98 protein-coding genes, 1 tRNA gene and 1 riboswitch (1 of these 100 running past the window's edge) are annotated in these 115,343 nt (G+C 61.6%); of the genes, 53 read left to right on the plus strand and 46 right to left on the minus strand.

Annotated features, from left to right (window positions below):
* The first annotated feature begins 258 nt into the window (after nt 1-258).
* Nucleotides 259-855 carry a recombination mediator RecR gene (recR, locus tag JV18_RS0100005; RefSeq protein WP_033072874.1) on the plus strand — a complete coding sequence of 199 codons (597 nt, stop codon included), beginning with the start codon at nt 259-261 and terminating at the stop codon, nt 853-855.
* Nucleotides 856-1,036: 181 nt separating this feature from the next.
* The gene (def, locus tag JV18_RS0100010; protein WP_033072875.1) at nt 1,037-1,570 is read left to right on the plus strand and encodes a peptide deformylase; all 534 of its coding nucleotides are present in this window, start codon (nt 1,037-1,039) and stop codon (nt 1,568-1,570) included.
* A 260-nt stretch (nt 1,571-1,830) separates the two neighbouring features.
* Here the strand turns inward: def and grpE are convergent, their stop codons facing one another.
* Together grpE and hrcA are read right to left on the minus strand one after the other, a co-directional pair.
* Nucleotides 1,831-2,430, minus strand: a complete 600-nt coding sequence (gene grpE, locus JV18_RS0100015) for a nucleotide exchange factor GrpE (RefSeq protein WP_033072876.1) — start codon at nt 2,428-2,430, stop codon at nt 1,831-1,833.
* Nucleotides 2,431-2,434: 4 nt separating this feature from the next.
* A complete protein-coding gene (hrcA, locus tag JV18_RS0100020; RefSeq protein WP_033072877.1) occupies nt 2,435-3,478 on the minus strand; it encodes a heat-inducible transcriptional repressor HrcA in 1,044 nt (347 codons plus the stop codon).
* Between the two features lie 185 nt (nt 3,479-3,663).
* Here hrcA and rph point away from each other — a divergent pair, with 185 nt between their 5' ends.
* The 5 genes from rph to JV18_RS0100040 all read left to right on the plus strand — a co-directional run bounded on the left by rph (nt 3,664) and on the right by JV18_RS0100040 (nt 7,611).
* Nucleotides 3,664-4,380, plus strand: coding sequence for a ribonuclease PH (gene rph / locus JV18_RS0100025; RefSeq protein ID WP_033072878.1), 717 nt, complete (start codon nt 3,664-3,666; stop codon nt 4,378-4,380).
* A gap of 113 nt (nt 4,381-4,493) precedes the next feature.
* A complete protein-coding gene (gene rdgB / locus JV18_RS0100030; protein WP_033072982.1) occupies nt 4,494-5,126 on the plus strand; it encodes an RdgB/HAM1 family non-canonical purine NTP pyrophosphatase in 633 nt (210 codons plus the stop codon).
* Nucleotides 5,127-5,179: 53 nt separating this feature from the next.
* Nucleotides 5,180-5,311: a (d)CMP kinase gene (locus JV18_RS15095; protein ID WP_144243816.1), complete on the plus strand. Its 132-nt coding sequence runs from the start codon at nt 5,180-5,182 to the stop codon at nt 5,309-5,311.
* A 152-nt stretch (nt 5,312-5,463) separates the two neighbouring features.
* On the plus strand, nt 5,464-6,609 hold the full coding sequence (gene hemW, locus JV18_RS0100035) for a radical SAM family heme chaperone HemW (RefSeq protein WP_033072879.1): 1,146 nt from the start codon (nt 5,464-5,466) through the stop codon (nt 6,607-6,609).
* A 108-nt stretch (nt 6,610-6,717) separates the two neighbouring features.
* Nucleotides 6,718-7,611, plus strand: a complete 894-nt coding sequence (locus JV18_RS0100040; RefSeq protein WP_033072880.1) for a tyrosine-type recombinase/integrase — start codon at nt 6,718-6,720, stop codon at nt 7,609-7,611.
* Between the two features lie 46 nt (nt 7,612-7,657).
* On the opposite strand, the gene JV18_RS0100045 is transcribed toward JV18_RS0100040, so the two are convergent.
* From JV18_RS0100045 to rsmI, 4 genes are read right to left on the minus strand one after another with little or no spacing between them, the layout of a single operon-like run.
* Nucleotides 7,658-8,269, minus strand: coding sequence for a DedA family protein (locus tag JV18_RS0100045; RefSeq protein WP_033072881.1), 612 nt, complete (start codon nt 8,267-8,269; stop codon nt 7,658-7,660).
* A gap of 59 nt (nt 8,270-8,328) precedes the next feature.
* A complete protein-coding gene (gene gshB, locus JV18_RS0100050) occupies nt 8,329-9,279 on the minus strand; it encodes a glutathione synthase (protein ID WP_033072882.1) in 951 nt (316 codons plus the stop codon).
* Nucleotides 9,280-9,301: 22 nt separating this feature from the next.
* Nucleotides 9,302-9,652 carry a YraN family protein gene (locus JV18_RS0100055; protein WP_033072883.1) on the minus strand — a complete coding sequence of 117 codons (351 nt, stop codon included), beginning with the start codon at nt 9,650-9,652 and terminating at the stop codon, nt 9,302-9,304.
* Nucleotides 9,649-10,509: a 16S rRNA (cytidine(1402)-2'-O)-methyltransferase gene (gene rsmI, locus JV18_RS0100060; protein WP_033072884.1), complete on the minus strand. Its 861-nt coding sequence runs from the start codon at nt 10,507-10,509 to the stop codon at nt 9,649-9,651. The genes JV18_RS0100055 and rsmI overlap by 4 nt, the downstream gene beginning before the upstream one ends.
* Before the next feature lie 61 nt (nt 10,510-10,570).
* On the opposite strand from rsmI, the gene JV18_RS0100065 reads away from it, so the two are divergent.
* The gene (locus JV18_RS0100065; protein ID WP_144243817.1) at nt 10,571-11,707 is read left to right on the plus strand and encodes a penicillin-binding protein activator; all 1,137 of its coding nucleotides are present in this window, start codon (nt 10,571-10,573) and stop codon (nt 11,705-11,707) included.
* 165 nt (nt 11,708-11,872) lie between these two features.
* Entirely contained in the window at nt 11,873-12,406 is a 534-nt protein-coding gene (infC, locus tag JV18_RS0100070; protein ID WP_033072885.1) for a translation initiation factor IF-3, read from the plus strand.
* A gap of 167 nt (nt 12,407-12,573) precedes the next feature.
* On the opposite strand, the gene JV18_RS0100075 is transcribed toward infC, so the two are convergent.
* Nucleotides 12,574-13,302 (minus strand): NRDE family protein, encoded by a 729-nt coding sequence (locus tag JV18_RS0100075; protein WP_235302676.1) that lies wholly within the window; start codon nt 13,300-13,302, stop codon nt 12,574-12,576.
* Nucleotides 13,303-13,401: 99 nt separating this feature from the next.
* Here JV18_RS0100075 and JV18_RS0100080 point away from each other — a divergent pair, with 99 nt between their 5' ends.
* Entirely contained in the window at nt 13,402-13,842 is a 441-nt protein-coding gene (locus tag JV18_RS0100080; RefSeq protein WP_033072886.1) for a hypothetical protein, read from the plus strand.
* A gap of 57 nt (nt 13,843-13,899) precedes the next feature.
* Here the strand turns inward: JV18_RS0100080 and JV18_RS0100085 are convergent, their stop codons facing one another.
* From JV18_RS0100085 to uvrB, 5 genes are all read right to left on the minus strand, one after another.
* On the minus strand, nt 13,900-15,405 hold the full coding sequence (locus tag JV18_RS0100085; RefSeq protein WP_033072887.1) for a S10 family peptidase: 1,506 nt from the start codon (nt 15,403-15,405) through the stop codon (nt 13,900-13,902).
* A gap of 94 nt (nt 15,406-15,499) precedes the next feature.
* Nucleotides 15,500-15,790: an addiction module antidote protein gene (locus JV18_RS0100090; RefSeq protein WP_033072888.1), complete on the minus strand. Its 291-nt coding sequence runs from the start codon at nt 15,788-15,790 to the stop codon at nt 15,500-15,502.
* Nucleotides 15,768-16,133, minus strand: a complete 366-nt coding sequence (locus JV18_RS0100095) for a type II toxin-antitoxin system RelE/ParE family toxin (protein WP_081944616.1) — start codon at nt 16,131-16,133, stop codon at nt 15,768-15,770. The genes JV18_RS0100090 and JV18_RS0100095 overlap by 23 nt, the downstream gene beginning before the upstream one ends.
* Nucleotides 16,130-16,564, minus strand: a complete 435-nt coding sequence (locus tag JV18_RS0100100; protein ID WP_033072889.1) for a hypothetical protein — start codon at nt 16,562-16,564, stop codon at nt 16,130-16,132. Before JV18_RS0100100 ends, JV18_RS0100095 begins: the two co-directional genes overlap by 4 nt.
* 47 nt (nt 16,565-16,611) lie before the next feature.
* Nucleotides 16,612-18,798 (minus strand): excinuclease ABC subunit UvrB, encoded by a 2,187-nt coding sequence (gene uvrB, locus JV18_RS0100105; protein WP_033072890.1) that lies wholly within the window; start codon nt 18,796-18,798, stop codon nt 16,612-16,614.
* A gap of 82 nt (nt 18,799-18,880) precedes the next feature.
* On the opposite strand from uvrB, the gene JV18_RS0100110 reads away from it, so the two are divergent.
* The 7 genes from JV18_RS0100110 (at nt 18,881) to JV18_RS0100140 (ending at nt 25,729) form a co-directional block, all read left to right on the plus strand.
* Entirely contained in the window at nt 18,881-19,405 is a 525-nt protein-coding gene (locus JV18_RS0100110) for a DUF3617 domain-containing protein (protein ID WP_033072891.1), read from the plus strand.
* Nucleotides 19,406-19,954: 549 nt separating this feature from the next.
* The gene (locus JV18_RS0100115) at nt 19,955-21,682 is read left to right on the plus strand and encodes a hypothetical protein (protein WP_033072892.1); all 1,728 of its coding nucleotides are present in this window, start codon (nt 19,955-19,957) and stop codon (nt 21,680-21,682) included.
* 245 nt (nt 21,683-21,927) lie between these two features.
* A complete protein-coding gene (locus JV18_RS0100120; protein ID WP_033072893.1) occupies nt 21,928-22,164 on the plus strand; it encodes an acyl carrier protein in 237 nt (78 codons plus the stop codon).
* Between the two features lie 168 nt (nt 22,165-22,332).
* Entirely contained in the window at nt 22,333-23,592 is a 1,260-nt protein-coding gene (gene fabF / locus JV18_RS0100125; protein ID WP_033072986.1) for a beta-ketoacyl-ACP synthase II, read from the plus strand.
* A gap of 300 nt (nt 23,593-23,892) precedes the next feature.
* A complete protein-coding gene (gene mltG / locus JV18_RS0100130) occupies nt 23,893-24,753 on the plus strand; it encodes an endolytic transglycosylase MltG (RefSeq protein WP_443027753.1) in 861 nt (286 codons plus the stop codon).
* Nucleotides 24,754-25,101: 348 nt separating this feature from the next.
* Nucleotides 25,102-25,596: a 2'-5' RNA ligase family protein gene (locus tag JV18_RS0100135; RefSeq protein WP_327195738.1), complete on the plus strand. Its 495-nt coding sequence runs from the start codon at nt 25,102-25,104 to the stop codon at nt 25,594-25,596.
* A gap of 56 nt (nt 25,597-25,652) precedes the next feature.
* Nucleotides 25,653-25,729 (plus strand) — tRNA-Met (locus tag JV18_RS0100140).
* A 209-nt stretch (nt 25,730-25,938) separates the two neighbouring features.
* Here JV18_RS0100140 and JV18_RS0100145 read toward each other — a convergent pair.
* The 3 genes from JV18_RS0100145 to JV18_RS0100155 all read right to left on the minus strand — a co-directional run bounded on the left by JV18_RS0100145 (nt 25,939) and on the right by JV18_RS0100155 (nt 32,154).
* Nucleotides 25,939-29,709: an SIR2 family protein gene (locus JV18_RS0100145; protein WP_033072895.1), complete on the minus strand. Its 3,771-nt coding sequence runs from the start codon at nt 29,707-29,709 to the stop codon at nt 25,939-25,941.
* Nucleotides 29,710-30,103: 394 nt separating this feature from the next.
* The gene (locus JV18_RS0100150) at nt 30,104-31,375 is read right to left on the minus strand and encodes an MFS transporter (RefSeq protein ID WP_235302677.1); all 1,272 of its coding nucleotides are present in this window, start codon (nt 31,373-31,375) and stop codon (nt 30,104-30,106) included.
* Nucleotides 31,376-31,386: 11 nt separating this feature from the next.
* Nucleotides 31,387-32,154, minus strand: coding sequence for an SDR family NAD(P)-dependent oxidoreductase (locus JV18_RS0100155; protein ID WP_033072897.1), 768 nt, complete (start codon nt 32,152-32,154; stop codon nt 31,387-31,389).
* Nucleotides 32,155-32,284: 130 nt separating this feature from the next.
* Here JV18_RS0100155 and rhmD point away from each other — a divergent pair, with 130 nt between their 5' ends.
* The 6 genes from rhmD to JV18_RS0100185 all read left to right on the plus strand — a co-directional run bounded on the left by rhmD (nt 32,285) and on the right by JV18_RS0100185 (nt 38,112).
* Nucleotides 32,285-33,472: an L-rhamnonate dehydratase gene (gene rhmD / locus JV18_RS0100160; protein ID WP_033072898.1), complete on the plus strand. Its 1,188-nt coding sequence runs from the start codon at nt 32,285-32,287 to the stop codon at nt 33,470-33,472.
* Nucleotides 33,473-33,482: 10 nt separating this feature from the next.
* Nucleotides 33,483-34,331 carry a fumarylacetoacetate hydrolase family protein gene (locus JV18_RS0100165; RefSeq protein ID WP_033072899.1) on the plus strand — a complete coding sequence of 283 codons (849 nt, stop codon included), beginning with the start codon at nt 33,483-33,485 and terminating at the stop codon, nt 34,329-34,331.
* The gene (locus tag JV18_RS0100170; protein WP_033072900.1) at nt 34,328-35,080 is read left to right on the plus strand and encodes an SDR family NAD(P)-dependent oxidoreductase; all 753 of its coding nucleotides are present in this window, start codon (nt 34,328-34,330) and stop codon (nt 35,078-35,080) included. Before JV18_RS0100165 ends, JV18_RS0100170 begins: the two co-directional genes overlap by 4 nt.
* Before the next feature lie 26 nt (nt 35,081-35,106).
* The gene (locus JV18_RS0100175) at nt 35,107-36,018 is read left to right on the plus strand and encodes an amidohydrolase family protein (RefSeq protein ID WP_033072901.1); all 912 of its coding nucleotides are present in this window, start codon (nt 35,107-35,109) and stop codon (nt 36,016-36,018) included.
* Nucleotides 36,019-36,038: 20 nt separating this feature from the next.
* Entirely contained in the window at nt 36,039-37,187 is a 1,149-nt protein-coding gene (gene lldD / locus JV18_RS0100180) for an FMN-dependent L-lactate dehydrogenase LldD (RefSeq protein WP_033072902.1), read from the plus strand.
* A gap of 190 nt (nt 37,188-37,377) precedes the next feature.
* Nucleotides 37,378-38,112, plus strand: coding sequence for an IclR family transcriptional regulator (locus tag JV18_RS0100185; protein ID WP_081944633.1), 735 nt, complete (start codon nt 37,378-37,380; stop codon nt 38,110-38,112).
* A 23-nt stretch (nt 38,113-38,135) separates the two neighbouring features.
* Here the strand turns inward: JV18_RS0100185 and JV18_RS0100190 are convergent, their stop codons facing one another.
* From JV18_RS0100190 to JV18_RS0100200, 3 genes are all read right to left on the minus strand, one after another.
* Entirely contained in the window at nt 38,136-39,095 is a 960-nt protein-coding gene (locus tag JV18_RS0100190; protein ID WP_033072903.1) for an alpha/beta hydrolase, read from the minus strand.
* Complete coding sequence (locus JV18_RS0100195; RefSeq protein WP_033072989.1) at nt 39,086-39,877, minus strand: rhamnogalacturonan acetylesterase; 792 nt, start codon at nt 39,875-39,877, stop codon at nt 39,086-39,088. Before JV18_RS0100195 ends, JV18_RS0100190 begins: the two co-directional genes overlap by 10 nt.
* Before the next feature lie 151 nt (nt 39,878-40,028).
* Nucleotides 40,029-41,564: an MFS transporter gene (locus JV18_RS0100200; RefSeq protein WP_052071630.1), complete on the minus strand. Its 1,536-nt coding sequence runs from the start codon at nt 41,562-41,564 to the stop codon at nt 40,029-40,031.
* A gap of 135 nt (nt 41,565-41,699) precedes the next feature.
* Here JV18_RS0100200 and JV18_RS0100205 point away from each other — a divergent pair, with 135 nt between their 5' ends.
* The gene (locus JV18_RS0100205; RefSeq protein WP_033072904.1) at nt 41,700-43,031 is read left to right on the plus strand and encodes an oligogalacturonate lyase family protein; all 1,332 of its coding nucleotides are present in this window, start codon (nt 41,700-41,702) and stop codon (nt 43,029-43,031) included.
* Between the two features lie 24 nt (nt 43,032-43,055).
* Here the strand turns inward: JV18_RS0100205 and bglB are convergent, their stop codons facing one another.
* The 5 genes from bglB to JV18_RS0100230 form a co-directional block, all read right to left on the minus strand.
* Nucleotides 43,056-44,108, minus strand: coding sequence for a beta-galactosidase BglB (gene bglB, locus JV18_RS0100210; RefSeq protein WP_052071654.1), 1,053 nt, complete (start codon nt 44,106-44,108; stop codon nt 43,056-43,058).
* Between the two features lie 173 nt (nt 44,109-44,281).
* Entirely contained in the window at nt 44,282-47,311 is a 3,030-nt protein-coding gene (locus JV18_RS0100215) for a beta-galactosidase (RefSeq protein ID WP_033072905.1), read from the minus strand.
* Nucleotides 47,308-47,640: an L-rhamnose mutarotase gene (locus JV18_RS0100220; protein ID WP_033072906.1), complete on the minus strand. Its 333-nt coding sequence runs from the start codon at nt 47,638-47,640 to the stop codon at nt 47,308-47,310. The genes JV18_RS0100215 and JV18_RS0100220 overlap by 4 nt, the downstream gene beginning before the upstream one ends.
* 64 nt (nt 47,641-47,704) lie before the next feature.
* Entirely contained in the window at nt 47,705-48,910 is a 1,206-nt protein-coding gene (locus JV18_RS0100225) for a rhamnogalacturonan acetylesterase (protein ID WP_235302682.1), read from the minus strand.
* Nucleotides 48,907-50,631 (minus strand): rhamnogalacturonan lyase, encoded by a 1,725-nt coding sequence (locus JV18_RS0100230; protein ID WP_443027751.1) that lies wholly within the window; start codon nt 50,629-50,631, stop codon nt 48,907-48,909. Before JV18_RS0100230 ends, JV18_RS0100225 begins: the two co-directional genes overlap by 4 nt.
* A 365-nt stretch (nt 50,632-50,996) precedes the next feature.
* Here JV18_RS0100230 and JV18_RS0100235 point away from each other — a divergent pair, with 365 nt between their 5' ends.
* From JV18_RS0100235 to JV18_RS0100245, 3 genes are read left to right on the plus strand one after another with little or no spacing between them, the layout of a single operon-like run.
* Entirely contained in the window at nt 50,997-53,972 is a 2,976-nt protein-coding gene (locus tag JV18_RS0100235) for a TonB-dependent receptor (protein WP_052071631.1), read from the plus strand.
* A gap of 48 nt (nt 53,973-54,020) precedes the next feature.
* On the plus strand, nt 54,021-54,668 hold the full coding sequence (locus JV18_RS0100240) for a DUF6250 domain-containing protein (RefSeq protein WP_033072909.1): 648 nt from the start codon (nt 54,021-54,023) through the stop codon (nt 54,666-54,668).
* Nucleotides 54,669-54,679: 11 nt separating this feature from the next.
* Entirely contained in the window at nt 54,680-57,373 is a 2,694-nt protein-coding gene (locus tag JV18_RS0100245; RefSeq protein WP_081944636.1) for an exo-rhamnogalacturonan lyase family protein, read from the plus strand.
* Here JV18_RS0100245 and JV18_RS15100 read toward each other — a convergent pair.
* Nucleotides 57,292-57,711, minus strand: coding sequence for a hypothetical protein (locus JV18_RS15100; protein ID WP_144243819.1), 420 nt, complete (start codon nt 57,709-57,711; stop codon nt 57,292-57,294). The genes JV18_RS0100245 and JV18_RS15100 overlap by 82 nt on opposite strands.
* Before the next feature lie 164 nt (nt 57,712-57,875).
* Here JV18_RS15100 and JV18_RS0100250 point away from each other — a divergent pair, with 164 nt between their 5' ends.
* From JV18_RS0100250 to JV18_RS0100265, 4 genes are read left to right on the plus strand one after another with little or no spacing between them, the layout of a single operon-like run.
* The gene (locus JV18_RS0100250; protein WP_160174146.1) at nt 57,876-59,183 is read left to right on the plus strand and encodes a TolC family protein; all 1,308 of its coding nucleotides are present in this window, start codon (nt 57,876-57,878) and stop codon (nt 59,181-59,183) included.
* Complete coding sequence (locus JV18_RS0100255) at nt 59,180-60,217, plus strand: HlyD family secretion protein (RefSeq protein ID WP_200879054.1); 1,038 nt, start codon at nt 59,180-59,182, stop codon at nt 60,215-60,217. Before JV18_RS0100250 ends, JV18_RS0100255 begins: the two co-directional genes overlap by 4 nt.
* A 4-nt stretch (nt 60,218-60,221) precedes the next feature.
* Complete coding sequence (locus JV18_RS0100260) at nt 60,222-61,388, plus strand: ABC transporter permease (protein WP_033072911.1); 1,167 nt, start codon at nt 60,222-60,224, stop codon at nt 61,386-61,388.
* The gene (locus JV18_RS0100265; protein ID WP_235302684.1) at nt 61,385-62,536 is read left to right on the plus strand and encodes an ABC transporter permease; all 1,152 of its coding nucleotides are present in this window, start codon (nt 61,385-61,387) and stop codon (nt 62,534-62,536) included. Before JV18_RS0100260 ends, JV18_RS0100265 begins: the two co-directional genes overlap by 4 nt.
* A gap of 55 nt (nt 62,537-62,591) precedes the next feature.
* On the opposite strand, the gene JV18_RS0100270 is transcribed toward JV18_RS0100265, so the two are convergent.
* From JV18_RS0100270 to wecB, 11 genes are all read right to left on the minus strand, one after another.
* Nucleotides 62,592-63,032, minus strand: a complete 441-nt coding sequence (locus tag JV18_RS0100270; protein ID WP_235302686.1) for a hypothetical protein — start codon at nt 63,030-63,032, stop codon at nt 62,592-62,594.
* 34 nt (nt 63,033-63,066) lie between these two features.
* Nucleotides 63,067-65,010 carry an ATP-dependent zinc metalloprotease FtsH gene (ftsH, locus tag JV18_RS0100275; RefSeq protein WP_033072913.1) on the minus strand — a complete coding sequence of 648 codons (1,944 nt, stop codon included), beginning with the start codon at nt 65,008-65,010 and terminating at the stop codon, nt 63,067-63,069.
* A gap of 99 nt (nt 65,011-65,109) precedes the next feature.
* Nucleotides 65,110-66,114 (minus strand): tRNA lysidine(34) synthetase TilS, encoded by a 1,005-nt coding sequence (gene tilS, locus JV18_RS0100280; RefSeq protein ID WP_052071633.1) that lies wholly within the window; start codon nt 66,112-66,114, stop codon nt 65,110-65,112.
* The gene (locus tag JV18_RS0100285) at nt 66,068-66,994 is read right to left on the minus strand and encodes a tetratricopeptide repeat protein (RefSeq protein ID WP_033072997.1); all 927 of its coding nucleotides are present in this window, start codon (nt 66,992-66,994) and stop codon (nt 66,068-66,070) included. The genes tilS and JV18_RS0100285 overlap by 47 nt, the downstream gene beginning before the upstream one ends.
* 128 nt (nt 66,995-67,122) lie before the next feature.
* Nucleotides 67,123-67,983: a helix-turn-helix domain-containing protein gene (locus JV18_RS0100290; RefSeq protein ID WP_235302688.1), complete on the minus strand. Its 861-nt coding sequence runs from the start codon at nt 67,981-67,983 to the stop codon at nt 67,123-67,125.
* A gap of 105 nt (nt 67,984-68,088) precedes the next feature.
* Complete coding sequence (hslU, locus tag JV18_RS0100295; protein ID WP_033072915.1) at nt 68,089-69,390, minus strand: ATP-dependent protease ATPase subunit HslU; 1,302 nt, start codon at nt 69,388-69,390, stop codon at nt 68,089-68,091.
* A gap of 5 nt (nt 69,391-69,395) precedes the next feature.
* Nucleotides 69,396-69,962 carry an ATP-dependent protease subunit HslV gene (hslV, locus tag JV18_RS0100300; RefSeq protein WP_033072916.1) on the minus strand — a complete coding sequence of 189 codons (567 nt, stop codon included), beginning with the start codon at nt 69,960-69,962 and terminating at the stop codon, nt 69,396-69,398.
* Nucleotides 69,963-70,001: 39 nt separating this feature from the next.
* Nucleotides 70,002-71,081, minus strand: coding sequence for a mannose-1-phosphate guanylyltransferase/mannose-6-phosphate isomerase (locus JV18_RS0100305; protein ID WP_033072998.1), 1,080 nt, complete (start codon nt 71,079-71,081; stop codon nt 70,002-70,004).
* 22 nt (nt 71,082-71,103) lie between these two features.
* On the minus strand, nt 71,104-71,946 hold the full coding sequence (locus JV18_RS0100310; protein ID WP_235302690.1) for a class I mannose-6-phosphate isomerase: 843 nt from the start codon (nt 71,944-71,946) through the stop codon (nt 71,104-71,106).
* 46 nt (nt 71,947-71,992) lie between these two features.
* The gene (gene wecC, locus JV18_RS0100315) at nt 71,993-73,288 is read right to left on the minus strand and encodes a UDP-N-acetyl-D-mannosamine dehydrogenase (RefSeq protein ID WP_033072917.1); all 1,296 of its coding nucleotides are present in this window, start codon (nt 73,286-73,288) and stop codon (nt 71,993-71,995) included.
* A complete protein-coding gene (wecB, locus tag JV18_RS0100320) occupies nt 73,275-74,393 on the minus strand; it encodes a non-hydrolyzing UDP-N-acetylglucosamine 2-epimerase (RefSeq protein ID WP_033072918.1) in 1,119 nt (372 codons plus the stop codon). The genes wecC and wecB overlap by 14 nt, the downstream gene beginning before the upstream one ends.
* Before the next feature lie 255 nt (nt 74,394-74,648).
* Here wecB and JV18_RS0100325 point away from each other — a divergent pair, with 255 nt between their 5' ends.
* From JV18_RS0100325 to JV18_RS0100360, 8 genes are all read left to right on the plus strand, one after another.
* Entirely contained in the window at nt 74,649-75,464 is an 816-nt protein-coding gene (locus JV18_RS0100325; RefSeq protein ID WP_052071636.1) for a metallophosphoesterase family protein, read from the plus strand.
* Between the two features lie 161 nt (nt 75,465-75,625).
* Nucleotides 75,626-77,623: a polysaccharide biosynthesis protein gene (locus tag JV18_RS0100330; RefSeq protein WP_081944621.1), complete on the plus strand. Its 1,998-nt coding sequence runs from the start codon at nt 75,626-75,628 to the stop codon at nt 77,621-77,623.
* Nucleotides 77,624-77,681: 58 nt separating this feature from the next.
* Entirely contained in the window at nt 77,682-79,028 is a 1,347-nt protein-coding gene (locus tag JV18_RS0100335; protein ID WP_160174147.1) for an O-antigen ligase family protein, read from the plus strand.
* Nucleotides 79,029-79,084: 56 nt separating this feature from the next.
* Entirely contained in the window at nt 79,085-79,795 is a 711-nt protein-coding gene (locus JV18_RS0100340) for a polysaccharide biosynthesis/export family protein (RefSeq protein WP_160174148.1), read from the plus strand.
* A gap of 29 nt (nt 79,796-79,824) precedes the next feature.
* Nucleotides 79,825-82,020 (plus strand): GumC family protein, encoded by a 2,196-nt coding sequence (locus JV18_RS0100345; RefSeq protein ID WP_081944623.1) that lies wholly within the window; start codon nt 79,825-79,827, stop codon nt 82,018-82,020.
* Nucleotides 82,021-82,034: 14 nt separating this feature from the next.
* Complete coding sequence (locus tag JV18_RS0100350; protein ID WP_144243822.1) at nt 82,035-83,270, plus strand: hypothetical protein; 1,236 nt, start codon at nt 82,035-82,037, stop codon at nt 83,268-83,270.
* Nucleotide 83,271: 1 nt separating this feature from the next.
* The gene (locus tag JV18_RS0100355; protein WP_033072922.1) at nt 83,272-83,871 is read left to right on the plus strand and encodes a sugar transferase; all 600 of its coding nucleotides are present in this window, start codon (nt 83,272-83,274) and stop codon (nt 83,869-83,871) included.
* A complete protein-coding gene (locus tag JV18_RS0100360) occupies nt 83,868-84,515 on the plus strand; it encodes an acetyltransferase (RefSeq protein ID WP_033072923.1) in 648 nt (215 codons plus the stop codon). The genes JV18_RS0100355 and JV18_RS0100360 overlap by 4 nt, the downstream gene beginning before the upstream one ends.
* Nucleotides 84,516-84,531: 16 nt before the next feature.
* Here the strand turns inward: JV18_RS0100360 and JV18_RS0100365 are convergent, their stop codons facing one another.
* A complete protein-coding gene (locus JV18_RS0100365) occupies nt 84,532-85,710 on the minus strand; it encodes a DegT/DnrJ/EryC1/StrS family aminotransferase (RefSeq protein ID WP_033073003.1) in 1,179 nt (392 codons plus the stop codon).
* A 117-nt stretch (nt 85,711-85,827) separates the two neighbouring features.
* On the opposite strand from JV18_RS0100365, the gene JV18_RS0100370 reads away from it, so the two are divergent.
* The 8 genes from JV18_RS0100370 to JV18_RS0100405 all read left to right on the plus strand — a co-directional run bounded on the left by JV18_RS0100370 (nt 85,828) and on the right by JV18_RS0100405 (nt 94,126).
* A complete protein-coding gene (locus JV18_RS0100370) occupies nt 85,828-86,979 on the plus strand; it encodes a glycosyltransferase family 4 protein (RefSeq protein WP_144243823.1) in 1,152 nt (383 codons plus the stop codon).
* Between the two features lie 26 nt (nt 86,980-87,005).
* Nucleotides 87,006-88,301 carry a lipopolysaccharide biosynthesis protein gene (locus JV18_RS0100375; RefSeq protein WP_033072924.1) on the plus strand — a complete coding sequence of 432 codons (1,296 nt, stop codon included), beginning with the start codon at nt 87,006-87,008 and terminating at the stop codon, nt 88,299-88,301.
* Complete coding sequence (locus JV18_RS0100380) at nt 88,295-89,371, plus strand: hypothetical protein (protein WP_033072925.1); 1,077 nt, start codon at nt 88,295-88,297, stop codon at nt 89,369-89,371. Before JV18_RS0100375 ends, JV18_RS0100380 begins: the two co-directional genes overlap by 7 nt.
* A gap of 64 nt (nt 89,372-89,435) precedes the next feature.
* Nucleotides 89,436-90,506 (plus strand): GDP-mannose 4,6-dehydratase, encoded by a 1,071-nt coding sequence (gene gmd, locus JV18_RS0100385; protein ID WP_033072926.1) that lies wholly within the window; start codon nt 89,436-89,438, stop codon nt 90,504-90,506.
* Between the two features lie 11 nt (nt 90,507-90,517).
* The gene (locus tag JV18_RS0100390; protein ID WP_052071638.1) at nt 90,518-90,931 is read left to right on the plus strand and encodes a hypothetical protein; all 414 of its coding nucleotides are present in this window, start codon (nt 90,518-90,520) and stop codon (nt 90,929-90,931) included.
* Nucleotides 90,931-92,070: a DegT/DnrJ/EryC1/StrS family aminotransferase gene (locus tag JV18_RS0100395; protein ID WP_033072927.1), complete on the plus strand. Its 1,140-nt coding sequence runs from the start codon at nt 90,931-90,933 to the stop codon at nt 92,068-92,070. The genes JV18_RS0100390 and JV18_RS0100395 overlap by 1 nt, the downstream gene beginning before the upstream one ends.
* A gap of 12 nt (nt 92,071-92,082) precedes the next feature.
* Complete coding sequence (locus JV18_RS0100400; protein WP_052071639.1) at nt 92,083-92,847, plus strand: class I SAM-dependent methyltransferase; 765 nt, start codon at nt 92,083-92,085, stop codon at nt 92,845-92,847.
* A gap of 25 nt (nt 92,848-92,872) precedes the next feature.
* Nucleotides 92,873-94,126 (plus strand): hypothetical protein, encoded by a 1,254-nt coding sequence (locus tag JV18_RS0100405; protein ID WP_144243825.1) that lies wholly within the window; start codon nt 92,873-92,875, stop codon nt 94,124-94,126.
* Nucleotides 94,127-94,183: 57 nt separating this feature from the next.
* Here JV18_RS0100405 and JV18_RS0100410 read toward each other — a convergent pair whose 3' ends face one another.
* The 9 genes from JV18_RS0100410 to JV18_RS0100445 all read right to left on the minus strand — a co-directional run bounded on the left by JV18_RS0100410 (nt 94,184) and on the right by JV18_RS0100445 (nt 103,212).
* On the minus strand, nt 94,184-95,605 hold the full coding sequence (locus JV18_RS0100410; RefSeq protein WP_033072929.1) for a hypothetical protein: 1,422 nt from the start codon (nt 95,603-95,605) through the stop codon (nt 94,184-94,186).
* 159 nt (nt 95,606-95,764) lie between these two features.
* Nucleotides 95,765-96,583, minus strand: a complete 819-nt coding sequence (locus tag JV18_RS0100415; RefSeq protein WP_033072930.1) for a hypothetical protein — start codon at nt 96,581-96,583, stop codon at nt 95,765-95,767.
* 199 nt (nt 96,584-96,782) lie between these two features.
* Nucleotides 96,783-98,093 (minus strand): nucleotide sugar dehydrogenase, encoded by a 1,311-nt coding sequence (locus JV18_RS0100420; RefSeq protein WP_052071640.1) that lies wholly within the window; start codon nt 98,091-98,093, stop codon nt 96,783-96,785.
* A 2-nt stretch (nt 98,094-98,095) separates the two neighbouring features.
* Nucleotides 98,096-99,112, minus strand: coding sequence for an NAD-dependent epimerase/dehydratase family protein (locus tag JV18_RS0100425; RefSeq protein WP_033072931.1), 1,017 nt, complete (start codon nt 99,110-99,112; stop codon nt 98,096-98,098).
* Complete coding sequence (locus JV18_RS15765) at nt 99,042-99,437, minus strand: NAD-dependent epimerase/dehydratase family protein (protein ID WP_144243826.1); 396 nt, start codon at nt 99,435-99,437, stop codon at nt 99,042-99,044. Before JV18_RS15765 ends, JV18_RS0100425 begins: the two co-directional genes overlap by 71 nt.
* Nucleotides 99,434-100,453, minus strand: a complete 1,020-nt coding sequence (gene galE / locus JV18_RS0100430; RefSeq protein ID WP_033073008.1) for a UDP-glucose 4-epimerase GalE — start codon at nt 100,451-100,453, stop codon at nt 99,434-99,436. Before galE ends, JV18_RS15765 begins: the two co-directional genes overlap by 4 nt.
* Nucleotides 100,454-100,518: 65 nt before the next feature.
* Nucleotides 100,519-101,295, minus strand: a complete 777-nt coding sequence (locus tag JV18_RS0100435) for an ABC transporter ATP-binding protein (protein ID WP_052071641.1) — start codon at nt 101,293-101,295, stop codon at nt 100,519-100,521.
* Nucleotides 101,288-102,271, minus strand: coding sequence for a FecCD family ABC transporter permease (locus JV18_RS0100440; protein ID WP_033072932.1), 984 nt, complete (start codon nt 102,269-102,271; stop codon nt 101,288-101,290). Before JV18_RS0100440 ends, JV18_RS0100435 begins: the two co-directional genes overlap by 8 nt.
* Nucleotides 102,268-103,212: an ABC transporter substrate-binding protein gene (locus JV18_RS0100445; protein ID WP_052071642.1), complete on the minus strand. Its 945-nt coding sequence runs from the start codon at nt 103,210-103,212 to the stop codon at nt 102,268-102,270. Before JV18_RS0100445 ends, JV18_RS0100440 begins: the two co-directional genes overlap by 4 nt.
* 73 nt (nt 103,213-103,285) lie before the next feature.
* A riboswitch (cobalamin riboswitch) is annotated at nt 103,286-103,471 on the minus strand.
* An 86-nt stretch (nt 103,472-103,557) separates the two neighbouring features.
* Between JV18_RS0100445 and JV18_RS0100450 the strand changes: the two genes are divergently transcribed.
* From JV18_RS0100450 to JV18_RS0100475, 6 genes are all read left to right on the plus strand, one after another.
* Complete coding sequence (locus JV18_RS0100450) at nt 103,558-105,045, plus strand: protein adenylyltransferase SelO (protein WP_033072933.1); 1,488 nt, start codon at nt 103,558-103,560, stop codon at nt 105,043-105,045.
* A 230-nt stretch (nt 105,046-105,275) separates the two neighbouring features.
* Nucleotides 105,276-107,633 (plus strand): autotransporter assembly complex protein TamA, encoded by a 2,358-nt coding sequence (locus JV18_RS0100455; protein ID WP_144243833.1) that lies wholly within the window; start codon nt 105,276-105,278, stop codon nt 107,631-107,633.
* Entirely contained in the window at nt 107,633-111,922 is a 4,290-nt protein-coding gene (locus tag JV18_RS0100460; protein ID WP_081944625.1) for a translocation/assembly module TamB domain-containing protein, read from the plus strand. The genes JV18_RS0100455 and JV18_RS0100460 overlap by 1 nt, the downstream gene beginning before the upstream one ends.
* Nucleotides 111,922-112,158: a hypothetical protein gene (locus JV18_RS0100465; RefSeq protein ID WP_033072935.1), complete on the plus strand. Its 237-nt coding sequence runs from the start codon at nt 111,922-111,924 to the stop codon at nt 112,156-112,158. Before JV18_RS0100460 ends, JV18_RS0100465 begins: the two co-directional genes overlap by 1 nt.
* 176 nt (nt 112,159-112,334) lie before the next feature.
* Nucleotides 112,335-112,907 (plus strand): TMEM165/GDT1 family protein, encoded by a 573-nt coding sequence (locus JV18_RS0100470; protein WP_033072936.1) that lies wholly within the window; start codon nt 112,335-112,337, stop codon nt 112,905-112,907.
* Between the two features lie 133 nt (nt 112,908-113,040).
* Complete coding sequence (locus JV18_RS0100475; RefSeq protein WP_033072937.1) at nt 113,041-114,276, plus strand: dicarboxylate/amino acid:cation symporter; 1,236 nt, start codon at nt 113,041-113,043, stop codon at nt 114,274-114,276.
* 144 nt (nt 114,277-114,420) lie between these two features.
* On the opposite strand, the gene JV18_RS0100480 is transcribed toward JV18_RS0100475, so the two are convergent.
* On the minus strand, nt 114,421-115,343 hold the 3' portion of the coding sequence (locus tag JV18_RS0100480) for an FAD-dependent oxidoreductase (RefSeq protein ID WP_052071643.1). It continues 361 nt past the right edge of the window; 923 of the gene's 1,284 nt are visible here — the last part of the coding sequence; the start codon falls outside the window, past its right edge; the stop codon is at nt 114,421-114,423.

Raw genomic sequence — 115,343 nt, forward strand, 5'->3', positions numbered from 1 at the left:
GCCTGAGGGGGCGCGGCGGGGGCGGGCACGGGAAAGGGGGGGGTGCCCGGGGAGGCGGTGGGCGTGGGCGGGGGCTTTGGGGGGGGGGCGGGGGGAGTGCAGGGTGGATGCGTCCCCGTGGGGGGCGTGGCGGGGGGCTGGACCCCGGATCCCGGATCCCAGATCAAGTCCGGGATGACGAGTCCGGGGTGACGAGAGGGGGAGAGCTAGGGGATTGAGCATATTGCGGGCGGGGAGCAGAGGCTTTACCACCGGCCCATGGTCTCCACCGAAATTGAAGCGCTGGTTCAGCAACTCGCCCGTTTGCCGGGGCTGGGGCCGCGCTCGGCGCGGCGCGCGGTGCTGCATCTGATGAAAAAGCGCGAGAGCGCCTTTGCGCCGCTGCTCGCCGCGCTTCAGAGCGTGTCCGAACGGCTCGTCACCTGCGGCATTTGCGGCAATGTCGATACGCAGGACCCCTGCGCCATCTGCGCCGATCCGCGCCGCGACGAACGCAGCCTGTGCGTGGTCGAGGAAGTGTCGGACCTGTGGGCGCTCGACAAGTCGCGGCTGTTTCCCGGCAAATATCATGTGCTGGGCGGGCGATTGTCGGCGCTGGAAGGGGTGCGGCCGCAGGACCTCAGCATCGACGCGCTGGTCGCGCGCGTCGCGGCGGGCGGGATCGATGAAGTGGTACTGGCGATGAACGCCACGCTGGAAGGCCAGACGACGGCCCATTATCTGGCCGAGCGGCTGGAAAATTATCCGGTGCGGCTGACGCAGCTGGCCCATGGCCTGCCGGTCGGCGGCGAGCTCGATTATCTGGACGAAGGGACGCTGGCGCAGGCGCTGAGGGCGCGGCGGCCGGTTGGGTAGTCGCAGGCAAAGTCATTGCGAGGAACGAAGTGACGCGGCAATCGCCAGCGGGCGTCCTTGCGCGGCCGAAAGCAGGAGATTGCTTCGCCCGGCCTCTGCCGAGCTCGCAATGACATGTTTGGGACGTGGGCTTCGCTTCCAGCCCCTTGACCAATCACCGCCGCGATCATACCTGCGCCTTATGGCCATTTTACCGATCATTGAGACGCCGGACCCGCGGCTGCGCGTCATTTCCGAGCCGGTCGAGACGTTCGACGCCGAGCTGAAGCAGCTTGTCGCCGATATGTTCGAGACCATGTATGACGCGCCCGGCATCGGGCTTGCCGCCATTCAGGTGGGGGTGCCCAAGCGCATCCTGGTGATCGACCTGCAGGAAGCCGACCCCGAGGATGAAGAGGGCAAGCGGGTCATTCGCGACCCCCGCGTCTTTATCAATCCGGTTTTTTCGGACTTTTCGGAAGAGCATAGCGTCTATCAGGAAGGGTGCCTGTCGGTGCCCGAACAATATGCCGATGTGACGCGCCCCGCCGAAGTGACCGTCGATTGGCAGGATGAGGATGGCAAGCATCATCAGGAACGCATGACCGGCCTGATGGCGACATGCATCCAGCATGAGCATGATCATCTGGAAGGCATTTTGTTCATCGACCATCTGTCGCGGCTGAAGCGCGAGATGGTGCTGAAGAAGCTGGCGAAGCTGCGTAAGGCGGCGTGAGATTGAGGGTAGCGCGCTTTTTGCGCTGCTTTTCTTGTAACGCTGGTCCTTTTCCTACCCATTTTCGTCATCCCGGACTTGATCCGGGATCCATTCCAGCGTTGGTGTCGTGGACCCCGGATCAAGTCCGGGGTGACGAATATTGGGGGTGAGGCGCGGGCGGTGGTCCCGGCAGTGCATGGCCCCTTACCCCGCTTCGCCTAGGCGGCCGAGCCGTCAAGGCTGCACAGCCCTCTCCCGCAAGGGGAGAGGGGATTTGGTCAGTCGGCTTTCTTGGCGACGCCGACCATGGCGGGGCGCAGCAGCCGGTCCTTGATCATATAGCCGGCCTGCATTTCCTGAACGATTGTGCCCGCTTCCTTGTCGCTGGGGATTTCCATCATCGCCTGATGCTGATTGGGGTCGAGCGGTAGGCCGATGGCGGCGATGCGGGTGATGCCATGGCGTTCGAAGACGCTCATCAATTCGCGCTCGGTGGCTTCAAGGCCGGTGACGAGCGGCTTGATCGCTTCATTGGCGCGCTGTTCCTCGGTCAACGAGGCGAGCGCGCGGCCGAGATTGTCGGCGACCGAGAGAATGTCGCGCGCAAATTTGGTCGCGGCATAGGCGTGGGCGTCGGCCACTTCCTTTTCGGCGCGGCGGCGCACATTTTGCGTTTCGGCGCGGGCATAGAGCAGGTCCTGCTGGGTCGCGGCGAGCTGCTCGGCAAGCTTTGCGGCCTCATCCTGTCCGGCCTCTGCCGTCGGTTCGCCTTCGCCGAGCTGCTGCTCCGTTTCGGCGCCGTTCCGGGCCTGTTCGTTGCTGCTGTTGTCGGGGGTCGCCGTGTCTTCGACCGGCGTTTCTTTCTTTATGTCTGTCATAAACCTATCGTATCAGTCTGGAAAGCGATTGAGCGGTGAAGTCCACCATGGGTACGATGCGCGCATAGTTCAAGCGCGTCGGGCCGATAACCCCGACGACGCCGACCACGCGCCCGTCGCTGCCGCGATAAGGGGCCGCGATAACCGACGAACCCGACAGCGAAAAGAGCTTGTTTTCAGAACCGATGAAAATCCGCGTCGCGCTGCCCTCGCGCGCGCTGTCGAGCAGGCGGGCGATATCCTGCTTGGTTTCAAGCTCGTCAAGAAGCTGGCGCACCCGGTCGAGGTCGCCGATCGCGCTGTCGTCGAGCAGATTGGCCTGGCCCCGCACGATCAGTACCGGGCGGTCGGCGCCGTCGGAGGACCAGAGGGCAAGGCCGCGCGCCACCAGATCCTGCGCCGCGCGGTCGATGGCGATGCGTTCGGCCTCCATCTCGCGCCGCACGCGCTCCATCGCTTCGGTCAGCGTGAGGCCCGCCATCAGCGAGCTGATATAATTGCCTGCCTCGACCAGCGCCGACGGGCTGAGCCCTGCGGGAATGTCGATGACGCGATTTTCCACCGCGCCGTCGCTGGCGACGAGCACGACGAGCGCCTGAACCTCTGACAAGGGCACGAAGGTTACTTGTTTGAGCACACGTTCATGCTTGGGAACGAGCACCAACCCCGCGCAGGCGGAAAGGCCGGAAAGCGCCGAGGTCGCCTGGGCGAGCGCGCTTTCGATGGGGCCGCTTTCGGACAGGCTCGCCTCAATCTGCGCGCGATCCTCCGCGCTGGGTTCGGCGACCTGCATCATCCCGTCGACGAAGAGGCGCAGCCCCTGTTCGGTCGGCATCCGCCCCGCACTGGTGTGCGGGCTGGCGAGCAGGCCCAGCTCCTCCAGATCCTGCATCACATTGCGGATCGAGGCGGGCGAAAGATTGAGCGCGGCGAGTTTGGAGAGGGTGCGCGAGCCGACCGGCTGGCCGGTTTCGAGATAGGCGTCGACCACCAGCCGGAACACATCGCGCGCGCGCGTAGTCAGTTCGATGATGGGAGCCGTTGTCATGGACTAGATTTAGGGAGTGAGGGGCGATGGGGCAAGCCGCGAAGCGGAAGGAGGGCGGCGATGCCGCGTTCGCGCTCCCGCTCCCGTTCGCCGCGGTCGCAATGACATTGCAGGGCGCAAGGGGGTTTGCGCGGGCGGGCCAAGCCCGCTAAGCGCCGCAGCCATCATATCACAGGAGAAACTCTATGCGTCCTTCCGGCCGCGCGCCCGACCAGATGCGCCCCATCGCCATTGAAACCGCCTTCACCATCCATGCGGAGGGGAGCGTGCTGGTCAGCTTTGGCAATACCAAGGTGCTGGTGACCGCGAGCGTCGAGGAAAAGGTGCCGCCCTTCCTGCGGGGCAAGGGGCAGGGCTGGGTGACCGCCGAATATGGCATGTTGCCCCGCGCGACGCATACGCGCGGCAGCCGCGAGGCAGCGCGCGGCAAGCAATCGGGACGGACGCAGGAAATTCAGCGGCTTATCGGGCGAAGCTTGCGCGCTGTCGTCGATATGGAAAAGCTGGGCGAGCGGCAGATTGTCATCGATTGCGACGTGATCCAGGCCGATGGCGGCACGCGCACCGCGTCGATTTCGGGCGCGTGGGTCGCGCTGCGGCTCGCGGTGGACAAGCTGCTGGAAGCGAAGACGATTGCCGAAGACCCGATTGCCGACAAGGTGGGCGCGATTTCCTGCGGCATTTATCAGGGGACGCCGGTGCTCGACCTTGATTATGACGAGGATTCGAATGCCGAGGCCGACGGCAATTTCGTGCTGACCGGCAAGGGGCAGATTGTCGAAGTGCAGGCGAGCGCCGAGGGGGCAACCTATGATGAGGAAGGGCTGCTGCGCCTGCTGCGGCTCGCGCGCATCGGCTGCGGCGAGATTTTCGCGGCGCAGGATGCGGCGACGGGGCGGTAAACAGCTGTCGTCACCCCGGACTCGTCATCCCGGACTTGATCCGGGATCCGGGGTCCATGACGTCGACGCTGGAATGGATCCCGGATCAAGTCCGGGATGACGACGATCAGGAGATGCTTGTGACCCATCGCAAACTTACCCCCGGAAAGCTGGTCATCGCCAGCCATAATGCGGGCAAGGTGCGCGAGATTCGCGCGCTGCTCGAACCTTATGGGATTGAGCCGGTGTCGGCGGGCGATCTGGGCCTGCCGGAGCCCGAAGAGACGGGAACGACTTTTCGCGAAAATGCGCTGCTGAAGGCGCATGCCAGCGCCAGCGCCGCGAATTTGCCCGCACTTGCCGATGACAGCGGGCTGGAAGTCGCGGCGCTGGGCGGACGCCCCGGCGTCTATACCGCCGACTGGGCCGAGCGGCAGGCGTTCGAAGGCCTGCCGGGGCGCGACTGGTATATGGCGATGGGCAAGGTCGAAGGGCTGCTGGCCGAACAGGGGCCCGATGTCGACCGCAGCGCGCGCTTTGTCTGCACGCTGGCGCTCGCCTGGCCCGATGGTCATGCCGAAATTTTCGAAGGCCGCGCCGAAGGCAGGCTGACCTGGCCGCCGCGCGGCAAGCTGGGCTTTGGTTATGACCCGGTATTTGTGCCAGAGGGCCGCACCCAGACTTTTGCCGAAATTCCACCGGCCGAAAAACATGCGATCAGCCACCGCGCCGATGCCTTTGCCAAGCTGGTGTCGGGGGTGTTTTGACGCGGCGGTGGGGGCGCATTGCCTGATCGGGCAAGGCCGGGCATGTTGCAGCGATGATCATCGAGCTGAACGGTCCGGCGGGCGTCGGGAAGCTGACCATTGGACGGATGGTTGCGCGTGATTTGGGCGGCCGTCTGCTCGACAATCATACGATCTATGGCCAGTCCGCCTCTTCGCCGGTTTGACGCGGGGGCCATGGATTCCGGCTTTCGCCGGAATGGCGAAAAGGGGGTGGCGCCAGAGAGATCCGGGCTTCTTGCAATGACGGGGTGAGGGCGATGGATGCCGGGACAAGTTCCGCATGACGAAAGGGGGCGAAAGGGGGTAGGGGGCGCGCATGGCCGAGCCGCTTGCCCTTTATGTCCACTGGCCCTTTTGCGTGAGCAAATGCCCCTATTGCGACTTTAACAGCCATGTGCGCGAAAGCGTCGATCAGGCGGCGTGGCGCGATGCGCTGCTGGCCGATTTGCGCCATGAAGCCGCGTTGCTTTCGGGGCGGCGGGTGTCTTCGATCTTTTTTGGCGGGGGAACGCCCAGCCTGATGCCGCCGGCGACGGTAGCGGCGGTGATCGCCGAGGCCGATGCCCTGTGGGGGCTGACGGACGGCTGTGAGATCACGCTGGAGGCGAACCCCAATTCGGTCGAGGTCGCCAATTTTGCGGCGCTGGCGGCGGCGGGGGTCAATCGCGTGTCGATTGGTGTGCAAAGCTTTGACAGCGCGGCGCTGGACTTTCTGGGCCGCGCACATAGCGGCGAGGAGGCGCGGCGGGCGATTGCGGCGGCGCAGGCGCATTTTGCGCGGGTCAGTTTTGACCTCATCTATGCGCGGCCCGGACAGGCGCTGGCGGCGTGGGAGAGCGAACTCGCCGATGCGCTGGCTTTTGGAACGGGGCATTTGTCGCTCTATCAATTGACGATCGAGCCGGGGACGCGCTTTGCGACGCTGGCGGCCAAGGGGGAGCTGGTCATCCCCGATGGCGATGCCGCCGCCGACCTGTTCGACGCGACGCAGGCGATGACGCGCGCCGCCGGGCTGCCGCGCTATGAAGTGTCGAACCATGCGCGGGCGGGGGAGGAAAGCCGCCATAATCTGACCTATTGGCGTTATGGCGATTATGCCGGGGTCGGCCCCGGGGCGCATGGGCGGCGGCTCGCGCAGGCGACCGAGCGGCACAAGAAGCCGGAAAATTTCCTGTCGGCGGTGGAGCGCAACGGCCATGGGCTGAAGGTCGAGGCCGACCTGCCGGGGCAGGAGCGCGCGACCGAGGCGATGCTGATGGGGCTGCGCCTGTCCGAAGGGGTGGATCTGGCGCGGATCGAGGCGCGGAGCGGGCTGGCGCGCGCGGACTTTGTCGAGGACGATGCGGTGGCGCGGCTGGTGGCGCAGGGGCTGATGCAGGCGGATGGCGACCGGCTGGCGGTGAGCGAGGCGGGGATATTGCTGCTCGATACGATTCTTTCCGAAGTGGTGCGGACGGGTTAGGCTGCACCGATCCGTTCGCATCGAGCGAAGTCGAGATGCTGGTCGGGCTTGCGCCGTTTCGATGGGTGTCTCGACTTCGCTCGACACGAGCGGTGAAGGGGAGGTTTTTTGGCCGACGATCTGATCCGCGAGTGGGATGCCCATCTGGCGCATGAAAAGCGCCGGTCGGTGCACACGCGCCGCGCCTATGTTGCGACGGCGGAGCGTTTTTGCGCCTTTTTGTCGCGGCATTTGGGCGGTGCGGTCGATGCGCGCGCGCTGGCGGGGCTGAGCGCGGCGGATTTGCGCGGCTTTCTGGCGGAGCGGCGCGCCGAGGGGCTGGGCAATGCCTCGGCAGCGCGCGAGCTGTCGGCGGTGCGGTCCTTCCTGCGCTTTGTCGGCGGCAGCGGGGCGAGCGTTCCGCAGATGCGGGGGCCGCGCGTCAAAAAGGGGCTGCCGCGCCCCGTGGCCCCGGCGGAGGCGCTGGAACTGGCGCAGGATATGGAAGCACAGGCGCGGCAGAGCTGGGCGGGCGCGCGCGACTTTGCGCTGATGCTGCTGCTCTATGGCGCGGGGCTGCGGATTGGCGAGGCGCTGGCGCTGACCGGCGCGGCGGTGCCGATGGGCGAGACGCTGCGCGTGACGGGCAAGCGCGGCAAGACGCGCGTGGTGCCGATTATCGCGCCGGTGGCGGCGGCGGTGGCGCGCTATGTCGCCGCCTGCCCCTATCCGATCGCGGGCGATGGGCCGCTGTTTCTGGGGGTGCGCGGCGGGCCGCTCGAACCCGGGGTGGTGCGCGCCAATGTTCGCGCCGCGCGCCGCGCGCTCGGCCTGCCCGAACGCACGACGCCGCACGCGCTGCGGCACAGTTTCGCGACCCATTTGCTGGCGGGCGGGGCCGATCTGCGGAGCCTGCAGGAATTGCTGGGCCATGCGAGCCTCGCTTCGACGCAAATTTATACGGCGGTGGATGCCGCGCATTTGCTGGATGTCTATCGCGCGGCGCATCCGCGGGCGGAATAGGCGGCGTCGTGGACCCCGGATCAGGTCCGGGGTGACGAGGGAGGGGCTAGTCGCTGCGCTGGGCCTTGGGCTTCCACGTGATGACGCGGTAGATGTAGAAGAGGAGCATCGCGCCGATGGCGATGACCGCGACGGGGCCGATGAAGCGGTCGACCTCGGCGAACTGGCGGCCGAACCAGTTTCCCGCACCCGCGAGCGCGGTGATCCAGATGGTCGATCCGGCGGCGGTCCAGACCAGAAATTTGAGCTGGTTCATCCCCATCAGTCCGGCGGGCAGCGAGATCATCGTGCGGGCGACCGGCATGAAGCGGCAGACGAAAACAATGCCCGACCCATATTTCAGGAACCAATTGTGGAGCCGCTCCACCTCGTCCCATTCCATCGTCAGCCAGCGGCCATAGCGATCGACGAGGGGTTTGAGGCGATGATAGCCATAGGCGCGCCCGACCCAATACCAGACCCAATTGCCAAGCGTGGTGCCGAGGACGGCCACCCCGACGAGCGGCCAGAAGTCAAAGCGCCCCTGCGCGACGGCGACGCCGCCAAGGCTCATGATCACTTCCGACGGGATGGGCGGAAAGACATTTTCTAGAAACATCAGCACCGCAATCCCGGCGTAACCCCAGGATTCGATGAGATCGAGCATGAAGTCGGTCATGGGGTGCCTAACGTCGCGGGGGCGCTATTGGATGCTTTGCGAGGGCATGGTGCGGCGCCCTAGCCGATGCGCCGGGCGATGGCGTCCCAGATCATCCCCGCCGTATCGCTGTTGTTGAAACGGTCGATCGCGACAATGCCGGTGGGCGAAGTCACGTTGATTTCGGTGAGCCACTCGCCGCCGATCACGTCGATGCCCACAAAGATCAGCCCCCGTTCCTTGAGCGCGGGGCCAAGGGCGGCGCAGATTTCCTTCTCGCGCGCGCTGAGCTCGGCGGCTTCGGCATAGCCGCCGACGGCGAGGTTCGAGCGAAATTCGCCTTCGCCGGGCTTGCGGTTGATCGCGCCCGCGACTTCGCCGTCGATCAGCACGATGCGCTTGTCGCCCTCGCTGACGCTGGGCAGAAATTGCTGGACCATGAAGGGTTCGGGCCAGACCTGGCCGAAGAGTTCGACAAGCGCGCCGAGATTGGCGCCATCGGCGTCGATCTTGAACACCGCCTTGCCGCCATTGCCGTGCAGCGGCTTGATCACGACCGCGCCGTGGCGTTTCTGAAAATCCTTCACCGCGTCGAGATCGCGCGTCACCATCGTCGGCGGCATATATTCGGCATAGTCGAGCACGAAGACTTTTTCGGGCGCGTTGCGGACCGAGACGGGGTCGTTGACCACCAGCGTCTCCCCCGCCAGCCGTTCGAGCAGCCAGGTGCCGGTGAGATAGCCAAGGTCGAAGGGCGGGTCTTGCCGCATCAGCACGACATCGACATCGCGGCCAAGGTCGAGCGTCACGGGATCGCCGAAGCGGTAATGGTTGCCCGGTTCGCGCGCCAGGGCTTCGACCGGATGCGCGCGCGTCGTCAGCCGTCCCGCCTCCCACGTCAGGCCGCGCACATCATAATGATAGAGGCGATAGCCGCGCTCCTGCGCCTTCATCATCAGATGAAAGCTGCTGTCGCCGGCGATATTGATGCCGTCCATCGGGTCCATTTGCACGGCGGCGCGCAGGGTCATGTGCTTCTCCTTGGTGACACCATCATGGTTGCCAGACGTGGACCAGATGGCGTGGCAGGCGCCCCGGCGCAAGGAGCATCGCGTCGATACGGATGTCATCGCCTGCACGGGCGAAGCGCGGGGCGAGCATTTCCGCCGCCGCCGCAACGCGGCGCAGCCGCCGGGCGTCGATGGAAAAATCGAGATCCCCGGCCCGGTCGCGCCACTTCACTTCGATGAAGGCGACCACGCGGCCCCGGCGCGCAACCAGGTCGACCTCGCCCACCGACACGCGCAGCCGCTCGCCCAAGATGCGCCAGCCGTGAAGGCGCAGCCACCAAGCGGCGCGTCGTTCGGCCTTGCGCCCGCGTGCCTCGGCCGCGGCGCGGGTCAAACACGCTCCTTGAGCGCCAGCGCGCGCGCATAAATATCGTGGCGGTCGCGCCCGAAACGCTTGGCCACCGCCTTGGCTGCTTTGGCGACCGGCTGATCGGCGAGCGCGACGCGCAAGGCCGTGTCGATCGTCGCGTCATCGCCTTCTTCATGGGTTTGTTCGGCGGGCGGGCCGACGATCAGGACGATTTCGCCTTTGGGCGGCGCGTCGGCATAGCGGGCGGCCAGCTCGGTGAGCGTACCGGTGACGCATTCTTCGTAAAGCTTGCTGATCTCGCGCGCCACGGCGGCGTCGCGGTCGCCCAGACCCTGTGCCAGCGCCGCGAGCGTCGCGGCAAGGCGCGGGCCGCTTTCATAGAAGATCAGCGTGGCGCGCAAGCTCGCCAGTTCGGCGATGCTGTCGGCGCGCGCCTTAGCCTTGCTGGGCAGGAAGCCTGCGAACAGGAAACGATCGCTTGGCAGCCCCGACAGGGTGATGGCGGCAATGGCGGCGCAGGGGCCGGGCAGGGTGGTGACATGCCGCCCCGCCGCGCGCGCGTCGCGCACCAGCTTGTAACCGGGATCGGAAATCAGCGGCGTGCCCGCGTCGGACACCAGTGCGACGATTTCGCTTTCCATGCGTTCAATCAAGGCGGCGCGCGTGCGATCGTCGCTATGATCATGATAGGGAATCATCGGAATGCGAACCCCGAGGTGCGACAGAAGCTTTGCCGTCACCCGCGTATCTTCTGCTGCAATCACATCGGCTTGCGCCAGCAACGCCGCAGCGCGCGCGCTGATGTCAGCAAGGTTGCCGATAGGCGTCGCCACGATATAAAGGCCTGCGGAGGGAGAATTTTTAATGGGCGAATCCGACATGCCGACGAAAATGGCAGAAACTTGCGCTGAGCGCCAAGCCAATGCGTCGTCGCGGCGTAAAATGCTCCGCGGTCTGGGCGTCGTTGCGCTGGGCGGACTGCTTGCTGCCTGTCAGGTGGTGCCGAAAAGCGCCGACCCGCGCCCCGCGCCGCCGCCCGAACAGCCGCGTGAGCCTGTCGGCCCCGGATTGCCGACCGATACCGACCGTCATCGCGTGGCGCTTCTCGTTCCCCAAAAGGGCACCAATGCCGATGTCGGCACCGCCATTGCGAATGCGACGACGATGGCGCTGCTCGATACAAGGACCGAAAAGGTCCGCATCACCACCTATGATACGTCGCTGGGCGCGGCGGCTGCCGCGCGGCAGGCGATTGCAGATGGAAACAAGCTGATCCTGGGGCCACTGCTCAGCGAAAATGTGCAGGAAGTGGCGCCGATTGCGCGCGCGGCGAAAATTCCGGTGCTGAGCTTTTCGAACGACAGCAGCGTGGCCGGGAATGGCGTTTTCATCATGGGCTTTGTCCCCGGCCAGTCGGTCGAGCGGATCGTCGCTTATGCCAAAACCAAGGGGCACAGCCGCTTTGGCGCGCTCGTTCCCAAAAATGTCTATGGCGACCGGGCGACCGCCGCTTTTCGCGCAGCGGTCAAGGAGGCGGGCGGCACGCTGGTCGCCATCGAAAGCTATGATCGCACCGCCACCGCGCTCAGCGGCGCGGCGCGGCGACTGGCCCATGGCGGCGAAATGGACGCGGTGCTGATCGCCGACACCGGGGGCAATGCGGTGCGCGCGGTGCCTGTGATCAAAGGCGCGGGCGAGCGCCAGATTTTGGGCACCGAATTGTGGAATACCGACGCTTCGCTGGGCGGACGTCCGGCAATGCGCGGCGCCTGGTTCGCCAGCGTGTCCGATGGGCTTTATGGGCAGCTTGCGACCAAATATCGGACACGGTTCGGACGCGCACCCTATCGTCTTGCCAGCCTGGGCTATGATTCGGTGCTGCTGACGGTGCGGATCGCACAGGATTGGAAGCCGGGAACGGCTTTTCCGACGACGCGCCTGCTTGCCTCCGACGGCTTTGGTGGAATTGACGGCATCTTCCGTTTTGACAATCGCGGCATTGCGATCCGGGCGCTGGAAGTCAGCGAAATCGGTGCCGGCGGCTTCCGCGTCGTGGACCCCGCACCGCGCAAATGGTAAGCGGCACGGCGTTGCCGGACCGCCACAGTCGGCTGAAAAGCGGCGCGCGGTTGGCACGCGCAACCTTTACGCCGCGCCCATGTTCATTATATGTGCGCTGTGCGAGCCGTCACAGCATGGCGCGCGCCTGAAATAACTATAGGAGATACAGCTATACGCCCGCCCATGAATCGCCGCTCGATGGCCCTGCCGCCCAAGAACGGCCCGCGATATAATGAATTCATTGCCTCCCCCAAGGTCCGTGTGATCGACGAGGAAGGTGAAAATCTGGGCGTTATGCTGACCGCCGAAGCGATTGAACAGGCGGCCGAGGTCGGCCTCGATCTGGTCGAAGTCTCTCCCAACGCCGATCCGCCAGTGTGCAAATTTCTGGACGTGGGCAAGTTCAAATATGAAGCCCAGAAGAAGGCGAATGCCGCGCGCAAGACCCAGAAGACCCAGGAAATCAAAGAAATCAAGATGCGTCCGAATATCGACGAGCATGATTTCGACGTGAAGATGAAAAAGGTTTTCCACTTTCTGGAAGATGGCGACAAGGTCAAGATGACCATGCGCTTTCGCGGCCGTGAGATGAGCCACACCCAGCTGGGCCTGAATGTGTTGCAGCGGGTTGCTGAAATGACGGCAGATATCGCCAAGGTCGAGGCGCGTCCGCGCACCGAAGGGCGGCAGATGCTGATGGTCCTCGCTCCCAAATAAGTCGTTCGCATGAAGAGAGCCTGTGGCGAGGTGCTGTTCCCTTGGAAGAGCGCTTTGCCGGAGGCATCCCTGATTTGCCCGGGGGACACGTCCCTCTGTCGGAGGGATGATCGCGCTGAGCTTCGTTGGGTGGGCCTCTTCGTCGGGGGACTCATATTCCCTTGCGATTATGAACGCAGCGGGCTTCCGCGGCCCGTTTGAAGATTGAGCGTTGTCGTGCCGCTGGACTGACCCCCGGCATCGAAGCGACGCTCGATCATGCGCGCTGCCCCTTTTGTGTCGATGAACAACAGGGTGGAAGCGCGCGTTCCATAATGGGCGCTGCGTAGAAATAGCGCAGGCGGCTGTTCGTCCAGCAACGCATCGAGTAATTCTTCGGGATGTTGGCCGCGTTCCACCGCCTTGCTGAGATGCGCGCCCAGTCGCGCCGCGCGGGGGCAGAGGGTGTCGGGGGCTTCATTGGCCAGCGCATGAATTCCCGCCACCAGCGAGCGACGCTGGGCGAGGGGGCGATTGCTTAACAGCAGAGCCTGTTCTGGGTCGATCATCAACAGGTTGAAGGCGTTGAACCGGTCGAGGTCGATGGCATGCGGATCAGAAAAATCACCCTGGCCGCGCAGCAGATCCGTTACCAATGCGCCGCGCGAGGCCTTGGCAGGGTCGGGCGGCGCGCCCCGCACATTTGTGACCACCACGGCGCGTCCGCTGGGGGCATGCAGGCCGAGCCAGGTTCCGCCTGCCTGCAGGTCGCGGCCCGCGACAAGGCCGCTGTCATCGCCCCAACGATGCAGCGGCACCGCTGCGCGAGCGTGGAATTCGTCGCGATTTCCCAATAGAATCAGCGGATAGTCGGGATGAACCTGCCAAGCGAGCGCGACGACACACATGGGGCGCATATCGGCGCTTGGACGGGATTTGCCAAGGGCGCGAAGGGCTTTGGAGCAACGCTCTGCTGTGTTATACCGCTAGAGCAGATTGTTTTCGGGGAGGGAAATATGGTGACCGAAAGCGTAAAGACACCCGCTCATCTTTGGGCGATCGGGGGGCTGTCGCTGGTGTGGAATGCCCTTGGCGGCTATGATTATCTGATGACAAAATTGAAGAATCCCGCGCATATGGCGGCCTTTACCGACGAGCAGCGGGCGTATTTCGACCATTTCCCCATCTGGGCCGATTTCGGCTGGGGGCTGGGCGTATGGATGGCAATTTTGGGGTCGATCCTGCTGCTGGCGCGCAGTCGCTATGCTGTTGGGGTTTTTTTGCTGTCGATTCTGGGGTTGGCCATCAGCAGCATCTATCAATTCGGCCTTCATTATGGCGATTTGATGCGGATGTTCGGGACATTTCCGATAATCTTCAGCGCCATCCTCTGGGTGGTTGCCATTGCGCTTTATGTCTATGCGCGGGCGCAGGCGGCAAAGGGCGTGCTGCGATAGGGCTGAGCAGCTTGTCCCCCCGGCTTGCGCCAGGGGGACAGGAAAGCCAGACCGAACCTAGCGTGCGCGGATGAAGGCGCGGATATCCGCTGACAATTGGTGGCGATCCTCGTCGCGAATATACATCATATGGCCCGCATCATAATAGGTGTAGCTGATGCGATCCTGCGGGATGCCGGTGCGCGACAGCGCATATTCGGCGGCGAAGAAGGGCGTGGCGAAATCATACCAGCCCTGCGCGACCAGCACCTTTAGCCCCGAATTTTCGCGCAACGCCTGGCCGATATAGGGGGCGACGTTCAGATAGGCATTGGTGTCGCGCCCGCCGATCCGCCAGTCCCACTGCGCGCCGATGCGGCCGATGGACTGATATTCGCGGTCGGTCCTGAAACCGAGGCCGTCGCGGGCCCAGGCGTTGATCGCGGCGGTATAGCCTGCGTCAATGCCATAGAAGCTGGGGTCATTGTCGGGGGTTTCCCCCGCATTGTCATAGTCGCGGCCCGTATAGCGGCTGTCGAGCCGGCCGACGGTGAGGCCGCGGTCGCGCAGCAATTCCTTGTAGAAACGGCTGGGGGTGACGCGCAGATCGGCCTGTTCGAGATAGGTTTCAGACAGGCCAGTGAAGCGCGCAAGCTCGCGGCGGATGGCGTCGCGTTCCGCGCCCTGCAGCTTTTGCCCCTTGAGCAATGCGCTGGCATAGGGGCCGAGCGCCCATTGCCGCGCCTCCTCGGCAAAGGCGGCGGGCGAGGCGGCGCTGGCCTTGCCATGGTAAAGGGCGGTGACCGCCATCGTCGGCAAATTGGTGATATAGCTCAGCTCATTGCCCGGCGTGTCGGCGCCCGCCGCGAAATCAAGCACCGTCGAAATCAGGATGATGCCATTGAGGGCGACATCGTTGAAGGTCGCGTTCATCAGCTGATTGGCGACCGCCGCCGAACGGGTGGTGCCATAGCTTTCACCGCCCAGATATTTGGGGCTGTTCCAGCGGCCATTGTCGTTCAGCCAGCGGCGGATGACTTCGGCGACCGCCTTGGCGTCCTGTGTCACCCCATAATAATCCTTGGGGTCGGCATCGCCGATCAGATGCGAAAAGCCCGTGCCCGGCGGGTCGATGAACACCATGTCGGTAACATCGAGCAGCGCATCGGGATTATCGACAATCGGGTAGGGCGGGGCGCCATCGTCGCGGGCATCGCTGGGGATGGCAACGCGCTTGGGGCCAAAAGCGCCCATCATCAGCCAGACCGTCCCCGAACCGGGACCGCCGTTGAACAGGAAAGTCACGGGGCGATTGGGGTCGCGCGGTTCCTTGACATAGGATGTGGTGACCACCGCCGCCTCGGCCTTGCCATCCTTGCCGCGCAAGATGGTCTCGCCAATGGTCGCGGTATAATTGACCCGCTGCCCGCCGAAAGTGCCGCTGAGCTTTGTGGTGCGGACCTGCGGTTCATAATCGGCGGCTTTATCGCTCTTTTCGGCCTTGGCCGATTTTTCCTCGGCATGGAGGATGGTGGGCGCCGCGACGGCAAGCGCCAGAGCGAAAAGCGAAAGACCCGATTTCATATTTTTTCTCCCCGGTTGAGGCAGGGACGCTAGGTTGCAGTCGGGAAGGAGACAAGGTTACTTGTCGGCTGTAAAGGGACGTTCGTCGAAGGGATCAGGCGGCCTTCTTGGGCTGCACCGACAGTTCAAGGCCTAACGCATCGAGGACGGCCATCAATGTTTCCAGTGTGGGGTTGCCGTTTTCAGAGAGTGCGTTGTAAAGTGCCTGTCGCCCAAGTCCCGATTTGCGAGCGATCTCACTCATGCCCTTCGAGCGGGCGACATCGCCCAGCGCACTGGCGATATGTTTGGGATCGTTCCCTTCCATCGCTGCTTCGAGATAATACAGGATATGCTCCTCAGTCGCGAGGTAGCTTGCTGCATCAAACGGTCGTAGCTCCGTCACGGTTTTCAATCTCTTCCTTCAGTCGCTTTGCATAAGCGACGTCGTCATCCTGGGTGCGCTTGTTGCCACCGCATAGCAGAATGACAAGCTCCTTGCCGCGCCGGAAGAAATAAACCCGATAACCCGGTCCATAGTCGATCCGCATCTCAAAGACGCCGCCCTTTACGGACTTATGGTCTCCGAAATTGCCGTTCGACGCGCGTTTCAGGCGGTCGGTGATTTTCGCGATCGCCCGAATGTCACGCAACGAACCGAGCCAACGGGCGAATTCCGTTGTTTCCGCCAGCTGGTAAGTTTGTCCTGTATGGAGGACAGTGCTGGCTTTGTCAAGATCGCTGGTCATGATTTGAGTGCATCCATTCGGACCCAATCTTCGTCGAAAGGACGCTTAACGTACCAAAAGCGCCATCCGTTCACGTTCGTTTGGGAAATAGCGCCCGCGGCATCAGACGGGCTGGTTCTGACGTTCCCATATTCATCGACCCACTGAGAGCCCCGAATTTGTGCGCGATGAGTTTTGCCCTTGTAGGTCGCTCGAAAGGTGGTCCCATCAGGGAAAAAGACGTTCGAAAACCAAGCGCCGCTGATGGTACTCCCACCGGGTAGGGCAAGCGTGTCCGGTAGGCCGGGCAGGTCGATTTCGCCGAAGCCGGGGCTAATCTCTGTCGCAGGCAAATTCAGAAGCCGACGAATGACCTCATTGTAATTGTCGTTCTCGCTCTTCAGCTGCGCCGTGAGCGCCTGCCAGACTTCAAAATCGATAGTGATCTGCATGCCAAATCCCCTAATAGTCGGCAACGTAGATCAGATAGATAAAATAGTCAACTCCCCCACTTCGTCTTGCTCTGCTTGCCGAAGCGGCCCTTGCGGGTGCCCGGCTTGCCTTCGTTAGATCGCCCGACGCGCGGGGCAACCTGCTGATCTGCCGGCAGGCCGAGTTCGTCGGCTTCCAAGCGCCGGATTTCGTCGCGGAGGCGGCCGGCTTCTTCGAATTCGAGGTTGGCGGCGGCGTCGCGCATCTTCTTTTCGAGATCCTGGATATAGGCGCGCAGATTGTGCCCGACCATATGGTCGGGCTTGTCCTCGCCAATGTCGATGGTGACGCCATCCTTTGACGCGACATGCGCGATGATGTCGCCGATATTGCGCTTGATCGTCGTGGGCGTGATGCCGTGTTCGGCGTTATACGCCTCCTGCTTGGTGCGGCGGCGGTCGGTTTCGCGCAGCGCGCGTTCCATGCTGCCGGTGATGCGGTCGGCATAGAGGATGACGCGGCCGTCGACGTTGCGCGCGGCGCGGCCGATGGTCTGGACGAGGCTGGTTTCGCTGCGCAGGAATCCTTCCTTGTCGGCGTCGAGGATCGCGACAAGCCCGCATTCGGGGATGTCGAGCCCCTCGCGCAGTAGGTTGATGCCGACGAGCACGTCGAACACGCCGAGCCGCAGGTCGCGGATAATCTCGATGCGTTCGAGCGTTTCGACGTCGGAGTGCATGTAGCGGACCTTCAGCCCCGCTTCGTGGAGAAACTCGGTCAAATCCTCTGCCATGCGCTTGGTGAGCGTGGTGACGAGGGTGCGGTATCCCGCTGCGGCGGTCTTTTTCGCCTCGGCGATCAGATCGTCGACCTGTTCCTCGACGGGCTTGATCTCGACCGGCGGGTCGATGAGGCCGGTGGGGCGGATCACCTGTTCGGCAAAGACGCCCTGCGTGCGTTCCATCTCCCACGTTCCCGGCGTTGCCGAGACGCTGACCGTCTGCGGACGCATCGCGTCCCACTCGGCGAACCGCAAGGGGCGGTTGTCGATGCACGAGGGCAGGCGAAAGCCATATTCGGCCAGCGTGATCTTGCGGCGGTGGTCGCCCTTTGACATCGCGCCGATCTGCGGGATCGTCTGGTGGCTTTCGTCGACGAAGAGCAGGGCGTTGTCGGGCAAATATTCGAACAGCGTCGGCGGCGGTTCGCCGGGGAGGCGGCCGGTCAAAAAGCGGCTGTAATTTTCAATGCCCGCGCAGCTTCCCGTCGCGGCGATCATTTCGAGGTCGAAATTGGTGCGCTGTTCGAGCCGCTGGGCTTCGAGCAGGCGGCCCTCGGCCTCCAGCTCCTTCAGTCGTTCGGCGAGTTCGTGACGGATCGCCTCGGTCGCCTGTTTGAGCGTCGGTCCCGGCGTCACATAGTGGCTGTTGGCATAGACGCGGATCGCGTTGAGATTGGCGATCTTCTTGCCCGTCAGCGGGTCAAACTCGGTGATCTCCTCAATCTCGTCGCCGAAGAAACTGACGCGCCACGCCATATCCTCATAGTGCGAGGGGAAGATCTCCAGGCTGTCGCCGCGCACGCGGAAATTGCCGCGCGCAAACGCCTGATCGTTGCGCTTGTACTGGAGCGCGACAAGCTTGCGGATGATTTCGCGACTGTCAGCGACTTGGCCTTTTTTGAGATCGAAGATCATCGCCGAATAGGTTTCGACCGAGCCGATGCCATAGAGGCACGAGACCGAGGCGACGATGATGACATCGTCGCGTTCGAGCAACGCGCGCGTTGCCGAGTGGCGCATCCGGTCGATCGCCTCGTTCACGCTCGATTCTTTTTCGATATAGGTGTCGCTGCGCGGCACATAGGCCTCGGGCTGGTAATAGTCGTAATAGCTGACGAAATATTCGACCGCATTGTTGGGGAAGAAGCTTTTGAACTCGCCATAAAGCTGTGCGGCGAGAATCTTGTTCGGCGCGAGGATGAGGGCGGGGCGCTGCAGCTCCTCGATCACCTTGGCCATGGTGAAGGTCTTGCCCGATCCGGTGACGCCGAGCAGCACCTGATCGCGTTCACCCGACAGCGCGCTTTCGACCAGTTCCTTGATTGCGGTCGGCTGGTCGCCCGCGGGTTCATATTCGCTCACCAGCTCGAAACGCTTGCCGCCTTCCACCTTTTCCGGGCGCGCCGGGCGGTGGGGGACATAATCGGCCGAAGTGTCGATTTCGTCGAGCGAGGTACGAATCTGAATTGCCATCACCCACAATATGCTAGTGAAGAGGGGCGATCACAATCGCTATGAGATATATTCCCCCCGTTCGACGACAGGAGCACCGACCATGAAGAAATTTGCAGCGCTGACCATGGCTGGAGCCTTGTTGGCATTGGCGGGATGTTCCGGTGCGTCGGATGAAAATGCCGGCGGCACGGTGAAGCGCGAGGCGGGAAATTGGCGCACCGATGTCAAGCTCGTCAAATTTGATGTGCCCGGCATGCCCGACGAGATGCGTGAGGGCATGAAGCAGATGATGGAAGGCGCCAGCGGCCTCGACCAGTGTTTCACCCAGGAACAGGTCGACAAGGAAGATATCGCCGCCGAGCTGGCCAAGGGGCCGGGCAAGGATGGCGAATGCAAATGGTCGCGGGAAGAAATCGCGGGCGGCAAGGTCGATATCGCGGGCGTCTGCACCCAGAATGGGCAGGACGTCGATATGGCGCTGACGGGAACGATCGAACCCAAAAAGACCGATGTGTCCATTTCGACCAAGGGCAAGATGCCCAATGGGTCCGATATGGAAATGATCATGCAGATGACCAGCGTTCACACAGGCCCTTGCAAGTCGGACGCATCCGCGCAAAAGTGAAATTCTGACATGGATTAAAGGACTTGGGCGTCGGAGTCTTTCGGCGTCCCCGCCCTTGGTCCGCGTCAGAAGGGGCGGATCAAACGGGGCTTGATCATGCAATATGACAGATTTCATATGCTGGTGGACTTGCCGGATGGAGACAGGTGGGGCTGTCGGTCCATCCGGCGAAGTCGCAGTGCGTGAAACCGGTGGGTTGGGTCAAAGGTGCCAGGGACCAGCTCGCACCTTTGGTCCATCGTTTTCACTTAGCTGCCAAGGCGGAGGGCCAGGCAGGCCACGGCGCTGTGGGGGGACACCGCGACAGTAAAATCTTCTCAAAAATCAAAGGGGAGTTGCAGTAACATGGGGTCACGTAGCGGGGTATCGCCAAATCGAAAGTATTTGTTAACTCGATTTGCGCAGTTTTTGCCGATATTTGGCGATAACGCATTTTTCTGATATGATTTTTCAGCAGTCTGTTACCGTTACGATCAATAAATTCACGGCATTGGCGTATGTGATTGGCCTGTTCATCTTATCGCCCGCCTGGGGCAATTGAGGCGCAGCATGGACCAGACAGACATAAAAGAGAATGTCGACCGGGACGAAGCTGACAAGATTATCGTCAGGGAACTGGCGGAGCTTCTTCAATCCCCGCTCTTCATTCGGTCGCCGGTTTTATCGCGGCTTTTGCAATTTCTCGCCGATCATCGGCTGCAGGGTGCACGCGTGGCCCCCAAGGCCTATGCCATTGCGACCGAAGCGTTGGGGCGCGATGCCGATTTCGACCCGGCGGTCGACAGCTATCCCCGCGTGATGATCGGGCGGCTTCGCAGCCTGCTCGACCGCTATTATGGCGAAAGGCCCTGGGCCTATCGCCTGCGGGTGCCGCAAGGCAGCTATGAACTGGTGGTGCAGCATCGCGCCGCACCCCCGGCGCCTGTTCGGGAATATGATCCCGGGGATGATCCCAACGCCCTGATCGGCGAAGACGCAGCGGCTGGTTTGATGCAGCCGCCATCGGACCTGCAAAGAGGCTGGCACTGGGTAGGGCCAGCCCTTTTTATTCTGGGATTGCTGCTGCTCGTCGGTTGGCGGGTGGTGAGCGAACGCGACGGGCTGCTTGCGCCCGATCCGCGCAGCTATCCTGTGGTTGAAATCAGCGCGCCTTCGGGCAGCGAAACAGCGACGGGCAGGGCGCTGGCGCGGGCCGTCGACGGGCGACTGCGCGACGGGCTGCGCCGTTTCGACATGGTCGACCTGTTGAGCGCGCGCAGCAGCGAGGGAAGCGCGCGCCCGAGCGCGGATTATCGCATCGACGTATCGCTCGCCGGGGCGGATGAGGAGCCGGTGGACGTCACCATCATGCTCAACCGCCTGTCGGACCAGCGCACAATCTGGTCCCAGCAACTGCGCCTGAGTGACGAGGATGAGCCCGAATATGCGGCCCTCGACCCGGTTATTGCACAAATCGGTAGCGACTATGGCGTGATCGTTCGCGATCAGGTGCAGCGGCGGCCCAGCGATTTTGCACCCGGCTATCCCTGCCTCGCCCAATTTCAGCGGCTGCGGCACATGCAAGCTCTGGAGGATGCCGAGCGGGTGGGGCGCTGTTTACAGGCGACGGTGTCGGCGCGTCCGCTGGATCCCGTTGCGCTCGCTTCCCTGTCCTGGCTTCGCTTTGACCAGTGGCAAAGAGCGAAAGGAAGCGAAGAAGGTCAGGAATATTATGCGGAGGCGCGAAACCTGGCCGACCGGGCCTATCGCAATGGCATCAACAAGCCAGCCGGGCTGTTCGCGATGGCGCGCGCGCATTTTTATGAAGGCAATTGCTCCAGCAGTCAGGCGATGGGGGATGCGGCCCTCGCCTTGAATCGCTATGATTCGAATATCAGCGGCTTTCTGGGCGTTTATCGCGCCACTTGCGGCGATGAGGAAGAGGGCGAAGCCTTGCTGCGCCGTGCGCTTGCACTCGATGCGGCGCCGACCGGGCTTCCTGCGGTATCGCTCGCCTTTTTAACCTCCGAGCGCGGGCAGCAGCAAGAGACGCTTGCGATTCTGGACGCCATGCCTTCGCCTTCCAATGTCGAGCCGCAGCAGAGGATCGTGCGGGCCATCGCCGTTGCGCGCGAAGGGCGCCTTCCCGAAGGGCGGAAGCTATGGGCGCAGGTGCGGGCCGACAGTGGCCTGCCCGCCGAAGCGTCGACAGAGCGGGTGCTTGGCCGTTTTATATTTTCATCCAGAATGCTTCAGCGAACGCGGGCGGCTTTGCGCGATTCCGGGGTGGCGCCATAGCGCTTTTGCAGCGATGCCGCTTTTCGCTCCACCGGATATCTTGATAGAAGGATGGGGAGCGCCTATTTTATCCGGATATGGGACGGGGCTATAATGGGCAGGGCATGACGGCATCCGGCTTGGAAGTTCACCGCTGCGATGCTGCTGAGTGGCCGCGCAATCTTACCTAGCCCTCTTGCCAGCTTCGTCGGCGCGCTTTAGGGCAAATCCCAATATTCACGACATAGTCAGAAAAGGAACTGTGCATGAGCGATACGGCTGAACGGGTTAAGAAGATCGTCGTTGAGCATCTGGGCGTCGAAGCCGACAAGGTCACCGAAGAAGCAAGCTTCATCGACGATCTGGGCGCCGACAGCCTTGATATCGTCGAACTGGTGATGGCGTTTGAAGAAGAATTTGGCGTCGAAATCCCCGACGATGCGGCGGAAAAAATTTCGACCGTCAAGGACGCCATCGATTATATCGATACGAACAAGGGCTGATCCGTTCGGTCCGGCATGGCCGGACGCGGCGGCGCCGCCCACGCGTTTCCGGCTTCCCGGTCCAGCAAGCATGCGCTGTGACCGGGAAGCTTTTTTTATGCGTGGGACGTTGAGCGGTCGAAGCAGGCTGTGGGTGACGGCCCTTTGGGGGCGATGAAAGGAATGAATATGCGCCGGGTAGTGGTGACGGGTTTGGGATTGGTGACGCCGCTGGGCGGGGACGTCGAGACGAGCTGGGCCAATCTGATAGCTGGCAAATCGGGGGCTGGAACGATCACCCGTTTCGACGCGTCGGACCAAAAATGCACCATCGCTTGCGAAGTGAAGCCGGCCGACCATGAATATGGTTTTGATCCGATGAAGCGCGTCGATCACAAGATCCAGCGTCAGGTCGATCCCTTCATCGTCTATGGCATCGACGCGGCGGGACAGGCGCTGGAGGATGCCGGGCTGACCGAGATGACCGATGAGCAAAAGCTGCGCGCGGGCTGTTCGATCGGTTCCGGAATTGGCGGCCTGCCGGGTATTGAAAGCGAAAGCCTGCTGCTGGCCGAAAAAGGGCCCGGCCGGGTGAGCCCGCATTTCGTCCATGGCCGCCTGATCAACCTGATCTCTGGACAGGTCAGCATCAAATATGGGCTGATGGGGCCGAATCATGCGGTCGTCACCGCTTGCTCGACCGGCGCGCATTCGATTGGCGATGCGGCGCGCATGATCAAGGACGGCGATGCCGACATCATGCTGGCGGGCGGCGCGGAATCGACCATCTGCCCCATTGGCATCGCGGGTTTTGCCCAGGCGCGCGCGCTCAATATGAGCAGCAATGACGCGCCTGAAAAGGCAAGCCGCCCTTATGACAGGGACCGCGACGGCTTTGTGATGGGCGAAGGCGCGGGTGTCGTTGTGCTCGAGGAATATGAGCATGCCAAGGCGCGCGGCGCGACCATTTATGCCGAAGTGGTGGGTTACGGCCTGTCGGGTGACGCCTATCATGTCACCGCGCCACATCCCGATGGCTTCGGCGCCTATCGCTCGATGGAAATGGCGCTCAAAAAGGCGGGGATGACCCCTGCCGACATTGATTATATCAATGCGCATGGCACATCCACCATGGCCGACACCATCGAACTGGGCGCGGTGAAGCGGCTGTTCGGTGATGCGATCGGCACCGTTTCGATGAGCTCGACCAAATCGGCCATCGGCCATTTGCTGGGCGGCGCGGGCGCGGTGGAAGCCATTTTCTGCATCCTTGCCATCCGCGATCAGATCGTCCCGCCGACGCTGAACCTCGACAATCCCGACGAGGGGACAGAGGGCGTTGATCTGGTGCCGCACGAAGCGCGCAAGCGGTCCGTGAAGGCGGCGCTCAACAACAGCTTTGGTTTCGGCGGGACCAACGCCAGCCTGATCCTCAAGGCGGTCGACTGACACCGTCGACGGTATAAAATGGGTGAAAACGGGCCCGTCTCGCCTTTCCGGTGAGGTGGGCCCTTTGGTATCGAAAAGCGCGAAAGCGTAACGAAAAGCCTCTTTCCCGGTGCGCTGCGCCATGCTCTATTATCGCTCCGACCGCGCAGGACCGTGGCGGTGCAAAGCTGAAGCGCCGCGGGGCCCAATCGGGCGATTTTTTCGACTTTGATGGAGAGACGCATGCCCCCATTTCGCTGGCTGATCATCTTGATAGCCTCCCTGTGGCTAACAGCCTGCTCCGACGGGGCGCCGCGCGACATGGTGGTTGTGATCCCCCAAGGGGCGAGCATCGCAAAAGCTGGCGACATATTGGAAGAGGCAGGCGCGACCTCCGCTTCATCCTTCGTCAACCATGCCCGCTTTTTTGGCGGCAGCGATCCGATCAAGCCGGGTGAATATGAAATTGAAAAGGGGATGGACGCTGGCGACATTCTGGCGCTGCTCCAATCGGGGCGCACGCTTCAGCGTTTCGTGACCATTCCCGAAGGCATGCCATCTATTCTCGTGTGGGAAAGGCTGATGGCTGAAGAGCGGTTGAAGGGCGAGGTTCCGGTGCCCGCCGAGGGTAGCGTCTTGCCCAATACCTATGCCTTCACAACGGGGGAAACCCGCGCAGCCGTGTTGAAACGCATGCAGGCGGCGATGGACAAGGCTTTTGACGAATTGTGGGAAAAACGAAGCAAAAGGGCAGTCGTCAAGGATCGCAATGAAGTGATGACCTTGGCGTCAATCGTGGAAAAGGAAACGGCCATTTCGTCCGAACGGCGGACCGTGGCCGGTGTCTATACCAACCGCCTCAAGGTCGGAATGAAGCTGCAGGCTGATCCGACGATCATCTATCCCCTCACCAAGGGCAAGCCGCTGGGCCGCCGCATCCGGCGGTCGGAAATCCAGGCGGTGAATGATTATAACACCTATGCCATGGCGGGCCTGCCCAAGGGGCCGATTGCCAATCCAGGCAAAGCGTCGATTGCGGCGGTGCTCGACCCGGCGCCCACCGATTATCTCTTTTTCGTGGCGCGCGGCGATGGCGGCCATGTTTTTTCGCGCACTCTGGCCGAGCATAATGCCAATGTCGAAAAATGGTATGCGCTGCGCCGCGAGCGCGGCGAGATGTAGCCGCGGGAAGGGGGAGGCGATTCATTTTCACTCTTGCACCCGGTATCGAGCGGATTCTGCAAGAAAAATCCGATTTGGGTCGCAAGTTAACCACTCTTAAACTGTGAAATAATCGCATAAGTATCTGATAATATTATTTCATCGTTTTATACGATCATTGTGATCCCAATTATCAATTGGCGCGGGCGAGCGGCTAGGACCAAATGCGCCCTAACGAGAAAGGGCATCCCCATGGATTGCGGACATTTCCTCCGTCCTCCGCGTCCGTTCCCTCTCGCATCCAGTGGGCCGGGTATACCCCCTCCCATTCGGTCCACTGGTGCCGCACCCATCGTCCTTAATGGAGCGATGGGTGCGGCATCTCAGCGATATTTTGATAAAATGCGCCGCGCCCATTTTCCTGTGCCGCCCGGCGCGGGGCCTGCTCATATCACCTTGTTCCGCCATCTCCCCCCTTCGGCGGCAGACGAAATTTCCCGCCGGGTTCGTGCAATCGCGGCCGAGTATCGCGCCTTTGATGTCCGGCTCGGGGAGCCCTATTTGCTGGAGAAAGGCGTGGCTTTCGCTCTTCACAGCTCCGAATTGCAGGCAATATGGCATCGGTTGGCGCATGAGCTGGAGGGGTTGATTCTGGGCGCCGACAGAGCCGAACCGCGTTTTCATATCACGGTGCAGAATCATCGCCCTCACGCCGAAGCGCGCGCCTTGTTGAAACAATTGCAGCACAATGCAGAGCCGCCGCCTGCGGTATCGATCATCGGCCTGACGCTGTCGCGGCACAGGGTGAACGCGGACGAAAGGCCGCATATCATCAAATTCCGGGGCGAACGAAGAGCATATTGACCACTGGCACTGTGCTGCTTATAGGCGCGGCTCGCCCACAGCGGCGAGCCTTTCGGGGCGGAGTAGCTCAGCTGGTTAGAGCAGCGGAATCATAATCCGCGTGTCGGGGGTTCGAGTCCCTCCTCCGCTACCAATAGAATCAATGACTTAGCGCCCTGCATGTGTGTTGAATGATTGGGCTGTTTACACACCGTTTACAGTTTGTCCTGTCAACGCGCCTGTGGATCCTCTTGCGACCCCGCCCAAAGCGGGGCTTTCTCTACCAAGCTGAAGGATCATGCATCCGCGGCTCTAGGGGGTGTTTGAACATGAGTTGGATGCCTTTTTTGGGTCACTCTTTGGTTAAAGGGTCAGGTCATTCAGGCGGCGCCATTCTTTTGTGGGTCGCAACGCGGGGTCAGCTTCTGCTATGACCTCCAAGGCCTTGCCCAATTCATAAGGCATTTGCGACCTGTCATCCGCAACCAACGCATTGAGCAGTTGAAGTGTCTCTGTCGGAAACTTCTGGGCGAAGTCAGTGGTGCCTTCTTCCGCCTCTCTGGATAGACGGTAGGTTAGCATGTCAAGATGGGCGACAGGCCTTAAGAGGCTGAGGACTGTTCGGACGGCATCCGGGAAGTTATCGCCGGATTGTTCGACCAGGTGTGCGAAGCCTCGGGAAGCGCTATCGGTTCGGAACTTCACCTGACGCGGCCAAGCTTGCTCGATGAAGGGCTTTACGAACGTCTCCCATTGCCCATCCTTTGATACGATTCGACCCAATAACCAAAGCGCATCGCTCCGACCTTTGTCATCCAAAGAAGCCAGAACACCACGCACTTGCTGGAACGAGATTAGCTGGCCCTCATCGTTCGAAGGTTCGCTTAACCAGACCAGTTTCTGAACTAGGTGCTGCTTCTCGGATTCATCCAGCTCCCACGCCGGTTCGCCTTTAAGCAAATCAAGCAGATAAGGGCAGAGCATTCTGAGCGTCTGCGTCGAGGGCCATTGGGGGCTAGTAGCAAAGCCATGCCAAGCGGCCTCAGAGAGTGGATGATCAAGCGCGAACATTGGTCGAAGAATCCGATTTGACCATTCCGGGAACCAATGATCGAGCCAAGGAAAATGTCGCGCGACCACACAGGCGGCATGTCCGCTTCCGTCGCCATTGGCTCCGAAAAGAGCTTCAAAGCGTTCACCTACACCATCTGGCATCGGCCCCTTTTCGGACGCCTTGTCTGGCATAAGATCCCAAAGCGCTTCGGCTAGACCACCTATCGGACTATTGATTGCCTTGCTGACAGAAACCTCAGAGCGATCCTGGACAACACCGCCGACAGTCGTATGTCCTATGCCGCTCTTAGTCACCTCGGGGGCCGCTGCGACATAAGCGGCAATTACCTTGTCGAAGATAGCTAGAGCACGGGAGCGATCCGCGTGCGCCAACGCTTCCAAATGCTTCTCAAACCATCTTGGGACATAATGCCTCAGCGTCTTGAGCGCATCTGCTGGGAGGTTGGAGACGGTATGGGCGACGAGCCAGCGCAACCTCAGGGAAGTCTCCTCCGGCCAGTTCGATAGCAGTGCTTCCCAGAAGCCGGTTGGAACATCGTCATTTCGCAGTGCGAAACGCAGTGCGGCTAGCGCGCGGAAAGGCTGCGCTGCGACAAGACCCTCAAACGGGCGGAAATCCCTTAGCTCTCCATGACGGTTCTCAGTCTTTCTTCGGGCCTCATCGAGAATCTTACCGATGGGGGCTGACTCGATGCCACGAGTATCTGTGACTCGCTCGACCATACCGCCACGTGAATCGAGTGAGCGGTCTGCATTGCCCGCCCAATCGTCGGACCATTTGGGATCAACGGTTTTCAGTTTTGCAAGCGCTTTTACCGTCGCAGGGGTCAACGGGCAGCCGTTCAATTCCAGCCATGCCAATCTTTCAGCGGAATACACAGCTCTGCGCCGCCGGAAGTCAGAAGCTTTCTCCTCCTCCCATCTTGCCGGGCCTTTGGCGATCCTTCGCTCAATTGCTCGACGTTGCCTGCTGGTGAAATCAGGCCAGCGCGCTCGCAGCGTGAAGAGAAGTTCCCTTTGGCATCGCGGTTCCCAGAAAATCCGGTCGTTCACCTCTGACAGAAGCGTGGTCGCTCGGCCTGCGGACACTACTTCGGGGAACATAGCCGCGTAAATGGACAGCTTTCCAAAGAAGTAGGTATCATTGATGGACCATTGCCTCACTTCGAGTGCCGCTGCCTCAGGGTCAAGCTCGACGAGGCGAACAAACAGGTCACGAAACCATAGAAAATACTGTGTCTTTCGCCCGTGGAAGGACTCCCCTCGTTCCCCCGTGGGGTGGAGGGTTGGCATAGACCCCCACAAAGTGCCTATCTCGTCGAGAAGGGATGATGTGGCCAGAAGGCAGCGCCGCACGACGGCAATGACAAAGACTAGTTGCTCGTCGGGAATGTCCAGTTTTTCATTGTGCCGATCCAGAACCCTGACCTTGGCATCAACCAGTCGCCTGAGAGGCAAGTCGTCCCAGCTTTTCTCAACGGGATAACTGCGCCCGTAGCTGTCCCTCCTGAACTCAACGCGAGGCTGAGAAACACGTTCAAAGAACCTCAACGTCGCGCTTGACCAGCCTTCCTTTCCAACCATCGAGCGGAATTCGAACCAGCCATACTCGCGATCAAAATTGCCGCCATGATCGCAGCTTTCAAGATAGAGGCGCCAGAAGGTGATCGCCTCTTGCGGTATCTCGCCTTCGCCGCGATCTAGCCGTCTAACGACGAACCAGAGCATATTCGGGTTAAGTTGCTTCCAGCCCGCCGCCCACCAAACGGCGACGGGTTCATGCATCACATCACCGAACCATCGAGCGATATGGTGGAGGCGCTCCGGCAACGGGTTCACCCATTGTGAGTTCCACCCTCTCAATCCAATTCGTTCAGGGAAGCTTGCATCGCCATGCTGCCAGTTGAGCGGATTAAAGCCGGGAATGCTCCGCTGCCCGTTGGCTTCCTTTGGGGGGCGAGGCGGATCATCATCTAGTCCATAGAGGTCGAGCGGGTCGATTTCCTCCTTGTCGTCCCACGACCGCTTTCTCGGCTCGGCATATCGAACATTGGGATCAAAGACACACATCCATTCCGCTGACGGTGCCGGTTTCGCATCAGCAAACAGCTTCGCCCCTTGCTTGCTGCTTACCAATTCCACGACTTGCCCCCGCTCATGCGGAGTGACCTCAATGGGTCGCTTTTGGGCGATGCCAATTACGTTGTTGGTCCATCCTTCCGGATTTCGCACGGCATCCGCCCACGCTGACAGAGTATCCCACAATCCTGCATGATCGTCGCTTTTCCGATAACAGATCGGGGTTACGCCTCGATCCTGCCATTCCTCTTCCGCGTCACCCTCATCACCTTGGGTAAACGCATAGATCGGTGAATTATAGCTGACACCATCAGCAGCGTTCAGACCTTCCAGCAGATAGCGCATCGGCGGGTCTTCCGCTCGATAGCCCAGCAGAACGATTGTGTATCGCTCGCGCAAGGCCTTGACGAAGCGAGTCGCCCAACCTTCGGACAGATATGCCCGACCAAAGTCCGCACTGCTAATAACGTAGCCGGAAGCCATGCCTACTTCTGGCTTTCGGAGGCGACCATGCAGATAAACCACGCCATCTATGGATTGCTGCAATGACAGATCAGGTAGTGCCGGAGGGACGACCCGTGAAATGCGCTTTTCGACCGCCTCAAAAAGAAGATCGAAGTTCGTGGTGACAAGTTGAGGGCGCCCGTCCACACCTCTGGAAAGATCAAGAATTGTCTGATGGCATGAGAGGTCAGGCTTTCCAACGGCTTTCAGCGCCGAGTAAATTTCCCGATCAATCTCGGACTGGCCAAACTCTCGAACCAGCAGGTTAAAAACGCGATCCGAGCTGTCCTTGCGGTTTATCGCGACGAGTGCTTTTTCCGCGCCCAGCCGCTCCACGACCTTTTGTGTGAGTCCCGCGAAATCAGGAAGCCCAGCTCGGCGAGAAATCCCCGCGCCGCAAAAGAAGATGACATTGCCTTCATCTCGCTGGGTTAGCAGGTGGGAGGGGAGGCGAGGGCCGTTAGCTAAAAAGCGCATGGACTATCGTTAGCACTAACGCAGAAAGTTTGGTTAAAAAATGGCGTTCGTTGGCCACCGCCCTTTCTTGCCAAGCAACTTCCAACGGTGGCGCATCGTCCTAATTTTCATAGCACTGGCTGGTCGAAAAATTGGCGGAGAGAGCCGTTAGAAAAGTGGATTCCGTTTACAGACGAAATGGTGAGTTATTGATTTTATTGAGCTTTTTTCCAGTTTCGTTTACGCCTAAGTAATTGAAAACAAGCGTTCGTGATCTAAATCATAATCCGCGTGTCGGGGGTTCGAGTCCCTCCTCCGCTACCATTTTCCCTGTCGGTTGGTTTCTTGCACGACGGCTGGGCGCAGGTCGGGCTTCCAAAGGGGCCATGTACAGGTCAGGCCCTGTGATGATTTTTCACCGGAGACCGACGCGCTGTTCGCGTTCGATCTGTTCCAGCGATTTGCCCGCATTATCGGGGGCCCATAGCCATCCGACCAGCGCGCTGAGCGCCAGAAAGCCGGTGAGTATCCAGGCGAGGACAGCGAAATCCGCCGACGCCAGAAAGGGCACGAACAGGCTGAACAGGCCAAGGCCGATACGCACGATCGCAAAGCACAGCCCCTGCGCGGTGCTGCGAAGCGCCGTCGGAAACATTTCCGCGCTCCACAGCTGAAAGAAGCTTTGCGCGCCAAAGCCTTGGAAAAAGCCGAGAATCACCACATGGGCTAGGACGACGGGCACGTTCAGCGGCAGGAGGGCGAGCAGGCTCATCCCGACGACCTGCGCGATGGCGGAGATCAGGAACATCGCGCGATGGCTGACCCGGTCGACCAGCTTCATGAAAACCAGATAATTGGCGAGCATGCCCAGCGCGAAATTGAGGCATTGCAGCGCAATGCTCTGCGCGCGGGTTGCCACCCCCAGCGTCTCCATCAGATAGGGGAAGAACAGCCCGTTCGTTCCGGCCCACAAATTCCAGAAGCCATAGATTCCGACAAGTGCGAGGATGGAGACGAGATAGGGACGGCGGAAAAGCGACGATATCGGCGGCGCGACGAAATCGGCGGACTGCGTTTCGGTCCAGGGCCGCGATTCGTGCATCTTTCGCCGCAAGAAAGTCAGTCCAAGCGCGACAATTACCAGATGTGCGAAGACCAGCCGCGCGCCCAGTTCGCCGAGCCCCGCCAGCGCCAGCGACATCAGCAGCACGACAACCGGGCCGAGATTCCAGAGAATTTGCGCGACGCCTGAATGCTTGCCGCGGGTGTCGGCGGGCGCTTCTTCGGCGATGAGCGACCAGCTTGCCGGAATATCCGCCCCCACCGCCAGGCCGACGATCACAAAGCCGAGCACGATCATCCAGGGCGCGACGGCGAACACAAGGATGGTCATGCCCGCGGCATAAAGAAGCATGTCATATTGATAGATGCGTTTGCGGCCAAACCTGTCGCAAAGCCACCCGCCGACCAAGGCGCCGATACCTGCGCCAATGGCATTGGGGCCAAAGGCGGCGATCAGACCTAGCAGGCTGTCCGACAGGCCGTAAAGCGACGTCCAGAGGGCGAGCGCGGCTGCCCCCGACACGATCGATCCTGAATCGATATAATTGGCGAGCCCGGCAAGGATCGTCGCATTCCAGTCGTCCCGGCCGGTCCGCGCCTTTGCGGCATCATCGTGGAGGCTCAAGCGCGACATCCTTATTGCAGGTTGACGAAGGCGCCGCCGTCGACGAGCAGCGCTGCGCCGGTGACATAATTGGCCATGTCGGACGCCAGAAAGACGATGGGGCCGACCATATCCTCGGGATCGCCCAGCCGTCCGAGCGGGATGCGGGCCGTCATGCGGTCCCTTTTGTCCTGATCGGCGAGATCATCCTTGTTGATGTCGGTCAGGATCGTGCCGGGAAGGAGCGAGTTGCAGCGGATGCCATGCTTGCCCAGCGCGATGGCGGCGGACTGCATCAGCGAATGCACCCCCGCCTTCGTCGGCGTATAATGCGTCTGGAACTCGCCGCCGACCAACGCGGAAATCGACGACACCGCGATGATCGCTCCGCCATGGCCTTGCTCGACCATCTGCCGCGCGGCGGCCTGCACCATATAATAGGCGCCGTGCAAATTGACCCGCATCGTGCGATCGACCGTTTCGACGGGCATGTCGAGAAATGCGTGAAAGGGGCAAATGCCCGCATTGTTGACGAAGATGTCGACCTTGCCCAATTCCGCCGTGCTGCGTGCGATAAAGTCCTGGGCGGTGGCGGGGTCGGAAACGTCGCCCTTTACCGCGATGGCGCGGCGTCCCAGCGACTCTATTTCGGCGATAACCGCCTCGGCGCCGGCATCATCGCGTGAATAGTTGATGCCGACATCGGCACCATGTCGCGCCGCGCCAATCGCCGCGGCGCGGCCAATTCCGGCCGATGCACCGGTCACCAGCAATGTCTTGCCTTCCAGAAGATTCGTCATCCCACATTCTCCCGACGCGGGGCCGCCAAGCGCCTGCCGCTCAATTGTCAACGCGCGTCTATTGACGCCTCGAGTACCATTTTATAATACTGCGTACCACATAATGGCAATCATGAAAGGGAGGAGCGGGATGGCGCTGCCACGCATCAAGTACGTACGCGCGTTTACCGTGCGCGGGGGCGGTGCCGATTATCACGATCAGGGGGAGGGGCACTGGATCGACGATCACATCGCCACCCCGATGTCGCGCTACCCCGAATATCGTCAGTCTCGCCAAAGTTTCGGGATCAATGTGCTCGGCACGCTCGTCGTCGAGCTGGAGGCGGAGGACGGTACTATCGGCTTTGCGGTGACGACCGGCGGGGAGCCGGCCTGCTACATTGTCGAAAAACATCTCGCCCGTTTTCTCGTCGGGCGCAGCCCGGCGGAATATGAGAAGATCTGGGACCAGATGTATTTTTCGACCCAATATTATGGTCGCAAGGGTTTGGTCGTGAACGCCCTGTCGGGCGTCGATCTTGCGATATGGGATCTGCTCGGAAAGCTTCGCGGCGAGCCCGTCTATCATATGCTGGGCGGGGCGGTGCGCGAGGAATTGCAATTTTACGCGACCGGCGCACGCCCGGACATTGCCAAGGAACTGGGGTTTATCGGCGGGAAGCTGCCGCTGCATCACGGGCCAGCCGAAGGGCTTGAGGGGCTGGAGAAAAATATCGCGCTGCTGGCCGATATGCGGGCGAAATGCGGCGATGATTTCTGGCTGATGTATGATTGCTGGATGGCGCTGGATATCGATTATGCCACGCGCCTCGCCCATCGCGCGTGGGATGAATGCGGGCTCAAGTGGATTGAGGAAGCGCTCTCGCCCGACGATTATTGGGGTTATGCGCAGCTCCGCAAAAATGCGCCAAAGGGGCTGCTGGTCACCACCGGGGAACATGAAGCGACGCGGTGGGGCTTCCGCATGCTGATGGACATGGAATGCTGCGACATTATCCAGCCCGATGTCGGCTGGTGCGGCGGGGTGACCGAGCTGATCAAGATAGCCAATTATGCGGATAGCCGCGGCGTCATGATGGTGCCGCATGGCTCGTCCGTCTATAGCTATCACTTCGTCATCACCCGGCATAACTCGCCTTTCGCCGAGTTTCTGATGATGCATCCCGGCCCCACCGAAGTGGTGCCGATGTTCTCGCCGCAACTGCTGGGCGAACCGGTCCCCGTGAACGGACGCATCCGGGCAAGCGAGCTCGACAAGCCCGGTTTCGGGGTCGAGCTCAATCGCGACATTCCCCTTCATCGACCCTATTCGAACTGAGGATTATCCCATGAAATATTGCCGCTATGGTGCCGCTGGCGCCGAAAAACCCGGTCTGATCGACGCCGATGGCAACATCCGCGACCTGTCGGGCCGGATCGACGATATAACGGTGGACGCCATCGTATCGCTTGGCCCGGTCGATCCCGCCGCGCTGCCGCTGGTCGAGGGGGAGCCGCGCCTGGGTGTGCCCTTTTCCGGCGCGACCAAGATCGTCGCCATCGGTCTCAACTATCGCGACCATGCGATCGAATCCAATCTGCCCATCCCGACCGAGCCCGTCATGTTCATGAAGGCCCTGTCGAGCCTGAGCGGGCCGAATGACGATATTGTGCTGCCCAAAGGCTCGACCCACGGAGACTGGGAAGTCGAGCTGGGCGTCGTGATCGGCAAGACGTGCCGCTATGTCTCGCGCGAGGAGGCGCTGGACCATGTGGCCGGCTACGTCCTTGTCAATGATGTGTCGGAGCGTTTCAACCAGAAAGAGCGGGGTTCACAATGGTCGAAGGGGAAGGGGCATGACACTTTCTGCCCGACCGGTCCCTGGCTGGTGACCCCCGACGACATTGGCGATCCCCAGAGTTTGGACATGACGCTCGACCTCAATGGCGAGCGGATGCAGACCGGCAATACAAAAACGATGATCTTCGATATCGCCGAACTCATCTCCTATGTCAGCGAATTTGTAACCCTGCATCCCGGCGACCTGATGATCACCGGCACCCCGCCCGGTGTCGGGGAGGGCAAAAAGCCGGAGAAGATTTTCCTGAAACCGGGGGACAGGCTGTCGCTTTCGATCGATGGGCTGGGCCAGCAGAACCAGTCGGTCGTCGCCTGGTCGCGTGAGGCCTTCCGGTGAAAGCCTATGCCGATCGCTTCGCGGGGCGCACCGCGGTCATCACGGGCGGCGCGTCCGGCCTTGGAAAGGCGAGCGCCGCGCGCATCGTCGCCGAGGGCGGGCGCGTGTTGCTATGGGACCGCGATGCGGCCGCGCTTTCCGCCGCGCAGGAGGAGACGGGGGCTGCGGGCATATGTGCGCTCGACGTGTCCGATTTTTCGGCTGTCAGCGATGCCGCCGCCCGCAGTGCGGAGTTGCTCGGCGGCCAGATTGATGTGCTCATCTGTTCCGCCGGGATCACCGGCGCGACCGCACCCGTTCACGAATATCCGGTGGAAAGCTGGCGCGCGGTTTTTGACGTGAACGTCAACGGGCTATTCTATTGCAACCGCGCCATCCTGCCGCTGATGCTGGAAAAGGGCTATGGCCGCATCGTCAATGTCGCATCGGTCGCGGGGAAGGAAGGCAATCCCAATGCGAGCGCCTATTCGGCGTCCAAAGCCGCGGTGATCGGCCTCACCAAATCGCTCGGCAAGGAACTCGCGGGCAAGGGCGTGATCGCCAACGCCCTCACGCCCGCGACCTTTGAAAGCCCCATCCTGCAGCAGCTCCCGCAAAGTCAGGTGGATTATATGCGGTCCAAAATCCCGATGGGCCGGCTGGGCCATGTCGCCGAGAGCGCCGCGATGGTGTGCTTCATGGCGTCGGAAGAGTGCAGCTTCACGACGGCAGCGACTTTCGACACCTCGGGCGGCCGGACCACTTTCTGACGACGGGCAGCGGGAGGAGGGTCGCCATGGAAACCGACATTGCTTTCGTCGATGCCCATGTCCATTTCTGGGATCTCGACCGGCTGCGCTATCCCTGGTTGACGCCCCCCTTTGACGAGGAGGGGCCCAATGGAAATGTCGCCGCGATCGCCTCCAACTATCTGCTGGATGATTATCTGGCCGATGCGGCGCAGTGGAATGTGAAGGGCTGCGTCCATATCGATGCGGGCGCCGATGCGGCGCAGGCGCTGGGCGAGACCGAGTGGCTCGAAGCCATGGCGTCCGACCACGGCTTGCCCAGCGCGATCGTTGCTTTCGCGCCGCTCGATGATCCCGGTATCGAGCGGCTGCTGGAAAGGCAGGCTGCCCATGGCCGGGTGCGGGGTATTCGCCAGATCCTCAACTGGCATCCCGATCCGGCCCGAAGCTATACGCCGCGCGACCTCAGCGGCGATGAGCGCTGGCGAGAGGGCTTCGGATTGCTCGGCAAATATGGCCTCTCCTTTGACCTGCAATGCTATGCGGGGCAGATGCCGGGCCTCGCTCCCCTGATCGAGCGGCATCCGGGCATTCCGGTAATCGTCAATCATATGGGCATGCCCGTGATGAGCGATCCGGACGGCATCACCGACTGGCGCCGGGGCATGCAGGCGCTCGCGACCCTTCCGCATGTCTCGGTAAAGATTTCCGGCATGGGCTTCATCTATCGCGACTGGACAGCCCAGAAAATCGCGCCGCTGGTCGAAGAGGTTATCGATCGCTTCGGTCCCGGACGCTGCATGTTCGCGAGCGATACGCCGACCGACAAGCTGTTTGCGCCCTTCGATTACAGCCTGCGCGCCTATCACCGGATTGCCGCGCAATATTCGAGGGACGAGCAGCATGATCTTTTCGGCCGCAATGCGGATCGTATCTACCGCCTCAATCTTGATATCTGACGGGCGCGACAGGGGGATATATGCAAGCCGCTTCGGTCGATGATTATCGCGAGCTGGCGCGCCGCCGCCTGCCGCGCTTTCTCTTCGAATATATTGACGGCGGCTCCTATGGGGAGGTGACGCTGGCGCGCAACCGCGCGGACCTTGCCGACATCGCCTTGCGCCAGCGGGTGCTGCGCGACGTGTCGCAGATTGATCTGTCGACCCGGATATTGGGGCAGGATTTTGCGATGCCCGTCGGTCTCGCCCCCATTGGTCTCGCCGGAATGAATGCCCGGCGAGGGGAATGCCAGGCGGTGCGCGCGGCGGAGAAGGCGGGCATTCCCTTCACCCTGTCGACGGTATCGGCCTGTCCGCTCGGCGAAGTGGCGGCGGCGGCGACCAGGTCCTTCTGGTTCCAGCTTTACATGATCCGGGATCGCGATTTCATGCGCGACCTGCTCGCACAGGCAGCGCAAATGGGCTGCCCCACGCTGGTTTTCACCGTCGACATGCCGGTGCCCGGATCGCGCTATCGCGATTATCGCTCGGGCCTTGCAGGCGCACCGGGACTGGCCGGAGGCCTCCGCCGTTTCGCACAGGCGCTGACGCGGCCGCGCTGGGCATGGGATGTCGGCCTGTGGGGACGCCCGCACGCGCTGGGCAATGTCGCTCCCGTCCTCGGCCCGAATACGGGCCTTGAGGATTTTTTCGCGTGGATGCGCGGCAATTTCGAGCCCAAGGTCGGGTGGGACGATATCGGCTGGATCCGTTCCCAATGGCCGGGGTCGATTATGATCAAGGGCATTTTGGACCCGGAAGACGCCGTGCTCGCAAGCCAGGCCGGGGCCGATGCCATTGTGGTGTCGAACCATGGCGGGCGCCAGCTTGACGGAGCGTTATCGACGGCGCGCGCGCTTCCCCCGATCGTCGAAGCCGTGGCGGGAAGCATGCCCATTCTGGCCGATGGAGGCGTGCGATCGGGCCTTGATGTCGTGCGTATGCTGGCGCTCGGCGCGCAGGGCGTCCTCCTCGGGCGGGCATGGGCCTATGCCCTGGCGGCGGGCGGGGAGGCGGCGATTTCGCATATGCTCGATCTTGTCCGGGCGGAAATGCAGGTGGCGATGGCGCTGACCGGAACCACCCGCTTGGCGGACATTGGGGAGGATATCATCGACCGTCTTGCCTAGAGTCAGGGCCTAGAATCTACTCTGACCGATCATCCCCCAAGTCCAATTGCGTTGCTCGCATGCAGACCCTATGTTCACAATATGAAATTTGGCGGCGACCATGCCGCCTGAAAATGGGGTGTGAACCAAGATGGCAAAAGTGGCCGACAGCAAGACCGGGAACCCCGAGGTAAAGGGCGCGCAAACGCTGATGCGGGCGCTCGACATTCTTGACGAGGTGATCGACGGCCCCGTTCGGGCGGTGGATCTGGCGCGCAAGCTCGACATGAGCAAGACGACGGCGCATCGCCTCGCCCATGCGCTCAAGTCGCGCGATTATCTGTCCAGTACTTCCGACGGATTCGCCCTTGGGCCGAAACTCATGCAACTGGGGGTGCTGGCGGGCGAGCAGGTCGATCTGGTCCGCCATGCCCGCCCGATCATGACCCGCCTTTCCGAAGAAACGGGCTTTTGCGTCTTCGCTGGAATGCGCGAGGGCGATTGGTCGCGGCATCTCGAACGCGTGACCGGCACCCAGCGTCTGCGCGTCGCCACCGCGCCCGGCGACCGGCGACCAATTGCCGAGACAGGGCTGGGCAAGGCGCTGATCCTCGACGAGCCCGAGGATGAATGGAAGCGTCTCTACCGCCTCTCGCAGGGCGGGCGCGTGGCGGCGGACAAGATGGACGCGTGGCTGGAACGGATGCGGCAGTTTCGCGATGCCGATCAGGTGCGGCATGAAAGCGAATTAGGGGATGGTGTGCGCTCGATCGCCAGCCCGGTTCGCAATGCAAAGGGCAGCATCTGCCTCGCCCTCAGCATCGCCAGCGCGGCGCAATATCTGACCGACGAGAATAGCGAGGAGCTGGCCGCCCGGGTGCGGGCAACCGCCGACGAGATAAGCGAATTGGCGGGCTATCGGGCGAAGAGCGGCGCGTCGGCCTAGAGTCAGACTCCCGGCGGGGTACGTCAGATCAGTCCGTGGCGGCGCGCAAAATCGAGGAACAGGTCCGACCAGCGCGCGGCGGGCCCTTCAAGGCTGAAGCCATGGCCGCCGCGCTCGAAAAAATGGGTTTCCTGCGCGATCGACGCCTCGGCCAGCTTGTCCATCAACCGGGCCGAATTGCGCCAGGCGACGACCTTGTCGTCGAAAGCATGGGCCAGGAAAATCGGCGGCGCTTCCGGCCCCACAACTGCGTCGGCGCCATAGGCGGCGGCACGGGCGTCGGCGGCGCCGCCGGGGAATAATTGTTTGACGGAGCCGCGATGCGCGTCGGACCCGGTGGTCGCGACCACGGGAAAGAGCAGCCCCGCCAGCCGCGGCGCCAGCGGCAGCCTGTCAACCGCATCCTGAGCCGCATAGGCGGCCATATCCTGCCGCAGCGCCAGTCGTGCAGCGAGGTGGCCGCCCGCGCTTCCTCCCAATATGCCGATCCGCTCCGCATCAAATCCGTCCTGATCGGCGCGCGACCGGATCAGGCGCAGGGCGCGCTGGGCATCCTGAAGCGGGGCATCGGGCCCGGCACTCCATCCGTCGGCGGGCAGGCGATAGACCAGCGTATAGACCGCAAAGCCGAGGCGGGCGAAATGATCGGCCAGCGCCCTGCCGCCCAATCCCACCGCGACCCGCATATAGCCGCCGCCGGGAATGATCAGCAGCGCCGCGCCATTCGGGACGACGGCGGGCGTGTGGATCAAAAAGGGATTGCGGACATGCACAAAGGCTGTGTCCTCGGCGGGCCCGCTCGCGGAGCGCGGAACTTCAGCTTCCTGCACGCTTACCGCGTCGCCGCCCGGCGCGGCGCCGGGCCAGACCGCCAGCCGGGTGGAGGGCCGCGAATTTCTCGCGGCTGCGCGCGTGCCGCTGCCGAGCGCCAGCGAGGCACCCAGCGACGCCGCAAGCCAGCCCCGGCGCGACATTAGCGGCATTGGCTGCTTCCCAAGGGGGTGTCGATCATCAGGTCGCGCCGGTCGGCGGAAACATGGCGGGCAACGGGCGCCGCGCTTTGGGCAAGGCCTTCGGCAACAAGGTTCGCGATATGACGCGCGCCCACTTCGCTGAAATGCGTGTCATCCTCAATTCCCTTGGGAAAAGCGGGATAGGTTCCGGCAGGATAATGGAGATAATAGGCGCGCGATGCCTCGCGGCCCAGCTGGTCGAGCAGTTGCCGCGACCGGCTTTCAAGGTCGATCAGTTCCACGTTGAGGGAGGCTGCCAGTTCGCGCACGATGGCGGAATATTCGGGAAAATCAGCCTTGGCCTTTTCGCCTTCGAAGGAGCGCCGGGCGACCGGCGTCAGCAGGATGGGGGTGGCACCGGCCGCGCGGACATCGGCGATGAAGCTGACGAGATTCTGCCGATAGCTGGTTTCGGGCGCTGCAAAGCGTTCGGGCTTGCTCTTGGATGCGTCATTATGGCCGAACTGGATGAGCACGGTGTCGCCGGCTTTCAGGCTTTGGCGCAGCGCGTTCCAGCGGCCTTCATCGATGAAGGTGCGGGTGCTGCGACCACCTATCGCCCGGTTGTCTACCTTCACGCCGGTCAGCGCGCAGCCGATGAACGTCCCCCAGCCGGATTGCGGATAGCGATTGGCCGCATAGTCGGAGGCGGTCGAGTCCGAAGCGATGAAGAGGGTGGGCGTCGCCGAAATGGCGGGCGGCGAAACGGGGTCGGGGTGGGCCGTGCATCCCGCGAGCGCGCTGCCCAGCAAGACCGCCAATAGGGCGGTAGAAGCCCGGCGCCGCAATGGGGCCGGGGCCCTTTTGCCGTCTGTCACTGAACCTCTCCCGAACGATGAGACCGCAATTGAGCGGGTATGCGGGAACGGGTCTTCCGCGGTCCGCAGCAACGTCGCTTCTGCATCACCGGGATTGAACCGCGACGGGGTTGCGGCCCCAAAGCTGATCATAGCGCCATCCGGTGAGATCTTCGAGCAATCGCCCGCTTTCGGCGCTGGTGGGCGTGGTTGCGCCGGTGCGCAAATGCTCGATCTCGTGCATCAGAATGGCGTGGGTGTGCGGGTCGAGCCGGAAGCGCATCGAGACGATCACGCCAAAGGCGAGCACCGTCAGCACCCCTATGCCCAGAATCCAGGCGAGGGTTTGCACGGCCCCTGCACTCTGCTGTTCCTGGCCGGATATGAAGCCTCCCATTTCCATCAGCGCGCCGACCCCGGCCACGGCCACGGCCTGGGTCGCCTTGCGGACGAACGTCATCACCCCGGCGAAACTGCCTTCCCGGCGCAAACCCGTCACCGCCTCGTCGACGTCGGCCATATAATTATAGGTCGCCCAGGGAATATAGTTCAGCGCGCCGCGACCGAGACCGGCAAGACCGATGACGATATAGATGAGCGCGCTCGTCGCCGTCACACCCTGCGACCAATAATAAAGCAGCATGATCACGCCGCCTGCGAAACAGGCGGCGGCGATCTGGTAGGCGAGGGCGGGCGATTTTCGCAGGGCGAGGTTGATCGCAATGATCACCGCCACAAATTGCACCATATACATTGTCCCGAGCAGCGCGCCCGCGATCGCGGTCGAACCGGCCAGCGCAAAGACCACAAAGAAGGTGAAGGCGGCATTGAAGATGTCCTGGCTGATATAGCCGCCCAGATACATGCCGAGGTGCAGCCGGAACGCCCGTATCCGCATCGTCGAAGCAAGGTTGCGAAACAGCCCCTTCAGAACGCTGCCGAGCCCTTCGCCCGGCCCCTCTTTCTTCGCCATGACGGGATGGTGCCGCTCCCAGCTGAAAAGATAGAGAAAGGTGACCGCCAGCATGAACAGCCCCGCGAAAACAATCCCCATATAAAAGAAGGTGTCCGCACTATCGCGCCCCAGATAATCGATCAGCCACAACGGTAAAAACCCCGCCAGAATAGCCGAAGCCTGCGCGAACAGGATGCGGAAACCGGCAAATTTTGCCTTTGTTTTGTAGTCACTTGCCATTTCGGCAGCCAATGTTTCGTACGGAATGATCTCCATCGCGTAGACGAGTTCGAACAGAACATAGCTGACGAGATAGTACCAGAAGGTCTGACCCGGCAGCCACATGAGCGCGAAGCTTGGCAACAGGGGAATGGCTGCAAGAATGAAGAAACGGCGCCGCCCGAAGCGGCGGCCCAGCCATGTCGAACCGAAATGATCGGTAATATGACCGATAAGCGGCGAGGCAACGGAATCGATCAGTCGCGCGATGGCAAAGATCATCGCAGCCTGGGTCGCCGAAAGACCGCAGAACTGGGTGTAGAAGATCAGGACCCAGGATGAGATAACTGCCATGGAACCGGCGCCCAGGATGTCGTTCGACCCATAGGCGAGAAAATTGATCAGGCGCACGGGGCGTGCCCCTGCGATCGTCGTCGACTGTGGGGTGGGGGGGCTCGCTGTGGCCATTTTTTTCCATTCTCCCTGACGGCGAGCGGTGGCTTGCCTTATTGCGTCTATCGCGCCATATTGTGGGAGCGTATCATACAATATGAAATTCGCAAGTCGCTAAAATGCGATGGGGCGATGGGAGGGAGTGGGCCGATGAAATGTTTCAGAGCAGCGTTTGCCGCGGTCGCCTTGTTGACGGGCACGGTCATGGCGCCGGGCGCGCTTGCGGCTTCCCCGCCATCCTGGGTGGACGCGGCCACCGGGCACAAGCTGGTGCGTATCAGCACGACGCCCGGCACGACGAGCCTTTATTTTCACCAGAACAGCTTTACCCCCGAAGGCGACAAGATGGTCGTGCAATTGCCCGGCGCTATTGCCGTGGTGACGGTCGGTACGTGGGAAATGACCCCGCTGGTCAAGGGCGAGAATATCACCTTGCTGTTCACGGGCCGCAGGACGCGCACCGCCTATTACACATCGCGCGCGCGCGACGACGCCGGCGGAGCCAGCGAGATACATGCGGTGGATATAGACAGCGGCAAAAAGCGGCTTGTCGCCCGCATATCGGGCGGAACCATAGGCTCGATCAACGCCGATGAAACGCTGCTGCTGGGCCAGGTGACGCTGACCGACTATAGGCTCAATCCCGACGGGACGCAGCGTTTGCCGGGCCAGCCTGCCCTCGCCCAGCGCCCCGGAGAAAATGACTATAGCGCGACGCGCCCCGATGGAACGCCCTATACTTATGCCGAGGCCAAGGAGCGCCGCCTTCACGACCGCCTGCACGCGCGGTTGCCGATGGAAATATTCACCATCGACCTGCGCACCGGAGAGCGCAAGGTGGTGGTCGCATCCGACGACTGGCTGAACCACATCCAATTTTCCCCCACCGATCCGCACCAGATCCTATATTGCCATGAAGGCCCCTGGCACGAGGTCGACCGCATCTGGACCATCCGCACCGACGGTAGTGGAAAGACGCTGGTTCACAAGCGCATGATGAACATGGAAATTGCGGGGCATGAGTTTTTCTCCCCCGACGGAAAGACCATCTGGTACGATCTGCAGACGCCGCGCGGAGAGGTGTTCTGGCTGGCGGGATATGAGCTTGCGACAGGCAAGCGGCACTGGTTCAAGGTCGACCGGAACCATTGGTCGGTCCATTATAACCAGTCGCCCGATCTGCGGCATTTCTCCGGAGACGGGGGCGACAGCGAAATGGTGGCCCACGCGCCCGACGGAAAATATCTCTATCTTTTTACGCCGCGCGCCATCCCCGATGTTGCCGACATTCACGCGCCCAACGCCGCCGATCTGATCGAACCCGGGGTGCTGGACGCGGAAAAGCTCGTCGACATGGGCAAGCAGGATTACCGGCTGGAACCGAATATGGTGTTCACACCCAACGGCAAATGGATTGTGTTTCGCGGCAATTTCGAAGGCGCGACGCATGTTTATGCGGTGGAGGTGGCGAAGGCCCGTTGACCTTCGCCGCTTCCCGGCCCGCGATCAGATATAGGTCCGCAGATATTCGCCGAGCGCGCAGATGGCGAGGCTCTGTCCATAGGGCATGGAGGTCAGCTCGATGTCCTTGTAGAATTGCAGCGTGTCGCCCATCGCCGTGCCGAAGCTGACCTGTCCCAGCTCGCCGTCGTCGCTGATGTGATCCATCACGCCCTTGACGGCGCGCAGTCCCGTTTCCTCATAAGCACGCGGGAGATAGCCCTTGCGGACCGCCTTGAGGATTCCATAGGCGAAACCGGCAGTGGCCGATGCTTCGAGATAGCTGCTCGGGTCCATCACCAGCGTGTGCCACAGCCCGCTCTCATCCTGTGTCTCGCGCAAGGTTCGCACCTGCGCTTCGAGCGTGTCGATCAGGTAGGAACGGAAAGCATCGCCCGGCTGGAGGTCGAGTATTTCGATGATTTCCGGAATGGCGATGGTAACCCAGCAATTTCCGCGCGCCCACAGGGCTTCGGCGAAATTATGCCTGCCGTTGAAGTTCCACCCGTGGAACCACAGCCCGGTTTTCTTGTCGAAGAGATATTTGATGTGGACGAGGAATTGCCGCTTGGCCTCCTCGACATAATGGGGGCGGCCCAGAAGCACGCCGATCTTGGCGAGCGGCAGGACGCTCATCATCAGCGTATCGTCCCACAGCTCGCCGGGGTTCACATCATTATAGACAATATGCTGAAAGCCGCCGTCCTCGGTTTTGGGTAGGCCGTCCGGAGCGAGCAGCCAGTCGCACCAGGTTTCCAGATAGGGGATGTTCGCCGGATTGGGCTCATATTCGTGAAGATAGGCAAGCGTGATGAAGGGCGCGACGGTGTTGATATTCTTTGTCGGGGTGCCTTCCGCCAGACGATCGGCGAACCATTGCTTGATAATGTCGAGCGCCATCGTGTCGCCCGTCTGTTCGAAATAGCGCCACATTCCGAACAGGCCGATACCATGGGTCCATTCCCACCCTTTCCAGCCCTTTGTGTCGATGATGCGGCCATCGGGCAGATGCAGCAGAAACTCACCCGTCTCGTCCGAGATATTGATCAGATTTTCCATCAGCCGCTTGATGGTGGAAACGACCTCGCCGCGGCTGAAGTCACGCTTGGGCGCGCGCAAAATGCTGTCATCTTCTTCGTGACCGGCATCTGCGGGCCCTGTCGTGCAATTGTCCGGTTCCATGCCCTGACTGCCGGAGACAGCGGCTTGGCGGCCAGCGGCTTGTTCAACCATCATCGTATCAATTCCTCGGGTTTGCGGGGTGCCTCGACGTTCCGCACGTCGATGCCACTGCGGCGATTGTGGAGAGTGACAAGCCGGACCGCCTCCAGCGCATTGCCAGCAGCGCCATCCGATATGACGGCAAGCGCGATCACATTCCGGCCATTATGATTGAGGATGCCGCGGGGGATCGGAAAAATCCGCTGCGGACCCACATGGGCGATAAATTGCCCCATGTTCCAGCCATTGACGAACAGCGTGGCGCGATAGGCGACCGGTGAGCGTGGCTGGTCCACGTCACCAAAGGCGACGCCGATTGTCGCGTCCTGGTCCTGGGGAAGATCGAGTGCGAAGTGCGTGCGATACCAGGTCACACCGGGCTCGACGCTTTGATCGGGAAGCGAGGCGCGCGACCAGTCTTTGTCTTCGAAACCGGGCAAGTGCCAGCCGGCAAATTCCCCGTGCAATCCGCCATTATTGGGGACGCCGCGGACCGGGTCAGGAAGTTTCTCGCCGCGACCATGGAGTTTCCAGTCAACCGGCACGGCAAAGCTTCGGCCGCCGGGTTGCTCGATCGACACCGAGACCAAGCCGCGCGCTTCCTTGTGAAAATCATCGGCCTCCAGATTCCAGTTGTGGCCATTGTTGCGGAGCAGGACAGCGATGACATGCTGGCCGGGGGTTCGCGCCGCGTCGGGCAGGTCGAATTGGGCGACGCCCGTGGTAATGGGACGCGGCAGGCCGCCGGGGAGTTCATCCTGTCCCACCAATTTGCCGTCGACATAGACCTGGATCATTCCGCTGCCGCCGGCGCCATAATAGAGCCGGATGCGTCCCGCTTCCGGAGAGCCTTCGAACCGGCCCCGGTACCAGACATCGCCTTCGTGGAAACCATAGGGGTCCATCAGGAGATTGGGCTGTCCATCGGGGCGCGCCGTCGTGCTGGAATAGCGTTTGCCTTCGGCCGTTTGCCACGCGCTGTCATCGAAGTTGGCAGCGCTTTCGGGTGAACCCTTCATGCGGCGCCAATCCTGCAAGGGTGGCAAGGTGATGGGCTGGGGGCCGGGCAGGGGATGCGATGCGACCCGGCTGCCACCGCTTCCATTTTTCAGGGCAACGGGCCTGTCATTCCAGGTGACGTTACGCACCGCCCCCGGAAGCCAGATTTCGAATGGAGAGGCGCTGTCGGTATCGCCTTCGAGGGCCAGCGAAGCTTTGCGGACAATGGCGCGGCGAACCAGTTCGGGGCCCCGGACAAGGATATCGCCCGCAGCGGTTGCCTGTTTCGAGAATTGCCAGCCGGTTTCCTCGTCAGCGATCAGCAGTTCGGCTCTGGGGCGATCGCTGCTTTCGATGGCGACGCGGGCGAGGCCTGAATGCGGGTAGCGCAGGACAAGGTTGCCGCGAGCCGCATCCCAGCGGTGGGTGACCTCCCCCTCCAAAACCTGCACCCGTGGTTCGCTGGAGTAGTGCAGAACCGTCTCGCCAGCCTCTCCCTTCCTGCCGTAGAACAGCAGAATATCGTCCCCGTCGACCTTGAGGGCGGTCTGGAGTTCGGATGTCGAATAGACGAGCTTTTGTCCGCCGATTGCGGTGTTGGCGATCAGCCATTTTGCATCGAAGCCGTTCAGCTCCATCTCGCCTTGGGAGGGGATGCGATATGCCCCCCCGGGCAGGTCGAGGGTGAAATGAAAGCGCAGATCGTCCCGGCCATTGGACGGATTCTGGGTCACCAGCAGAAATCGTGCGTCGGTTTCCGGAAGACGATTATGATAGAGGCGTATCTTGTCGGTGGACGTCGCTGGCTTGCCAGCGGGCACCATGCCGGCCAGATCGGGCACGGCTTCGATCAGGCCGCCGAGCTGCTTGAGCTCCTTTGCCTTGTCACGGATCGTCCGCGCTTCGGAAATGGCGGCGCCATAATCATAGCTGGTGAAGACGACAGGAGCGGGGAGCCATCCCCAGCTTGTGCCGCCATATCCCATGTAAAAGCTCTGGATGCCGATGCCGTTGGCAAGATTGGTGCCGTAAAATACCCGCTGGTAACGCCGACCGCGCTGAATCGCGTTGCATTCATAGCCGCCGTTCGACCCCCAATAATCGAACCAGCCGCCACCGAATTCGGCGGCGAAGCCGGGCGTATTGGGTGAAGCCGAGGAGCCGCCGCGGGCGCCGCCCGGTCCATAATAGCCAAAGTCCGGCGCGGGCGACCCCCGGGTGACTTCGCCCGCCACCGTGCACGTGCCGCCGGGATAACTGTCCCACGCATATAAGTCGGTCGGTCCTGCGACCGTTTCGGCAATGGGGCTGTTTTCGGGCACCCAATATCCGTTGCGGCCCTGATCATTGTGAAAGATCGGCACCGTGATCCCGTCGGCCCGCGCCTTTGCATAGAGGTGATCCATATATCGCCGCTGTTTCGGCGTGGTCAGAGCGAGCTCATTCTCGATCTGATGGAGGATCACGCTGCCGCTATTCCCCTTGCCGTCGCCATTGATCTGGTGGCGCGCGATGATGGCGTTGATCCGGGACAGCCATTCGTCTCCCGCCGCTTCATATTCCGGATTGTCGGTGCGTGCGCGTGCGCGCTGATTGACCAGCCAGCCCGGATATCCACCGCGGGTGAGTTCGGCATTCACATAGGGACCCGCGCGGGTGATGACGTAAAGCCCTTCCTCCCGCGCCATTGTCAGCAGGCGATCGACATCGCGAATGCCGCTGAAATCATAGGTGCCGGGACTGGGGCTGTGGTAACCCCAGTAGAAATATAGCGCGACGGTGTTGAAGCCGCTTGCTTTCATCTTCTGCAAAATGTCCCGCCAGAGGTCGGGACTGGGCAGGCGGAAATAGTGCATTTCGCTGCCCCAGATGATCGTGCGCCGACCGTCGATGAACAGCGAGCGACCATCGAAGGCGACGCGGCCGAACTGCTGCATCGGGGCGTCGACATTGGGCGGCGCGGCTGCTTCCTGCGCCGATACGACGGGGCTGGAGGCAGCAAGGATCGCAGCGAGGCAGGCAGAGGAACGGAGCAGCCTCATGCGAGGTGGAATACCTGCTCGAGCGGCCATTCGCGCGGCTGGTTGTCCGCATGGGTTTCCATCAGCGGGGCCATGGCCTGCCACCAACGCTGCATCACGGGATGGGCAGGCAGATCGGCGCGGCGATCTTCCCCTTCCACGGTCAGGATGGCGAAAAGGGCGTTGCTGTCGGCGTCGTGGAAGATCGAATAGTCGCGGATGCCACTGGCGTGCAGCAAATCGGCAAGTTCGGGCCAGATGGCATCGTGCGCCGCCTGGTATGCGCTACGCATGCCCGGCTTTAACTGCATCCGAAATGCATGCCGCTTCACGCCGTCCTCCCTGCCCATAATGTGAAATCTGATCCCATATTATCTAGCATTCTGGATCGAGTCAATCGAGGCAATGGAACGCTCAATTTCCTGCCGGGCGCCGCGAACTGTGCGCCGAACTGGCGGCTATGCCGAGGGCCTGGCGATAGAGGGAGGCAGGCGATGCCGGGGCGGTGGAGGGGAATGCTGCCGCCAATCCGGGGGGAATGGCCCGCGACCGATCCGCCACATATCGCGCGAGAATCCACGCGCCTGCATTGTTGTGATGGGTGCGGTCGCGGCCGGCGTCGTTAAAGAGATGCGCCGCGCGCTCTTCGCCAAGCTCTGCATAAAGCTGGCGCGTGTAGGCGTTGAGGTCGATCAGCGGTACGTCGTCGGTATGCGCGACCAGACGCATCGCCTCGGCATAGTCGGACAAACTTTCGGCTATTGTTCCGTCGGCGGCAAAATTTCGCCGTTCCGGCGAGGTGACGAGTATGGGGGTCGCGCCGCGGGCCCTGGCTTCGGCGATATAGGCGCGCAGATAGGCGGGGTAGCTCCATCGCGGGTCGGCGTAGCTTTGCGGCCACTGCTCTTTCTGATCATTATGGCCGAACTGGATGAAAAGATAATCGCCGGGCCGGATTGTCGAAAGAATTTTCGCGAGACGGCGGGCGGCCAGAAAGGATTTCAGCGTCTCGCCCGATTCGGCGTGGTTGGCGATAGCGATGTCGGGGCCAGCAAATGCCGTCAGCATCTGCCCCCAACTCGCCGCCGGTTCGAAGGGCTGATCGGTTACGGTCGAATCGCCGGCGAGATAGATGGTCGGGACATTGGCTCGCTCGATCGAGATTTGCCGGACGTTCGCGGCATCGGAAAACTCGAGCGTCAGACGATCATCCCAGGTCCGGCTGTCGCGTTCGCCCTGGTTGAGCGCGACCCTTGCTCCGCCGGGCGCATGGGCGGGTGGCGGGGGGAGGAGAGGGGTGCGGACGTTGACGATAAAGTCGCGCTGAACGAATTCGCCCGGGCGCGTTGCCAGCCGGTCGACCATCAGCCGCCGCGCTTCGGTCTTGACGGTTGTGACCGCCGCATGGCCTGCGCTTCCGAGCGTGACCGATACCCGCCAATTCCCCTCGGCCACAGCGATGGAAAAGCTGTCGCGATCATCGGGCTCGAATCCCGATGATCCGTCGTAGAGCCGCGCGGCGTCCGGATGAAATGTCCTGACCGTCTCGCCCCTGTCCGGGGCCGGGGTGGCCAGTAGCGAAAGCGCGCTGACCACCGGCACGGACATGGCGTGGATCACTGCCCCGCCTCGCGCTCCGCAATGCGCGAGGCCAGGTCGAAGGACAGATGGGGCGGCTGGTTATAGCTCGAATTCTGCCAGGCCACCGCCACCCGATATTGCGGATCGCGCATCAGCGGAGGAAGCGCGATCGCGGTCGGATAAGGGGTGGTGTAGAGGCGCAGTTCGCTACTGCTCTCGTTCCGCAGCAGCAGCTCCTCGCGCCAGTCGCCGATGATGTCGGCGGAGAGCGCAGGCGTTGCCTTGGTCCCGTTGTTCGCCGCTGCTCCTTGCGCGGTAAAAATCCGCTCTTCTCGTCCGGCCTTCCAATCCCATTTGAAGATGCTGGTTCCATCGAGGAGTTCGCGCTGCGCGTCGCCGTCCCACCATATTCCGAAATTGACGGACCGCGGGCGCGTGTCGCCGATCGCATTGCCCCGGGCGTCGAACAGGCGGGGGTCATTGATGGCCCAAGCCTCTGCGCCCGGATAGCGCGGATCGATATCGAAGGCGACGCCGCGGCCCGTGTCCTTTTCCGCATGGGTCGTCCACAATATCTGCCCGGTTGCCGCATCGAGCATGGCGGCGCCGATATTGCCGTTCCGCATCTCTTCATGCACCCCAAAGCGCTCCAGTCCGGGGCGCATCGGGTCGAGATCGCCGACATGGAGGGCGTCGCCGTGGTAGAGTTCGGCTGACCACAAGCCGCTCCCGTCATCATCGAGGGCCATGGAGCCATAAATAATCTCCTGCCGACCGTCTCCATCCACATCGGCGACCGACATCTGGTGATTGCCTTGCCCCGCAAAGCGCTCGTTACCCGGCGCGCTACTGTCGAAAAGCCAGCGCCGGGTCAGCTTGCCGTCGCGCCAGTCCCAGGCGGCCACCACGCTGCGCGCATAATAGCCCCGCGCGAAAATGCCGCTTGGAAGCTTTCCATCCAGATAGGCAATGGCGGCAAGATATCGTTCGGAGCGGTTGCCATATCCATCGCCCCAGAGCGTGGCCAGTTCGCCGCAGATTGTCGTTTCCGATTTCGTGCAGCGCGGCGGCGAATAGGGTGCGGTGGCAAGCGCCGCGCCCGTTGCCCCGTTGAAGACGGTCAGATATTCCGGACCCGACAAGATCCGTCCGGCGAGTTCGGCCATCAAGCGCCCGTCTTTATCCCGAATGGAGCCCGTCCGGTCCCGGGTCGGCAAGCTTCCTTCCTTCACCCGCCAGTCTGCATGCGGATCGCCGATGACCTTGCCGGTGCCATCCACCGTGCCATCGGCGGTCTTTACCATCAGTTCGGCCCGGCCATCGCCGTCGAAGTCCGCGACCATGAATTGCGTATAATGGGCGCCCGAGCGGATGTTCGGGCCGAGGTCGATCCGCCACAGCCTCTGGCCCTCCAGCGTATAGGCGTCGAGGATCGTTTCGCCGCTATATCCCCCAAAGGCATTGTCTTTCGAAATCTCGGGGTCCCATTTGACGATCACGTCCAGACGGCCATCGCCATCAAGGTCGCCTACCGAAGCGTCATTGGCGCGATAGCCATCGGTTTCGCCTGTCGGGGTCGCCCGCGCGGCCGGTTTGTCCAGCGGTATCGACAAATAACCTTGCGACCACATGGGGACCGGCACCGGCCGCCTGTCGCCGACCGAAATGGCATATCGGGATTGCGGCGTGCCGTCGGGGTCGTGGAAGGTCGAGCGGTCCGACAAGGTCGCAATGGGGATGCCGTCCCGTTGAAGCGACACGCTGGTTCCGGGAGAATAGGGCCAATTTACGAGCATTCCCCCGCCCGTGGCCGGGACGGCCACTGACGCGCGCCCGGCTGCTTCCCAGGCACCTGCGGGCGACGACAGGGCGCAATGCGCTATCATCACTGCGCCAATTATCCGGCTACGCCGATCTGCCTCTCCCATCATCACAAACTCCCATATTGTGGTACTATAGTCCTATAGCTGAAAATTTTGGTTGGCAAGGCCATGCGTTGCCGATATGCAAAAGCACAGTAGCGAGATGTAACGGGGTCCAAACCCGGTGCGGAAACGCAGACCCGAAAGGGGGGAGGGGAAATATGAATTACAGTGTTTTATCGAGAGCTTTTGCCACTTCTTCGATGATGGTTCTGGCCATTTCAGCGACCGCTGCGATGGCGCAGACTGCCGATTCGGCCGCGGATCAAGAGGATAGGTCTCAACCCGCTTCGGCGGCTGCGCAACCGTCGGACAACGCGATCATCGTCAGCGGTATCCGCCAGTCGCTCGCATCGGCAATCGATCGCAAGAAAAATGCCGGTACCACCGTTGAGTCGATCGTGGCTGAAGATGTGGCCAAGTTTCCCGACAAAAATATCGGCGAGTCTCTTTCGCGCGTGACCGGCGTGCAGCTGACCCGCGATTTCGGCGAAGGGGTGCAAGTCTCGATCCGCGGCGTCGAACCCGATTTGAATCGCGTGGAAGTGAACGGCGCGACGACGCTGGGGCAGGGAGGACGCGGCAATGATTTTCGCGAACTGGCGTCAGAGCTGATCAAGACGGTCGATGTCTACAAAGGCTATACCGTCGACCTGACCGAGGGTGGCGTTGGCGGGACCGTCTCCATCCAGACCCGCAAGCCGCTTGAGCTGCGGGATGATTTGCTGGTGGTTTCGGGCGCGATGCAGCATGTCGATACGGTCGGCGGCTGGAAACCCCGCGCCACGCTGGTGGCGGGAACCAAGTTTCTTGATGACCGGGTTGGTGTCATCGTCAATGCAACCTATGATCGCAACGATACCCGCGGCGATTTTATCCGCAATACCGAGTGGGTGCGCCTGGGTGATCTCAATCGCGATGGTGTCAAGAATACCAGTAATTCGAACTTCGACCATATCAGCACGCTGGCGGGATGTAATGCGGTTCCGACAACCGGCGATGCGGGGGCAACGCGGGCGGACTGCCAGGTCCAGTTTTACGACTTTTCACCACGCATTCCGCGTTATGGCCAATGGATCCGCCACGACAAGCGCCTTTCGCTGGATGCCATGGTGCAGGCGGAGGTTGCCGATAATTTCCGCGTGTGGGGCGGCCTGCAATATAATGAGCGCGACAACAATCTGATCGATTACAATTGGGTTTTCGATCTTACAGCCACCTCGCGCTATGATTTGACCAAGCCGGTAACTGTCGACGACCGGGGGAATGTCATCGGCCTGACCACCGCGCCCACCGTCACCAATGGCGCTGCCACGGCCGGGGCCGGATCGATCTTCAATACGGAAAAGCGGGACTTCGCCTATTTTCAGAGTTCGACCTATTGGAAGGGCGGTTTTGAATGGGATCTGGGTCCGCTCCAGATCGAAGGGCTTGGCGTAACGTCGAAGTCGAAGACTTTTGGCGATACCAACCGTGTGGTTCTGCATGGGTCGCCTTCGAATGTGGAGATTACCCTCGATCCCGACGATGGAACGCCAAGTTTCAAATTCACCGACGGTTTCGATCCCAATAATGTGGCATCCTATTACCAGGGCGCTTTCCTCCCGGCGCGAGGCCCCCGTCTCGACTGGCGGCCGACCGAGCTTTATGCCACCGAGGACCAGCTGAAGCTGGATTTCGACTATGAAACCGGGGTTCCCTTTCTCGACAGGCTCGAATGGGGCGCGCAATATCGCAAAGCGACCGCGCTCAGCTATGGCGGCGGCGGGTATCTCGCGCTCAATGCGGACGGCACGACCTTTGAAGTGCCTTCGGCCAATCTGACAATTATTGCCCGGACCGACGGCGCGCAGGACGATCTTTCCGACCCGGTCGCGCCGCTGTGGACCCCGGCGACACTGCAGGCATTTCTGGCTGCGAACACGCAGATGACGCCGGGAAGCTTTTACAATCAGCCCGGATATGACCGATCGGGTGTGCCCGATAAATGGCTGGCGCCCACCTTCAATGACCTGTCCGGCTTTTTCGATACCTCCGGATTTGACCATAGCTGTGTACAGGTTTGCGCGGGCTATCGTCAGCCGCCGGCTTATGATGTGAAAGAAAAGATCGCCGCCGGCTATTTCAAGGTGAACATCGAATCTTCCCTGTTCGGAATGCCGCTCCACGCCAACACCGGGCTGCGGGTCGTTCACACGGCCGACACGGCCACCGGTTCCTATCTGTTGCGCGAACTTTATAATGACCCGGTCGATCCTTCCATCATAAGAACCCGGACGGTCGGTACGCGCATCATATCGCTCAAAAATGATTATTGGGACTGGCTGCCCGCGGTTAACGCCGCGCTGGAAGTGACGCCGACGATCTTGCTGCGGGGCAATTGGTCGAAGGTTATGGCGCGTCCGCGCTTCAACGATCTGGCGCCCAATGCAAATTGCCTGATCGATGTCACCACCGAAGGGCAGGACGATGACATCAATGATGGTTGCTCGGCGGGCAATCCGTATCTGAAACCCTATCGGGCGGATCAATTCGACCTCAATATCGGGTGGTTCCCCAACCGCGATACGGCTTTTTCGGTCGGCTATTATCAGAAGAATATCAAAAGCTTCATTCTTTCCCAGACGCTGCAGCGCAACGTCAATTTCTTTGGCGACGGCAAACTCTATGATGTGAACATGCCGATCAACGGCGAGGGAGCGACGCAGAAGGGCTTTGAAGTTTCCGGGCAGACGGCGTTCACATTCCTGCCGTCGCCGCTCGACGGCTTTGGTGTCATCGCCAACTATACATTTTCGGACAGTTCCAATGTGGATCTGATCGATCAGCTTACCGGGGGGCAGCTTCCCTATCCCTATCTGTCCAAGCACAGCTATAATGTTATCGGCTATTATGAAAAATACGGCATTGCGGCGCGATTGGCTTATAACTGGCGCAGCAAATATCTGCTGACTCCGGCCGATCGGTCCGGGAATCCCGTGTTCCGTGACGCCTCAGGCTATCTGGATGCGCGGGTGGGTTACACTTTTGAATTGGGTCCGGTCGACAAGCTGGAGCTTTTCGTTGAAGGCAAAAACCTTACCGGAACCGCGGAACGGACGACGGCGGGCGATATCCGCATGAGCGAGCTTGCTTATTCGGGCCGTCGCTTCTTCCTTGGCCTTCGCGCCTCTTTCTGACGGGATGACGGGGGATCAGGGGTGAGGTTCCTCCGTCTGTCTCTCCTGATGTCGCTGGCCGCGGGGCTCCTCTCCGCCTGTGCGGTCAGCGTCTCCCATCGCAGCGACGGGTTCGCTCGTCCGGAGGCGTGGACGGTTGAGGCGGAAAATCCGGCGGCGACTGTAAGCTTCTCCGGCGGCACCGTGGATATTGATACACCGCAAGGTTTGACCTTGTGGTTGAAGCAGCCGCTCGTCGCTCCCGTTGAAATTTCTTTCGACGCGATGGCTGTGTCAGAGGGCGGCGACAACGATCACGTCAGCGACCTCAATGCCTTCTGGATGGCGAGCAACAAGGACGGGTCCGATGTGCTGTCCCGTCCGCGAAGCGGGGCCTTCGCAGAATATGATGATATGCGGGCATATTATGTCGGGATCGGCGGGAACCGGAATTCGACGACCCGCTTCCGCAGATATGTGGGAGAGAGCGGCAACCGGCCGCTGCTGCCCGCACACGATCTCTCCGATCCGGTTCACATGCTTAAACCGAATGTCTGGACGCATATCGCTCTCAAGGTGGAGGCTGAAGGCGTAACGGTGCACCGTGATGGACGGGTGCTTTTCCGCTTGGCCGATCCGGCACCGTATGGACAAGGCCATTTTGGTCTCCGCACCACGAAAAGCCACCTGCGATTCCGCAATTTGACGGTGAAATAATGGGGAAGGGCATGCAGGTTCCGCGGCGTATTTTTCTGGCTTCCACCATTTTGTCGGGCGCGGCCCTGTCCCACCCCTCCGTCGCTTTCGAGACAAGTTCGAAGCGTGTTTCAAATGGCGCCAGATGGCTTGATGGACGTCCTCCAGATTATGAAACCGGTCAAACCTTTGGACTGGCGTGGCCCCGGGGAGCGCTGGGCGCGCGAACCTCGCTCCGCGCCGTCGCCGATGATGGTGCATCCATAGCCGTCCAGAGCTGGAACGTCGCTTTCTGGCCGGACGGAAGCGTGAAGTGGACGGGGCACGCACTTCCCGCGGGAATCACCAGCGAACGGGTCCGGATCGAGCCCGGCCGGCCCACCCGACCGGAAGCCCCCGTTTCCGTCGAACGCCGGGGGACGGGGTGGATCGTCCGCTCGGCAGCTGTTGAATGGCACATTGCCTCCGGCACCGACGCGATCGTCCGGTCGGTTGATGTGAATGGGCGCCGGGTGATGGGCCCGGTGCGGTTGAAAGCGATCATGGCCACATCCGCTGAGGGGCAGGGACGGCGGCCGCTCGATCCCATAATCGAGACGATAACAGTCGAACAATCCGGTCCTGTTCGCGCCGTTGTCCGTCTTGATGGGCGGCATTCGCAAGTCGCTCCGCACCTGCCGGTATCGCTTCGCCTTTATTTCCATGCCGGCTCCAATGCCATGCGCGTCGTGCATTCCTTCACGAACGACTGCGATCCGGAGAAGCATTTCCTTTCGGGTATCGGGATCTCTGCCGATGTTCCGCTATCCGGCGAAGCTTATGACCGGCACATACGGGTGGCCCTGGGGGACGAGCGGCTGCTTGCCGAAGCAGCACGGCCCCTCACCGGCCTGCGGCGCGACAGCGGAATGCAGGTTCGAACAGCGCAGGTGGAGGGCCGCGCGGTCCCCTTGGCGGAGATGAACCCGGTCGTGCGCGACCGGCTGGACGCCATTCCCATATGGAATGATTTCCGTCTTCTTCAGCATGCAGCCAATGGTTTTGTCCTGCAGAAACGCACTGGAACCGGACATGCGTGGATCGGATCGGACGAAGGGCGAAGGGCGCCGGGTTTCGCCAGCGTATCAAGCCCGGCCGGCGGAGCCGCCCTGTCGATGCGATATTTTTGGCAGCGGCATCCCTCTGCCCTGACCGTCGATGCTCTCGGGGGAGAGGTGACCAGCCTTACCGGATGGCTTTGGTCGCCTGACGCCTTGCCCATGGACATGCGCTCTTATCGCGGCGTCATGGGGATGGAAGGATATGACGCGCAAAATGCCGGATTGGAAATTACTTACGAAGATTATGAGCCGGGCTGGGATCAATCGTTCGGGATTGCGCGCACCAGCGAACTGACTCTCTGGGCCTTGCCCGCGACACCCGCGGCGGACGAGATTCGGGCGATGGCGAGGGGAGGGGCGGAGCCAGCTCGGCTCGTGGCCGAACCGGAGCATCTCCATCGGGCCGCCGTCTTTGGGGACTGGAGCCTTCCGGACCGTTCGACTCCGGCGCGCGCGGCCATTGAAAATCAGTTGGCGAACCTTGTCGATTTCTATTCTGAGGAAGTCGACCGTCGCAGCTGGTACGGCTTTTGGGACCATGGCGACGTCATGCATAGCTATGACGCTGACCGCCGACAGTGGCGATATGACATTGGCGGATATGCGTGGGATAACAGCGAACTCTCGACCGACCTGTGGCTTTGGTATCAGGCCTTGCGGACGGGCGATGCAAAAAGCTTTCGCCTGGCCGAAGCCATGACCCGTCATACCGGCGAAGTCGATGTTTATCATCTCGGCCGCTTCGCTGGCTTTGGCACGCGGCATGGCGTGCAGCATTTCAGCGACAGCTCGAAACAGCCGCGGATCAGCACATCCATTTACCGCCGTATATTTTATTATCTTACCTGCGACGAACGCACGGGCGACCTGATGCGCGCCTTGCTCGGCTCTGCCGAACGGCTGCTTGACATAGAGATTGGCAGAAAAGTGCCCGGGCGCGTCGCAACCGAATTGCCGCCGCGCCATGTGGAAATGAGTTTCGGCACCGTCTGGAGCTCGCTTGCGGCCAATTGGTTGACCGAGTGGGAGCGTACGGGGAAGCGGAAATGGCGCGACCATATCGTGGCAGGGATGGAATCGATCGGAGCCATGCCCAATGGCTGGCTCACGGGAAATGCGCCCTATAATCTCGATACCGGGCGTTTTGTCCCGGTCCGAAAGCTGAGCATATCCCATCTCAATGCCGTCTTTGGGGCCGTCGAGTTGAATTCGGAGTTGCTGCAGCTTCTGGATGTTCCGGCCTATCGCGCGGCATGGCTCAACTATTGCCGTTTTTATAATGCGCCCCCGGCGGAGTTTGAGGCGCAATATGGCAAGGCCAAGCTGCCTTTCAATCTGCGAGAGGGGCATTCCCGGCTGACCGCCTATGCCGCCAACCGGCTCAAAAACCCTGATTTGGCGGCGCGCGCATCGGGCGAATTTTTCTCTGGTCAGGCGGGATTGGGAACGCTGGACCATGATCCGCGTGTGGCCGCGCCGGGGGGCATGGTGGAATGGCCCGGCCTGTCCACCAATGCGGCGGCGCAATGGGGTCTGGCGGCCATTCAAAATCTCGCCCTTATCGGCTCTGCTCTCGACGAGGCTTTCGTTCCCGGCTCTTCCAAGCGAAGCAGGGCGCGTCCGTAAAGGCGCGCAAGACCGGCACATCGAAGGCTATCATTAGCCATCCCATGAAATTCGGGCAGGCGCTGCCCCCGCGCCGGGGCCTTGTCGGCCAGAACTCCTGACATAAGCCTTTCCGGCTTTGCTTCTCCCTCCCGCGGTAGCTCGAGCGGCTGAATAGCAAAGCTTTCTCTTTGCCCATCGCGCAAGGACAGGCGCGCAGCTGAAATATGGTTAAATCCATAGAGGGTGATAAGGAAAAACCTCTGGCCAACGTCGGGCAAGGTCGATACTGAGCGGCGTTTATTGTCTATAAAATCTGTTAACAAGATTTCTGTAAGTTTTTCATATACAAAAATCATATGTTTCTTCAATTTCCGGAATGGGTTTGGCTATTATGATTAGTCGAATTTTAACGGCACAGGTCCGAAAGATAGTTTTTCTTTCTACCCGTTTTTCTGATGAGATTTCGTCACGCCGTATTTTGGGCGCCGTCCTGTTGCTGTCCCCCGGCCTGGGGGCGACGGTGGCTGCTGCAGAAGAAGCGGCGCTGAGCTATGCCGAGGCGCAGGCGCGGCTGGTGGCGGTTTCCGATGCGCTGGACGCCAAGGAGGCCGCGGTTCGTGCGCGCGAGGCGCAGGAAGGGGCTACCCAGAGCCTGCGGCGTCCCGATGTGGACGTCGAAGCGCAATTGCTGGAATATCAGATGTCGGTGGAATTGCCGCTGGGCCCGCTCGCTCCGATTGGCGAGCATTTCGGGCTGCCGGACCCGCTGAAGTTCCAGCAGCGAAAGACGGGGCGCAGGCCCATCGCGACCGCAACCCTGCCGCTTTATTCCGGCGGTAAAATTCCGGCCGCCCAGGCAGGCGCACGCGCGCAGGTGGAGGAAGCCGAGGCGGACTGGGCGCAAAGCCGCGACGACCAGCTGCTGATGCTCGCCAAAACCTATTATGGGCAGATATTGGCCGCCAAGGCTTTTGCCATCCGGCGTGACGTTCTGGCAGGGCTGGAGCGGCATGTGCGCGATGCAACGAAGCTGGAACGCGAAGGCTTTATCAGCCGCGCGCAGCGGCTGCAGGCCGAGGTGGCGCGCGATGAAGCCGCGCGCGAAGTGGAGCGCGCCCGGTCCGGTCTGGCAACTGCCGACATGGTTTTGGCCGGGCTGCTGCGCCTTCCCGAGGGGGTTCGTCCGGTCAGTCCCCTGGCCGTCGATTCCAGCGCACTGGAACCGGCACAGGCCTTTGTCACGATGGCGATGGGCGAACATCCGCAGTTGGAGAGGTTCGATTCGCTTTCGCGGCAGGCCGCGGCAGGTGTCGAGCTTCAGAAATCGGAGCTGCGCCCCAATGTCTATGCGTTCGGCCAATATAATTTTGATCGGTCGCACAGCCTGCTGACCGACCCCGACTGGTCGGTCGGCGTCGGGGTCCGCTATAAGCTGATTGGCGGAAAAGGACGTCGGCAGATGGTCGAAGCTGCTGAACATAATGTGCGGGGGGCAGAGGCGGGGCGCCGGGAAGCCGAAACGCAAATCCGCATCGGCGTGACCAAATATTGGAACGAGGCCGAATCCGCCCGTCGCCGCTTTGCCCTTTACGACAGCGCCATTGCGTCGGCGCAGGAAAACCTGCGGCTGCAGCAGCTTTCCTATCGCGCCCAGCTTGCCACCTCGCTGGACGTGGTGGATGCCGAATTGGGGCTGGGGCGGGCGCAAACCGAACGCGCACAGGCGGCCTATGATTATATCAGCGCGCTCGCTGACCTGCTTCATGCGGCAGGCCAGATCGAAGCGCTGCCTGAATATCTCTCCCATGCGGACAGGGTGATTTCATGACCAAGGAACAGAATATGGTGGCGGACGAACCCGCCGTTGACGCGGCCCCTTCCGGCACGAAAGGGCGTGCGGTTATCAAGATTGTGGCCGGGGTGGCGGTGCTGGCTGCGCTCGGCACGGGCTTCTGGCTTAGCTACCGGCCCGCACCGGTGCAGATCCAGGGCATGGTCGATGCGCGTGAGCTGCGCATTTCCAGCAAATTGACCGGACGGATCGAGGACATCTTTGTGGAAGAGGGCCAATTCGTCCGCGCCGGTACGCCGATCTTCAGCCTGACCACCCCCGAGGTGGCTGCAAAATCGACCCAGGCCGAAGGTGTGCTGATGGCTGCGGAAGCGCAGGAGGCCAAGGCAAGAGAAGGGGCGCGGCCCGAAGATATCACCGCGGCGCGGGCGCAGTGGCAGCGGGCGCAGGCGGCCGCCGATCTTGCCCAGCAAACATCGGAACGCACTCAGCGCCTGTATCGTGAAGGGGTGGTTGCGCGTCAGAAGGCGGACGAAGCCCGCACCAATGCTATCGCCAATGCCCAGGCCGCGCGTGCGGCGAGGGCGCAATATGACGCGGCGGTTGCGGGGGCCAGGCCCCAGGACAAGCGCGCCGCCCATGGCCAGACGCAGCAGGCGCGCGGCGCGGTTGCCGAAGTCGCGGCGGCACAGGCCGAGGCACGGATCTATGCCCCCAGCGATGGCGAAGTGGGACGCCGGCTCGCGCAGCCGGGGGAACTGGTTCCGCAGGGTTTTCCGGTTTTCATGCTGACCGAGACGCAGGCGCCCTGGGTGACGATTTCGCTTCGCGAAGACCAGCTTCAAGGGCTGAAGAAGGGGGCCCAGATGGAAGGGCATATCCCCGCGCTTAAGCGCAACGCAGCCTTCAAGGTGGTGTTTCTGGCCCCTGCCGGGGATTTCGCCACATGGCGCGCGACGCGCCAGTCGTCGGGCTTTGACGTGAAAAGCTTTGAGGTGCGCCTTCGTCCCGTGAAACCGATCAGCGATCTGCGGCCCGGGATGACCGTGCTGTTCGAACGCGATCGCTGATGCCATGGGCAAGGCGTTTCGGGCGGCATTTCGGCGGGAGATCGCTTTTCTGAAGGGCAGCGCGCTCGATCGCGCCATGCTGTTTCTGATGCCCGCCATCCTGCTGGCGCTCGTCTCCTTTGAACTGGCAGGCGGCGTGATGCGCGATTTGCCCATTGCGGTCGTCGATACGGACGGCAGCGCCATCAGCCGGGAATTGACGCGGCGGCTCGACAGCGCACCCGGGCTGAGTGTCGCCGCTACCCCGGATGATATGATGGCCGCCGAGAAGCTGGTGCGGGCGCGCAAGGTGTATGCCATTGTCGCCTTGTCGCCGCAGATGACCCGCGACGCGCTGCGCGGGGACACCGGCGCGGTGACGATCCTGTACAATGCCAGCTATTCCACCCCTTCGGGGGGCGTGGTGCGGGCGGTGGAAGAGGTTGTCCGTTCCTACGCCGCCACTTTGGCGGGCCAATCCACCGCAGCGATCGCGGGGCCGGGCGCCATTCGCCCGCCACCCGTCGCGGCTCGGACCAGCGTACTGTTCAATCCCCAGGGCAGCTATGAGTTGCAGCTCGTCGGGCTGTTGTGGCCCGCCATTTTGCATCTGATTTTCATGGTCGCGATCGTCAGCGCGCTGGGACGCGAATTGCGCGATGGCACCATCGGCGCCTGGCTCGGCGCCTTGTCCCGGAGCGATGCTGTAGCGGAGGTTGCGGGCAAGATTGCGCCTTATCTTCTGGTCTTCACGGCGTGGGGCATCATCGCCAATGCCTATCTTTCCTGGTTTCGCGGTTGGCCGATCGAGGGCAGCGCGACCATGATATTCTTTGGCTATATCGCCATGTATCTGGCCTATGTCGGCATGGCGGCGCTGGTCGTCGGGTTGACCCGATCAATGGCGCAGTCGCTGTCGGTCGCGGGCATTTTTGCGGGCGCCTCCTTCGCTTTTTCCGGGGCAATTTTTCCGATTGAATCGGCATCGGCCTTTGCGCGCTGGTGGAGCCTGGCGCTGCCCTATACGGCCTTTGTCAAACTATGGGCCGAACAATATGTCATGGGCACGGACATGGCCTATTCCATGCGCCAGATCTGGGTGATGCTCGGCTTTTTCGCGGTTGGTTCGCTGATTGGCATTCCGCGCTACATCGCGGCGGCGCGGTTGCCCTCCACCTGGGGGAAAAGATGATGGCATCCTCCTTCTGGTCTGCCTTTCGCGCGACCTTTCGCGCCGTGTTCGCCGATCGCTCGGTCGTGCTGTTGCTGGTGGGGGCGGCGGTTCTCTATTCTTTCTTTTATCCTTCGGCTTATTCGGGGGAGGTTCCCGAGCATATTCCCATCGCCGTCGTCGACGAGGATAACAGCGGGTTGAGCCGCGCCTTTCTGGTCAAGCTGGGCGCGGTGCAGCAAGCCGATATACGCGCGCGCGCGCTGTCGGGGCGGGAAGCGCTTCAGATGATGCAAAAGCGCGAGGTCGACGCTTTCGTCGTCATCCCGTCCGGCTTTGAACAATCGGTGCTGCGGGGCGAGGCCGGCTGGGTCAATCTTTATGGCAATGGCGCCTTTTTGCTACGCAGCAGCACCTCGCTCGCGGGCATAGGCGCCGCGCTGGGCGACGTCGGGCGACAGGCAGGGCTGGCGCAAGCGATGGCGCAGGGCGCGCCGGCCGCAGCGCCGCTGGACCTCATCCAGCGGCCCCTGTTCAACACCCGCGAAGGCTATGGCAGCGCCGTCGTGCCCGCGGTGACCTTTCTGATCATCCAGCAGACGATTTTGATGGGGCTTGCCATGCTGGCTGCGACGCTGCGCGAACAGCGCGGGCCTTATCGCTTTGCGCTGCCCAGCCTGGGCGGGATCGCCTGCGCCTTTCTGGTGATCGGGTTGGCGGTGGTTATTTACTGGACGGGTTTCGTCTTCTGGTTCCAGGATTATCCGCGCGCCGGGGCGGACATTGTCACCCTGCTGGTGGCCGCGCTGCTCTTTGTTGCGGCGACGGTGGCGGCGGCGATGGCGCTGGCGAGCTTTCTGGAAACGCGCGAACGGCCCGTACAGCTTTGGATCGTCACCTCGCTGCCCATCTATTTCCTCGCCAACCTGTCGTGGCCGGCCGAGGCGACGCCGCAGTCGCTGGTCTGGCTCGGGCGTCTGCTGCCTTCCACGCCGGGTATTCATTTGATGATCGGCATCAATCAGATGGGGGCATCGCTGAGCGAGCAGCGAACGGAAGTGCTCAACCTGCTCTTCCTGATTCTGCTGTATGGCGGCATTGCGGTCTGGCGGCTGGGAACCCGGTCGCCGGCGCCATTATCGCAGGCACCGGCTTCACCGGGCCAATAGGCGAGGCGGCGACAGCAGCTGAACGGCGTAGCCGCGCACGCATCCTGCCCGGTCTTTACCGGGGGCAGGGATAACGTTTGCGCATCAAGCCGTCGAAAGCGACGCTGATCGAGATGCGCGGGCGCTGGCTTGCGGGATAGCTGCGCAGATGGGCGAGCCATTCGTCGGGGGAGAGCGTGCCGCTTTCGGGCGGGCAACTGGTGGTGGGGCGTCCGGCGCGCCGCTGGGCGTCAATCCGCGCCTTATAGCGCTTGCCCGCCGCAATCACCTCACCCTTCAGCCGGTGCCCCTCGGGGGTCGCGATCGCGAGGGGACCGAGCGGCATCAGCGCATCGGCGCGGGCCAGAAAGGCCGCGACGCTCATTTCGCCCGGCGCCGCGGCGCATAGGAAGAGGGCCGCCGAGGTGGCGGCCCCGATGCGCAGGGAGGAACGCGAAAGGATCGGCGGCAGGCGGCGGCGGGGCAGGGCCAGCTGGCGCCAGTCCCCGCTGTTCACGCCCGCAAACGCGCTTTTCGCCGCCGCTATGGGCTCAGGCCCCTTGCGGATTGGCGTCGCCAAAGGGGCGGGGCTTGCGCTTGATCTGCGGCAGCGAACCGGCATGGCCCTGAACGGGTTTGCCTGTCTTGCCCTGATCGTCATCGCGGCCGATATCTTCGCCCTTGATCGCGCGGCGAGCTTCCTCGCCCGACAGCGTCTCATATTCGAGCAAGGCGCCCGCCAGCAGGTGCAATTGGTCGAGATGATCGGTCAGCACCTTGCGCGCGGTGGTTTCGCCTTCCTCGACAAGGCGGCGGACTTCGGCGTCGATCAGTTTCGCCGTTTCTTCCGACATATTCTGCGCGCGCGAGACGCTATGGCCGAGGAACACCTCGTCCTGATTGTCGCGATAGCGCAGCCAGCCGAGCTTTTCCGACATGCCATATTCCATGACCATGGAGCGCGCCATGTCGGTCGCCTGCTGAATATCATTCGACGCGCCGGTGTTCAGCTCATCCTCGCCATAGATGAGCTGCTCGGCGATCCGCCCGCCGAAACAGAGCGCAAGGCGCGCCTTCATCTGCTTCATGCTCATCGAATAACGGTCGCGTTCGGGCAGGTTCCAGGTCACGCCCAGCGCGCGGCCGCGCGGGATGATCGTCACCTTGTGCAAGGGATCACAGCCCTCGACATGGAGCGACACGAGCGCATGGCCCGCCTCATGATAGGCCGTGGATTTCTTCTCATCCTCGGTCATCACCATCGACCGGCGCTCAGCGCCCATCATGACCTTGTCCTTGGCTTCTTCAAACTCGTTCGAGGCGATCAGCCGCTTGCCCCTGCGCGCCGCGAGCAGCGCCGCCTCATTGGCAAGATTGGCAAGGTCAGCGCCCGAAAAGCCGGGAGTGCCGCGCGCAATGCGGCGCAGGTCGACGTCGGGGGCAAGCGGCTTCTTGCGGGTGTGAACTTCGAGGATTTTCTGGCGGCCCTCGATATCGGGACGCGGCACGACGACCTGGCGGTCGAAACGGCCGGGGCGCAGCAGCGCGGGGTCGAGCACGTCGGGGCGGTTGGTCGCCGCGACGATGATGATGCCTTCATTGGCTTCAAAACCGTCCATTTCGACAAGAAGCTGGTTCAGCGTCTGTTCGCGCTCGTCATTGCCATTGCCCAGACCCGCGCCGCGATGGCGGCCCACAGCGTCGATTTCGTCGATGAAGACGATGCAGGGAGCATTGCGCTTCGCCTGTTCGAACATGTCGCGCACGCGGCTGGCGCCGACGCCGACGAACATTTCGACGAAATCGGAACCCGAGATGGTGAAGAAGGGTACGCCCGCTTCGCCCGCGATGGCGCGCGCGAGCAGGGTCTTGCCGGTGCCGGGCGAGCCGACGAGCAGCGCGCCCTTCGGAATCTGGCCGCCGAGCTTGGAAAATTTGGTCGGGTCTTTCAGAAATTCGACGATTTCCTCAAGCTCCTCGCGCGCTTCGTCGATGCCCGCGACATCGTCAAAGGTCACGCGGCCCTGCTTTTCGGTCAGCATCTTGGCGCGCGACTTGCCAAAACCCATCGCGCCTGAGCCATTATTCTTCTGCACCTGACGGAAAACGAAGAAGGCGACCGCGAGGATTAGCAGGAAGGGAAGCGACTGGACGAGCATATACATCCAGAAATTCGGCGTTTCGACGGGTTTGCCGTCATATTTGACGCCATGTTCGTTGAGCATTTTAAGAAGGTCGGGATCGCGCACGACATTGGCGGTGAAACGGTCGCCGTTCGCCATGGTGCCGGTCACCCGGTCTTCCGAAAGCACGACATCCTTGACCGCGCCTTCCTCGACCTTTTGCCGGAATTCGGAATAGGCAAGGGGAGTCCCCGCGGGCTGTGCGGCCCCGCCGAACATCGAGGCGATGAGGAGCATGGCGAGCAAGATGCCGCTCCAGATCATCACGCTCTTCATCCAGGGATTGCCCTGCGGTTCCTTGTCATCCTGCATGCGGAGTCTTTCTTACAAAATATCGCGTACCGCCGGGGCGGTCTGTGTCGCATTCCTATCTGCAAGATAGGAAGATAGCGTTAAATGACAATGCGCCAATCAGCCCTTTATACGCGCTTTCCGGCGCGGAGCCGGCGAAATGCGCCAAATTGAGCCATTTGCGCTGGAAGCAGGGTCGATCAGCAGCGATCCGACCATCGCGCGCCGCCCTTCGCGCATCGCTGCAATCACCCCGTCGAGCGCGCTGCCGCGCAATTTGAGCGCAGGGTCATTGGCGCTGAGCCGGCGGGCAACGATTCGCCGAAAAATTTCAGCGGGATAGCCTTCGTCACGGATGGCCGAAGCATCGCCTGTTTCGGGCCAGGAAGACAGAATTTGTTCCACCGTCCAATCAATCGCCTCATCGGCTTCGCCCAGCCACTCGGCGGAGCGTGCGGCGGCCTCGGTGTCGATCAGTGACTGGGATTTCAAGGCTTTGCGCAAGCGCGCGCGATCGAAACGGCTATCCTGATTCGAAGGGTCGTCAACAAAGGGAAGATGCTGGTCGAGCGCAATCTGGACGAGGCTGGTGCGCCGCCAGTGAAGCAGGGGCCGCAGGACCGCCCCGTTGCGCCCACGGATTGCGGCCAGCCCGCCGACGCCGCTGGCGCGGTTCAGCCGCATGATCAGCGTTTCCAACTGATCATCGGCGTGATGCGCCGTGACGAGATAGTCGATCGAGCGCTCGCTGCGCCACTGTTCCAGCAATCGGTAGCGTTCCTTGCGCGCAGCCGCCTGCAGCGACCCGCAGATCGGCGCAGACGGGCTCAGGATTGCATGGGCAATATGCTCGCGCGCGCAAAAACCGGCAACCATGCGCGCTTCCTGTGCGGATTCGCGCCGGAGGCCATGATCGACCGTGGCCGCCGAAACCTGCCCGGGAAGAAGCGATGTCATCAGCCAGAGCAGCGCCATGCTGTCGGGCCCGCCGGACACAGCCACCCCATAATGGCAGCGCCGCCAGTCCGTCCCGACAAGTCGGGCCAGATCGGCGGCCAAACGCGCCTCAATGCCGGTTTCAGCAGCCGGCTTTTGCTTTTGCGGCGGCAGCATCGGAACGGACATCCTGCGGGGCCTTGTCGCCATAGACTTCATCCAGTTCGCGGAAGGCCTTGCACGCATCGGCCTTGCGCCCCAACCGGTCGAGCGCGACACCCATATACATCAGGCTGTGCGGCGCGCGGGCGCCGCTGGGGCGGTCCTTGTAATTATTATAAAAGGCGACGGCCGCCAAGCTGGGCTTTCCTTCGTCCAGATAGGCGCGGCCCAAGAGATTCTGGGCGAAACTGGCCAGCCGATGGTCGGGCCATTTGCTCACCACCGTTTTCAGCTGCGCTTGCGCTTCGGGGTAAAGCTTCGCCTCCCAAAGGCGATAGCCATAGGTATAGGCGTCATCGACCTCATTGCCGGTTGCGGGGATTTCGACCTTTTTTACCAGGGCCAACCGGCTCGCGTCGGGTTTGGAAGGCGTTTCGGACTTGGGCGCGGTCTTTTTCGGCGTCAGGCTGGCGGGGGTTGCGACGGCCTGGCCCTCCGTGGTGGCGCCATCCGCTGCGCCGCTTGCCGTTCCCGCAGACAGGCGCTTGTCGACCTCAGCCTTATAGGTCGCGAACTTCTTTTCCAGCTCGCGCAGTTGAAAGGCATTTTGCTCGGTTTGCCCGGTCAGCGTCTGAAGCTGCGCCTCCAGCGCATCGACCCGTGCCGTCAGATCGATGACGGGCGCATTGCTGCGAACCCGCTCGCCGGGGACATTGTCGGGCGCAATCTCGCCTTCGAAAAAGGCTGGATTGCCGCCGGGAAAGACTGAGCGCTGCACGGCGCGCATTTCCTTCTCCAGCCGCTCGACCCTTTTGTCGATCGCGCCGTCTTGCGCGGCCGCTGTGGGAATGGATGCCGGAACGGCCAGCAAGGCCGCTGCGGTGGTGAACAGAACAAGCTTATGCATTTTCATCTGCCAAATGGCCCCCGCCAATTATCTCTCATGCGAATATGTCCCATAATGCGGCAACTAGTGCCAGCGCAAACCCCTTTCGGCGCGCCGGACCGTCCTTTTGCCGCTTCGCAGATGAAGGATTACTGACCGGGAGCGCGTGCGGCGGGGGCAGGGGCTGCTTCTCCCGCGCGGGCAAGCAGGTCGGCAGGTTTCAGCGAAACATTTTTCACCAGCGTATCGGCCGGGCCGATCGAACCGACGTCCTTGCCGCCGACCGTGACTTTCAGCGCTTGCGGGATGCTGGTGCGCAGGGTGAATCGCTCGATATAATCCGCCGGTATTTCATAGGTTTCGCCAGCGTCGAGCGTGCGCCAATTTTCGGTTTTGCCCTTGTCGTCGTCAAAGCCGATCCACACTTCGCTGTGCGCGGTCAGCACGACGGGAGCGTTGGCGGGAACGGTTGCAGCGGCCTTGGCTTGCGGATCGCTTGCCGGCCCGGCCGCGGCTTCGGAGGCGTCGGCGGCCTGATTTTGCGCGGCAATCAACGCTTCATCGGGTTCGACCGACAAAAAGCGCCAGACGCCATAGGCCGATGCCAGCAGCGCGGTGACGATCACCAATGTCCAGGTCAGCCGTGCGGTCGGCAAACGCGCCGGATCGGTCGGCTCATAGGCTTCATAGACCGGGCGCGCCGCATATTCCTGTTCTTCCAGTTCGCGGCGAATCTCTGCGCCGATTTCCGCCTCGGGCAGATCGACCGCGCGGGCATAGGCGCGCGCGAATCCGGTGACGTAGGTGCGTCCGGGAAGTTCAGAAAATTCCGAATTTTCAATGGCCTCAAGGTGCCGCTGCGTGATTCGCGTTCGCGAAGCAACGTCGGCAAGCGACAGATTCGCAGCCTCGCGCGCCATGCGAAGTCGATCACCGGTGCGCGTGATCGCCAGTTCGCCCTGCTCGGCGCCCTCTTCTTCGTCCATTGCTGTCTCCGTTTCGGTCCGCACCGGATTGTTCGACTGGTCCGTTCATCGCATTGACGACGCGGCAAAGTCAAATGAAGTTCGGGGGGCTGAACGGTTGAATTGACAGCAGATTAAACAGGCGCCGCGCTAGAGCACATATTTGCTGAGGTCGGTGTCCCCCGCAACGTCGGCCAATTGCTTGTCGACATAGGCGGCGTCGATCTCGATTGTCGTGCCCGCTATGTCCTCGGCGGTGAAGCTGATTTCCTCGACCAGCCGCTCCATCATGGTTTGCAGGCGGCGGGCGCCGATATTCTCGACCGTCTCGTTCACATCGGCGGCAAGCCGGGCGACGCGCGCAATTCCGTCCGACTTAAAGTTCACCGTCACCCCTTCGGTGGCGAGCAGCGCGCTATATTGTTCGGGCAGTCCGGCCTTGGCTTCGGTCAAAATGCGGACGAAATCCTCTTCGGTCAGTGCGCTCAGTTCGACGCGAATGGGCAGGCGCCCCTGCAATTCGGGCAGCAGGTCGCTCGGCTTGGCGACATGAAAGGCGCCCGATGCGATGAACAGCACATGGTCGGTCTTCATCGGCCCATATTTGGTCGCAACGGTCGTGCCTTCGATCAGCGGCAACAGGTCGCGCTGCACGCCTTCGCGGCTGACCGATCCGCCGCGCACGTCGCTCACCGCAATCTTGTCGATCTCGTCGAGGAAAACGATGCCGTTGGCTTCGGCATCGGCAAGCGCGACCCGCGCGACATCATCCTGATCCAGCCTTTTCTCCTGTTCCTCCTCGATCAGGCGAAAGGCGGCATCGACGACCTTCATCTTGCGCCGCTTTTTCGGCGCGCCGCCCAGCGCCTTGCCCAGCATGTCAGACAGGTTGATCATGCCAACCTGTCCGGGCTGGCCGGGAAGTTCGAAGGGCATGGCCGGGGCTTCGGCGATCTCGATCTCAATCTCGGTATCGTCCATATGCCCGTCGCGAACGCGTTGGCGAAAGCTTTGACGCGTTGCCTCGCTGGCGCCTTTGCCGGTCAGCGCGTCGAGCAGCCTTTCCATCGCGGCCTCTTCGGCAGCCTCGCGCACGGCTTCGCGGCGGCGGTCCTTTTCCAGCCGCACCGCTTCCTCGACCAGATCGCGGGCGATTTGCTCGACGTCGCGGCCGACATAGCCGACTTCGGTGAATTTCGTCGCCTCCACCTTGATGAAAGGCGCGTCGGCGAGCTTCGCCAGACGGCGCGAAATTTCGGTCTTGCCGCAGCCGGTGGGGCCGATCATCAGGATGTTCTTGGGGCTGACTTCGTCGCGCAATTCAGCGGCAAGCTGCTGGCGCCGCCAGCGGTTGCGCAGCGCCACCGCGACCGCACGCTTCGCCGCGTCCTGGCCGATGATATGCGTGTCGAGCGCGGCGACGATCGCCTTCGGGGTCAAGGGTTTGTTCATGGGCTTCAGGCCTGAATTTCGATGATTTCGTGGGTGAACTGGTCGTTGGTATAGACACAGATGTCGGCGGCGACCTCCATCGCGCGGCGCGCTAGTACCTCGGGGTCCTTCTCATAATCGGCGAGCGCGCGCGCCGCCGACAGGGCAAAATTGCCCCCCGAACCAATGGCGGCAATCCCGCCCTTGGGCTCCAGCACATCGCCATTGCCGGTGATGACCAGCGTCACATCCTTGTCGGCGACGATCATCATCGCTTCCAGATTGCGCAGATATTTGTCGGTGCGCCAGTCTTTCGCCAGCTCGACCGCGGCGCGGAGCAATTGTCCGCTGTGCCGCTCCAGCTTGGCCTCCAGCCGTTCGAACAGGGTAAAGGCATCGGCGGTCGCCCCGGCAAAGCCGCCGATCACGCTGCCATCATGCAGCCGGCGAACCTTGCGCGCATTGGGCTTCATCACCGTCTGCCCCATCGACACCTGCCCATCGCCGATGACGACGACCTTGTCGGCACTGCGCGCGGAAAGAATGGTGGTTCCGTGCCAAGGGGCGGAATTATGCGTGGGTTGATCCGTCATGCGGGGCGATATGGGTGAGGGGAACGCCCGTCGCAAGTCTCACGCGTTTGGGGAGGATGGACTCGTCAGGCGTGCCGCGACTTCCCGCACCTCCTGGGTTCGGTCCTTTGGGACAATCAAAATATCATTTCCGTGACTGACGACGACCAGATTGGAAACGCCAACGGCAGCGATGCGCCGCCCTTTATCGGCACGGAAATAATTATTGTTGGCTTCGACGGCCAAAACATCGCCACTACACACATTGCCTTGCATGTCCTTGTCATCCAATGCGTGTAGCGCTGCCCAGCCGCCGACATCAGACCATCCCGGATCAACCGGAATTACGACGACGTTCCTGGCATTTTCCATGACCGCATAATCAATGGAGTCAGAAGGGCTGGCAGAAAAAGCCTCGGTTTCCGGATAGATGCACTGACCATCCCTTTGCGCCCGATCCATCGCCATTTGGCAGGATTGCGCGATCCGGGGCTGCTGGCGGTTGAGTTCTTTCAGAAACTCCTCGGCGTGCATCAGGAATATTCCTGCATTCCAATAATGCCCACCTTTTGCGAGCATGTCTTCGGCCTTGTCACGCGGAGGCTTCTCCACGAAACGTTCGACGTGGTGGACCATGCTGTTTTGGGCGAGAGGGGAACCAGCGGCTATATAACCATAGCCTGTTTCCGGATAGGATGGCGAAATGCCGAAGGTTGCGAGTGCGCCTTTTTCGACAACAGCTCTTACCGTTTCGACAGCAGCGAGAAATGCAGCGACATCGGTCATCACATGATCGGCCGGCATGACAAGAATTTGCGCATCCGCGTCCTGATCCCGGACGAGCAAGCTCGCCAGAGCGATGGCCGGAGCCGTATTACGAGCCGCCGGTTCGATGACAATTTGCGCATCGGTGATTTTGGCGGCGTCAAGATCTGTTCGCACATGGCCGACATGGGCGCCGCCGCATACAATGATGGGAGCGGTAAAGCGGGTGCGGTCGCTTGCCCTGGCGAGCGTCTGTGAAAACATACTGCCAACGCCCACCAGAGGCTGAAACTGTTTTGGAGCTGTTGGTGTGGAAACGGGCCAGAGCCGACTGCCAGAGCCGCCCGACAGAATGACAGGGACAATCTTGCTCATATGAACCTTCGAAAAGAGCGTATCATGCAGGCCAGGCGAGCAGTGCGCGCGCGCTTGGGGCAAGCGAAATTGCTGCAGCGGATTCCGTCAGGACGCATTCCCCGAGGGTAACAGCGTCGCCATCAATCTCACAGCCAGCCGACAAGGGGACGAAGCTATATTCGCTCTGTCTTTCCGGCAGGCAAGGGCGGTAATCCGTTCCCGCCAAGTAAAGAAGGTTGAATGGCCCGTCGTGGACCAGCTCTCGGCTGGCATTCATGTCTACATGCGTGTCACGGGGGTCACAGTGCGGTGCCATAGCTGCAACCGCGAGCCCTTCTTCCAAATGAAGGGGGCGGGGTCTTCCATAGTCATATAGACGATAGGTGCAGTCGACATTTTGCTGAACTTCGATGAGCGTAAGCCCGGCGCCGATCGCGTGGATGACCCCCGCGCGGTTATAAACAAAATCGCCCGTTTTTGCTTCGCGCCAATCCAGCATGTCAACAATAGCACCGCTCAGAGCAGCCTCTTCTAGCTCCTCTCTGTTGCTTTCGCGGGTCAGGCCTACGCCCAATTTTGCATCGGGTTCGGCTTCCAACACCAGCCAGCATTCTTCCTTTCCCCGGGGGTAACCGGCCGCTTTGGCGGCGGCATCATCGGGATGCACCTGAATAGAAAGTCGACTGGAAGTGAAAAGAAATTTCACCAAGATTGAAGACGCGGCGCCACTTGGCGGCGCAAACCAGATTTCACCAATGCGGCGTGACCCGAATTCTCCGAACTCCGGAGGAATGTCTGTTCGCCCCCACGGTTTCTCTACAACAAGCTGTTCAAGATGTCTTGCCATCGCGTATTCCTTGGATGCGACAGGCTTGCTGGTCAACTAGCTACCGTCCATTTTTTCCGGATGGTATTTATACATCGCCTCTTCACGCCACGCGCGACAGGCTCGGCCCGGCTGCTGCAGCGGGTTGATCCGGCCACAGGCCGCGCGTGTCGTAAACGATCTTGTCGGCGCGTTCTTCCAGTGGAATGGACTTGAACAATTCATGATCGACGAGCACGATCAGCAGATCGCAGGAGGCCAGCGCACTGTCGAGCTCGATCAGTTTGGCGCCGCTACCGTCGAACTCGGCGGGCAAGGCCTTCGCAAAGGGTTCGACAATCGAAATGCGCTCGCCAAAGCGCCGGGCAAGCGCCGCCGCCACATCCACCGCCGGGCTTTCGCGAAAATCGTCGATATTGGGTTTGAAGGCGAGGCCCATGCACGCCACCCGCACTTGCGGATGCTGGGCGACGAGCATTTCGGCGGCGCCGATGACATGCGCCGTCTTGGCAATATTGACCTCGCGTGCCGTACGGATCAGGCGGCTCTGCTCGGGCGCGCCATGAACGAGGAACCAGGGATCGACCGCGATGCAATGGCCGCCGACGCCGGGGCCGGGCTGAAGAATGTTCACGCGCGGATGGCGATTGGCGAGGCGGATCACCTCCCACACATCGACGCCCATTTCCTCGGCCATCATCGACAATTCATTGGCAAAGGCGATGTTGACGTCGCGATAGCTGTTTTCGACCAGCTTCACCATTTCGGCGGCCCGCGCCGAGGTGGTAATGCAGGCGCCGCGCACGAACTGGCGATAAAAGGTCATCGCCCGGCGCGCGCAGCGCGGCGTGATCCCGCCGATGCAGCGGTCGTTATCGACCAGCTCGACCAAAATGCGTCCCGGCAAAACCCGCTCCGGACAATAGGAGATGAAGATATCGGCGGCGCCGCTGCACGCCCCGGGCACCTTGAGGTCGGGGCGCAGCTCGGCAAGCAGTGCGGCGACCTTCTCGGTCGTGCCCACGGGCGAGGTGGATTCAAGGATGACGAGATTGCCAGCCTTCAGCACGGGCGCAATCGCCCGCGTGGCGGACAGGACATGGCCGATATCGGGGCGATGCTCTTCATCATGCGGGGTCGGAACGGCGATCACAAAAACATCGGCGGGCAGAGGGGCTGTGGCGGCGGTCAGCGATCCGCGCGCGACCACGCCCTGCACCAGCCCGTCGAGATCGACCTCTTCGATATGCACCTTCCCGCTGTTGACCGTGTCGACGACCTGCTGGCTGACATCGACTCCGGTGACCCGGCAGCCCGACCGCGCAATCAGGGCGGCTGTCGGCAATCCGATATAGCCCAGGCCTAGGACGCAGACCGTCTGTTCGCTATCGATGGGCACGTGCAATAATCTCCGCAATCTGTTTCGCCGCGGTGCCATCGCCAAAGGGATTATGGGCACGCGCCATGGCGTTATAGCTCGCCTCATCGTCCAAAAGGCTGAATATTTCGGTAACAATACGGTTCTTGTCAGTACCGACAAGCCGTGCGGTGCCGGCCGCAACACCCTCGGGGCGTTCGGTGGTCTCGCGCATGACCAGTACGGGCTTGCCGAGCGCGGGCGCTTCCTCCTGTATCCCGCCGCTGTCGGTCAGCACGAGATCGCAAAGGTCGAGCAGGCGGACGAAATGCGGATAATCCAGCGGATCGATCAGCGCGACATTGTCCAGCGCGCCCAAAATGGGCTCCATTGCGCTTCGCACGTGCGGGTTAGGGTGGACAGGGAAAATCACTGCGACATCCGGGCGCGCGGCGATTGCGGCAATGGATTCGGCGATGGCTTTCATGCCTTCGCCGAAATTTTCCCGGCGGTGCGAGGTGACCGCAATGATGCGCTTGCCTGCAAAGCGCGCGGTCAGCGCGTCGAGCCCTGCGGCCAGCGCGGGCTCTTCGCGGATGCGCGCCTGGGTGGCGAGCAGGGCGTCGATCACCGTATTGCCGGTCACATGGATGCGCTCCGCCGGCACATTTTCGGCACGCAGCGCGGCCGCCGCCGTTTCGGTCGGCGCAAAATGCAGATCGGCAATCGCGCCCGCCACCTTGCGGTTCACCTCTTCGGGCCAGGGATGGTAGATTTTGCCGCTACGCAACCCAGCCTCTACATGGTCGACGGGAATCTTGCGGAAATAGGCCGCGAGCGTCGCCGCCATCGTCGTCAACGTGTCGCCATGGACGAGGATGCGTTCGGGTTGTTCGCGCTCGAACGTCTCGCCGAGACCGGTCACGAGGCGAGCGAGCAGCGCGTCGAGCGACTGGTTGGGAGTCATGACGTCGAGGTCGACATCGGGCGTAATGCGCGCGATGTCGAGAACCTGATCGAGCATTTCGCGATGCTGTGCGGTCACGCAGACGCGCACGTCGATCGTATCATGTCCCTGTAGGGCATGAACAACGGGAAACATCTTGATCGCTTCGGGCCGCGTGCCGAAGACCGTCATCACTTTCATCGATCGATCCTCTGACACTGGCCGCCCCGAGCGAAAAAGGCAATCGCTGGAGGCTAATGCTTGATTAAGCAGCAAAGATTGCAACACTCTTAAGTGAGCCCGTTTGCTGCATAAAGTGATCGAAAGAACGGTGCAACGTCTGCCTCATCAAACCGTCATTGTCTGCTGCCGGCCGGGAGGCTAGGGGAGCCAGATGCACAATGGCCCGGTCGCCCGCGTCGCCAGCGAAATTATTTGGAAGTTGGATCCCTTTTGATGTTCTGGAAGCGCAAGAGCAAGCCCGATCCCGTCGTGCGGGGCAGCTTCGCCATCCCTGCGGGGCAACGTGTCTATGCGATCGGCGACATTCATGGGCGCGACGATCTTTTTGCGGAGCTCGTCGACCTGATTCGCGCCGATAATAAAGCGTGCAGCCCTGCGCGGGTGACGCTGATACTCCTAGGCGATCTGGTGGACCGCGGTCCGCAATCTGCCGAGGTCGTCGAGCGGGCGATCCGCTTGCGCGACGAGTTCCAGGATTTGCGTTTGCTGATTGGTAATCACGAGGAATGTTTTCTCGCGGCGCTAACCGGCGATGTCCGCCGTTTGCGCTATTTCATGCGGATCGGGGGCGACGCGACCGTCCACAGTTATTGGAAAGGCGATGTGAGCCTGTCTTCCGCGAGTTTCGAAGAGGTGGCCGAGCGTCTTCCCGCAATGGTGCCCGCGGCGCATGTCGATTTTCTCGGGCAGGGCGAAGACATGATCACGATCGGCGATTATGTCTTTGTCCATGCTGGCATCCGTCCGGGCGTGGCTCTGGAAAGGCAGGCGCTCGCCGACCTGCGCTGGATCCGGGAAGATTTCCTGGCTGACGAACGCGACCACGGGATGATGATCGTCCACGGACATACGATCCGCGACGAGGTCGACGAATGGCCGAACCGGATAGGCATCGACACTGGGGCTTATCAATCCGGCGTATTAACGGCGATCGTCTTGGAAGGGACGGTAAGACGCTTCCTCAAAACCCGAGGCGTTTCCGAACCCGGCGGTGCGGGGCCCAGTGTGGACGCATCGTCGTTCGATTAGGGGCGGTCCCTGCTCCGGTCTTTGCCGTTGCTTGACCAGGTCCTACTCTCTATTGGCCGGACACGCGCCTTTTTCTCGGGGTAAAGTGTTACGGGGGATGTTTTGACGACGCGGAATGCCCTTATTAATCAGAACAATTTTGTGAAAGTTGGACTTTTTCGATGACGATCCGGCCGCGATCCGATGACTTTTCGACCCTAGTCATTGACTCGATCGTCGTCGGATTGCGGCGGCTCGCCGATCTTCCGCGCCCGTTGCGTCGTCTTATTGCGCTGATCATGGATCTGATGCTTTGCCTGATCTCGGTCTGGCTGGCGTTTTCCATTCGAATCGGGGCATGGGATCTCATTAGTCCGACCGTCGGGATTGTCGTCGTGACGGTTATTCCATCCTGGCTGATTGCCGCTAGGTGGTGCGGTATCTATCGCTCGATCATCCGCTTCGCGGGCGGTCGGACAATGATGGATATCGCCGCCGCTTGCTTGCTGGTTTCGCTGCCGATGATCACGATATTCATGTTCATCGGGATTGCCGGGGTGCCGCGGACGATCGGCGTGCTTCAGCCGATGATTCTGCTGCTTTTGCTTGCGCTCAGCCGCATTTCGATCCGCTATGCTCTGGTCGATATTCTACACGTCGCCCGTCAGGCTCGGGGGCGGCGCGTGGCGATTTACGGCGCCGGACGGGCGGGGCAGCAACTGGGGTTTGCGATCCGTCAGGACGGGCATGTGGCGCTCGCGGGCTATCTGGACGACGATCCGAGCGTCGAAGGCCACCGGATCGACGGCGTGCGGATTCACGGCACAAACGATATCGGCCGCGTGATCAGCGAGTTGGCGCTCGACGAAATACTTTTGGCCCTGCCAAGCGTCCCTCGGTCGCGGCGATTGCAGATCGTCGAGCAGTTGAAGCCGCATTCGGTGCGCGTCCGCTCGCTTCCCAGCATGGGAAGCATCCTAGAAGGAAAGGTGTCCGTCAGGGATTTGCGCGATGTGCAGGTTGAGGAATTGCTTGGGCGCGACGCCGTTCCGCCGGACGAATCGCTGCTGAAGGGCGCGATCGAGAACAAGGTCGTGCTGGTTTCGGGTGCCGGAGGTTCGATCGGATCGGAATTGTGCCGGCAGATACTTGCGCGCCGCCCGCGCCGCATCATCCTCGTTGAGCAATCGGAATTCGCGCTCTATACGATCCTTACCGAGCTTGAGGAAAGCCCCGTGGCGGATGGCGGCGTTGAGATCGTTGCAGAGCTTGCCGATATTTCGGAATCCATGGTGGCTAGGCGCATCATGGATCGCCACCTGCCGCAAACGGTGTTTCACGCCGCGGCCTACAAGCATGTGCCGCTGGTCGAGGCCAACCCGATCTCGGGTCTTCGCAACAATGTATTCGGCACCTACCGCTGCTGTATCGAAGCCGAACGCGTGGGTGCGTCGCGCTTCGTTCTCGTCAGTACGGACAAGGCGGTCCGACCGACCAACATCATGGGTGCGTCGAAACGCATCTGCGAGCTGGTTCTCCAAGCGCGCGCCGATATGAAAAGCGGGACTATTTTTTCCATGGTGCGGTTCGGTAATGTGCTCGGGTCAAGCGGGTCGGTCGTGCCGCGGTTTCGGGCCCAGATCGCTGCGGGCGGCCCGATTACATTGACGCATCGCGACGTGACGCGATTTTTCATGACGATTCCAGAGGCCGCCCAGTTGGTGATGCAGGCCGGAGCGATGGCAAAGGGCGGAGAGGTATTCGTGCTCGATATGGGGCGGCCCATCCGCATCTACGACCTCGCCTATTCGATGATACAGCTATCGGGCTGCACCGTTCGCGACGAAATCAACCCCGATGGAGACATCGCGATCGAGGAAGTCGGCCTTCGCCCTGGCGAAAAAATGTACGAGGAATTGCTGCTCGGCGACCATCCACTGCCGACCGAACACCGCCGCATCATGCGCGCGCAGGAAGTGAAGCTTGGCTGGTCAGAGCTTTCGGCGTTGCTCGACGAACTGGAACAGGCGCTCGACAATGCGGAGATTGGCAAGGCAATGGCGGTTGTTCGCCGCGCTGTTCCTGACTATGCGCAAACCGACCGCTTGACGGCTACTGAACAGGTCGGGAACTTGCGCACTGCGGGTGCCTGTGGGAGTGCACTGCCATATGCAGAATAATTTCATGAACAGGATTCGGCGCAAAGCAGACGTGGGCGGATTGGAGCGCCCAGCGTTCGTGATCACGCTGATCCTATTGGGAGCGGCGTTTCTGATGGTCGGCAGCGGCCGCGACGACATCGTTTCCTTGCTGATCTGGCGTCCCCTGTCCGCAGTTCTGCTCTGCTTGGCCGCAGTCACCTGCGGCGGAGAAGCCTGGCGGCGCGGCAAGTCGCTCCTACTGTTCGCCATGGCGGTCGTCTTGCTGCTGCTATTGCATGTGATTCCATTGCCGCCCGCCATCTGGGCGACATTGCCGGGACGCGAAATAGTCGCCGACGTCTATCGAGCGGCTGGAATGCAATTGCCCTGGCAACCGCTGTCTATGGCTCAGGCACGGACTTGGAATGCGCTTTTTTCGCTGGCGGGCCCAGTGGCTGTGTTGCTTGCCGCGCTGGCGCTGGAGGCGCGCCAGCATCGGCAATTGCTATATGTCATCCTGGGGATCGGCCTGTTCAGCGGCGTGATTGGAATGATCCAGGCGATAGGTCCCTCGCACGGCGCTCTCTATTTTTACAGGATCACCAATAACGGTTTGGGGGTCGGACTTTTTGCCAACCGCAATCATCATGCGGCCTTTCTCGCGACGCTCTATCCCATACTTGCCGCCAACCTGTCCTTGTTCAAGGGGAAACCGGACACGCTGTTCTTTCACCGTGCGATGACGTTGACGGCCGGTTGCCTCCTCCTGGCCTTCATCCTGATGACCGGGTCGCGCGCGGGCATTTTGCTCGCGGTTTTCGGTCTGGCATTCGCATGGTGGGTCTATCGGGCGCCGACCGCGCAGGGGCGCGTTGTGGGAACTCGTGGGCGGCACCGATCGCGCCTTGTTGGGCTGGGCGTCGCGGTGCTGTTGCTCGTCATTGGTGTGATTGTTGTCACCCAGACGCCAGCACTGTCGCGACTGCTGGAAACCGACCCGTCGTCGGAACTGCGCGTGCGCGCTTTTCCGGTCGTCGCCGATGCCATCGGCAATTTTTTTCCGTTCGGCAGCGGCTTCGGAACCTTTGTCGAAGTCTATCAGATCCATGAGCCCGATAAACTCGTTACCACGTCCTACTTCAATCACGCCCACAATGATTTCGCCGAATGGCTGTTGACGGGAGGCGTGCCAGCATTGCTGCTATTACTATGGGCGGGCATGATGGCGAGCGCCGCATTGTTGGTTTTGCACCGTCGGCGCGGCGCGATCTCAAGCGATCCGGATTATTCGACTCAAATTCTTGGCCGGTCGGGCTTCGCGGTCATTGTCATGCTTGCTCTGGCTAGCTTGACGGACTATCCGCTACGCGTTCCCTCGCTTCTGCTATACACCACGATTGCAGCAGTATGGTGCGCCAACGCATACAGATTCAACCGGAAATGATAGAGCTCATGCGATATAATGTCGGAAAATCCCGCGCGAGGTGGGCCTCGCGCTATATGGCACTCGCATTGGTCGTGGCCCTCGGCGGTTGCGCCTCCGATCTGGTCGGTGAGGGACTGGGTGGTCCGACCGTCACACGGGTTGGCGTGTCCGAACTTCCGGGTCCGCAGGGGCAGATGGGTGCAGACCAGGTTTATAACTATTATATCGGACCGTTCGACAAGCTGATCGTCGACGTCCTCGGCATTCTCGAGCTTAAGGATCGGCGCGTGACCGTTGACGGGTCGGGCAATATATCGCTGCCGATCGCTGGTGTCGTGCAGGTTTCGGGCCTGTCGATCGGCGAGGCAAAGACCCGAATCGCCGAACAGCTTCGGGCAGGCTACGTGCGCAACCCGCAGGTCGCGGTGAATCTGGAGGAGCCTGTCAGCAGTTTCGTGACCGTTGACGGCGAAGTGCAGCAGGCAGGCAATTATCCGATCCTGCCCGGAATGACGTTGATGCGAGCCGTCGCGGCGGCGCGCGGCGCGACCGAATTCGCGCAACTGCGCGAAGTCGTGATCCACCGCAAGGTGAACGGACGCCAGATGATCGCGCTTTATGATCTCGCCGCTGTCCGGCGCGGAGCCTATGCCGACCCGATCCTTTATCCCAACGACATTGTGGTCGTCGGCAATTCACCGGGACGCAGATTGCTTCAGCAGGCTGTGGCCGTTGCTCCGCTGCTCGTGTCGCCGTTGGTCGCGGTTCTGGACAATAACAACTAATCTAACGAAATTGAACGAGAGCTTTCTTGATGTCTGATATGGCGATTGCAAGCGACAATGTGGAGCAAGGTGAGGGAGGCAGGGAATTCCTGACTGCGCCGATCCTGCTCACCTATTGGAATGCGTTGAAGCGCCACCTTTGGCTCGCCGCGGCGATAGTTGGGGTGGCGACGATTGTGGGTGCAATCATCACCTTACTGATGACGCCGCAGTATACCGCTACTTCGCGGATCGAGATTGCGCGCGAGCAGGCGAATGTGACCAATGTTGAAGGGTTGAAGCGCGAGAGTAGTGCGCCCGATGAAGAGTTCTACCTCACCCAATATTCGTTGCTTAATGCGCGTTCGCTTGCGGAACGCGTCGAGCGGCGGCTCCGACTGGCGCGCAATTCCGAATTCTTCGACGCGCACGGGGCGACTCCCGAGGACGAGGGACTCCTTTCGGGGCGCAAAACCGGCCCTGTTTCTGCGGATGATCTTCGGGCGCGTGAACGGCAGGCAGTCGAATTGCTGTTGGAGAATGTAGGCATATCGCCGCTGCGCGGTTCGGCGCTGGTTGATGTCAGCTATACGAGTGCTTCGCCGCAGCTCTCCCGCTTGATCGCAAGCACCTGGGTGAACGAATTCGTCCAGCAAAGCATGGACCGCCGTCTCGCGTCTACTGCCGATGCGCGGGTCTATCTGGAAACGCGTCTGCAGGGGTTGCGGGATCGACTTGAAGAGTCCGAGCGGGACCTAGTCAGCTATGCGGCCCGTCAGGGGATTGTTCGCCTGTCCGAAATGCGTAGCGACGATGGCCGGACCCGGACGACGCAGACGCTGGCATCAAGCGATCTTGAACAGCTCAATCGCCTTTTGGTGCTCGCGACGGCGGAACGTGCCGAGGCGGAATCGAAGCTCAAAGCCGCCCGTACACCCGGGAGCACGCAACTCGCGATTTCGAATCAGGCCCTCGGCATGCTTCGGCAGAGACGTGCGGAGGCCAATGCCGAGCTTCAGGAATTATTGGTCAAGTTCGAGCCCGAGTATCCGCTGGCCGAGGCTGCGCGCGACAAGGTTGCTGCGCTTGATCGCGCGGTCGCGGCCGAGGAAAGCCGTGTTCGCGGAGCCTATGTTTCCGACTATCGGGCCGCGCAGGAACGCGAGCAAAGTCTTCGCGCGCGTGTCGATGAACTTTTAGGCCGTCTGGATGTCGAGAACCGATCGAGCATTCAGTATAATATCTACCAGCGCGAGGTGGATACCAACCGCCAACTCTATGATAGTCTGTTGCAGCGCTACAAGGAAATTGGCGTTGCGGGTGTCGGAACAAACAATATCTCGATTGTCGATGACGCCGTTCTTCCTGAGGAGTCGTCGTCTCCCCGACTGTTTCTCAATCTGGCGGTGGCGTTGACGCTGGGGTTGTTCCTTGCTACCGGCGTGATCGTGATACTGGAAAATCTCGACGAGAGCATTCGCGAGCCGCAGCAGGTCGCCGATCGTTTGGGGGTCCCGCTTCTAGGTGCGATTCCGGTCGTCGATGACGATGCTCTATCGGTTATCGACGATCCCAAATCCATATTGTCCGAAGCCTATATGACGGTGCGTACCAATCTCAGTTTTTCGACGGATCACGGCCTGCCTCGGACAATGGCGCTTACCAGTACTTCACCATCGGAGGGCAAGTCGACGTCCGCCTATTCGCTAGCGCGGGTCATTGGCCGTACCTCGGGAACCGTCGTCTTGGTCGACGTCGACATGCGTCGACCGGTCGTCGCCGAACGCCTGGGTCTCGACGGTTCGCGAGGTGTTTCGAACTTCCTGGCGGGCGAAGATGATTTGGACCGTTTGATTCAAAAGCTCGACGATGCAAATGTGAGTTTCGTCAGTGCGGGCCCCGTTCCGCCGAGCGCGTCCGAACTGCTGAGCGGCGATCGCTTGGCGACGCTGGTGCGCTTGCTTTCGGAAAGGTTCCAGCACGTCATTCTCGACAGCCCGCCAATGTTGGGCTTGTCGGATGCGCCGCTGATCGCCAACACCGTCGAAGGCGTAATCTATGTGATTGAGGCTGATCGCACCGCGGTGCGGGGATCACAAGCAGCGATCGGACGCCTGCATGAATCGCGCGCGCATATCCTTGGTGCGCTTCTTACGAAATATAGAGCGCGTCAGTCTGGCTATGGCTATGGCTATGGCTATGGCTATGGTTACGGCAAGGATGCCGCTGCCGACGGCGCTAGCTGAACAGGGAAGACAGCTTGGCCAGCACGGGCACACTTAAACCGAAGTTGTTCTTCGGGTGGCTGACAGGGCTCTGTCTAGCGGTACTGGCCTTCTCGCAAGCTGCGGCCTCCATCGGTCTTGTTATCGATGGTTTCCGGCCGCTGGGAGCGGGCTTTTTTTCTTGGCGTACCGGCCAAATGCGTTTGTCGATGAAGGTCTTTGAATCGCGCGACAAGAAAAGTGCCGAGTCGGCCATCTCGTTCGGACGATCGACGTTGAAGCTGGCGCCGCTGACGCCCCGCTCGCTTTGGCTGATAGGTCGGGGGCTGGAGATCAATGGCAATCTTGCCGATGCCCGGCGAGCAATGTCGCAGGCGGAGCGGATATCGCGCCGCGATGGCGCCGTTGAACTCTGGCTTGGTGCCGACAATCTTCGTCGGGGCGAAATCGTGGCGGGGCTTAGGAACTTCGATCTGATGATACGCGGTGACCGGGATGCCGGGTCGCAAATCATGCCGCGCTTGTCGATGGTCATTCTCGCGCCAGAAGGGCGGCGTCACCTAATGCCCTACATCAGCGAAAATAATCCTTGGCTACGTGATCTGATGCGCGCTGCGGTGAGCCACCTGCCGCGCGCCGAACCGATCGCGACGCTGCTGATCGATCGTGGCAAGAAGGCACCCCATGTCGACACGCTATACCCTATCTATTCTGAGTTGATGAAACGACTGATTGCCGAGCGCGCCTATCGGCAGGCGTTGCAGTTGCATCCGCTCTTACCAGGGGCGGGCTCCTCAAGCTTGCGCGATGTCGGCGTGGTCGGCGATGGCGCGCCGAGCGACGGCTATCCACCCTTCATCTGGGATTTTCCTGACAGCAGCGATCGCGGTGGAAATGTCGTCGGCGTCGAGGGGGGCGGCGGCCTTGATCTCTTCGGATCGCCCGGAACAGTCGGCATCGCGGCGGGTAAAATCGTTTTGCCTCAAGGCGCGGATACCTTTCGCTGGCGAATCGACGACCGGGCGATGAATCTCCAAAGCGGAGCGGTCTGGGAAATGACTTGCCTCATGGGGAAGGCCGGAGGAACGGTGCGCCGCTCGGTGAACCTCCTGGAGGACGGCGTCCCGCTTGGTAGCGCTATGGCGATGCCGATCCCAGAAGGCTGCGGGCTACTCCGTGTCGAGATGCGTATCGCGGGCGGTATCGGTCGGGGCCCGGCGACGATAACCGTCTCCGAACTCAAAATGACGAGCGGCGAACAGAAACAGTGACATGGTCAAGCGATGCTTGGACATTTTGGGTTCGGCGGCGGGGTTGCTGTTGTTGTCCCCTTTAATTTTAGTCGTCGGCGCGGTCGTTTATCGCCGCTTGGGGAGTCCGGTATTGTTCACTCAGGAGCGGCCGGGGCTCGATGGTCGCATTTTCCGGATGATGAAGTTCCGTACCATGACCGACGCCCGGGGCGCCGATGGAGCGCTCCTGCCAGATGTTGAGCGTCTCACTCCGTTCGGACGATGGCTAAGGTCGACGAGCCTCGATGAATTACCTGGACTGTGGAATGTGCTGTGCGGCGAAATGAGCCTTGTCGGACCGCGACCGCTACTTGTCGAATATCTACCGCTCTATTCCGAGGAACAGATGCGGCGCCACGAGGTGAAGCCAGGTCTGACGGGCTGGGCGCAGGTTAATGGGCGCAATGCGCTGAGCTGGGATGAAAAATTTGCGCTGGACGTCTGGTATGTGAAAAATCAAAGTCTGATGCTGGATGTACGAATTCTGGGACTGACCTTCTGGCGTGTCCTGCGCCGCGACGGCATTTCGGCCGCGGCCGACGCGACGATGCCGGTTTTCAAGGGTAACAGGAAGACATGAGGCAGCTCTATGGTATTTACGGAGCGGGGGGATGCGGTCGCGGCGTAATGCCACTGCTAGCCGAGCAAGCAGAGGGCGCGGTGGAACTGGTTTTTGTTGACGACTCCGGCAAAGCGGATCGCGTCAACGGCTATCCCGTGTGGACCTGGGAGGCATTTCTGATGCAGACGGATCGAGAAAAGGCGATTGCGATCGCAATCGCCAATTCGGAAATTCGCGAACAGATCAATCGGAAACGTCAGGGCGCCGCTGTCGGTCTGATCGATGTCATTTCCAGAAACAGCGTTGTGATGGACGACGTTGAGATCGGGCCCGGCTGCTTGATTTCGCCTTTCGTAACTATGACGTCAAATATAAGGATCGGCAGTCATTTTCATTGCAACATCGGTTCCTACGTCGAGCATGATTGCCGGATCGGGAACTATGTGACCTTTGCGCCGGGTGTCCGTTGCAACGGCAACGTGCATATCGGGGATCACGCCTATGTCGGATCGGGTGCGATTCTCAGGAATGGTAATGCCGACAAGCCGCTCGTAATCGGAGCCGGGGCGGTCGTAGGAATGGGGGCGGTGGTCACGCGCGACGTTGCGTCAGGAAGCGTTGTTGCCGGTAATCCGGCGCGCGAGATGGCGCCAAAGGTCTGATCGCTTGGAAGTTCAGTTATGCTGCTGCCTGACCAACGACCTCGACAACGACTTTGCAGACCTTATCGACTTCTTCGTCGGTCAAGGTCGGATGGCACAAGAACATCAGGCTGGTTTCGCCCAGCTCTCGCGCTACAGGCAGCCGCTCTGCAGGGCGCCACGGCGTGCTCTCGAAGGCTTTTTCGAGATATATTTCCGGGCAACTGCCATGCAGGACTGGTATTCCTTGTGCGTTGCACGCCGAAACGATCCGGTCCCGCGACCAGCCCCGCTTCAAACCTTCGGGGCGCACATAGGCATAGTGTCGATAATAGGCATGTGTCAGCCCCGCTGCGGGTGTCGGCACACGCACGGCATTTGCAAATGGTTGGAGAGCATTGCTGATACGGGCAGCAATCGCTGTGCGCCGCTGCGTCCAGCCGGCCATATGCCGAAGCTGGATGCGTCCGATCGTCGCCTGCACCTCAAGCATTCGCCAGTTCGTACCGAAACTCTCATGTACCCAGCGATAGCCCTCTGTATGCGCGCGTTCGTAGACTGCTTCCCAGCTTTTGCCATGATCCTTGAATGACCACATTTTCGACCAAAGGCCCCGATCGTCGGTCGTCACCATCCCGCCTTCCCCGCCTGTCGTCATGATCTTGTCCTGGCAGAAGGACCAAGCGCCGATGTCCCCGATACTGCCGACGCTTCGCTCGCCGACTTTCCCTCCGTGGGCTTGCGCGCAATCTTCAATAACCCGAATTCCCGCCCCGGCGGCCAGCGCCATGATCGCATCCATGTCGCACGGCCAGCCGCCCAGATGAACTGGGATAACCGCGCGGGTGCGATCGGTGATGACCTGCGCGATCGTCTCGGCCGAGATGTTGCCGCTGTTTGCGTCGACATCCGCGAAAACCGGCCTCGCGCCGGCGTTCACAACGGTCGACGTGGACGCAAGAAAGCTGCGCGGCGTCACGATCACTTCATCACCAGGGCCGATATTCAGAGCCTTAAGTGCAAGGTCCAGCGCGAGCGTGCCGTTGGCGAGGGCGACGGCATGACCACTTCCGCACCATGCGGAAAACTCCTGTTCGAAATTACGACCTTCTCGACCGGTCCAGTAATTGACGCGGTTAGACTTTAGCACGGACTGGACCGCCTCGATTTCTTCGCTCGAGAAGCTGGGCCAAGGCGAAAGGGAAGTATTGAGCATGACGGAGGCCATAGACAGGCCGTGCCAAGATTGCTAGCCGCAATGGCCGTTTGGCAACTCCCGCCTGTCGCGGGGGGCGTCGACGCCGCTCGCCAGCCGCTTGCCCGAGAAATTTAATTGCCCGAACAGATTGATAGGCCACCAGAAAGGCATCCGTTAAATGTCATCTTGATCAACGGATCATATGCGGATTCGCTGATAAATTTCCGGGGTGATATGATCCGGGACTTGGTTGCGCTCGGCTACGAGGTTCACGTCTCAGCGCCTCATATCGATTCGAAAGCATATGCTGCGATCGATGCCATGGGAGCCCATCCACATTCGTTGCAACTTGACCGCACCGGGTTAAATCCGATCGCCGACCTTCGCTATTTTCGGGAGATGCTGGCCCTGATCCGCGGGGTCAAGCCTGGGCTCGTCGTCAACTATACGATCAAGCCAAACATATGGGGAAGTTTCGCTGCCCGTCTGATCGGAGTTCCCGTATGCTCGATGGTCACGGGGTTAGGCTATGTGATGATAGAAGGCGCTGGGTTCAAGAGGCGGCTTGTGCAGGGCGTGGCGAAACGACTCTACGCAGCGGCGTTGGCAGGGAATCGTGTTGTCATTTTCCAGAACGACGATGACGTTCGCGATTTCGTGAGAAGGGGCATCGTTAGTCGGGAAAAGGTGCGAACGATCCGCGGGTCTGGTGTGAATTTGGCACATTTTAGCCCGCGACCACTACCGCCTGAGCCAGTCTTCTTAATGATCGCCCGCCTGCTGAAGACAAAGGGTGTCTCGGAGTATGTCGAGGCGGCAAAGGCTACGAAACAACGCCATCCGCACGCGCGATTCCTGTTGGTGGGAATGCCCGACAACGGTCCCGATGGAATTTCGGCATCCGAAACCGGGGATTGGCAAAAGAATGGGATCGAATATCTCGGTCCGCAATCCGACGTCCGGTCAGCCATCGCGAGCGCGAGCGTGTATGTACTACCGAGCTATCGTGAAGGTACTCCGCGTTCGGTGCTCGAGGCCATGGCTATGGGTCGGCCAATTCTCACTACCGATGTTCCTGGTTGTCGCGAAACCGTACGGCCGGGCGAGAATGGCCTATTGGTGCCTGCACGCGATTCGACGGCGTTACGCGATGCGATGATCCACATGGTCAGCGCTGCGGATGAACGTGCGGAGATGGGGCGAGTTTCGCTCGAAATGGCGCGCGAATTGTTCGACGTCAGCAAAGTCAATCTGGAATTGTTCCGGCATCTGAGCCTTGTCCCGTGAACCGAATTATTCCGAAGATACGTCAATTGCTCGACCGGATCGAGCTATTTTCCCTGCGGGACATGGGCTGGCAATATGCCGCCAGCTTTGGGGTCGCTATCTTTGGCGCTCTCTATATTCTGACGGCGGGCCGTGTGCTGGGGCCGCAGGATTTCGGCGTCTATGCGCTCGCCGCCGCAGTCCCGACGGTGGTCAACGCCTTGTTCGATTATCGCATTCAGGAAGTGTCGATCGTCGTGCTCAGCGAAAAGGCGAGCGCCGGGGGTTCGGCGGGAAACATTCGTTCGCTCCTTCTTTTCGACGTGGCGGCGCGTGTTGTCGCTTTCGGCATATCGGTGCCCGCCGGAATCCTCGTCCTGCGGGCGCTGGGTATAGCTGTTGATCCGGCGGTGCCGCTTTTGGCGGCTCTGGGGGTGTTCGGCGCGAAGGTCGGTATCGGTCCTGCGATCGGGCTCATGCGTCTCTCGGGAAATATCCAGAAATATGCGCTGCTCCAGTCGCTCGACTGGGCGCTCAGGCTGCTGGGTTTCGGTATCGCCATTTTTCTGGGGCGTGCCTCGGTCGAAGCGGCGTTTCTGGTTCAGGTTCCGCCGGCGATCGTGATCAACCTGGGGATATTGCACCTCGCGCACCGCATAGCGCAAAGCACGTACGGTTCGATCGGCGGCCTAGCCGGTGCGTTAGATCAGCTGCGAATTTTTTGCAGGGAGCGATCGAAGCTGCTGTTCAGTAGCCAGACGATTTCGGCGGTCGATTCGGTGGTGAAGGAACTCGACACGTTGATATGCGGGATATTCCTCTCGCCGCACAATGTTGCGGTCTATAAGATTGCCAAGAGCGTCGCAGCGATTTCCTGGAAATGCGTCGATCCGATCTTTGTCGTCATTCTGCCGAACATCGCCGCCTATGCCGCCGACGGCAAGCTGGCCGAACTGTCGGCGATTCTGAAAAAGACTGCAATCTATCTGCTCGGCATCGCTCTCTTCATATTTCTTGCAGGATGGGCATTGGTTTTTCCGTTCACGCAGTATGTGCTTGGCCCCGGATACGACGAGGTGCCGTCGATATTCCCGTTGATATCGCTGTGGATAGTCGTGGCGCTGCCGTTCATTTGGACGCATTCGGTCGCCATCGCATCCGGCAACGCCCCGCTACAGGCGATGTCGGGATTGTTGGGGGCCGTTATCGGGGTTGCGGCACTGGTAATCGGTGCTGCATCTTGGAGCCTGTCTGGCGCGGCGCTTGGGCTGTCTGTGGCCTATGCCGCAACATTCGTAATCTCTTGGGTCCTGCTCGTGAAAAAGAAGATCGTGATATGGTAAAGTTCCGCAAAGCGCATTTGGTCCTGGCGCCTGACAACCGGTCGTGGATCATCGAAAAGATGGCGGCCCGGATTGCCGAATATGCCCCAGCCTTTGGGTTCGAGGTTTCGGTGGGCGACGCTGAGGATTCCCACGCCGACGTAAATCACTGGATGAGCTATGCCTTCGCCAACGTGCCCCATAACACACCTGCGACGATGCTCATCACGCATCTTGACGATCCATATAAGGTAGGTCTGGTCAAGAGAGAACTGACGTCGGGTGTCGACGTGGGCATCGCGCTGTCGAGCCACACGTGCGATATGCTGGTCGCCGCGGGCGTTAGCGAGGCCTCGCTCGCCTTTGCGGTCCCCGGTCATGATTTTGCGGCGGAGCCGAGGCGCATCGTGATTGGTCTGACGACCAGGCTTTATGCCGACGGTCGCAAGCGCGAGTCCATGCTGGTCGACATGGCGCGATCAATGCGTCTCGACCGGTTCCGCTTCGAAATATTCGGCTTGGGCTGGGAGGAGGTCATTCCCCTCCTCGAAGCGGCGGGGGCTGAGGTCGACTATTGGCCGGGGACCAGCGATTTTCGGGCCGATTATGTGGAGATGATGGCACGCGTGCCCGCGTTCGACTACTATCTCTACCTCGGACGCGACGAAGGGTCGCTCGGAACGCTCGACGCGCTGGCGGCGGGGGTCAAGACGATCATTACGCCGCAAGGCTTCCACGTCGATCTTCCCTGCGGCATCACCCATGCCATATGGTCGCAGGAAGAACTGGAAGCGGTCTTCCGCGATCTTGCTGCGGAGGTCGATTGTCGCGCGGGCGCGGTGAAGGATCTCACGTGGCAGGCCTATGCCGAAGCGCATACGATCATCTGGCACGCGATTATCGACGGCCGGATCGGCGAAATTGCCGGTCTGCTAGCGGCGCATCGCGGCCATCGTTCGCGCGAAGTTGCGCCAGTGAGCGAGGGACGCACCACCATGTTGCGCCGACTCGCAAGCCCATATCGCATTCGTTCGGCGCTAAGCCACCTCCCGTTGCTCAAACCCGTTCGGGCGTGGGTCAAAGGGCGCTAATCTGTTGCATTGCGTAGCCCGTCTCTCTAGTTAGCGCGGTGTTGCATTTTGAAAGACCTGATAAATGAAAAAAGCCATTATTACAGGCATTACGGGTCAGGACGGTGCCTATCTGGCGGAGTTTCTGATCAAGAAGGGTTATGAGGTTCACGGTATCAGACGGCGCGTATCGATCTTTAATACGGCGCGTATTGATCACCTTTATTCTGATCCGCACGAAGGTGGCGGCAGTTTGACCCTTCATTATGGCGACATGACGGATTCTAGCAGCCTGATGCGCGTCATTCAGCAGGTGGAACCGGACGAGTTCTATAATCTTGCTGCGCAGAGCCATGTCGCGGTGTCCTTTGAAGAACCCGAGTATACGGCAAACTCGGATGCGGTTGGCGTGTTGCGTGTTCTCGAAGCCTTGCGAATTTCGGGCCTCGCAGAAAAGACGCGCTTTTATCAGGCGTCGACTTCGGAGCTTTACGGGCTGGTGCAGGAAGTGCCGCAGAAGGAAACCACGCCCTTCTATCCGCGCTCGCCCTATGCCGTCGCCAAGCTTTACGCCTATTGGATCACGGTCAATTACCGCGAAGCCTATAATATGTATGCCTGCAACGGTGTGTTGTTCAATCACGAGTCCCCTATCCGGGGGGAGACGTTCGTTACTCGCAAAATTACGCGCGCGCTTGCTCGAATTAAACTTGGGCTGCAAAAGCGCCTTTATCTCGGAAACCTTGATGCGCTGCGTGACTGGGGGCACGCCCGTGATTATGTCGAAATGCAGTGGTTGATGCTGCAGCAGGACAAGCCCGAGGATTTCGTCATCGCGACCGGCGAGCAGCATAGCGTACGCGAATTCGTCGAGGTGGCGGGCCGCCGCCTAGGCATGGATATCCGCTGGGAAGGAGAGGGCGTGGACGAAAAAGGCTATCTCGCTGACGGCACCTGCATTGTAGAGGTCGATCCGGGATATTTTCGCCCGACTGAGGTTGAAACGCTGCTTGGCGACGCCACCAAGGCGCGAACCAAGCTGGGGTGGGCGCCAAAGGTCGATTTTCATGCTCTGGTCAACGAAATGGCCGACGCCGATCTGGTGGAAGCGGAAATCGAACAAGCCAGCAGTGCGCGCCGTCGCTCGCTTTTCTGAAGGTATCGACGATGAGCCCGTCTTCGCCCGTCGAAATCGTTGCGAGTAATGCCGGCGTTCCGCTCGCCTATATCGTCGACCCGCACTGGCTGCCGTCTGAGACGACATTCATGACGCCTGGCGACTTCAGCCTGCAGATGGGCATGATCGTCTATGGTGCGGGGGAAGATATCCCCGCGCACGTGCACCTTCCGATCACTCGGCAGGTCGAAGGCACGAACGAGTGTATCGTGGTGCGCAAGGGGCGGTGCCGGGTGACCATTTATGACAGTGGGCGGAATTTCGTCGCCGAGCGGGATCTGGAACAGGGCGCGATCATTTTGCTGCTCGGGGGCGGCCACGGCTTCCATCTTTATGAGGATACGGTCCTGTTCGAGGTGAAGCAGGGGCCCTATGCCGGAAACAGGGACAAGGAACGGTTTTGATGACGTGGGTACCGGTTAACGAGCCGCTGCTGACTGACGAGGATTTCCAGCCTCTCGAGGAAGCTTTCCGCAGCGGATGGATTTCGTCCGCCGGGCGCTATGTCGACGAGTTCGAGCAGGGGTGGGCCGATTATTGCGGTCAGTCGCACGGCATTGCCGTTGCCAACGGCACCGTGGCGTTGCAGGTCGCGGTCGAGGCGTTGGGCATCGGGCAGGACGACGAAGTCATCATGCCCAGCTATACGATTATCAGCTGCGCGCTTGCGGCGGTGCGCGCTGGTGCGAAGCCGGTTCTCGTCGATTGCTGTCCGCGCACCTTTAACATGCGGACCGACGAAATCGAGGCCAAGATCACGCCAGCGACTAAGGCGATCATGGTTGTCCATATGTTCGGCCATCCGGTCGATATGGATCCCGTCCTCGCGCTGGCCGAGAAACACGGCCTGGCGATCATCGAGGACGCGGCCGAAGTCCATGGCGCCCGCTATTTGTCGGGGCGTGATACCGACAGCGCGACCTGGCGGGTCTGCGGCGGCATGGGGCATATCGCGACGTTCAGCTTTTTCGCCAACAAGCTGATCACGACTGGCGAAGGCGGGATGCTGATTACCAGCGATGATCACCTTGCCAAACGCTGCCGCGACTTACGCAATCTCTGTTTCCGCCCCGACCGGCGCTTTCTGCATACCGAGCTTGGTCATCAATACCGCATGACCAATATGCAGGCCGCGGTTGGTGTCAATCAGGTGAAGCGCATCGAGGACATCGTCGAGCGCAAGCGCGCGATCGCCGCCGAATATACGGCGCGTCTCGGCCGCCTTCCTAGCATCCAGCTGCCGATTGAGGAAAATTGGGGGCGCAGCGTTTTCTGGGTCTATCCGTTACTTCTTGACGACGATCATCCGCTCGACGCCGCAAACTTCGCCGCCGCGTTGAAGGCGGAGGGTGTCGAATCGCGTCCTTTCTTCCTGGGTATGCACGAACAACCGGTGTTTCACGACATGGGCCTGTTCTTGGGTGAAACCTATCCTGTGACCGAGCGGATCGCGCGCAAGGGGCTATACATACCTTCGGGGCTGGCGATAACTGACGACCAGATGGGCCATGTATGTGCCGCCGTCCATAAAATCCTAGCCTGAAAGAGCGTCGGCATGACTGTTTTCGACTCCTCGTACGCCAATCAATATGATCTGCTTTATGCCGACAAGGATTATGTCGCCGAATGTGACCTAGTCGCCGCGGCGGCAAGCTCCCATGATGTTGCGATGAGCCGGGTCCTCGACATTGGCTGTGGAACCGGCGGCCACAGTCTCGAGTGGGCACGACGCGGCGTCGCTTGCGTTGGGGTTGACATGTCGCCGTCGATGATCACGCTGGCGGAGGAAAAGGCCGCTGGGCTTCCTATCGCGCTACGGCCGGAATTTCTGGTAGGCGATGCCCAAAGCTTTCAGGCCGACGGCGAATTCGATGTCGCGACGATGATGTTTGCGGTACTTGGTTATATGGCGGACAACGATGCCGTCGTCGCGGCGCTGCGTAACGCGCGGCGGCATTTGCGGTTAGGCGGCTTGTTCGCATTCGATTGTTGGTATGGGCCGGCGGTGCTAAGCGTGCGGCCGGAAGACCGTGTGCGGGTTGTCGAGGGGGCAAAGGGTCAGACCATCCGATCCGCCTCGACCACCGTCGACAGTCTGCGTCAGTTGGCGCATGTGAACTTCCGCCTCTGGACGGTGGCAGGCGACCGCTACCTCGGCCATGCTGAGGAAACCCATGCGATGCGATTTTTCTTCGCGCAGGAGTTGAAGCTTTTACTCCAGGTGGCGGGGTTCCGGCTGTCGTCGATCGTTCGTTTCCCCGACGGCGGCGAACCCAGCGACGATAGCTGGAACGTCTTCTGCGAGTGCGTCGCCGTTTGACGGCATTTGCGTTGGGGTGGCAATCATGCGATATTTTCTTTACGCATATATCATCCTTATCCCCTTTTTGCATGCGCTAAGCCCCGTCCCGATTCAGACGATCGGTTTCATCCTGTTGGTGGCGATCTCGCCCTTCGTGCTGCTGACGCGCGGGATAGAACCGGGCGTGTTCCTTCGCCAAGATATTTGCCTGTTTATAACGCTGATATGGGGGTTCGTCGCCTGGTGGTTATACCCCGTGCCAATCGAGATGGATCGTGTTCAGGGGGGCGTTCAGTGGCTCAGCTCGGTCGTATTCTCGCTCATTATCGTCAGGAAACTGATCATCATATCGCGGGTCACGATCGAGGATATCGGCCGAGCGGCTTCACTGGCGGTTATCCTCCTCTCCATCGGTATCATCGCCGACTTTTACCTTGCCAATATTGAGGGCGTTCGGCTTAGCGATATCATCCCTTATTCGGTGGACAAGTTCCCCGAGGCGGAGGTGTTGGGGCTTCAGCGTCCGCGTGGCCTAACGGTTGAGGCTGGGTTCAACGGCATCATCTTTGAATGTTTGGCGCCGTTTTCCGTCTATTATTTCCTCAAGAACAGGAATCTGCTGTCGATAGTCGCGATCGCTATGGCGTCCCTCGGAGGCATCCTGATCTTCAGCCTTTCGACCATCTTCGCGGTGGCTGTCTCGATCTCGCTCCTGTTCCTAATCAAGAGTCGCTCGTTCTTTTCGCTGTTCTTCGTGGCTATTTTTGTGCCGTCGCTTGTTTATATGGCGCTTTCAAACCAGTTTCTTTTCGACTTGTTCGGATACAAGATCGCCGATTTTCTGGATATCGCGAACTACAATGTCTTTGCCGTTGGCCGGCAAGGATCATTGTTGGTCGGGATTCAGCTGTTTCTCGAGAATATTCTCGGTATCGGGTGGGGAACCGTTCTGCAGGAAGCCACCATTCCCGGAACTGCGATTGATTATAGCCTCGACGGGGGCAGCCTGATCAGCCTGTGGCTCGAGCTCCTGGTTGCTACTGGCATCATAGGCTTTGGCTTCTTTGCTTACGTTTTTGTAAAAAATGCCAAGGGGCTAGTAGAAAAACGAGGGCGCGCGAGCGATTTTATATTCGTGAGCTTGGTGGCCGTTAGTCTGCACCATATATTCGTCTATGATCTATGGTTCCCGATGATATGGTTTTCACTCGCGGTTGCCCAAGTCGCGCTCAGCAGGCCTTATGGACCATATTTTCTGTCGTCCGATAATCGACGGACGGCTCGACCGAAAAGCTGACCGGTGTGCAACTGCGGCTTTGATGCTGCCGCTGCATTGGTGACATCGTCAGGATGATTATCCGTCAATCAATCCATGCGCGCGCAGCGCAGCCAGAATCTCGTTTATTTTCACGGATTCGTTGCCATGCGAGGCGTCTGCGATTGCGGGCTGCCGCACCCCAACCACTTGATCGCCCGCCACGAGCAAACCACCAGACAGAATATTGATGCCGGCGTTATATTGCCATTCGAATACATCCGCAGGCGTGTGGAGATCGCGTTTCGCCGTCGCAACCCCTTTGCCCTGTGAACCCTTTCCAGTCGAACGCCCGAATATCTGGGCGGCGAGATCAAGGGTGTCGGAATAAAGGTCCAGATGGCCTCCTACGCCCGAGCCGTGAACGCCGGCGATCCCGAAACTTCCCAGCATCGCCAGTCTTTCGATCCCGCGAATATAGGGGAGGATGAAATTCTGTCCGTCTGCATCGGTGAATCCGGAATCCGTGGCCGTTTGGGTGAACAGGATGACGTTCGCAAAGGCGCCGGAATCGAGCAGATCGCCTTTTTTTCCAGCTTCGCTATATCCTCCATAAATATGGTTGCCGCGCGCGCCTTGCATGAAGTGGAAATTGCGCGCCGCGCTTTCCTGGGACATGGGACCAAAAAATTTATTGTCAATTGCGTTGCCGATCGCGAAATTGTCCTTCCTGTTACGGAGGAAATCGCCTCCAAACATCTGGCCGCCGTTGACATCGGGCTCTCCCAGCGGAAACGTCGCACTTACCTGGCTATTACTGTGGTGACAAAAGAAGCCACGCCCCTTTGCGGCATAAGACCGGAGGCCGGATATTCGCCAACCGTTGGCATTTAGCCGTTCGTTGTCACCGCCTATGCGGAAATTATCACCCCCTGCCTTACGGACGGAGACATTTTCCACGATAATCCGAGTGCCAATCACCTTTATGCCGTCTCCCGTCCCTTGCAGGGCACCGTCGACATCAAGGTTGTGGAGCTGGCAATCGCTCGTCATCGTGATAGTCGGCTCGTTACCGGCGAAACCGCGCAGGATGCTCGAACGTCCGCGGCTATCATCGAACGAGGACGCGCCTTCGCCTGCGAGCGAACTGTTTGCGGGCATGACAAGAGGCTCGTCGAGAGTTAGCAAGCCGCGAAAGGAAACCGCGCGTCCGCTAGCCAGTGCCGCTTCGAGGGCCATGCGTTCGGCGGCAGGGCCGTTCGAGGCATCGTAGAATTCTTCGATCGACGCGGGGCTGGCAGCGCGCGCCCAAGTCAGTTCGCGCTCGAGGCTGTTTCCACGGGAAGTCGACACCATCTCTCCGCCGGTTGACGAACCCAGCTTGTCGACGAGAGTGCCAAGACCATTGTCAGCGGGGAGCGATGTGGGCCCGGAGGCAGAGGTGGGCGCGGCGATAAGCGAATCCGCCGAATCCAGTGCGGCCCACACGCCAGCGGCGGCCAGAATGTCGCGTCGTTTCATTCCGTCGTCTCGATGTGCCACTTAATCATTATCCTTGGAGGGGGGAAGCCCCGCGTCGGCATAAAAACAACGGCACGGGGGGCTTTGAACGGCGGATGGCTTGGGAATCTTCTTGCCACCTGAAGTTGGTCCGTCGCGCCCGATCTACGAACAGTGCGGTCATCTGCTGTCCCAGGCAAGCGCATCGCGCACCAGCTTGAGTGATGGCGGCTGGCCTGCGCTGCGCTTGATTAATTCATGTTGTGCTGGCCGATATGGCTGACCAGCGGTGTAGTAAGCAAAGTTTCGCGCTAGGCCCTTGCGCACGCAAAAGGCATTCGATCCGGCGAGGCTGCAGGTAACGATCCGATATCCGTTAAGAACGCGGACCATCGTGGCGAGCGATGCTCCAGGGTAGTTGTCATTCCGCCAGAAATTTCCATCATTCTTTTCTATCGATAGGCCGATGTTGTGCAGGAATTTCCCATTATATTCAACGCATACGATGGTTGTCTTGGCCTTTATTGTTTTAGCCAAGGCAAATGCGTCATCGCTGTCAATGTCTAGGCTGAAGTATTCTGGTCCGTTCGTGCCGATAAATTCCTTGTAATGCTCCAGAAGTGTAACCACATTGTGAACATGGATCATTTGCTGATCTACGAGAAGAATCGGATTTCCTGTCTTGGTTTCCGGCAATGAATCTTGGATGTAGGAAATATTGGCAGAGATTCCGTCAACCCAAGCGCCCCGATAACCTTTTGCAACAAGGTAGGCGGGGTTATTTTCAACGCCACGACCGCAGCCAATTTCGATGAACGTCTTGTTGCGCGATTCTTCAGGAATTCGGGATGATATTGTTTCGATGATGCTATCCTCATCGACTTGAGAGAAAATCTTGAAGCCGCCAAGAAACGAATTATCCAGCGTTTTGGACTCGGCTTCCTTTAGATGGTTTCTCTCGAATTCTTTGACTCGCAATCCTCTGGCTATCGGAAACATCGAAAGAAATCGCTTTCATTTTCTGGATTGTCCACGAAACTATCTTTGATGGCATCTGTACACTCCTCAATAGAAATCTGAAGCGTATAGGCCCTTGAAAGTTGGTTCTCCGAATAGCCCTTGTCCATTTAGCCCGGCGCAATCCGAGCAAAAACCCCAATTTCGCTGACGGCTTGTGCTGAGGCTAACCGAAGAAGTTTTAAAGGCGAAGAGTGTCGGTGCGGTTGTCAAATATGCCCTTCAGGTCGAAGATCGGGCTTGCCGACGAACGATTGAATTTTCGGACGCCGGAAAGGCCTATCGTGCGATATTCATCGTGCGCCACGGCGAGGATGATCGCGTCATAGGCCGATTCTTCCGGCTCCACGAGTTCGATACCATATTCTTGCCGAGCTTCCTCGGCCGAGGCCCACGGGTCGTGGCTGTCGACTGTCATCCCATAGCCTTCGAGCTCCGCGATGATGTCGACCACTCGCGTATTGCGAAGGTCGGGGCAGTTTTCCTTGAATGTTAGGCCAAGAACGAGAACGCGTGCGCCCTTGATCGCAATATCGCGAACGATCATTTCGCGCACCAGCCGGTTGGCGACATAAGTGCCCATCGCATCGTTAATCCGCCGGCCCGCCAGCACGACCTCGGGATGATAGCCGACCGCCTGTGCCTTGTGCGTCAGATAATAGGGGTCGACCCCGATACAATGCCCTCCCACGAGCCCGGGGCGGAAGGGTAGAAAATTCCATTTTGTGCCGGCGGCCTCGAGCACATCGAGCGTGTCGATGTCCATGCGCGCGAATATGAGCGCGAGTTCGTTGACGAGCGCGATATTGAGGTCGCGCTGCGTGTTCTCGATCACCTTTGCCGCCTCGGCGACCCGGATCGACGGCGCCTTGTGCGTCCCCGCGGTGACAATGGCCCGATAGAGCTGGTCAACCTCTTCGGCGATCGCGGGGGTCGAGCCCGCGGTCACCTTCATAATCGTCGGCAGGCGGTGCGCCTTATCGCCGGGGTTGATCCGCTCGGGGCTGTAGCCCGCAAAGAAGTCGCGATTGAATGTCAGACCTGATGCGGCTTCAAGGACGGGGATACACTCTTCTTCGGTCGCGCCGGGATAGACTGTGCTTTCATAGATCACGAGCGCGCCGGCGGGCATCACCCGACCTACCATCTCGGATGCGCGGACGAGGGCGGTGAGGTCCGGGCGCTTGTGTGCGTCGATCGGGGTTGGCACGGTGACGATGAAGATGCGGCATTTGCCCAACTCCCCGGGGTCGTAGGTAAAAGACAGTTTGTCCGCTTCCGCCAGTTCGGCGGCGTCGACTTCCAGCGTCCGGTCGTGGCCGCCGCGCAGCTCGTCGATGCGGGCGGCATCGATGTCGAAACCGACGACCGACCGCTGCTTCCCGAATTCGACCGCCAGCGGCAGGCCGACATAGCCAAGACCGATGATCGCGACTGTGGCGTCATCATAGGAAGGCGCAGTCGAAATCTTAGTGCCGCTTGCGTTCGTCATCCTCAAACTCCGTAATATTCACGATACCAGGCGACGAAATTATGAACGCCGTCGCGGAAATCGGTCTGCGGCGTGTAGCCGGTGAGCGCTTGGAGCAACGAGGCATCGGCCCAAGTTGCGGGGACATCGCCCATCTGCATGTCCATATAATTGCGGATCGCCTTGACACCTATTTCTTCTTCGATTGCTTCGATGAAGTCGAGCAGGCGCACCTTGTCCGAATTGCCGATATTGACGACGCGGAACGGGGCCGCGGGGGACAGACTGTCGCAGAGGATCGGTTCACCTCGGCCTTCGGCCGCCGGTGGCGGGGCGTCAATCAGCAGGCGGATGCCGCGCACTAGATCCTCGACATAGGTAAAGTCGCGCCACATGTCCCCGTGGTTGTAGATGTCGATCGGTGTCCCCTCGAGTATGCCTTTCGTGAATTTGAATAGCGCCATGTCGGGGCGGCCCCAGGGGCCATAGACGGTGAAGAAACGGAACATCGTCGTCGGGATGCCCCACAGATGGGCATAGCTGTGCCCCATCGATTCATTGGCTTTCTTCGTCGCAGCATAAATTGTTAGCGGGGTATCGCATTTCTGCCGCTCGTCAAAGGGCATGTCCTCGTTCGCGCCATATACCGAGGAGGTCGAGGCCATCAGAAGATGCCCGACCTCGAGTTCACGCGCGCATTCCATAACATTGAAAGTGCCGACGACATTGGTGTCGATATAGGCGCGCGGGTGTTCGAGGCTGTAGCGAACGCCGGCCTGCGCCGCGAGATGGACAATGACGTCTGGCTCAATCGCCCGTGCGTAATCGAGAAGCTCTTCGGCTTCCTCGAGACGGAACTCGCGAGCCGAGAAGCGGTTCGATTTCGCCGACAGCATGCGGTGGCGTTCCTGCTTGATCCGCACATCATAATAGTCGGTCATCGCGTCGAGGCCGAAAACCTCGAATCCCTCATCGAGAAGAAGTTTGCAGAGGTGGAAACCTATGAAACCCGCGCTGCCCGTGACGAATATCTTTTTCATAACCCTCTTCTACCGAATCCAGACCGACCGACGCCCCCAAAGGCGCAACGAAGGCGCCATAGGACAGCGGCGGCGTCACCGCCATGACCAATTGGCAGTCGCGCGACAGGATGGAAGTCGTGAGCTTTAAAGACGCCAAGGTCCTGCACTTGTCGCGGCTCCCGCGATATCTTAGACGAAGGCCCCGCGTCTCCGCCATATTCAGCACATGCGAATAGTAGGGGCTGAAATTGTCGATACCAATCACTCGTTCGCGGCGCGCGAGGAGCGCCGCTGTGACATGCATGCCGATAAACCCCGCGGCCCCGGTCACCAATATCGTCATGCAGTCTCGCCATATCCTTCGGCATTGGTCGATTGCCACAACCAGCTACTCGCACACATCGCATCCACGTTCAGCGCGGCTTCCCACCCCAGCAACTCTCGGGCTTTCCCGGTCGCGGCAAAGCTGATCGCCACGTCCCCCGGTCGCCGGGGCGTGATCTCGTACGCAATGCTGTGCCCGCAGGCCCGTTCATAGGCCGCGACCAGTTCCTTCACCGTAATGCCTTTGCCGGTGCCGACATTGATCGCCTCGCACCCCGCCGCGCGGCCCGTATAATCGAGCGCGGCGAGATGGGCATCGGCCAGGTCGACGACATGGATATAGTCGCGCTCGCCCGTGCCGTCGCGCGTGTCATAATCATCGCCAAAGATCGAAAGCCTCTCGCGGCGACCGATCGCGACCTGTGCGATATAGGGCATCAGATTATTGGGAATGCCCTGCGGATCCTCGCCGATCCGGCCCGATTCATGCGCGCCCACGGGGTTGAAGTAACGCAGCAGCACCGCCGATGCATCCGGGGTCGCCGCGCTCCAGTCGCGGATCATACCCTCGACCATCGCCTTGGTCCGGCCATAGGGGTTGGTGGGGGCGATGGGATGATCTTCGTCAAAGGGCAGACATTGCGCCTCGCCATAAACGGTGGCGGAGGAGGAAAAGACGATGCGGCGGCACCCGGCGGCGTCCATGGCGGCGAGCAGATGCGCCGATCCGCTGACATTATTCTCATAATAGAGCAGCGGCTTCTCGCTCGATTCCCCGACGGCCTTCAGCCCCGCGAAATGCACCGCCGCATCGGCTCCAAATTCCACAAGCGCCCGCGTCAGCGCGCTCGCATCGCGAATATCGCCCTCAACCAGCGCGAAATCACGGTTGGTCAATTGCTTGACCCGCGCGAGCGCCTCAGGCGAGCTGTTCGAAAAATTGTCGAATACGCAAATCTCATGCCCGGCGGAAAGCAGGCGCACCAATGTATGGCTGCCGATATAGCCTGCGCCGCCTGTCACAAATATCTTCATCGCTATCCCGTGAAAATGGCCGATTCTGTTGGCGCGCGCCATAGCATGGAACGGCGAAGCGGGGGTTAACTCTTTGCCGCCCGCCGGAAATAAAGCGCTTTTGACCCGTCCGCCGCCAAGGTCGGGCTGCGCTCGAACAGCGCGGGCACATGGCGCGCCAGCGCTTCGGCCCCGGCGTCGGTGGCGGCAACCGCGCGTCCTTTCTCCATCCACAAAATCTCATCGGCAAATTGCGCGACCAGCGATAGATCGTGCAGCACGGAAACCACAATGCGCCCCGCGCGCGCGCGGGCGGCGAGGCATTCCATCACCCGATATTGGTTTGCGGGGTCGAGCGCGGCGACAGGCTCATCGACCAGCAGCACCGGCGTATCGGCGGCAAGCACGCGGGAAAGGCAAGCTAACGCCTGTTCGCCGCCCGACAGGCTCGTTACCCGCCGGTCGGCCCAGCGGTCACAGCCGGTTTCGGCCATGGCCGCCGCCACTGCTTCGGCGTCCTCCACCGCCAGCCGCCCCGGCACCGCGCCATAGGCAAAGCGGCCCAGCGCGACCATGTCAGCGACGTTGATGTCCCACGCCAGCTCATGGCTTTGCGGCAGATAGGCGAGCCGCCGCGCGCGCACCACGGGCGTCAGCGCACCCAGCATTTCATTCCCCAGCCGCACCGCGCCGCTCGCGGGTAAAATGCCCGCGATGGCGCGCAGCAGGCTCGACTTGCCCGCGCCATTGGGGCCGACGATAGCGGTCAGCCGTCCGGGCGCGAAGGTGGCATCGACTTGCCGGACCAGCGACGTCCCCCGCACTGCGGCGCTCAACCGCTCCAGGATCAAGGCTTCAGCCACGGTGAATCCTTCCGCGTTGCAGGATGATGGCGATGAAGATCGGCGCGCCCGCCAGCGCGGCGACCACCCCCAGCCGCAGCTCATCCTCGGTTGGCAGGATGCGAACAAAGAGATCGGCGAGAATCAACAGCGCCGCGCCCAGCAGCGCCGATGGCCACAGGCATTGCCCCGGATCATGGCCGACCCACGGGCGCACCAGATGCGGCGCGACAATGCCGACAAAGCCGACCGCGCCCGCCAGCGCGACCGCCGCGCCGGTGGCCAGCCCGGTGCCGATAATCACCGCCATGCGCGATGCGCGCGCGTTCAGCCCATGGGCGACCGCCGCCGCCTCGCCAATCGCCAGCAGCGACAAATTGGCCCGCTGGCCCAGCAGCAACAGCGCGCCGATCAGGATCAGCGGCGCCGAAAAACCAAGGTCGGCGAGGCTGCGGTTGGCGACTGACCCCAAGGTCCAGTTGACAAGGTCCGACAGCGAAAAGGGATTGGGCGCAAAATTGAGGATCAGCGCCATCAGCGCGCCCGACAGGCTGGAGAGGCCAACCCCGATCAGGATCAGCGTCGCCATGCCCTGCGTGCGCACGGCGGCGGAGGCGAGCAGCGCGGTCGCCAGCATCGCCGCCGTCACCGCGCCAATGGGCAGCGCCCAGGGCCAGGCAGCGGCCAGCCCGAAATAAAGCGTCACCGTCGCGCCCAGCGTGGCGGCAGCGGACACGCCGAGCACACCGGGTTCGGCGAGCGGATTGCGGGTCAGCGCCTGCAGCGCCGCGCCGCACATGCCGAGCGCGCCGCCGACGAGCGCCGCGGCCAGTACGCGGGGCAGGCGGATCTCGAACAGGATCATCGCCGCCGCGGGGTCGCGCCCGCGCGCCCAGTCGATGGGCAGTGACGGCGACAGCCCCGACGGCCCCGCCATCAGCGCGATCAGCGCCATGGCGATCAGCAGGGCGGTCAGCGCGGCGTTGACCCGGCTCATATCGCGCCGCCCTTCATCGCCGCTTGCGCCGCCGCCAGCCTGGCCACCGCATCGCCGGCCAGCCAATTGCCGCAGGCGAGCCAGCCCCCCGGCACCTCCACATCGGGAACCCCCGCCGTCACCCGGCCCAGCACCGGATGCCGCGAGGATGTCCAGCGATCCTGGGCATAGCGCGAGCTGTCGAAAAAGGCGCGAAACACCATATCTGGCGGACGCCGCACCAGTTCCTCCAGCGGGATCGAACCCCAGCCGGGGCGCTGGCGATAGGGGGTGAAGCCCGCGCTCTCGATCACTTCTGCCACCAGCGATCCCGGTCCGGTTGTGACATCGCCGGGGGTCAGATAGAGCGCGTGGGGGCGCGGCGCCTGCCTGTCGTTCCGCTTGGCTGCCGCCGCCTCGGCCGCCGCGAGATTGGCATCGAAACGCGCAACGAGGGCATGCGCGCGCGGCTCCGCCCCCAGCTCGCGCCCGACGCGCAGCATATCGGCGCGCACCCCGGCCATATCCCCGGCATAGCCAAGCTGGACGACCTGGATGCCGAGCTTCTCCAATTGCCCCGCCAACCGCCCATCGCCGCCATAGGATCGCACGACCATATCGGGCTGCAGCGCGATAATATCCTCCAGCGCGGGACGCAGGCGCGCGATGCCCTGCGCGCGCGGCGCTGAAAAGCTGACGTCGCTGTCGGCCTCATGCGATATCGCCGCGATGCGCGCACGGGGCAGCAGGCCGATCGCCATCTGGTCGGCGCAATAATCAATGCTGACGACGCGCGGCTTATCGCCCTCTTGCCGGTCGGCGAGTGCGGCGGCGGGCTGGCAGGCGGGGAGCAGCGCCATGGGGCCGAGCATGGCAAGCGCGCGCAAGCGGCGCTTCAGGTTCGCGAACCGTCTGGCGGCTCGGTCGGGGGCAGGGCGGCCCCGGATAATCGCATCTGCCATTCATCCTCCACGCGGTCGGCCTTGCCGTCGCGCGAGTTTCCCCGCCCATTCCCGGTGCACCCCGCCCGAGAACAGATAACGGCGACAAGGGGCAGGTTTCCTGGCTCGCCGGGTCGCTGATCTATGCCGCCTTCCCGGACCGCTGGCCCAGTGGCTTTTCGGCATCGCTCTCGCCGGCGACAGTTGCGGGGGCAGCGCCGGACTCGAACCGGACTTCCCTTTATCCCCGTTGCCGGGGACCCTTTGTCACAGCGCGGCGCTAGCAAAAGCGTGGCGGAGCGGCAATTGGCAAACTTGTAATTGCTGCGCCCAGCCGCGACATAGGGAAAAGCATAAGGAGCCGGAATGAAACTGGGGTTCGACAATAGTTTTCACCGCGAGATGGCGGGCTTTTACACCCCGGCGGAGGCCGCGCCCGCCAGCGCGCCTGCCCTCCTCGCTTTCAACGATCTGCTCGCCGCGCGGCTTGGGATCGACCGGGCGGGGGCGGATGACGCCGCGCTCGCGCGCCTTTTCGCCGGGCAGGACATGCCTGACGACGCCGCCCCCATTGCGCTCGCTTATGCCGGGCATCAGTTCGGCCATTTCACCCCGCAGCTTGGCGATGGCCGCGCGCTTTTGCTCGGCGAAATCATCGCCCCGGACGGCGCGCGTTTCGACGTTCAACTGAAAGGATCGGGACCGACGCCCTTCTCGCGCAATGGCGATGGCAAGGCCGCGATCGGCCCGGTGCTGCGCGAATATCTGGTGTCAGAGGCGATGGCGGCGCTTGGCGTGCCGACAACCCGCGCGCTCGCTGCCGTCGCAACGGGGGATCGGGTGCAGCGCGAGCGCGGCCACCCCGGCGCGATCCTCACCCGCATCGCCAGCAGCCATATTCGCGTCGGCAGCTTCCAGTTTTTCGCTGCTCATTTTGGCGCCGGGCATGTCGAACGTCTCTCCCGCTACAGCATCGCGCGCCATTTCCCCGAACTGGCGGACAGCGCCAATCCGCATCTGGCGCTGCTCGACTGGGTCATCGGCCTGCAATGCGCGCTTGTGGCCAGCTGGCTGGGGCTGGGCTTTGTCCATGGGGTGATGAACACCGACAATGTCGCGATCAGCGGCGAAACCATCGACTATGGCCCCTGCGCTTTTGTCGACCATTTCGCCGTGAACCGTGTCTTCAGTTCGATCGACGCGCAGGGCCGCTATGCCTATGGCCGCCAGCCGCAAATCCTGCACTGGAACATGGCGCGCTTTGCCGAGGCGTTGCTGCCCGCCATCCACGCCGTCGATCCCGCCGATGTCGAAGGCGCGAAAGCCCTGGTCGAGGCCATTCCCGACCGCTTCCGCGCCGGCTGGCACGAACAGATGCGCGCCAAGCTGGGGCTTTCGGCGGAAGAGAACGGCGACGCCGCGCTGATTGACGCGCTGTTCGCCGCATTGGAAGCGCCCGTCGGGGATGGGGGCGGGGAAGGGGAGGGCACCGACTTCACCCTCTTCTTTCGCGCGCTCGCCGCCGATCTGCGCGGCGATCCCGGGCCCTTGGCCGCCCTGTCGCCCGGCGAAGCGCTCACTCGCTGGCATGGCGAGTGGCGCGCGCGGCTCGCCCGCGAAAGCGGCGATGAAGCGGCCCGCGCGGCGGCGATGGACCGGGTCAATCCGCTCTACATTCCGCGCAATCATCAGGTGGAGGCCGCGCTTGCTGCGGCGGAGGCGGGGGACATGGCGCCCTGGGTCGCGCTGCTCGACGTGGTGCGTCACCCATATGAAGCGCGCGCGCCATGGGCCGATTATGCGCTTCCACCGCCGCGCGATGCCGCGCCCTATCGGACCTTTTGCGGGACCTGAAATGCAGTGAAGCTGTTGAAAAGACAGGCCGCCGCGGCAAGGAGATGGCGACATGGATCAACGATTGCACGAGGATGGAGAAAATCGGGTTGCGCCGTCGCCGCTGGCGGGCCAAAAGTGCGCGATCCGGCTGACCATCAATGCAATATTCTGAAAAACCATGTGAAGTAACCAAGCCTCTTTCCGGGGAACGGGCGTGGCTGCTTTTGTCGGCCTCGCTGCTTGGCCTGATGGCAAGCGCCCCGCTCGCCGCTCAAGAAGCGCCGCCGCCGCCTGCCGCCGAAAAATCCCCGCCAGCCGACGCCGCCACCGACGAAGATGAGGATGCCGCCGCTGATGCAGCGGCGGAGGAGCGCGAGGAGCGCCGCGCCGAAGCGCGCGAAAGCAAGGAAATTGCCAGCCCGACGCCTCCGCCGCCCGACGCGATCCTGCCGACGGTCGAACCAATCATCGACGATGATGAATTTCGCAAGGCCATCCCGCCGATCCGTGCCGAGGATGACGCCGAACTCGACCGCCCGCTCGAATCGCTCGCCGATTTCGAGAAGCGCTTCGCTGAACAGGAGCCGGGCGATGCTGGGAACAAGGGAGACACCACCCAACGTGCCGCCGCCGATTCGGATGGAGACGGGGATGAGAGCGACCCCGCCGCCGATGATCGTGATGCCGCCGCGCTTCCCGCGCTGGCCGATGGGGATGCGGTCGAATCCATTGGTGATTCGCCGATCACCGATCCCGAACTGCTCGCGCCGCTGCCACCGATCGAAAGCTTCGATGTCGAACCGGTCGAATTTGCCGAAGCCGATCAGGAGGATCGCAACCGCGAAGTCGCCTATAGCATAGAAGTCACGGGGCTGGAGGAGGCCGACCAGAGCAGCGAGCTCAACATGGCCGGTACCTTCCGCGAGCTGTCGGCGCTGCATGACGGCGATGGCAAGGCCGAAAATGGCGCGATGCTGCGTGCGCGGCTGACTGCTGATGGCGAATTGCTGCAGCGCATCCTGGCGTCCGAAGGCTATTATGACGCCGAAGTCGCGACCCGCATCGAGCGCGGCGACCGCCAGCAAGCCGAGGCGCCGCAAACCCAGCCGATCCGGGCCGTCCTCACGGTTACGCCGGGGGTGCGCTATAATTTCTCGTCCATCGAGATTCAGGCCGACCCCACGGTTCCGCCCGATCTCATAGCCGATAATTTCCCGCTTCGCGTCGGCGAGCCGATCGTCGCGCAGCGGGTACAGGGGGCTGAAGCCGCCGTGGCGCTCAAGCTGCCAGAAGAAGGCTATCCCTTCGCGGTCGTCGGCCAGCGCGATATTCTGCTCGACGGCGTCACGGGCGACGGCGCCTATACGCTTCCCGTCGACATTGGCCCGCGTGCGCGCTTCGGCGGGGTGGAGACGAAGGGCGACCTTGCCTTTGATGCCGATCATGTCGCGGTGCTCGCCCGGTTCAAGCGCGGCGATCTTTACGACAGCCGACTGGTCGACGATCTGCGGCAGGCGCTGGTCGCAACGGGACTATTCTCGACCGTCGCCGCCGAGCCTCAGCGCACGGGCGAAAGCGCGGGCGACGATACCGAATATGTGACGATGATGGTGACGCAGCAGGCCGGACCACCGCGCACGCTCGCCGCCAGCGCGGGCTATGGCACGGGGCAGGGACTGCGCGTCGAAGGAAGCTGGACCCACCGCAATTTCTTCCCCCCCGAAGGGGCGCTGATCCTGCGCGGGGTTGCGGGCACACAGGAACAGGGCATTGGCGTGACGATGCGCCGCTCCAACGCCGCGCGCCGCGACCGTACCTTCGAGCTGGTCGCTGAAGCCACGCGCAGCGATTATGATGCGTTCAATGCCATAACCGGCCGGGTCGGCGCGCGGGTCAGCTATGAATCGACGCCCATCTGGCAGAAAAAGCTCACCTACGCTTATGGCATCGACCTGATCGCCACGCGCGAGGATGATTATGATTTCCAGCGCGGACTGCGCCGCCGCGATTTCTACACGATCCTGGGGCTGACGGGCCAGTTGGGGCTCGACCGCAGCGACAGCCTGCTCAACCCCACGCGCGGCTTCCGTCTGACCACGTTAATTCAGCCCGAAGGCTCGCTCGCGGGCGATTTTTCGCCCTATGGCCGGTTGCTTTTCGATGCCAGCGGTTATCAACCGATCACCGATTCCATCGTCATCGCCGGCCGGCTGCGTATTGGCAGCATATTGGGCGCGGATCGCCAGAAAATCGCCCCCTCGCGGCGCTTTTACGCGGGCGGCGGCGGTTCGGTGCGCGGCTTTGGCTATCAGCAATTGGGGCCAAAGGATCCGAACCACGACCCCATTGGCGGGCGCAGCGTCAACGAAGCCGCGCTGGAGGCGCGCTACCGCTTTGGCAATTTCGGCGTCGTCGGCTTCGTCGATGCCGGGCAGGTGTATCGCGGCCCGACCCCGACGCTGGAAGATATGCGCTTCGGCATTGGCATAGGCGGACGCTTCTATACCAATTTCGGTCCCATGCGGCTTGATATTGCGACCCCCATCGACCGCAAGCCGGGTGAATCGCGGGTCAGCGTCTATGTCTCCATTGGCCAGGCTTTCTGATGAGCGAGACGCCGATCAGCCCGGCAACCGCGCCCGAGGAAGCGGAGGTTCCCGCCGCCGCAACTGGCAGCCAGGATAGCGGCAATGGCACGGGGCGCAGCTGGCCGCGCCGTCTGGTCCGCGGCACGCTGATCGGGCTTGCTTGGCTTGTGACCTTGCTCGCCATCTTTCTCATCGGCCTCAACAGCGATGCCGGGCGGCGCTTTGTTATCACCCAGATTGAAAAGCATGAATTTGAAAATGGGATGAAGATCGGCATCGGCCGGCTCGACGGGTCGCTCTATGGCGCGATGCGGGTGCGCGATTTCACCCTGTCGGACCCCAGGGGCGTTTTTCTTCGCTCGCCCGAAGTGCGGATCGACTGGCGCCCCTTCGCCTATCTGCTCGATAGTCATCTCGACATACGTTCGGCAACGGCAGAGCGAATGACGCTGCGGCGCCTGCCCGAATTCAAGGAGGTGCCGGACAGCGACGAGCCCTTGCTCCCCGACCTTGATATCGACATTGGCCTCTTGCGGATCGACCGGCTGATTATCGGCGAAGCGGTCACCGGCCAGCGGCAGGATATGCGCATCGCCGGGAAAGTCGCCATTGCTGACCGCCGCGCACAGGTGACGGCGGATGCTGAAAGCATCGGTGCGGGCACTCCGGGCGGCGGGGCCGGAAAGGGCGACAAGGCCAAATTGCTGCTCGACGCGGTGCCTGACAAGAACCGGCTTGCGATGACGCTCGACCTTCACGCGCCGCAAGGCGGGGTGATCGCCGCGCTGGTCGGGGTGAAACAGCCGATGACCCTTCGCCTCGACGGCAAGGGCGATTGGGCCAAATGGGACGGCCGGCTGACCGGCGATCTCGGCACCGCCTCGCTCGCGCGGCTCGACGTGTCGGCGCGCGACGGACTGTTTGCGGTAAAGGGCACCACCCGCGCCGCGCCCTTTCTGTCGGGGATGCTGGCCTCGCTCTTCGCCGGGGAAACGGCGGTGGATCTCAAGGGTCGCCTCGCCGAACGCAAGGGGCAGCTTGACGGGCGCCTCGCTTCGGATGCCATGCGGGTGGGGATCAGCGGCGGCGTCGATCTGGCGCGCAATCATTATGATGATCTGCAACTTGCCATCAATATTTTGCGGCCCAGCGCGCTGGCGCCCGATATCCGCGGCGAGGGGCTGCGCGCCACCGCCCGGCTCGACGGCGAATTTGCTCAGCCGTTCGTCGATTATCGCGCCAATGCCCGGCGTTTCGCCTTCAACGATCTCAGCGTCGATGCGCTTCAGCTTGCGGGTCGGGCAAAGGTCGATCCCGACCAGATATTAATCCCGGTCAGCGGGCGCGCCGCGCGGCTGCACGGGCTCGATGTCGTCGCGGGCGGCACCATTGCCCCGGTGCAGATGGACGGCGAATTCGCTTATAAAAACGGCCGGTTGCTCAGCGACAATCTGCGCCTGCGCTCGCCGCGCATCAATGCCAGGGCGATCGTCGTCGCCGACCTCAATCGCGGTTTCTACACCGGCGCGCTCGATGGCCATGTCAATGATTATCATGTCGAAAGCGTCGGCATTTTCGCGGTTGAAACCGATATCGACCTGCAAACCGCACCCGGCGGCTTTGAACTTGCGGGCAATGTGCGCGCCCGCTCGACCCGACTGTTCAACTCGGGGGTGCAGGATTTTCTTGGCGGCCATGCGGTGGGCACCGCCGCCATCCGCTATGGCACCGATGGGGTGCTGCGCTTCAACCAGCTTCGCCTGACCGCGCCGCGCCTGCGCGTGACGGGTGGCGAGGGGACCTATGCGCTCGACGGCCAGCTCCGCCTCAGCGCGCGGGGCCATTCGAGCGATTATGGCCCGCTTGGCCTGCGCGTCGAAGGCACGCTCGCTCAGCCGCGCGCGATCGTCACGGCTGAAAAACCGGGGCTGGGCATCGGCCTTGCCAAGCTGGTCGCGCGGGTCAACAGCGCCCCGGGCGGCTATCTGCTCGATGCAAAGGGCGACACCGATTATGGGCCGCTGACCGCCGATGTGTTCCTGCATATGGCGACTGGACCGATGAAGATCGACGTGCGCCGCGCCGATTTGGCGGGCATCGGCTTCACCGGCCAGTTGGTGCAGACCAGGGCGGGACCGTTTGAGGGGCGGCTCGACGCCATGGGGGAGGGGCTGGGCGGGCTCATCCGGCTCAGTGCCGATGGCGCGCATCAGGCCGCCGCCATCAATGCCCGTGCCAATGGGCTGAGGCTGCCGGGGGCGGCAGGTCTGTCGATGGAATCGGCGATTATCGACGCCGATGTCATTTTGTATGACACCCCCCATATCGTCGCTGATGTCCAGATCGCCGGGACGCGCCTTTATGACTATGATATTGCGGTCGCGCGGGCCAAGATTGATTATCGCGGCGGCACCGGCAAGGCGCAGGCGCTGGTGGAGGGCGAAAGCGGTGTCGCCTTCCGCATCGCCGCCAATGCCGACCTTACCCCCGATCTCTGGCGCGCTTCGGTGCGGGGCCGCGCGGGCGGCATTAATTTCCGCACGGACAATCCCGCGCGCATCATTCCGCATCGCGACGATTATGAATTGCTGCCGACGACGATCAATCTTGGGCGGCGCAGCAGTGCGCGGGTCGCGGGCCGCTTCGGCGACGGCATTTTTCTGCAAAGCCGTCTCGACCAGGTGAATATGGCGATCCTCAACGCCCTCTATCCCGACATGGGGCTGGGCGGGCGCGCCAGCGGCAGCATCGACTTTGCTCAGGCGAACAGCAATGCCTTCCCCCGCGCCGACGCGCGGCTCAGCATTCGCAATTTTACCCGCACCACCGCCGCCTCGATCAGCGAACCGGTGGACGTCAATCTCGCGGGAAAACTACTCCCCGATGGCGGTGAAATGCGCGCGGTCATGCGCCAGCGCGGCACGGTCGTCGGACGGCTTCAGGCCTCGCTCCGCCCCATTGGTCCAGCGGCCGGCTCGTGGATGGAACGGCTTCAGGCCGCGCCGCTCGGCGGCGGCTTCCGCTTCAACGGCCCCGCCGACACGCTCTACAGCTTCTTCGGACCCGCCGATCAACAGGTCAGCGGCCCCGTCGCGGTCGCCGCCGATTTCAGCTGCCGTCTTTCCGACCCCTGCCTCAACGGCGTCGTGCGCGGGCGGAACATGGTCTATGAAAATCAGACCTATGGCACCCGCCTGACCGAGATGACCGTGAACGGAAGCTTCACCGGCAACCGCCTTGTCATCGAGCAGGCAAAGGCCAAGGCGGGCGATGGCAGCATCGACGCCAGCGGCTATGTCAGCCTCTCGTCCGCCGACGGCTATCCGATGAATATTGCCGCGAAGCTCGACAATGCCCAGCTTGCGCGTAGCGACAATATGGGCGGAAGCGCCACCGGCGATCTGCGTCTGCAAAAAGTGGCGGGGCAGACCGCGATCCTTTCGGGCAATCTGCGCGTGCCAGAGGCGCGCTACCGCGTTGTGCGCGAAGGGGCGGCGAGCGTCCCGATACTCAGCGGCGTGCGGCGCAAGCCCGCGACGGGGCGGCGGCGGATCAGCGGCGATGGGCTGGCGGCCGTCGGCGGTAGCCTGTTCGACCTCATCCGCCTCAACATCAAATTGCGCGCACCCGATCAAATCTATGTCTCCGGCATGGGGCTCGAATCCGAATGGCAGGCCGATGTCACCCTTAGCGGCACTACGCTGGCGCCACGGGTGAATGGAGAGGTTGAGCTGGTGCGCGGCACGCTCGGCTTTGCGGGCCGATCCTTCACGCTGGAGGAAGGGCGGGTCACCTTCCCGACGGGCGATGCCTATGATCCCGGAATACGTCTTGTCGCCTCTGAAACGATCGAGGATATCACCGTCAACGTCAATGTGACGGGGCGCGCCCAGAACCCGCAGATCACTTTCTCCAGTACGCCGGGGCTGCCGCAGGATGAAATTGTCTCGCGCATCCTCTTCGGCGATTCGATTACTAACCTTTCCCCCTTGCAGGCGGTGCAGCTCGCCTCCTCCCTCAATGCCCTGCGCGGCAGCGGCGGGCTCAGCCCGCTGGGTGCGTTGCAATCGGCGGCAGGGATCGACCGGCTGCGCGTGCTCGGCGCCGACGAGACCGAGGGGCGCGGCACCGCCATCGCTGCGGGGCAATATATCTCCAAGGATATTTATCTGGAGGTGATCACCGATGGCAAAGGCTATACCGCGACCCAGCTTGAAATCAGCCTGACCCGCGCCTTGTCGATCCTCAGCCAGGCGGGCGGTTCGGGTCAGTCGAACCTCAGCGTGCGTTACCGCAAGGATTATTGATGCGCGCCGCCACCATCCTCCTCCCGCTCGCGCTCCTTACGCTGGCCGCCTGCCAGCGCGAGCCCGATTTCGACACCCGCTTCGACGAAGCACAGGCCGAGATAGAGGCCCGCGCCAAAGCGCTCGACGCAGATATTCAAACCGCAACCGAAGAAAGCGCCTCCGCCGCTCCGGCGGACAGGGACTTGCCAGCCGCGCCGTCAGCGGCTACCCCGCCTGCGTCATCTGGGGAGTAGCCAGCCGCCCTTGAAAAGGGGCGGGCCGCAGCGTCAACATACTCGGTCGAGAGGCCGTGGCGCCGTGGAAGCACCCGTTGCTTGGGCGAGACCAATGGCGTCGAACCTTCCGTCCAGGTCGGGCGGCGAGGTCTCGATGTCTATTGGATCACTCGCCGCCCGGCCCCGGAATTGTCATGGACGCTTTTCTCACCTCGACTGCTATCGTCACCCTCGCCGAAATTGGCGACAAGACGCAGCTTCTCGCCATTTTGCTCGCCGCCCGCTTTCGGCAGCCGCTTCCCATCATCGCCGGCATATTGGTCGCGACGCTCGCCAACCATGCGCTCGCCGCGCTCGTTGGCGCACAGGTGGCGACTCTGCTCGACAGCGCGGCCTTCCGCTACGCCGTCGCTTTCTCCTTCATCGCCATGGCCGGCTGGACGCTCATCCCCGACAAGCTGGACGACGACGAAGCGCCGCGCACGCGGTCGGGTGCCTTCTGGACGACGCTCATCGCCTTTTTCTTCGTCGAGATTGGCGACAAGACCCAGGTGGCGACCGTCGCGCTCGCCGCTCAATATCAGCAGGTGGCGCTGGTCACCGCGGGTACGACGCTGGGGATGATGATCGCCAATGTCCCTGCGGTCTTTGTCGGAAAGGCACTGCTCGAACGTCTCAATTTCACATGGGTTCGCGTAGTGGCGGCGCTGCTGTTTCTGGTCCTGGGGGTGTGGCTTGCGCTGCAGACCGCGGGCTGGATCGGCTGATCGGGAAGGGGCGGGCGCTGTCACACGCAATAGCCACAGGTTATGGGCGGGCGAAGATTCAGCGCTCGCATCGGTCGGCTGCGCTGTTATGCGTCACGCCAAACATGTCGATAACAATTGAGAGAGGCTCCTTTTGACTCGTTACTGGTTCAACATCCCGCTGTGGAAACGCATCCTGCTCGCTCTGGTCCTGGGGGTCCTTGTCGGCGTGCTGCTGGGCGAGGATGTCCAGTCGATCAAATGGATCGGCGATTTGTTCATCCGCGCGATCAAGATGCTGGTCGTGCCGCTGATCTTCTTTTCGCTGGTGTCGGGTATCACCTCGGTCGGCGATATTGGAAAACTGGGCGCGGTCGGCGGGCGCGCCATGGCGCTGTTCATGGCGACGGCGCTTTTCTCGGTGTCGATGGGCATGATCCTCTCCACCCTCGTCCAGCCGGGACAGGGGCTCGAAATCTCACTGTCGGGCGCCGATATCCCTCCGCCGCCCGAGCATACGATCACCGAAATGATCGTCCAGCTTGTCCCCGACAATCCGGTGATGGCGATGGCACAGGGCAGCATCCTGCCCGTGATCATCTTCGCCATGCTGTTCGGAATCTCGATCCTCGCCGTGGGCGAAGAAGGCACACCGCTCGCCCGCGCGATGAATGCGGGGTCGGCGGTGATGCAGAAAATGACCATCTTCGTCATGGAGCTCGCCCCCTTCGGCGTGTTCGCGCTGATCGCCTGGGTCGCGGGCAGCTTCGGCTTTGACGCGCTCATCCCGCTCGGCAAGCTCGTCGCGCTCAACTATGTCGGCTGCGGTATCATCCTGCTCGTCGTCTATCCGCTGATCATCCGCTTCATCGCGCGCCTGCCGGTGATCGATTTCTATCGCGGGGTGATCGACGCGCAGGCGGTGGCTTTCTCAACCGCCTCGTCCAATGCCGCGCTGCCCGTCACCTTGCGCTGTGTCGAGCGCAACCTCGGTGTTTCGAAATCCATCGCCAGCTTTACCGTGGCGCTGGGGGCGACGATCAACATGAACGGCACTGCGATGTATCTCGGCGTGATCGCGCTGTTCGGCGCGCAGGCCTATGGCATCGACCTCAGCTGGTATTCCTATGTCCTCATCGCGCTCACCGCGACTTTGGGCTCGATTGGCGCCGCCGGGGTTCCGGGGTCGGGGCTGGTGATGATGGGGCTGGTGCTCTCGTCGATCGGTGTGCCGCTGGAAACCATCGCCTTTGTCGCGGGCATCAACCATCTGCTCGACATGATGCGGACGATGACCAATGTGACCGGCGACGCCGCCGTAGCGGTGGCGGTAGGCCGGATGGCGGGCGAGATCGATGTGGTCGAATATCGCTCCGACGACGACGTCTGAGCGATACACCGCCGCCCCCATTCCGTCATTGCGAGCGCAGCGAAGCAATCTCCAGTGCTGGTCTAAACGACCGCTGGGGGTGAGAGATGGCTAGATTGCGTCGCTGCGCTCGCAATGACATTTTTCGGACTGGGTAGGGCGCCCCTAACCCGCCGTCACCCCGACCTCTTCCACCAGCGCTGCCAGCCGCTCGGCGGCGCCCATGGCAAAGGTCCACCCCAGCATGCCATGGCCGATGTTCAGGAACAGCGCGGCGTCCTCGGCCTTGATGATCGGCAGCGAATTGGGCGTCATCGGGCGCAGCCCGGCCCAGGGCGAGTGCAGTCGTTCATAATCGGCGGCCTCGGGCATGGCGGCGCGCGCGCCATCCACCAGCGCGTTCATGCGCGCCGCCTCAATATCGGTGCACCAATTGTTAAGCTCGGCCAGCCCCGCGATCCGCATCTGGTCGCCCAGGCGGCAAAAGACGATCTTGCGTCCCGTGTCGGTGATGCTGACGCGCGGCGAATGGGGCAGGGCGGGGGCGGTGAAACTATATCCCTTCATCGCGGCGACGGGCATGCGGATACCCATAGGGGCCAGAAAGCGCGCGGCCTCCGCGCCCAGGCACACGACCGCGCGCCGCGCGGCGATCTGCCGTCCAGCCCGATCGACGGCGACCACGCCTTCGGCGCTGCGCTCCAGCGCAGTCAGGTCGAAACCGAAATGGGGCTGCACGCCATGATGTTCGGTGGCGAGGCGGCAAAGCTGGCGGCAAAAGGCATAGGGATCGCCCACCGCGTCTGATGGCGTCCAGATGGCGGCGGCAACCGGCCCGGCGTCGGCCAGCGCAGGTTCGATCTCCATCGCTTCGGCGCCCGTTAATATATGCTGGTCGATCCCGGCGGCGCGTTTCAGGGCGGCGACCTGTTCGGCGCGCTCGATCCCGCCCGCATCGCGCAGCAGGTGCAATTTGCCGCTGCTTTCATGGGCGAAATCCAGCGAATGGCGCGCCAAAAGATCAGCCATCGCCGCCTGCGATTCCAGCGCCAGCGCCAGCGCGGCGCGCGTATTATGCGCAAAGCGCG

The organism is Sphingopyxis sp. MWB1 (assembly GCF_000763945.1).
Taxonomy (GTDB): domain Bacteria; phylum Pseudomonadota; class Alphaproteobacteria; order Sphingomonadales; family Sphingomonadaceae; genus Sphingopyxis.

Coding starts and splice junctions, on each gene's coding strand:
- JV18_RS0100205 (WP_033072904.1), top strand. CDS start 41,700: ATGAAATGTTTCAGAGCAGCGTTTGCCGCGGTCGCCTTGTTGACGGGC.
- tilS (WP_052071633.1), bottom strand. CDS start 66,114: ATGTCCGTTCCGATGCTGCCGCCGCAAAAGCAAAAGCCGGCTGCTGAA.
- JV18_RS0100285 (WP_033072997.1), bottom strand. CDS start 66,994: ATGCATAAGCTTGTTCTGTTCACCACCGCAGCGGCCTTGCTGGCCGTT.
- infC (WP_033072885.1), top strand. CDS start 11,873: ATGAATCGCCGCTCGATGGCCCTGCCGCCCAAGAACGGCCCGCGATAT.
- JV18_RS0100095 (WP_081944616.1), bottom strand. CDS start 16,133: ATGACCAGCGATCTTGACAAAGCCAGCACTGTCCTCCATACAGGACAA.
- JV18_RS0100245 (WP_081944636.1), top strand. CDS start 54,680: ATGCAGGTTCCGCGGCGTATTTTTCTGGCTTCCACCATTTTGTCGGGC.
- JV18_RS0100470 (WP_033072936.1), top strand. CDS start 112,335: ATGGACGCTTTTCTCACCTCGACTGCTATCGTCACCCTCGCCGAAATT.
- hemW (WP_033072879.1), top strand. CDS start 5,464: ATGGCCGAGCCGCTTGCCCTTTATGTCCACTGGCCCTTTTGCGTGAGC.
- grpE (WP_033072876.1), bottom strand. CDS start 2,430: ATGACAGACATAAAGAAAGAAACGCCGGTCGAAGACACGGCGACCCCC.
- JV18_RS0100215 (WP_033072905.1), bottom strand. CDS start 47,311: ATGAGGCTGCTCCGTTCCTCTGCCTGCCTCGCTGCGATCCTTGCTGCC.
- JV18_RS0100255 (WP_200879054.1), top strand. CDS start 59,180: ATGACCAAGGAACAGAATATGGTGGCGGACGAACCCGCCGTTGACGCG.
- rsmI (WP_033072884.1), bottom strand. CDS start 10,509: ATGTCGGATTCGCCCATTAAAAATTCTCCCTCCGCAGGCCTTTATATC.
- JV18_RS0100440 (WP_033072932.1), bottom strand. CDS start 102,271: ATGAGCCGGGTCAACGCCGCGCTGACCGCCCTGCTGATCGCCATGGCG.
- def (WP_033072875.1), top strand. CDS start 1,037: ATGGCCATTTTACCGATCATTGAGACGCCGGACCCGCGGCTGCGCGTC.
- JV18_RS0100420 (WP_052071640.1), bottom strand. CDS start 98,093: ATGACGAACGCAAGCGGCACTAAGATTTCGACTGCGCCTTCCTATGAT.
- JV18_RS0100345 (WP_081944623.1), top strand. CDS start 79,825: ATGTCTGATATGGCGATTGCAAGCGACAATGTGGAGCAAGGTGAGGGA.
- JV18_RS15765 (WP_144243826.1), bottom strand. CDS start 99,437: ATGACGATATTGGTGACCGGGGCCGCGGGGTTTATCGGCATGCATGTC.
- JV18_RS0100325 (WP_052071636.1), top strand. CDS start 74,649: ATGTTCTGGAAGCGCAAGAGCAAGCCCGATCCCGTCGTGCGGGGCAGC.
- JV18_RS0100365 (WP_033073003.1), bottom strand. CDS start 85,710: ATGCTCAATACTTCCCTTTCGCCTTGGCCCAGCTTCTCGAGCGAAGAA.
- JV18_RS0100425 (WP_033072931.1), bottom strand. CDS start 99,112: ATGAAAAAGATATTCGTCACGGGCAGCGCGGGTTTCATAGGTTTCCAC.
- JV18_RS0100165 (WP_033072899.1), top strand. CDS start 33,483: ATGAAATATTGCCGCTATGGTGCCGCTGGCGCCGAAAAACCCGGTCTG.
- JV18_RS0100145 (WP_033072895.1), bottom strand. CDS start 29,709: ATGCGCTTTTTAGCTAACGGCCCTCGCCTCCCCTCCCACCTGCTAACC.
- gmd (WP_033072926.1), top strand. CDS start 89,436: ATGAAAAAAGCCATTATTACAGGCATTACGGGTCAGGACGGTGCCTAT.
- JV18_RS0100445 (WP_052071642.1), bottom strand. CDS start 103,212: ATGGCAGATGCGATTATCCGGGGCCGCCCTGCCCCCGACCGAGCCGCC.
- bglB (WP_052071654.1), bottom strand. CDS start 44,108: ATGGAAAATCTGATCAATATCTCGGACGAGACGGGTGAGTTTCTGCTG.
- JV18_RS0100380 (WP_033072925.1), top strand. CDS start 88,295: ATGGTAAAGTTCCGCAAAGCGCATTTGGTCCTGGCGCCTGACAACCGG.
- hslV (WP_033072916.1), bottom strand. CDS start 69,962: ATGACGGATCAACCCACGCATAATTCCGCCCCTTGGCACGGAACCACC.
- galE (WP_033073008.1), bottom strand. CDS start 100,453: ATGAAGATATTTGTGACAGGCGGCGCAGGCTATATCGGCAGCCATACA.
- JV18_RS0100405 (WP_144243825.1), top strand. CDS start 92,873: ATGCGATATTTTCTTTACGCATATATCATCCTTATCCCCTTTTTGCAT.
- rdgB (WP_033072982.1), top strand. CDS start 4,494: ATGCTTGTGACCCATCGCAAACTTACCCCCGGAAAGCTGGTCATCGCC.
- JV18_RS0100455 (WP_144243833.1), top strand. CDS start 105,276: ATGGCAAGCGCCCCGCTCGCCGCTCAAGAAGCGCCGCCGCCGCCTGCC.
- JV18_RS0100240 (WP_033072909.1), top strand. CDS start 54,021: ATGTCGCTGGCCGCGGGGCTCCTCTCCGCCTGTGCGGTCAGCGTCTCC.
- JV18_RS0100390 (WP_052071638.1), top strand. CDS start 90,518: ATGAGCCCGTCTTCGCCCGTCGAAATCGTTGCGAGTAATGCCGGCGTT.
- JV18_RS0100410 (WP_033072929.1), bottom strand. CDS start 95,605: ATGAAACGACGCGACATTCTGGCCGCCGCTGGCGTGTGGGCCGCACTG.
- lldD (WP_033072902.1), top strand. CDS start 36,039: ATGCAAGCCGCTTCGGTCGATGATTATCGCGAGCTGGCGCGCCGCCGC.
- hrcA (WP_033072877.1), bottom strand. CDS start 3,478: ATGACAACGGCTCCCATCATCGAACTGACTACGCGCGCGCGCGATGTG.
- JV18_RS0100355 (WP_033072922.1), top strand. CDS start 83,272: ATGGTCAAGCGATGCTTGGACATTTTGGGTTCGGCGGCGGGGTTGCTG.
- ftsH (WP_033072913.1), bottom strand. CDS start 65,010: ATGCAGGATGACAAGGAACCGCAGGGCAATCCCTGGATGAAGAGCGTG.
- JV18_RS0100450 (WP_033072933.1), top strand. CDS start 103,558: ATGAAACTGGGGTTCGACAATAGTTTTCACCGCGAGATGGCGGGCTTT.
- JV18_RS0100120 (WP_033072893.1), top strand. CDS start 21,928: ATGAGCGATACGGCTGAACGGGTTAAGAAGATCGTCGTTGAGCATCTG.
- JV18_RS15100 (WP_144243819.1), bottom strand. CDS start 57,711: ATGATTTTTGTATATGAAAAACTTACAGAAATCTTGTTAACAGATTTT.
- JV18_RS0100080 (WP_033072886.1), top strand. CDS start 13,402: ATGGTGACCGAAAGCGTAAAGACACCCGCTCATCTTTGGGCGATCGGG.
- JV18_RS0100400 (WP_052071639.1), top strand. CDS start 92,083: ATGACTGTTTTCGACTCCTCGTACGCCAATCAATATGATCTGCTTTAT.
- JV18_RS0100115 (WP_033072892.1), top strand. CDS start 19,955: ATGGACCAGACAGACATAAAAGAGAATGTCGACCGGGACGAAGCTGAC.
- rph (WP_033072878.1), top strand. CDS start 3,664: ATGCGTCCTTCCGGCCGCGCGCCCGACCAGATGCGCCCCATCGCCATT.
- JV18_RS0100465 (WP_033072935.1), top strand. CDS start 111,922: ATGCGCGCCGCCACCATCCTCCTCCCGCTCGCGCTCCTTACGCTGGCC.
- JV18_RS0100395 (WP_033072927.1), top strand. CDS start 90,931: ATGACGTGGGTACCGGTTAACGAGCCGCTGCTGACTGACGAGGATTTC.
- rhmD (WP_033072898.1), top strand. CDS start 32,285: ATGGCGCTGCCACGCATCAAGTACGTACGCGCGTTTACCGTGCGCGGG.
- JV18_RS0100110 (WP_033072891.1), top strand. CDS start 18,881: ATGAAGAAATTTGCAGCGCTGACCATGGCTGGAGCCTTGTTGGCATTG.
- JV18_RS0100220 (WP_033072906.1), bottom strand. CDS start 47,640: ATGGGCAGGGAGGACGGCGTGAAGCGGCATGCATTTCGGATGCAGTTA.
- recR (WP_033072874.1), top strand. CDS start 259: ATGGTCTCCACCGAAATTGAAGCGCTGGTTCAGCAACTCGCCCGTTTG.
- JV18_RS0100190 (WP_033072903.1), bottom strand. CDS start 39,095: ATGCCGCTAATGTCGCGCCGGGGCTGGCTTGCGGCGTCGCTGGGTGCC.
- JV18_RS0100415 (WP_033072930.1), bottom strand. CDS start 96,583: ATGTTTCCGATAGCCAGAGGATTGCGAGTCAAAGAATTCGAGAGAAAC.
- JV18_RS0100085 (WP_033072887.1), bottom strand. CDS start 15,405: ATGAAATCGGGTCTTTCGCTTTTCGCTCTGGCGCTTGCCGTCGCGGCG.
- JV18_RS0100360 (WP_033072923.1), top strand. CDS start 83,868: ATGAGGCAGCTCTATGGTATTTACGGAGCGGGGGGATGCGGTCGCGGC.
- JV18_RS0100340 (WP_160174148.1), top strand. CDS start 79,085: ATGGCACTCGCATTGGTCGTGGCCCTCGGCGGTTGCGCCTCCGATCTG.
- JV18_RS0100330 (WP_081944621.1), top strand. CDS start 75,626: ATGACGATCCGGCCGCGATCCGATGACTTTTCGACCCTAGTCATTGAC.
- JV18_RS0100460 (WP_081944625.1), top strand. CDS start 107,633: ATGAGCGAGACGCCGATCAGCCCGGCAACCGCGCCCGAGGAAGCGGAG.
- JV18_RS0100100 (WP_033072889.1), bottom strand. CDS start 16,564: ATGCAGATCACTATCGATTTTGAAGTCTGGCAGGCGCTCACGGCGCAG.
- JV18_RS0100065 (WP_144243817.1), top strand. CDS start 10,571: ATGCTCCGCGGTCTGGGCGTCGTTGCGCTGGGCGGACTGCTTGCTGCC.
- JV18_RS0100135 (WP_327195738.1), top strand. CDS start 25,102: ATGGGTGCGGCATCTCAGCGATATTTTGATAAAATGCGCCGCGCCCAT.
- uvrB (WP_033072890.1), bottom strand. CDS start 18,798: ATGGCAATTCAGATTCGTACCTCGCTCGACGAAATCGACACTTCGGCC.
- JV18_RS0100175 (WP_033072901.1), top strand. CDS start 35,107: ATGGAAACCGACATTGCTTTCGTCGATGCCCATGTCCATTTCTGGGAT.
- JV18_RS0100075 (WP_235302676.1), bottom strand. CDS start 13,302: ATGCGCCCCATGTGTGTCGTCGCGCTCGCTTGGCAGGTTCATCCCGAC.
- wecB (WP_033072918.1), bottom strand. CDS start 74,393: ATGAAAGTGATGACGGTCTTCGGCACGCGGCCCGAAGCGATCAAGATG.
- fabF (WP_033072986.1), top strand. CDS start 22,333: ATGCGCCGGGTAGTGGTGACGGGTTTGGGATTGGTGACGCCGCTGGGC.
- JV18_RS0100045 (WP_033072881.1), bottom strand. CDS start 8,269: ATGACCGACTTCATGCTCGATCTCATCGAATCCTGGGGTTACGCCGGG.
- JV18_RS0100155 (WP_033072897.1), bottom strand. CDS start 32,154: ATGACGAATCTTCTGGAAGGCAAGACATTGCTGGTGACCGGTGCATCG.
- JV18_RS0100305 (WP_033072998.1), bottom strand. CDS start 71,081: ATGAGCAAGATTGTCCCTGTCATTCTGTCGGGCGGCTCTGGCAGTCGG.
- gshB (WP_033072882.1), bottom strand. CDS start 9,279: ATGACCCTGCGCGCCGCCGTGCAAATGGACCCGATGGACGGCATCAAT.
- JV18_RS0100260 (WP_033072911.1), top strand. CDS start 60,222: ATGGGCAAGGCGTTTCGGGCGGCATTTCGGCGGGAGATCGCTTTTCTG.
- hslU (WP_033072915.1), bottom strand. CDS start 69,390: ATGAACAAACCCTTGACCCCGAAGGCGATCGTCGCCGCGCTCGACACG.
- JV18_RS0100265 (WP_235302684.1), top strand. CDS start 61,385: ATGATGGCATCCTCCTTCTGGTCTGCCTTTCGCGCGACCTTTCGCGCC.
- mltG (WP_443027753.1), top strand. CDS start 23,893: ATGGTGGTTGTGATCCCCCAAGGGGCGAGCATCGCAAAAGCTGGCGAC.
- JV18_RS0100235 (WP_052071631.1), top strand. CDS start 50,997: ATGATGGTTCTGGCCATTTCAGCGACCGCTGCGATGGCGCAGACTGCC.
- JV18_RS0100185 (WP_081944633.1), top strand. CDS start 37,378: ATGCGGGCGCTCGACATTCTTGACGAGGTGATCGACGGCCCCGTTCGG.
- JV18_RS15095 (WP_144243816.1), top strand. CDS start 5,180: ATGATCATCGAGCTGAACGGTCCGGCGGGCGTCGGGAAGCTGACCATT.
- JV18_RS0100200 (WP_052071630.1), bottom strand. CDS start 41,564: ATGGCCACAGCGAGCCCCCCCACCCCACAGTCGACGACGATCGCAGGG.